Source organism: Methylomonas sp. PHL2-19, from assembly GCF_059331595.1.
Genome location: NZ_CP196839.1, coordinates 1,441,791 through 1,557,133, shown reverse-complemented (window position 1 = coordinate 1,557,133; position 115,343 = coordinate 1,441,791). Strand labels below are relative to the sequence as shown.

Below are 115,343 nucleotides of genomic sequence, written 5' to 3'. Positions count from 1 at the left end.
TCTCGGAATCCGAGGAATCCACCCGGCAGAAAATGCGCAAAAAACTGCGCGAAGGCGATTTGAACGATAAGGAAATTCAAGTAGACGTTGCCGCGCCGGCAATGGGTGTGGAAATCATGGCGCCGCCGGGCATGGAAGAAATGACCAGCCAGTTGCAAGGCATGTTCCAAAATCTGGGCAGTGGCCGCACCAAAACCCGCAAATTAAAAATTAAAGATGCCTTGAAACAGTTGCAGGAAGAAGAAGCCGGCAAACTGGTCAACGAAGAAGAAATCAAGCAAGCCGCGCTGGAAGCGGTTGAGCAACATGGCATCGTGTTTCTCGACGAAATCGACAAGATCTGCAAACGCGCGGAAATGGGCGGCGGCGAAGTGTCCCGCGAAGGCGTGCAGCGCGATTTATTGCCGTTAGTGGAAGGCAGCACCGTCACCACCAAATACGGCATGATCAAGACCGATCATATTCTGTTTATCGCCTCCGGCGCGTTTCATTTGACCAAGCCGTCGGACTTGATTCCGGAATTGCAAGGCCGCTTTCCAATCAGGGTCGAGCTGAACGCCTTGAGCGCGGACGATTTCGTGCGGATTTTGACCGAGCCCGACGCCTCGCTGACCGAGCAATATCAGGCACTCTTGAAAACCGAAGGCGTAGACGTACAATTTACCGCCGACGGCATTCAGCGCATTGCTGAACTGGGCTGGCAAGTCAACGAAAAAACCGAAAACATTGGCGCGCGCAGATTACATACGATTCTGGAAAAACTGCTGGAGGAAATTTCCTTCAATGCGCCGGACCTGGCCGAAAAATCCATTACCATCGATGCCGCTTACGTGGACTCGCACCTGATGGAACTGGCCGATGATGAAGACCTTAGCCGCTACATTTTGTAATTATGCGCGTCAAAATCACCCCCGCTCAGCGTGTGCCGACCGAAATCAAGCTGCACAAGGTTTCGGCGATCCTGGAAATTCATTTCGACGACGAGAGCATTTACGAGCTGCCCAGCGAATACCTGCGGGTGTTCACCCAGTCGGCGGAAGCGGTTGGCCATGGCCCCGGCCAGGAAACCCTGCAAATCGGCAAGGAAGACGTGACGATTACCGACATCCAGCCGGTGGGCAATTACGCCATCAAACTGGTGTTCAGCGACGGCCACGACACTGGCATTTACAGCTGGGATTTGCTGTATAAATTGGGTTCGGAGTTCCCGTTGCTTTGGTCACAGTATCTTGAAACCCTGAAAGCCGCCGGCCTCAGCCGCCGCTCGCCCATCCATAATTAAACGACATCATGACAAACGACAATACCACCCATTTTGGTTTCAAACAGGTTCCTAAACAGGAAAAAGTGGCGCTGGTGCGCGGCGTGTTCGACTCGGTCGCCAGCCAGTACGACGTCATGAACGATCTCATGTCGATGGGTATCCACCGCATCTGGAAACGAGTGGCCGTGCAACTGGCGAATGTTCGTGAAGGCGACAGCGTGCTGGACCTGGCGGGCGGCACCGGCGATTTGACCAAACTCTACGAAAAGCGCGTCGGCAAATCCGGCCAGGTGATACTGGCGGACATCAACGCCGCCATGCTGCGCACCGGCCGCGACCGGCTGATCGACCATGGTTTGAGCGGCAATATCCGCTACGCCCAAGTCAACGCCGAATGCCTGCCTTTTGCCGACAACACTTTTGATTGCGTGACCATCGGCTTTGGCTTGCGCAACGTCACCGACAAGGACGCCGCCTTACGCTCCATGTACCGCGTGTTAAAACCCGGTGGCCGCGTCATCGTCCTGGAATTTTCCCACCCTATCGACCCGATCACCGAAAAAGTCTACGACTTTTACTCCTTCAAACTACTGCCAAAAATCGGCGCCGTGGTGGCGAAGGACGAAGACAGCTACCGTTATCTGGCCGAATCGATCCGCATGCATCCCAAGCAGGACGAACTCAAGCAAATGATGGAAAACGCCGGCCTGGAGCGTTGCGAGTATTTCAACATGACGCAAGGTATCGTTGCCGTACACCGGGGCTATAAATTTTAAGCTCCCGTTCGCCGGTCGTGAAAGCGGAGAATTGCCAATGGCACTAAAACCAGCTCAGCATTACATCAGTGAAGCCGAATACTTGGCCGGCGAGATGATCAGCGACATCAAGCATGAATTGATCGACGGCGAAGTTTACGCAATGGCGGGCGCCAGCCGTAACCACAACCTGATCATTAGTAACACGGTCCAGAGGCTAACCAATCATCTGCAAAACAGTCCCTGCGCCACCTTTTCATCCGATTTAAAAATCAAAGCTGCGGCGAATTTTTTTTACCCCGATGTGATGGTGGTTTGCGCCGATGAAAACGGCGACGAGTACTACACCGAAAAACCGACCATTATCGTTGAAGTACTCTCCAAAGCCACGCGCCGCATCGACAAGACCGTCAAGCTCAATGCATACAAAGCCTTGCCCAGTTTGCAGGAGTACGTGTTGATCGAACAAGACCATGTCGAAGTGGAAGTATTCAAACGCTCGGCGAATTGGTCGTCCGCGCATTACTTCCTCGGCGACAGCCTCACCCTGGAATCAATAGACTTAACCGTGACAGTCAGCGATTTATACCAACGAGTCAATAACGAAGACATGCAAGAGTTTCTGCAACAACAGCAAGCACAGGCGAGTGATGTCGAGCAGCGTTAAGTCCTTATTAATCTCCGCGCTGGAAACCGCACTGAATCGTTATTTAGCGCTGGACAATCACATCGAACAGTATCTAACGCCCATGACCGGCAAAGTCATCGCCCTGCATGTGACGTCTTTCGACAGCAGCCTGTATCTTTGCCCTACCGCGCAAAGCATACAAATTCTGGAGAGCTATCCGGGCAGCGTGGACGCCACACTCAGCGGCTCGTTGTCGGCGTTGGGCTTGATGGGCCTTAGCGCCACCCCCATGCGCTCGTTGTTTAAAGGCGAAGTCCGCATCGACGGCGATACCCAAGTCGCCCGCCGCTTGCAACGCCTCTTCGAAAAACTGGACATCAACCTGGAAAGCAAAATCGCCCGTTATACCGGCGACGCCTTTGCCCAACGCTTGGGCCAGTTGTTCCGCGACAGCCGCGACTGGACCCAGCACACCTTGACCACCTTTCGCTTGAACCTGGAAGAATTCCTGCAAGAAGAAACTCGCGAGCTGCCGGCCAAATCGGAAGCCGAGTTATTTTTCCGCGACATCGACACCTGCCGCAGCGACTGCGACCGCCTCGATGCCCGCCTCGACCGCCTGGAAAACTCGCTCCACTCAACATCCGCGCCTCAATAACAAGGACCTGCCCCGTGATTCGCCCGAAAATTCTGATGCGCCTCATCCATATCAACTGGGTGATGATGTTCCATGGCTTGGATGAAATTGTTTTAAAAACCCATTTATTTCGCCCCATCCGTTATATCGCGTTTTTATCGCCAAATTATTGGACCAGCAACTCCCGCGAACCGCGCGGCGCCCGCATCCGTAAAACCCTGGAAGACCTGGGGCCGATTTACGTCAAATTCGGCCAAACCCTGTCCACCCGCAAGGATTTACTGCCGGAAGACATCGCCGAAGAACTGGTCAAACTGCAAGATAAGGTGCCGCCGTTTTCCGCTGACACGGCCCGCAAAATCATCGAACAACAACTGGGGCAATCGATAGAAGAGGCCTTCGCAGAGTTCGATCCGCAACCACTGGCCTCGGCCTCGGTCGCACAAGTACACACCGCCACGCTGCACACCGGCGAAAAAGTCATCGTTAAAGTCTTGCGGCCGGACATCGAAGACAAAATTCATTCCGACGTCGGCTTGCTCTACGAACTGGCGCGACTGGCGGAGCGCTTCTGGAGCGATGCCCGCCGCCTGCGGGCGATGGAAATCGTTGCCGAGTTCGAAAAAACCATTCTCGATGAACTGGATCTGGTGCGGGAAGCCTCCAACGCCAGTGCCATCCGCGCCAATTTCAAGAACTCCGAGATGCTCTACATTCCGGAAATTCACTGGCCGCTGACCCGCCGCAAAGTCTTGGTGATGGAACGCATCTACGGCATTCCGGTCGGCGACATCGACGCCCTGCGCAAAGGCAATGCCGATTTCAAAAAACTGGCCGAGCGTGGCGTGGAAATCTTTTTCACCCAAGTCTTTCGGGATAATTTCTTCCACGCTGACATGCATCCGGGCAATATTTTCGTGCAATTGCCGGACAAATACTTGGCGGTGGATTTTGGCATCGTCGGTAGCCTGTCCAGCTCCGATCAGCGTTATCTGGCCGAAAATTTCCTGGCCTTCTTCAACCACGACTACCGGAAAGTGGCGCAAATGCACATCGAATCCGGCTGGGTGCCGGCGACGACACGAATCGAAGAATTCGAAGCGGCAATCCGTAGCGTCTGCGAACCGATTTTTGAAAAACCGCTGAAAGACATTTCCTTCGGCTTGTTACTGCTAAGACTGTTCCAAACCGCCCGCCGCTTCGACATGGTCGTACAGCCGCAACTGGTCTTACTGCAGAAAACCCTGCTGAACATCGAAGGCCTGGGCCGCCAGCTTTATCCCGATCTGGACTTATGGCAAACCGCCAAACCGTTCCTGGAAAACTGGTTCAAGGAGCGCGTCGGTCCAGGTAAAAAGATCAAGGAGCTGTTTGCCAAATTCCCGGAAATCACCGAGCAAATCCCGGAAGTCCCCGGCCTGGTATTCCAAGCCCTGCAAAGCGCCGCGCACATGCAGCAGCAACTTCAGCAGCAGCAAAAAGACATGCTGGAGCTACGCAAACAACTTAAACGCAATAATACCCGCACGTTGCGGGCTATTCTCAGTGCGGCGGTGTTGATTGCGGCGGCGATAGTGTTGCAGTCGCCGTTGTTGGGGGGGTAAGTTGCCGCTTATCCCTGCGGAAGCATCTGATGGGTAATTTGCAAGACAGGGACGATAGACAAAAGGAAATATGCATTAATAAACATATATTTATCGGGAGAATATATGATATGTGGTAGATATACAGTTAACCATCAAATTACTTGTTAGAGGCTAAACATCTCGTGTCGCATATCCCTCTCCCTTTTCTGAGCTTCGCTGCTGATATCTTGGCCGATACCAGCCGAGGCTTGAGTGGAAACGAAGTTGTGAAATCCTTTAACGCTTACGCTGTCGAGTACAACATCAATATTCCTCATGCGGCGTATCCGTTTGAGGCCCCAAACAAGCGAACGGCGCTGCTAGAAAATCTGAAGTGTTTCCCTCCCCCTCTTCAGTTCAAAATTATTAGAGAGTTGTGTGATCACCGAATCTTCTCCAACAAGCAATACGACGAGCTGAAATCACTAAAGGTAAAGCTAGTCTCCCAATTCGCGCACCTCGCACCAAAAGACGAATTTTCTAAGCTTAACGAGACACTCACCGAAGAAACGCGCCACTGGCTCGACAGCTTCCCTAATGCACTAGAGTTGTACTTGCAGGCAATTCAAAAATACAAACACGGAATCTTTAGCAGAAACTTGCTTGATGATCTCCGACTCAGTTTGGAACTATTGCTGAAATGTGTTTTTAAAAACGATAAGTCTCTCGAAAATCAGCTCGGCAATGTCGGTAGTTTCGTCAATGAGGCCGGAGGTTCGAAAGAATTCTCGAATATGTTCTCGAAGCTGATCGACTACTACGCGAAATACCAAAACACATACATCAAACACGATGACGCTGTGGTGGAGGAAGAAATCGAGTTCGTGTTTGAAATTTCATCATCTTTTATGCGCCACATAATTCGGCTTCATGCAAAGTCACCAAGCCTATAACATAGCGATCAACCTCCCTCCATTCGGTCGCTGGACGCTAAGAGGTAAAGGCGCGCAGCCCTTAGGGCGCATTAGCGACAGCGCAATGCGCCGAATGAACATCACATGGCGCAATAGCCGTTGGTTTTTATGCCCACCCGTTTAATAGGCTTTCGTGTTTGGTGTCGCTAACGCGACGGCTGATTTTAATGTCGGGTCTCGGCCCGACAGCCGAGATACCTTTCTTTGCTTGTCCAAAGAAAAGTATCCAAAAGAAAAGACACCCGGATGCCGCTTAGCTCACTCGGCACATCCCTGTGCCTCGCCCTTCGGGTGCAATGCATGCAAATCGGCTATCCTGCCGATTTGTCCTGCGCTCCTCGCTTTTGAACGGGGTTGCCGAAAGGGGCTTCCTGCCCCTTCGGCAACGCGCCGCATCCCTGCGGCGCCCCTAACGGGCTGAACCGTTCAAAAGCTCCGGTGCTCGGCGCGGCATACGGGGAGAAAACCATCCCGGTTATCGGTGGGCTTTCGAGAGACCGTAGGGCGCATTAGCTTTAGCGTAATGCGCCGAATGAATCGACACACGGCGCAATGCCCGTTGGTTATTGCGCCCTACGAGCTGTTCGAACACATGTTGGCAATCCCTTAATCACTCTGGGCGTGTGCTATCTCGCAAATGGTCCAAACGATGTTTCGCATACCCCTCGTTCCTCCGAATACGCTTCGCTATTCGCAGCTACGCCACTGATTTTTCACCGCGAGGAGAAACCCGGCTAGCCATTTTCGATGGCTTGGAAGACAGTCATAAGGAAATACATTCTATAAAACATAGGCTTATTGCAGCCAGATCGGATTCGTGCTAGATGTGCAGTTAACTATCTAATTCTTTGTTGGGCATCAAAATGGAAAATGTTTCAATGCACTCACAAGTCACAGCAATCGGATTTGTCGAAGCCGTTCGGCCTCATGCGGAAGATGATTTTTGGGGAGGAGAGGAAGCGTGTATTGCGCTGACGTCGGAATTTACTTTTGAGGCATTGCAAGGGATTTCTGATTTTTCCCATGTCGAAGTACTGTTTCTTTTCCATGAAGTCGAGCCATCAAAAATTGTCAAGGGCGCGCGCCACCCTCGGAACAATAGCGCGTGGCCAGCCGTAGGCATCTTCGCGCAACGTGGTAAGAATCGGCCAAACCGCATCGGCAGCACGATCTGCCGTGTGATTCGTGTGGAAGGAGCGAAGCTTTTCGTCGCTGAATTGGATGCCATCAATGGCACGCCAGTGCTCGACATCAAACCCGTCATGGCTGAGTTCCTGCCACGCCAGAAAGTTCATCAACCAGTCTGGTCACATGAACTAATGCGTGACTATTGGCTGCACAAGTAGTCCTCCAAGGCCTTATGGCGCATAGGCGTTAGCGGAATACGCCGGATGAATCGACACGCGGCGCAAGGCGTGTTGATTATTTCGCCCTACGAGCAAAATCCAAAAGAAACGTCAAAGCCCTTTAAGCTCGCGACGGGGTTTCCCCGTATGCCGCGCCGAGCACCGGGGCTTTTGGTGGGAATAGCCCGAAGGGGTGCGGCAGGGATGCCGCACGTTGGCGAAGGGGCAGGAAGCCCCTTTCGCCAACCCCCGCCAAAAGCTCTGGAGCGCAGGAAACAAGCGGCATCCGGGTGGCTTTTCTTTTGGTGACTTTTCTTTGGCCAAACAAAGAAAAGTTACTCGGCTGTCGGGCCGAGACCCGACATTAAAACAACCGTCGCGTTAGCGACACCTAAAGCCCCCCGCTCGCCTCGATACAGACTTTTAAGTGCAATTTCCCCCAGTTTGAATTAGCATCGTCCAACCATTTCCTTAAAGCCCCAGCACCTTGTATCAGCAATACTTCAATTTCAGCGAATTGCCTTTCTCGATCTCGCCTGACCCGCATTTCATGTTCATGAGCGAGCGGCATCAGGAAGGTTTGGCGCATTTGCTGTACGGCATTAATCAGGGCGGTGGCTTCGTCGCTTTGACGGGCGAAGTGGGCACCGGCAAGACTACGTTGTGCCATTGCTTGCTGCAGCAATTGCCCGAAAATGTGGATATTGCCTTGATTTTGAACCCTAAATTAACGGCACAGGAATTACTGGCGACAATCTGCGACGAATTGGGCATCAGCCATGCCGGTTTCGCGGCCAAACAGCTGATCGACGCCATCAATCAATACCTGCTGGCCGCTTATGCGCAAGGCCGGCGCACGGTATTGTTGATCGACGAAGCGCAGAACCTCAGCTTGGACGTATTGGAGCAAATTCGCCTGCTGACCAATCTGGAAACCAGCAAAGCCAAGCTGTTACAGATCATCTTGGTTGGGCAGCCGGAACTGAATGCGTTGCTGGCCCGCCAAGACTTGCGCCAGCTCAATCAACGTATCACCGCCCGCTATCATTTGCTGCCGTTGTCGCTGGACGAGACCCGTGCATATATCCGGCATCGCTTGCGGGTCTGCAAAGGCAAACATCGCCTGTTCAATCCTGCGGCCATCCGCAAGATTTACCACTATTCGCAAGGCGTGCCGCGCCTGATCAACATTCTGTGTGACCGGGCCTTGTTGGGCGCTTACGCCACTAATGCGCGGGAAATCAACCCGGCGATTATTCGCCGAGCTGCACAGGAAGTGTTAGGGTCGGTAACAGCCAAACGCCGCTGGTATGGCGCAACCGCCGCGATTTTGGCAGTCGGCGCTTGGGCGGGATCGCAGTTTTGGTCGCCGCCGATGCCCGTTGTTGAACCGGCCAAACCGGTTGTTACCCAACCGACCGTGCTGCCGGCGCCGCCCATCCCCGCCGCCAAGCCGGTCAGTTTTGCCGATCAGCTGGATCAGGCCGGCCTCAGCTTTGCCGAAGCCGTGACCGAGTCGCTAAAGACTTGGCATCTATCCGCCCCCGCAGGCCGCGCAGCGGATTGCACCGCGGTGGCCGCTCTGGGTTTGAATTGCTTATTCGGCAAAGCAAATTGGCAAGAACTCCTGAGCTTAAACCGGCCGGTGATTCTGGCTTTTTCCGACCCGAGTGGCGGCAAACGCTATGTATTGTTGACCGGCGTTGACCATGATTCGGCGATTATCCGTTTGAAGGACACCATCAACATCCCGCTAGCAGAGCTTTTAACCCTCTGGGACGGCAATTATTTGTTGCTGTGGCGGCCGCCGCATCCAGGGGTCACGGAAATCGCTCCCACGCAGCAATCCGCAGCAGTGCTCTGGCTGCGCGAACGGTTAAGTAAAATCACCGGCAAACCTGCCGGCGACATGGCTTCCCGAATTTTCGATGAAACGCTGAAAGCCGAGTTGTCTAGTTTCCAACGCCGGCAACATCTGACGCCCGACGGCATAGCCGGCGCCCGCACCCTGATCCATCTGGATAACCAAAGCGGCGCCTCTACTGCGCCTCATTTGGCAATCACCACTCGTTAGGCTTGTTGATATGTCTTACATCTTGAACGCATTGCGCAAATCCGAACGAGAACGCCAAGCCATGCAGCCCGACTCGGTGACCAGCCGCATCGCTATCGAGCAAACGCCGGAACGACACGGCCTGACTAAGATCATCGTGGCGCTGGTCCTGTTGAATTTGGCGATTCTGGTCTATTTTCTGGGCATCGCGCCGCAGGCACCCGCAGACAAAGTGCAGCCCCTGGCCAATATCGAAGAAGCGGCGCCGTTGATCGCGAAAGCAAATCCACAATTGCAGGCCGATAGTCCACCGAAACCGGCAAAGCTTGCCCCCACGCCCAAAACTGAGCCGCCTCGCAATCCGACGTCGGCAGCCGAGAAACTCGCCGCTAACACAAAACAAGCGGTTGAGCCGGTCGAGAGGGTTAAACCGGCCGTTGCGCCAGCGCAGCCGGTTAAGCCCTTACCGACGGTAACCACCGCTGCAGCGCCGGCTAGCAAGCCGACAGCCGAGATAGAACGACAATCTAAACTTGTTCCGCAACGCATCGAAGAACCCAGTGAACAAGCCGTAGCGAAAAAACCGGAGCCAGTCGCGCTAGCAAGTCCACAAAACGACTTGCCCACTTTACAAGACTTACCGCCGGAAGTGCGCCAGTCGTTGCCAGACCTACCGATTAATGTATTTAGCTATTCACCCACACCGGCGGAGCGTTTCGTGATGATAGACATGGTCAAATACGTACCCGGCCAGACGATCAAAGACCAGTTGGAACTGAAGGAAATAGTGGAGGACGGGATCATCGTCCGTTATCAGGGCCGGGTGTTCAAAATCAAACGCTAATAGCAGCTGGCGGAATGCCTAACGCCTTCCGCCCGGCCCATTGAACTGGGTTGCAGCCAAGCTCAAAAACTATATTTGGCTGAAAACTGCACCCGCTGTAACACGCCATCCCGACCATCGATCAACTCGCGCGTCGCATAAGTGTATTCCACGCCAAACATAGCCTGGCTGACCGGGCTCCACAGCAAATTGGCATGCACGGATTGCACCTGACGGCTCAGCACCGTATTTGCGTAACTGGGGTAATCCGCCTGCGCAAAACCATAGGTAACATTAGACCGCCATTGCTTATCCCACCAATGCTGATAAGACAACATGCCGCCGTAGGCATTGACCAGCTCGATAGCGCCATGTTGATCGAGCGCCGCATCGGCGAAGGTGTTATTGGTGGACACGTAGCGCCCGTCGCCTTTGCCGTAATGCGCCATAAAGCGCATATTATCCAAACCGTAGGTACTTATCCGTCCGGCCAAGTTAACCCCGCCGCCCCACTCGGCTTGTCGATAACCGGTCGTGCCATGGGTATAGCGCAACTGCCTGCCGACCGCCGCCAAAGACACATTACCCCAATCCGGATTCAGGTTGAGCCTAGCCATCAAATCCGGATAACGATCAGCGTTGGGCGTCGTGTAATACCCCGCATCCAAATTGGGATTAGTGCTTTTACTGGAAGAAGGCTCCAGCGCACTATCGACCCATAAACGACTGCGCGGCGCCTCCAATGCCACTTGCCACTCCATCGGCGTATCCAGCCAAATAAACGGCTCGCTCCAGCGCACCAAAGGATCGCGCAGGCTCGCGACAGCGCCAGCAGAGCCACCCACATCCAACGTATCCGGCAATGCGGATACGTTGAGAAAGGTGGTCCAGGTTTGTCCGGCCAGGAAATGACCGATGGAGCCGTAAGCATGGCGCAAACGCGGCGTGTATGTGTACGTTGCCGGATCACCGTAAAAGTCAAACTCGATATAGGTGTTGATGTCACCCCAGTCAGTCGTCGGGGTAAACGATTTGAACCACAAGCGGCTTTCTTTGCTATGGAACGCAATTTGGCCGCGTTCGCCGGCCGCACCCACCGGGATTTGCGCCATCGCTAATTGCTGGTCGCCCAGCCTGTCTCGCCCGGCGCTGACGCTGTTAAACAAGGTGTCCATTTTCACGAACCCGCCCAAACCCACTGAAGTATCGGTGCCAGGGATTTTAAACGTGCCTTTCACATCGCCAACCGTCACCGCCGGCTTCTCTTTGGCCTTATCGCTCACTGAAGCGGAACCGGTGCCGCCCGTCGCTACTGTTGTCGGTGACGCCACTGCTTGCACCGTATTGCTGACCAGTGCCTTGCCGGCGGCAACTTGCTCGGCGCGGACATGCTGCAACTCCTGCTCCAGCTGTTCGATCCTGGAATTGGAACGCTCAACCTGGCTCTGTAATTGAGTCACCTGCTGACTCAAGGCTTTCAGCAAGGTCTTGATGTCTTCGTCGGCGGCTTGCGCGGGATTGACCATCCAACAGCACAGCACCATGAGACATAGTTGTAGAAATTTGCTCATCTTCTAGCCCCCCAGTTTTCTGAATAAGGCATGACAAGAGGTACAGGTGGTGTTGATTTCATGCAGACTATCCGGAATCGCATCTATATGATTTTGCTCGGCAAGCTGCTGCAATTGGCGCATCTCTTCCCGCAGCTTGCCGGCCAGGGCCAGAAACGTGGTTTGTTCGGCCGCGTTTAACTGCAAACCGGGCATACGGGCAATCATGGTCTCGACAGTAGCCGCCAAATCCTGCGCTGCTTCGCCGATTTGCCGTGAATATTTGCGGCGCTCCACGTCTAATTGCTGCTCGGTCATAAACCGCTCCTGCATCAGGCTGTTCATCCGGTCCATCAGTTCATGCAAGCGATTGTCCCGCACCGCATGCAAGGCCGGCTGGCCGGTTTGGCGGCGCCCCCCCTCTAAGTACGCATACTGATTATTTTGGCTACAAGCGCTCAACATCAATAGTAGTGCGGATAGATACAGCGTTTTCATGTGTTGCGCTCCGGTTCGATCAATCTGCAAGATGCGGCGCTCAGCCGCATCCTGGCCTGGTTTAAGTTTACCCGATTCCTGTGTGGATATTTTTTCAGCCGCCATCTAGGGTAGCGTCTGCAGTTTAGGTATCATGCTGCTTCCGTTCTTCCGACAGGATCCCGCCTATGTCACTTTTAGATTCGCTGTCCCAGCACACGGTAATGTTGCCGGATGAACTGCGGACTTTGGCCTCCGACTTTTGCACCAAGCTCGACGAAAAGCTTAGCCAAGAGCAACGCCAGGTTTTCGACAACGAGGTATTTTGCGCTTCGGTACTAAAAGTTTGTGTTTGCAGCCAATTTATCAGCGAAAGCTGGCTGCGCCATCCCGATCTGATTCCAGAGCTGGTGACATCCACCGATCTATTCGCCCCGCTGCGCCGCGCCGATTATGCCGCCGCATTGCAACAGAGCGGCAATGCCGATGGCGAACCTGCCCTGGCCAGGCAATTGCGCGTGTTCCGCCGCCGGGAGATGGTCAGAATCGCCTGGCGCGATCTGGCCGGCTGGTCCGATCTGGACGAAACGCTGTCGGATTTAACCGCCTTGGCAGAGGCCTGCATTCAAACCGCGCTGGATTTTTTATACCGGCAGGCTTGCGCGCGCTGGGGCACACCCACGCTGGCCGACGGCACGCCGTTTAACATCGTGGTGCTGGGGATGGGCAAACTCGGCGCCTGGGAATTGAATTATTCCTCCGACATCGACCTGATTTTTGCTTACGCCGAAGACGGCGTCCTCACCGAGAAAAAGGAAATCAGTTACGGCGAATTCTTCACCCGCATCTGCCGCTCGCTGGTAAAAATGCTGGACGAGATTACCGTGGACGGTTTTGTGTTCCGCACCGACGTGCGTTTGCGCCCGTTTGGCGACAGCGGCCCGTTGATCATGAATTTCGACGGCATGGAGCATTACTACCTGACCCAAGCCCGTGAATGGGAACGCTATGCCATGATCAAGGCCCGGCAAGTGGCCGGCGATTTCCATACCGGCAAACACCTGGCCGCATTAATCAAACCGTTTGTCTATCGCCGCTATCTGGATTACGGCGCGTTCGAGGAATTACGCTCGTTAAAATTCCAAATCGCCCAGGAGCTAAAACGCCGCGACCGCGCCGACAATGTCAAACTCGGCCCCGGCGGCATCCGCGAGGTAGAGTTCATCGGCCAAGCCTTTCAGTTGATTCGCGGCGGCCAGGACGTCGCCTTGCAGCAACGTGAAATCCAAACCATCCTCAGCGTTCTGGAAGAGCTGGGGTTGATGATGGTCGAGGATGTGGCCACCTTAAAATTTGCCTACCGGTTTTTACGGCGCGTGGAAAACCACATCCAGCAATACCAGGACAGACAAACCCACGACCTACCCGCTAACCCGCTGGTACAACAAATTCTGGCCTATTCACTGGACTTTGAGGATTGGAGCGCGTTCAAAGCCGAACTGGACCAGGTCCGCGAGTCGGTGCAGGATATTTTCGAGCAAGTGTTTTCGCTCAGCGAACAGGACAATAAACAGCAAAGCGCGCGCTTGATATGGGCCAGCCCCGCGGACAACGAACTGGCGCTGGAAGCACTGGCCGACTATGGCTTTGCCGATCCGCTGAACATCCAAAAAGCCCTCGTCGATTTTAAAGAATCGCACGCGATTAAACGCATGACCAGCAAGGGGGCCGGGGTGTTGGACCGGTTAATGCCGCAACTGATAGAACAAGTGGCAAACAGCGAAAAAAGCGATGCGACCTTGCTGCGGATTCTGGATTTATTCGAAGCCGTAGCCGGCCGCAACGTCTATCTAGCCTTGCTGGCCGAAAATCCGGACGCGCTGAATCAGCTGATCAAGCTGGCCGCAGCCAGTCCGTGGATTTGCGAATATCTGTCCCTGTATCCGATTCTGTTCGACGAACTGCTGGATACCCGTTCGCTGTACGACCCGCTGCAAAAACAGGCCTTGCGCGAGGACTTGCAGCGCGAACTGGCGCGCGTCGATACCCAGGACAGCGAACAACTGATGATTGCGCTGCGCCAGTTCAAGCATCTGAATGTGTTGCGGGTAGCCGCAGCCGACATCATGGGCGTGATACCGGTCATGATCGTCAGCGATTACCTGACCTGGACCGCCGAAGCCATTCTGGAGCAGGTGTTGCAATGCGCCTGGCAAATGCTGGTCAGCAAGCACGGCCACCCGCCCGGCACCGGCCCCGATCCGCAAAACTTTGCGATCATTGCCTTCGGTAAATTCGGCGGCATCGAACTGGGCTACGGCTCGGATCTGGATTTGGTATTTTTATATGCCTGCGCCGACGGCGACGCGCAAACCAACGGCGAAAAACCGATCAATGCCGGCCAGTTTTATTTACGTCTGGGCCAAAAAATCCGCCACATTCTGGATACCAAAATGCTGTCCGGCATCCTCTACGAAGCGGACTTACGCTTGCGGCCCAACGGCGATTCCGGCTTGCTGGTCACGCATATTGACCATTACGAAGCGTATTTAAAAAACGAAGCCTGGACCTGGGAACATCAAGCCTTGGTGCGCGGCCGTTTCGTGGCCGGCGACGAAAGTTTGAAACACAGCTACAAAGCCATCCGCGGCCGGATTTTAGCCTTACCGCGGGATCGCGAAGAACTGAAAACCCAGGTGCGGGAGATGCGTGAAAAAATGCGCGACAACCTGGCCCCCAAAGACCCGTCGATATTCGATCTAAAGCAAAGCCAGGGCGGCATCGCCGACATTGAGTTTATCGTCCAGTTCGGCGTCCTCGCAGAAACCGCGCAGCAGCCCAGTCTGGCAACTTACACCGACAACGTCCGCCTGTTGGAAGGTTTACAGCAGCACGGTTTTATCTCGCCAGCCGATGCCGCCTTGCTAAAACAAGCTTATTGCGCCTACCGCGATTACGGCCACCATCAGGTTTTGCAAGGCCTCAGCGCCACCGCGCACGGCGACGAATTTCAAGAACTGCGCAAGGAAGTGGAGCGGATTTGGCAGCAGTTTATGCTCTGATACTGAGCTAAAAAATGTAGGCGGCGAATTCCTCGCCCTAAACTCTAAGACTTGGAGAAATTTATGAAAGCTTGGTTACTGCTATGTTTGGCAGCGTTCTCGACCGCCCTGGCCGCCAACGGCAAGCCCGGCAAGTTTGATGGCTATGTGCTGGCCTTATCCTGGTCGCCCACCTATTGCGAGGAACAGCCCAAAGACCGCGAACAGTGCGGCAAGAAATTGGGTTTGGTGCTGCATGGCCTATGGCCGCAATACAACGTCGGCTATCCAAGCTTTTGCACCAAGGAAGCCTACGCACCTAGTCAAGCTCAAGCGTTTCCTGAGCTTTATCCGTCCGAATTTCTGTTCGAACACGAATGGGAAAAGCACGGCACCTGCTCTGGATTAACCCAAGCCGGTTATTTTCAATTATCGCAAGCACTGAAAAGCAAAGTCGCCATCCCGGAGGCCTACCAGCGGCCGCAAAAACCTTTCCGAACCACGGCGGACGGCTTGAAAAGCGCCTTTACCGAGGCCAACCCGTGGCTGAAGGAACAGGCCATCGCCCCATTCTGCAGCGGCGGCGGGCGGTTTTTCAAGGAAATGTTCGTGTGTCTGGATAAGGGCGGCGCGACCGCTAGTTGCAGCGCCGACGTGGTTAAAAGTGCGGCGAAATCTTGCGGGCAAAAGGATTTTTTGGTGCGGAATATTAAATAGCTGCGGGGGCTTTACAGCGATTTCTTGACGCTTGCCAGCCTCGCAACCGAGGGTTAACAGACCTAAACTTGTCATCCACTCTATCTAAACGGAGACGGCCATGCGTAGCGAAATTAATATCAGCCCCAAGGGCTTGCAAGTCAGAGCGATCGCCGGTACCTACGTGGTCTTGTTGGCATTTACCTGCCCGAAAACCTATTGCAGCGGCTTAATCGGTTTCGGCATCCGCCGCGAAGACCATGAAAACGGCGAAATCACTTGGCTGCGCGGCTTAAAGCGCTTCGACCTGCCCGGCGACGACGGCTCTAGCGTCAGCAGCCGTCATCACCCGATCCAGAAATTTCATTGGGGTGACTACACTACCAAGCCTGGGCGCAGTTATACCTACACCGTCCATGCGCTGACCGGCAAACCGGGCGCGTTAAAGACTTTCGATTCGGTAGCCGTGCAAGTCAATTGCGAACAACCCACCGCCATCGGCAGCCAAGGTCATGCTGTGCATTTCAACCGCAGTGCGGCTGCCAGCCAAGCTTTTGCATCGCGCTTTCCACATTTGCCGGCCGGCGAGATTGTCGATGAAAATGCGCGCCGCTGGCTGTCGCGCGGCCTGGAGGAGGCCTTGATCGCCTATATAGACGCGGCCAAAGCCAAACAGGGCTTACATTTATTTTTATACGAATTTGCCAAGGACGCATTTTTCGAGGCACTTAAACGCGCGAAGCAACGCAAGGTCAGGCTGGAGATTTTGTACGACGGCTTGCTGGACGCCAAAGGCGACGGCCCTTCACTCGACGCGCTGCCGCAGATCAAAAAATACGGTTTGAAAAGCGTCTGCAAAGCCCGCACCGGTGCCGGTTTGAATATCTCGCATAACAAATTTATGGTGTTGAGCAACGGCAAAGGCAAACCGCTGTCGGTGTGGACCGGCTCGACCAATTTCACCGATAGCGCGATTTACGGGCAATCCAACGTCGGCCACGTCATCAGTGATGCCACAGCCGCCAAACAATATTTCGAGTGGCATCAAACCGTCTGGAAAAACCCCAGCTTGCCCGGCGCCGACTCGCGGAAAGTCGCGATGGGTTTAACCCAACCGCCGACCACGACCGCGACGGGTTCGCATCTGGTACTAAGCCCACGCAAATCCACCGAAGCCATCAACGAATGCGCGGAATGGGTAACGGCAAGCAAACGCCTGATTTGCTTTACCGCGCCGTTTGCCATGCACGACGACCTGGAAGCGGCCCTGGCCGCAGCGCCTGCTCACGTCTTGGGCTTGTTGAACACCCGCAGCGTAGTCGGTCAAGCCTTGCACGACGCGCCCAACACCCAATTGGCGGCCAGTGCCGCTATAGATGAAAAATCCATTTTGGAGCAATGGCAAGGCCGGCTGCTGGCCGAATCCAAACATCATTCCGGTGTGCATGTGCATACCAAAATCCTGCTGGTAGATCCGCTTTCCGACAAGCCCTTGGTCGTCACCGGCTCGGCCAACTTCAGCACCAATTCCTGCCGTTACAACGACGAGAACCAGCTATTCATCATCGGCGACACAGCGGTCGCCGACGTGTATTTGGGCGAGTTCATGCGTATGTTCGATCATTACTATTTTCGCGACTATGTCAGCTGGACCGCCAAACAAAAGAAAACCGATCCCAAAGCCGGCTTTCTGGACCCTACCGACCAATGGGCTTTGCGATTTTTCGACGGCGGCGAGCGCGAGGCGGCAAGGTTGGCGTTTTTTTAGTTGAGTTAGGCAAGTCTTTAGCGAACCAATTGTTTGGATTAAGTGGCATTCAATGGGCCTCTTTATCCTGAATACAGACGGGCGGTCAATTCCAGGGATTCGGCCTTTCTGATTGTGGGATAATGGAAACGCCGCCTTTGAGGCGGCTTTTAGACCAAGAATGAAGAGGAATCGCCGGTGGCGACAGAGAAAGAGTTGTTGAAGAAGTTTTTAGACCCGCTGAAGGTATGCAAGCGGTACAAACCAAAGTTTGGACAGGGAAATAAAGAAGAAGGCGTATCCCTTCCGCAGTTTCTTGACTTGTACGGGGCCGACCCGTTCTATGCGTGGTGCGGCCTGAATTCTGAACTGATGTATGCAGCCCACAAAGCCGCAGGCGGTATGACCTCGGTGTACCGGCAAATCGGCAAGGGGTGCGAGAACCTTTTTCGTGAAATCATCATCGATGCCACGGGCTACACGGACAGGAACAGCGCCACATGGTCCTACAAGACTAAGACGAGCGCAGGGAAAGACAAAACACTCTCGCTTGATGGTCGCCTCCAATTCGATGACATTACGAACGCTGCGGTGAAGGCACGGGTGAACGAGTGGGTTGCCGAATACTGCCGAATTCTTGGTGCGAAGATCCCCGACCACGGCGCGGTGTTCGAGGTTCGTCAGGGGTACAAGAGCAAGGATAGTAAACGGCAGAACGGCGATATCGACAACATCGCCGTAGCTTGGGCACAAGGCTACATGCCCGTGTTTGCCATCTTCTCCGGTCAGATTGACGGTGATTTGGTCCTTCGCTATCAAAACAGCCGAGGTGGAGTTTTGGTCGGTCGTGCAGACGACGCATCGACCGCATCCCTGTTCGCCTTCTGCAAGGAGGTCTTGGGCTTTGATCTTGCCGACTTTTTCAAGCGCAACTCCCCCGCAATCCAGAAGGAAGTCCAAGAAGCGCTGGAAGCCTTGTTGAATGCTTGAAGTCACGCGCCATTCCGTTAAGCAACGCTCGGACCTCACGTTTAAGCATAACAAGTCGCTCGGTCGCCACGGCTGGCTCCGGCTTACTCCGGCCTACTCTGTAAAGCTGGTGAAGGAGATAATCGCCAGATTCCCCCCCAATATTGCGATTCTTGATCCGTTCTCCGGGACTGCGACCACGACACTTACGGCGGCGGAGCATGGCAACTCTGCGCTTTCATTCGACATCAATCCGTTCTTGATCTGGCTTGGCAATGTGAAGTGTCGGTCATACTCGTCTGATCACTTGGCCTTAGTGCAAGACGGTGCGCAACAGGCTATCGCTCGGGTTCCCGCCTTGATGAAGAAGGACAATTGGACCCCCCGCCTGTTCAACATCGAGCGCTGGTGGTCAGCCGATACACTCCAAGCTCTAGCGGCACTTCGGACAGGGCTTGTCGAAGTGTTCGGAGAGCCGGCGAAAGATCGAGCGACCGGGCTGGCGTGGGTGGCCTTCTGTCGGTTGGTGATAGAGACTTCTGCAGCCGCCTTCAATCACGTGTCCATGTCATTCTCGTCGGAGACGATAGACCACGAAGTCGAGCATGTGACAGACCTGTATCTAGTCATTCTCGATGCCGTGCTTGCCTCTAGCGGTACCCAGCTACGCGGCCAGGGGGCGGTTGTTGCGGTGGATGCCCGCGCTATTCCAGAAATGGGGCGGCGCTTCAACCTTGTCGTCACCTCCCCCCCTTATCCGAATCGCATCAGCTATATTAGAGAACTTCGCCCATACATGTATTGGATGAAGTTTCTTGAAGAAGCCCGAGAAGCGGGTGAGATGGATTGGAAGGCGATAGGCGGCACTTGGGGGATCGCTACAAGTCGCCTAAATGAATGGGGACCAAATGGCAAAGTGCTCCCGGAGGTTCTAACTGATGCGGTTGGACGCATCGCAAAGAGCGACGGCAAGAATGCTCAGCTCATGGCGACCTATGTGCTCAAGTACTTCTATGACATGCACCTGCATTTATCGTCGCTACCAAACGTACTGGAGCCGGGTGCAGAGCTTCATTACATTGTCGGCAATTCCAGCTTCTTCGGAAACATGGTTGATACCCCAGCGATTCTGACTGCCTCCCTGCTGATGCTTGGGTACGAAAACACTGATTCGATGGTCATACGGAAGCGGAACTGCAACAAGGCGCTTTTCGAGTATGACGTTACTGCTCGTTGGCCGGGGTAATTACATTTAGGATCAATTTGGGAGTATTCCTCCAACTCAAATTGCCTATTCAATGACAGCAAGCTGCGAGATGCCGGCCACAATCACTCGATTGTATGACCGCGACCGGCGGCAAAGGCCGTGTAATTAGCTTACAGGCTCAGCACTATACGACTGGAAAGGTCACAAACCTACCCCAGGGCCGTAGGGTGGATAAGCGAAGCGTCATCCACCTATTTGCGTTCCCATGGTGGATGGCGCTTCGCTTATCCACCCTACAATTTTTATTATTTGAATGGCCGATTTAAATTTTAAACCGACATTCAAGATAAATACACGAACTTCCGCGTTGGGTCGACTGCGACTACTTCCCTGCTTGATTGACGCTAACCAAAATCCGATACCTCATCTTTACCAAGCTTTACCTTCCCAGTATTGCCAAGCCCGATACCAAAGCATAAACTCCCTGCAGACTTGGCGGGCGGCTTGAGCTAGCGTTCCTGCATCCCGCCAAGCCATATCCTGCTATCCGCTGTCGAAGCCATCGCCACTACTGCCGGTCGGGAAACTATCCGTCATCCTCAAGTAGACATACATTATTGCCATGCAGCAATCGCTCGTTTCCTCCCCAAACCGCCGGCGTCTGCGCTGGCTTGCTCTGTTTTTATTGGCTATCGCGGTCGCAGTTGGCGGCTGGTATTTTGCCAAGCAACCCAAACACGCAAACCAGGACAAAGCCGATAGCGTGGAAGTAACGCTGGGCGATCTGGAAGAAAACGTCACCGCCCAAGGCAAGCTGGAACCCAAGGAATACGTGGATGTCGGTGCGCAGGTGACCGGCCAGTTGCAAAAAATCTACGTTAAAATCGGCGACAACGTCCAGGCCGGCCAATTGCTGGCGCAGATTGACCCACGGATCTACGCCGCTCGCGTTGCGGCCGACGAAGCCAATATCAAAAATTTGCAGGCGCAACTGGCCGGCCAGCAGGCGCAAGTGGTGTTTGCCCAACAACAATACGACCGCAACCGCGAACTGCTGAAAAGCCAGGGCGTCAGCGTCCAGGACTTTCAGAACAGCGAATTCACCTTGAAAAACGCCAAAGCTACCGCCGAATCGCTGCAAGCCCAAATCGAACAGGTGCAATCGACTTTAAACGGCGACAAAACCAATCTGGGTTTCACCAAAATCTTTGCCTCGATGGACGGCACCATGGTCGATCAGAAAGCCCGCGAAGGTCAAACCCTGAACGCCAACCAAACCACTCCCACCATCCTGCAACTGGCCAAACTGGATACGATGACAGTGCGCGCTCAAGTGGCCGAGGCCGACGTGATGCGCCTGCGTTCGGACATGCCGGTGTATTTCACCACGCTGGGTTCCGGCGAACGCCGCTGGCAAGGCGCGGTGCGGCAGATTTTGCCGACACCGGAAGTGATCAATAACGTGGTGCTTTACAACGTGCTGGTGGATGTCGATAACCGCGACCGGCAACTGATGACCGGCATGAGCACCCAGATGTTTTTTGTGCTGGGCAAGGCCGAACAAGTGCCGCTGATTCCTGTGAACGCACTGGGCCCACGCCAACGCAAGGAAGATAAAGCCAGCGGTCATGCTTACCAAATCAAAGTCCTTACCGAACAAGGCGTGCAAGACAAAATCGTCCAAATCGGCTTGAGAACCCGGCGCTTTGCACAAGTGCTGGATGGCCTGACCGTCGGCGACAAACTACAAATCAACGCCGGCATGGACGACAAGGCTAAAAACCGCAAAAACAATCAAGGCTATCCCGGCGCCGGAGTGCCCAGACTATGAGCACCCTGCCCCTGCTGCAACTTGAGCATATTCAACGCTTTTACCCCAACGGCGATGCCATCGTCCGCGCGCTGGACGATGTCTCGCTAAGCATCTGGCCCGGCGAATTTGTGGCGATCATCGGCCAGTCCGGCTCGGGCAAATCCACATTAATGAACCTGATCGGCTGTCTGGATAAAGCCGATGTCGGCAGCTACCAAGTGCTGGGGCAAAATGTCGCGGATTTAGACCCTGACCAACTGGCAGAGCTGCGCCGGGAAAGCTTTGGCTTTGTCTTCCAACGCTACAACCTGTTGAATACCGCAACCGCCACCGAAAATGTGGAAATTCCGGCCTTGTACGCCGGTCTACCTAAAGCCGAACGCCAGCAACGCGCCTTGCAATTGCTCGGCAAACTCGGTTTGGCAGAACGCAGCGGTCACAAACCCATGCAACTGTCCGGCGGCCAACAGCAACGGGTTGCTATCGCCCGCGCCTTGATGAACGATCCGCCGGTCATCCTGGCCGACGAACCTACCGGCGCGCTGGACAGCCAAAGCGGTACGGAAGTGATGGCCTTATTGAAAGCCTTGCATCAGGAAGGCCGCACCATTTTATTGATCACCCACGACGACAAAGTCGCCGCCCACGCCCAGCGCATCATTCATATCGCCGACGGCAAAATCGTCAGCGACGGCACCGCCAATCAAAGCGGACAGCGATTGGCACCGCCCCAGCACCGCGGCATCGGCGCGGCTGGGTTGCTGGCCGAACTGGGCGAAGCCGCCAAAACGGCGTTGCGCTCCTTACGCGCCAACTTGTTTCGTACCGCCCTGACCTTGCTGGGCATTGTGATCGGCGTCGCCGCCGTGGTCACCATGCTGGCGGTCGGCCAGGGTAGCCAGGAAAAAGTGTTGGATCAGATGCGGGCGATGGGCACCAACACCTTGTCGATTCGCCCCGGCCTGACCGGCTTTCGCGGCGGCGACGTGGCGACACTCACTTTGGCCGACGCCGAGGCGATTGCCGAACTGGACAATGTCGAATGGGCGTCGCCCGAGCGCAGCAGTCGCTTGACGGTGCGTTACGGCGCCGTCGATTACGCCACCAGCGTGCAAGGCGTCGCGCCGAGCATGCCGATGGTGCGCGACTGGCCGGTCGGCAGCGGCGACTTCTTCGACGAACGCGACCAACGCCGTTATGCGCCGGTGATGGTGCTGGGCGAAACCGTGCGCAAACTGCTTTTTGTGGAAGGCGAAGACCCTATCGGCCGCTTTGTGATGATAGGCAATATTCCGTTTGAAGTGATCGGCGTGATGTCACCCAAAGGCGCCGATGCGATGGGTAGCGATCGCGACGATGGGGTGTTTGTACCGATCAGCACCGGTTTGATTCGGCTGTTTGGGCAGAAATATCTGGGCGGCATTACCGTCAAAGTCCGCGACTTGAACCAGATCGACGCCACCCAACAAGCCATCAGCGACTTGTTGATCGCCCGCCATCAAACCGAGGATTTTCGCATCCGCAACATGGCTTCCATCATCGAATCGGCCACCGAAACCCAGAACACCTTTACCCTGATGCTGGGCATCGTCGCCGCCATTTCCCTGCTGGTCGGCGGCATCGGCGTGATGAATATCATGCTGGTCAGCGTCACCGAACGCACCCGGGAAATTGGCATCCGCATCGCCACCGGCGCCCGCCGCCGCGATATTTTGCTGCAATTCAATACCGAAGCGGCGGTGGTCTGCACCCTGGGCGGGCTGATGGGCGTATTGCTGGGCTTTGCTGCCGGTTATCTGCTGAAGTATTTCGAGATGGCGGTATTGTTCTCGCCGCTGCCGGCTATATTGGCCTTTTCCTGCGCCTTCGGCACCGGCTTGCTGTTTGGTTATTTACCGGCCCGCAAGGCCGCTCATCTGGACCCGGTCGTGGCCTTGGCGGCGGAATGAATAAAGTGGTTAACCTTGACTTCAGGGACTTTCTAACAGCTCAAAAAGACTCCTTCTCCCTTCAGCACCCGTGGGGCATAAAGGAGAAGGCTGGGATGAGGGAATCCAATCAACAGCTTACATCACCAAGGCTTCCCGGTTTCGTGGAAATGAAGACCTATGGCGATTCGAGAATACGTTTGATCAAGCCTGTGCGTTTGCTATTGGCCGGCACAGTACTGTTCGCGACCGGCTGCAATTTATTGACCGAATACCAAAGCCCCGTCGTGGAAACCCCCACACAATGGCGCGAAGCGGCCCAATCCAACACCGCCAACGTCGATCCGCAATGGTGGCGGGCCTTTGCCAGCGAGCAGTTAAACCGGTTGATGGCCGACGCGCTGGCCTATAACAACGACTTGAACGCCGCCCGTCAGCGGATCGAACAAGCCCGCGCCCAGGCCCGTATTGCCGGTGCCGGGCTGTGGCCGGCCGCCACCTTGAGCGGCGATTTTACCGATACCCGCAACAACGCCAGCGACACGCAAAAAACCAGCGGCCAGCTGGACATCGCTTACGAAGTGGATTTGTGGGGCGCCAACCGGGCCCGACGCGATGCCGGCAGCGCGCGGCTGCTCAGCCGGGTGTTCGCCCGCGATGCCTTGCAATTGGTGGTGATGGCCGATGTCGGCCAGGCCTATTTCAATTTGCTGGCTATCCAGGAGCGCCGGCAAATCGCCAGCGACTTTTTGGACACGGTTACTGCAATTCTGACCATCGTCGAAGCCCGGCAGCGGGCCGGTGCCGCTTACGAACTGGAAGTGGCGCAGCAGCGCACCGCCCAGGCCAACGCCCGCGCCAATCTGGACTTGCTGATGCAACAGCAAACCCTGGCGGAAAACACCCTGGCCATTTTACTGGGCCATCCGCCGCAACATCTGGTACTGGAACCGGCGCAATTCGCCGCACTGAGCGTGCCGGCAATCGCCGCCGAGCAGCCGGCCTCGCTGTTGCAACGTCGGCCCGACATCGGCCAGTTGGAGATGGAATTGATCGCCGCCAATGCCGACATCGCCGTGGCCCGCGCGGCGTTTTATCCCAAACTGCAACTCAGCCTGAGCAGCGTGTTGTCTAACCCGCAACCAGCCGGCGTCGCAGCCAGCCTGGCTGCCGGCCTGACCCAACCCTTGTTCCAGGGCGGCCGCCTGGAAGGCGCCCTGGGCAACGCCCTGGCAACCAATGCCGAATTGGTGGAAAACTACCGGAAAACCGTATTGACCGCGTTCAAGGAAGTCGAAGACGCGGCCACCACCTACGCCAACTCCAGCCGCCGCCTGCAAGCCCTGCAACACGCCGCCGCCCAAGCCAAACTGGCCTACGACATCTCGCAAAACCGCTACCGGCTCGGCGCGGTCGATTACCAGGCCCTCCTAAACGCGCAAAGCAGCTACCTGACCACCGAAAACAGCCGGGTACAGGCCAGACTGGACGTGCTGGTCGCCCAAGTGCAGATGTATAAGGCGCTGGGTGGTGGTTGGGCGTTGAGTGAGCAGAATACCGATTTATCGGCTGTGGCGCCGGGGCCTTAGCGGCAGATGGATTGGGGAAGATGTTACAGCCTTGCTAAATCTCGGAAAGGCAACTATTCTTCGGCGCTAGATTGGAATAATTGAAGGCACATTATGTGCACTCGGCTTGGCGTTTCTGTGAGGAAACCGGTGTTCCCCGGCTCGTTTTGCACGCAGAACAGCATCCGCATAATTCTCTACAAAACAATAATTTATCTAAATTAAAATAAGAACCACATGGTTACATTAACTAGATTATCGGACTAGCGTTGGCCTTTAAATTGCGTTGAGTACCTTTAGGAGTCTCATTTATGTCACCGCTTGAAGCTAAGCTCGTAGGGCGCATTAGCGATAGCGTAATGCGCCGCATGTTTGAAGGCCAACATACGGCGCAATACGGCTGCGCCTATTGACGCCCTACAATTGGACTTGTAACACGAAAACCGTAAGGCACCATAGCCAAAGGGCATTGTGCCGTATTTTAAAGTTACTCAAAGTCATATAAATCTCCGTCAATTCCTGCCCAATCTAACGGATAGACGCCCTTTTCAACCCATCGGTGAAAAGTCGAGTATGGCCAGTCTTTTACTTGTTTTACCCAACCATGTTTCACCGGGTTGTAATGGATATAATCCAAGTGGGCTTGAAAATCAGCTTCATCCGGTATCAGGTGTTCCCAATAACGCCGTTGCCATATTCCGCGTTCTCCCCGCTTTATTCTTACGGTCGATCTCCGTTCGGTTTTGGGTATTGCCTTGGAAAATCCAATTTTTATCAGCCGTATTCGCGTAGCGTAGTCGATGTCGTTTTCCGGCAATTCGATCAAACAATGCATGTGTTCGGTAATACCACCCAACCGTGAATTTTGAACGGGTGATGAGTTTTTACCGTTTTGATCGCATCTTTTAACGGTTGAATATGCCGAATCAACAGATCGTTACCATTCCTTTGTAACAAATTGATGGTAAAAAATAGGTATCGCCGGGGTGCCAAATTCTTCGGTAATCCATTTTTTATTTTCAATAGGAAGTTGATTAAATGCGGCGCAATGCCCGTTGGTTATTGCGCCCTACGTTGGACGCCCCAACACTTGCCGCCAGGCCGCATGTTCCTGAATAGTTGCCAATGCCGCTTGCAGCAAACCGGCACCCGGCTCGGTGCGATGCCAGGTGGAGGCACCGGAGGGATGCGGCAGCGGGATGACGTCGGTGTCGTGGCCGTGAAAATTCAGGCGGTGCAAACCGCCGATGACCTCGCTGAGCTTATCCACCTCCAGCATTTGCTGAATCGCCAGTTTGCCGACCGGGATGATCAACTTGGGCTGCAACAGCGCTACCTCCGCTTGCAGCCACCCCGCGCATTGCTGAATTTCCTGCGGATTGGGTACGCGGTCGCCGCCCTTGGGGTTTTTCCCCGGAAAGCAGCGGCACACCGCCGCCATATAGACCCGCTCCCGAAAACTGGCTTCGTCTAGCCCGATCTGGGCAAACCATTTGAACATCGTCTTACCCGCCGTCCAGGCAAACGGCCTGCCCAACACCCCTTCTTTATCGCCGGGTGCCTGACCGATTAGCAACACCGGCGACAATACCGGCTTGCCGCTGACCACCGGGCGGATCATGGCCGGGCAGCGAGTACAGGCCAGCAGCGCTTGACGGTGTTGTTGTAGCAAATGCTGTTGGTCGCTCATGATTGTCGGAATAAAAAAATTAAAAACATCCCTCACCCTAACCCTCTCCTTTATGCCCTGCGGGTACGGAGGGAGAGGGGACTTTTCGATCATTTCGCTCAAAGCGCCAGCTCGATGCCGACCGGGCAATGATCCGAGCCGAACACATCCGGCAGGATGAACGCATCGCTGATTTGCCCGAGCAGCGCCTGGCTGGTCAGTACGTAATCAATCCGCCAACCGATGTTTTTTTCGCGGGCATTGGCGCGATAGCTCCACCAGCTGTAGGCCACGGTATCCGGGTGCAGATGTCGGAAACTGTCGATCAGACCGGCTTCGACAAAATGACTGAAGCCGTCGATCTCGACTTGGGTATAGCCGGCGGATTTGTTGTAGTTGGCTTTGGGGCGGGCGATGTCGATGGCTTGATGGGCAACGTTGAAATCGCCGCAGGCAATCAGCGGTTTTTGGCTTTGCAGTTTCTGCATATAGGCCAGAAATTCTTTATCCCAGGTCTGCCGGTAATCCAGCCGCACCAGGCCGTCGCCGGAGTTGGGCACGTAGACATTCAATAAATAAAATTTTTCGAATTCCGCGACGATGATCCGGCCTTCCTGGTCGTGCTCGGCGATGCCCATGTCGTGCACTACCTGAATTGGCTCCTGCCGGCTTAATATCGCCACCCCGGAATAACCCTTGCGTTCCGCGGAGTTGGAGTACAGGTGATAGCCGTGTATATTTTCCAAAGCCTTGCTGACTTGCTCGTCTTGGGCCTTGGTTTCTTGCAGCAACACACACTCGGCATCGAGTTGGCCGAGCGTATCGGCAAAACCTTTATCTTGCACGGCGCGAATGCCGTTGACGTTCCAGGAGATGATTTTCATGTGGGGTTCCATTGGGATAGACCGAATTGACTGGGTATTTTACCGGCTTGCGCGCCGCAAAGGGGACGCGATATGAACAATTGGCGCCAGCGTAAACCCTGGTCGGCCGCGGACAACCTGCCGACAGAACAGTGCTTGCCCGCCACGTTGAGCTGGCCGCACCTGATGGCGCTGGGCGTGGGGGCGATTGTCGGCACCGGCATTTTGACCTTGATTGGGGTTGGCGCGGCCAAGGCCGGGCCGGGGGTGATCCTGGCGTTTGTGATTGCCGGGGCGATTTGCGCCTGCGCGGCCTTGGCTTATGCGGAGATGGCGACGCTGATGCCGGCCACCGGCGGCGCTTACACCTATGCCTATATCGTCATCGGCGAATGGGCGGCCTGGTTGGTGGGCTGGAGCTTGATTTTAGAATATTCGCTGGTGGTTAGTGCGGTAGCGGTGGGTTGGTCCGGTTACGCGGCGCCGCTGTTGCAGGAAGGCTTGGGCGTGCCGATGCAGTTGATGCAAGGCCCGGAACTCGGCGGGTTGATCAACCTGCCGGCGATTTTCATCATCCTGGTTGTCACCATGCTTTTGCTGATCGGCACAAAGGAAAGCGCCAGCGTCAATGCCTTGTTAGTGGTGGTCAAGCTCACCGCATTGCTGGTATTTATCGCGGTGGTGTTGCCGCTGTTCCAAGCCGAACATTTCCAACCTTTTATGCCGTTTGGTTTCATTAAAACCTTGGGCGCGGACGGCGTCGAGCGTGGCGTAATGGCTGCGGCGGCGATCATCTTTTTTGCCTTCTACGGCTTCGATGCGATTGCCACCGCGGCAGAAGAAACCCGTAACCCCGACCGCGATTTGGCGCTGGGTATCGTCGGTTCGATGCTGATCTGCGTGGCCATTTACGTCGTGGTGGCGGTGGCTGCACTGGGCGCCTTGGATTATCGGCGCTTCGCCGACAGCCCGGAGCCCCTGGCGCTGATTTTGCGCGAGTTGGGCAAACCTAACGCGGCACGCTGGCTGGCGGCATCGGCGGTGATCGCTTTGCCGACGGTCGTGCTGGCGTTTTTTTATGGGCAAAGCCGGATTTTCTTTGCGATGGCCCGTGACGGCTTGCTGCCGCGCGGCTTGGCCAAAGTGTCGCCACGCGGTACGCCGATTAACACCAGTTTGTTTACCGCCGTGATCGTCAGTCTCATCGCCGGCGTGTTTCCGCTGGCGGACATCGCCGCACTGGCCAATGCCGGCACGCTGCTGGCATTCTGTGTCGTGGCGGTTTGCATGTTGTTGCTCAGGCATCAACAGCCGGAAATGCCGCGGAAATTCTCGGCACCGTTTGTCTGGATCACCGGACCGGTGGCGATAATGGGCTGCCTGTATCTGTTTATCAGCCTGCCGAGCACTACGCAGCTGTATTTTCTGATCTGGAACCTGATCGGCTTTGCGGTTTATGGCCTGTACCGTTTGCGGCAGCCCGCGCCCCACGGCTGACGGGCCGGGTTTGGCTGCATTACATTTTCAGCTTACCGAGTTGCGCCTCGAATTCTTCCAGCGACATCGCCCCGCTCTTACCCTCCCGCTGATGGCCAGCGTCGAAGAAATAGGTTCTGGGTAATTCGCCATACCAGGCCGGGTCGATCTCGTAACGCAGTTTTTCGGGATTATCGGAGGCGAAAGCCCAATTCTCCAGCCCGCCGAGTTTATGGCTGTCGATGATACGTTTGATCTCCGGCAAGGCTTCCGCGTCGTCGGTGGCTAGCATGACGATTTTCAGAGCCGGATGTTTCTCGTGCAGCTTACCCAGTATGTCCATGTCCTTCAGGCAGGATGGGCAATCCACCGACCAGATCGCCAGCATTAACGGCTTGTTGACATTTGCCGCCAAAATCTGTTGGTAACTGCCGGGAGTGAAGGGTTTTATTTCGGCCTGTTCCGCCAAAACCACGCTACCGCTAATGAGGTTTAAAGCTAGACCGACCAGAATGGTTCTTGTGTTCATAGTATCCTTATTAAATTAGCTGCCAGGGCCGAATTTGCCATCAAAAAGAGGAACACCTTAGCGCCAGTCCAGACGACATTCAAGCCCAAACGGAAGAGATGACAATAAAGTTGCTGTGGTCCATGTTCAACTCAGGCGATGTAGTCATTTAACATAGTTTATTACTTTGCTTTTACCTACCGGCTGCTTTAACGAATGGTTTAATCTTTTTAAGCCACGCAATCTTGTGCAAACCAATACGCCTATCAAATTATTGAACTATCCGACATTTTTTTAAAAATCTCGCTTGTTTAAAAGTTTATGTCTCAGACATAGCACCTTGGAATAGCAAGGCGTATCGCCCAAAAAAACCTAAAAAATCAGTTAAATAACACAGTTTATTAAAAATAAAACACGACTATTAATTATTTATCAATAAAATCAAAGACATTTAATCTTGGCCCCAATCTTGCCGGAGATTCGGAATATTTTTTATCCGGAAAACCTGTTAGCTATCAGCATGATCCAGCTCGGAAAATCGCTCAAATTGAGTAGATCAAAAGGCTAAAACAAACTTCGCAATAATCCAGAAATAATAATTACAACCGAGATCAAACGTGAAAAATCAATCCGAAACACTTGATAAATCAGCGTCTTATAGATTGCCGATGCGTTCTTTATTGTCTACTGCTGTTCTGCTGGCTATTACCAGCAATGTCGCCATCGCTGAAACACAGAAGAAAAGTACTGGCGACGCCACGAAACATACGGCAAAAAATGCAGAAGCTTCCAAGCCAACAGATCAGCCCACTGCTAACAATAGTCAAACAGCATCAAAACAAGTGCCCTCGGAAACGCCGGCTGTGGGCGGCAGCAACAAAGACGAAGTGATGGAAGAAATGGTGATCACCGGTGAAGTGGCGAAAGACTCGCATTTCACCTCGCCATCAACCCGCCTATCACGCGCCGAAATTGAACGGCAAAATGCCCAAACCACGGAAGAAGCCGTCAAGTATCAACCGAGCTTGCAGATACGCCAGCGTTATATCGGCGACCCGAACGGCGTGTTAGGCATCCGCGGGGCCGATATGTTCTCGACGGCCAGAAACATGGTGTATGCCGATGGCTTACCGCTGCACAATCAATTGCAGGCTTCTTTTAACGGTGCGCCGCGCTGGTCGATGGTGGGCCCAAACGAAATCGACGCGGTTGACGTGGTTTACGGTCCTTTCTCCGCGGAATACAGCGGCAACTCCATCGGCGGGGTAGTGAACCTTAAAACCCACATGCCAATGAAAGAAGAGTATTACGCGGAAACCAGCTACTTTGTGCAGCCTTGGGAGAATATTGGCGCGGATGGCGGCACCTTTGACGGCAACCGGCAATATTTTTCGTACGGCAATCGTTTGGATAAATGGTCTGCGCTGCTTTCCTACAACCGCTTGGAAGCGGAAAGCCAGCCTATGAGTTACTTCATCGATAATACCGGTTTGCGCAATCCCAACGGCACGCAAACAGCGGTAAACGGCGCAGTACCGATTTTGGACACCCGCGGCACGCCCAGTTACATTTACGGCGACAGCGGCCCCGAGTTGGTCAATACCGACCTGGTTAAACTTAAAGTGGGATACGACATCACCCCGGATTTGCAGGCGATATTTACCGGCGCATTCGAGGAACGTACCCGCAAATCCGAAAAACCGCGTAATTACCTGACCACTGCAAACGGCAATGCCTACTATGGCGATAACAACAACGCTGCAAACAGCGTTCGTGATGCAGTCTTTGCTGGGCGGGCATTCAATGTTCAAAATAGCGGATTTGGTCCCTCAGACGACGAAAGGCAAACCATGCAAATCGGCATGCAGGTAAAAGGGGCTATTTCTGACACATGGGACATCGACACCACGTTTAGCTATCTTGATGTCATAAAAGACGATCGCAGATCCGCAAACTTCTCTCCCGATGACCCTATAAATGTAAGCAATGCAAGCAATGCGCAGGGTGGAAACGGGCAATTGCAAGTTTTTGACGACTTCAATTGGAAAAATTACGACTTGAAGCTCAGCACGCGGGAATTTTTAGGCTGGAAACCCTTGGAGTTTTTAGGTGGCTACCACTTCGATAACTACAACATGGATTTCAAGCAATTTGGTTATGACAACTATTCGGCAAATCAGCTTGGCTCAGAACAGTTAGGTAGACGTAATCGAGGCGAGGTGACAACCAACGCTATGTTCGGTCAGTTCGCCTATCACTTTGCGCCCGATTGGGATTTGACCTTGGGCGCACGTTACGAGTGGTGGCTGGCAAACAGCGGTATAGGCGCTGGAGCGCCTTTGCCGGACCGCAGTGCCGATGCCATTTCACCCAAAGCTTCGCTGGGCTTTGAACCCGCAAACTGGAAGTTTCGGTACTCGTTTGGCCGTGCCTACCGGTTCCCGGTCATCGCCGAGATGTATCAAAATATTACGAACGCGACCAGCAGAACCACTGCCAACGCCGGCTTGCAGCCAGAGGACGGCTGGCATCATAACTTCATGATCGAATACGGGCTGGATAACGGCTACGTAAGGGTCAACGTATTCCGGGATGATATACGCAACACGATCCAGCAAGTCCGCCGCGCGTCCGGCGCCTTTACTGATAATGCGTTTCAAAACATTCCTGCTACCAGCACCACCGGCGTAGAATTGGTATACGACCAAGCTCGCGTGCTTGATTCTGACTTCGATTTAAATTTTAACGCCACTTGGATGAATGCCATTGTCGAAGACGGCGGTCCAGACCTGAACTTCCAGGAAGCCAATGGCTCGTTTACCCGTTACAACCTGACCGGCAAAGAACGGATTCGCCTACCCGAATGGCGCTTCAATGCCCTGGCTACCTACCACATCAATGAGGCTTGGGACACTTCGATGGCCGGCCGATATACCAGCGACTCTTACAACGATATTGATAACAAAGACCACGTCAACAACGTGTTCGGCTCCCAGGACGGCTTTTTCTTCCTGGACTTTAAAACCAGCTACCGCTTTAAGTACGATTTGCTGGGTAAACCTGCGAAAAGCCGCATCTCATTCGGTATCAACAACCTGACGGACAAAACGGCTTATGTGTTCCATCCTTATCCGCAAAGAACGTTCTTCCTTGAGGGCGCAATAAGTTTCTAAGTTGTAAGAAATTTTTTAACCCGGCCTCTACACAACGTTGCTCCCGCAAAAGCGGGAGCGCAGCAGCTGCACGAAACTCCTGAGCCGTCTAACGGCTTTCACCTTACAGGAAATTTAAGAGCCGGGTTAATAATCACCCAATCTGCAAGGCCATGGCGCTAGCACCAAGCCAAGCAAAATCCGCCCCAACCTCTTTACAACCCATTTGATTTTGCGGATCCTATCCCCACAGTATCCGACCTAGAAAACAGCCCATGACATCAAACCATCGTGTGCCCGCTACCAGTCGCGCCCGCCGCCGCTTTTTAAAACTGGCGGCTACCGGCTTGGCCACCGCCAGCATGCCGGCGTCTGCACTGTTTCGCTTAACTAATCCCTGTCTCGATCCGGCCGGGACGCCTGCTTCGGCCTTGGAAACCGCCGCTTGGCAAGGCATCGATCCGGCAGACTGGTGGGATTGTCACACGCACATCATCGGCTCCGGCGACGGCGGTAGCGGCATTACGCAAACGCCGGATATGCATGCCCCGCTCAAGCACCCGGTGCAAACCCTGCAACATTGGGCTTACGCCAACGCGGCCTGCATCCCTGACACGAACCAAGACACCGCCTTCGTCAAACGCTTACAAGCCCTGATGGACAACATGCCTAAAGGCGCCAAGGCCATGTTGTATGCGTTTGACCGTGCGCATGGCGCCAGCGGCGACCCGGATCATGCCAATACCACATTCTTTGTCCCCAACGAGTACGCTCAACGTTTGGCGCAAGCCTATCCGCAACGCTTCGAATGGGTAGCCAGCGTTCATCCTTATCGCCCCGATTGCGTGACGGTACTGGAACAAGCCGCCGCCAACGGTGCCCGCGCCGTGAAATGGCTGCCGCCGGCAATGGGCATAGACCCGGCGTCGCCGCAATGCGACCAGTTTTATAAAGCGGCTGCAAAATTGAACATACCGATCATTACCCACGGTGGCGAAGAGAACGCATTGCATGGCGCCGACCAACCTTTGTTCGGGAATCCGCTGCGTTTGCGGCGAGCTCTCGATGCCGGCGTCCGGGTGGTGATTGCCCATTGCGCGACATTGGGCAAGGATGTGGATGAAGACGGCCGGGAAGTGCGAAGTTTTGATTTGTTTGCCAAGTTGATGGCGGATAAACAGTGGCAGGACCGGCTATACGGTGACATTTCGGCGATTGTGTTACGCAACCGCGATATGGGCGTGATCAAAACCCTGCTGACGGAAACCAGCTGGCATAGCCGCTTGCTGTACGGCTCGGATTACCCGTTGACCGGCATTTTGCCGTTGATCTCGCCGTCGGCGTTTGCCGAAGCCGGCCTGCTGGCGGACGATGCCGTCGAACCGTTGCTGGCTCTCCAGGAATATCACCCGTTTCGCTTCGATTTTGTGTTGAAACGCAGTTTGTCGTGGCAGGGTAAGCGTTTTGCCGACGGTGTATTTGCGACTCGGCCGTTTTTTACGGGCCAACAACGGTAGAGTTAAAAGACTACCGCTACGCCAAAGCGCATGCTAGCATTGATAGCACCACCTCTTGGAGTTAGCTATGCCCAGCCTTGTTGTTAGAAATCTTGATGAAACGCTGGTTAAGGCTTTGAAAGCCAGAGCTGCCGCCCACCATCGTTCCACAGAAGCAGAACATCGCGCCATCCTGGCGGAGGTTTTGACCGGGCCGCAACGGAAATCTTTTACGGAAGTGCTAGCCGCCATGCCCAATGTCGGTTCGGATACTGACTTTCTGCGTGTGGATACCGAGAGCGATTTGGCTGATGTATTTGATTGACACGAATGTGATTAGCGAAATCCGCAAAGGCAGCAAGACAAATCCGGGCGTTAACCAGTTCTTTGCCGGCGTCGCCCAAAATGATCACAAGCTGTATATTTCTGTCGTCACCGTCGGTGAATTGCGGCGCGGCGTGGATCTGATTTATCACCGCGGCGATTTTAGCCAATGCAAGTTACTCGAGAACTGGCTAAACCAGCTTATGCAGGAATATCGCCATCATGTCTTGCCTATCGACAACGAGATTGCGCTGGTTTGGGGGAAAATGCGCGTACCAAATCCTCAACACCCCTTGGATAAATTGATCGCCGCTACGGCGTTAATTTACGATCTTACCGTTGTCACGCGGAATGTTGGTGACTTTGCCGGCACAGGAATTCGGGTCCTCAATCCATTCGCGGATTAAGCCGTCGCCCGCAGCAAATTCCCATAAAACAAAGCCTTACCGGTTTGGCTCTGCATCCACAGTTGCTTGATTTCGAGTTGGCGTTTAGCAAAACAAGGGGCGGCAGCGCGGGCTAAATCCTGCAAGTCCACTTTGGGAGAATAGGTGTTCAGGACTAAAAACGCCCCAGGATTCATCAAGCCGCGCGCCGTTTCGATCAAGTCGTCCAGCTGATTTTCCAGTTTCCATTTTTCGCCCTTGGCGCCTAAACCCCAGGCCGGCGGGTCCATGATGATGCCGTCGTAATGGTTGCCGCGCTTGAGTTCGCGCTTTGCAAATTTCAAGGCATCTTCCAGCACCCATTGGATGTTGGTCAGCCCGCTACGCGCCATATTGTCGTGGGTCCAATCCAACATTTGCTTGACTGAATCCACATGCACCACTTCCGCGCCATTCGCCCTGGCCACCAGTGAGGCCGCACCAGTGTAAGCAAACAGGTTTAATAGTTTGTCGCCCGGTTTGACCCGCTCGGCGATGAACCGCCAGTTGGCTTGTTGTTCCGGAAACAAGCCCAGGTGTTTGAATTTGGTCAGCTTCAGACCGAACTGCAATTGTTGATAAGCAATTTGCCAGTGTTCGCTAGCCTGCGGCTTCAATTTTTTCCAGGTGCCTTGCGTGGATGACAGCTCTACAAACTCCCAATCCGCCCTCGCCTGCCAATCCGGCCACGACCAACCCGGCTGGAAATGCGCTTGAATCTCCGGGCGTATCGTCACCACGTCACCCCAGCGCTCCAGCTTCTTGCCGTCACCGGCATCCAATAGTTCATAGTCCGCCCAGCCAGCGGCGACTTCGCGCAGCGTATTTCCAGGAACGGCAACACTATTGCTGGCTTTGTTTTCAGGTGACTTGCGGCGAATTGGATCGTTGGGCATATTGCTGGCGGCGCACAGAATGGTTAATCGGCGGATTTTATGCCCGAATGCGGAAACAGGCCACCACAAACGGCGAATATCTGACGCTCAGCGGAAGTAAGCTGAATTTAGCGTCTACATGCCCGTTAACCTATTTGCACAGACAACATGGCAATCGCGCCCAGCGTGGTTTTGTCCGTGAAAAAACCGACCTGTTCGCCGTCACCTTGCAAGCCCAGGATGTATAGGAGGGGCAGAAAATGTTCGTCTGTCGGGATGGCCAACGCCGCATCGCTTAATTCGCGGTATTTGACGACGGCGCTGTGATCGCCTGCGGCAATCAAGCGTTTAACCCGCTCGGCAAACGCGACGGCACAGTCATGAGCCGTATCCCGCCAAATCAAAGCTTGCAAGTTGTGTACGATATTACCGCTGCCGACGATCAACACCCCCTCGTCTCTCCAGCAGCGTAAGGCTTTACCCAGTTGGTAATGCTGCTCAGGCGACTTTTTTGTATCCAGACTGAGTTGTAAAACCGGGATGTCTGCATCGGGAAACAGATGGCACAAAACCGACCAACTGCCATGATCCAAACCCCAGTCCTGATCCAACTCAATCCCAGGCATCCGCGCCTTGATCCTCGCCGCCAATGCCGGACTGCCCGGCGCAGGATAGACAAAATCGAACAAGGCTTGTGGAAAGCCGTAGAAATCGTGGATGGTCCGTGGCTGCGGCATCGCAGTAAGCCGTGTGCTATCGTTTTGCCAATGCGCCGAGATGCATAAAATCGCCTTGGGCCTGGGCAGATTTTGTCCCAGTTCCGCCCAAGCCCGACTGAATTCGTTATCTTCCAGCGCATTCAACGGACTGCCGTGACCGATGAATAAGGCCGGCATCCTCGGCAAGTGCTGGTTGTCGGGCTGGGCCGTATTCATCGTCTCTACTCCCATATGTTTGCTTCTAAGCCGCGACGTTAAAACGACCGGCTTGATAATCGTCTATGGCTTGCTCGATTTGCTCGCGAGTGTTCATCACAAATGGCCCATGCTGCGCTATCGGTTCACGCAAAGGCTTGCCGGCCACCAGGATCAAACGACTGTCTTGCTTGGCCTGCAATATCACCCCATCCGACTCACCGCTGCTTAACACCGCCATGCGTTGCGCAGCTACCGACCGTTCTGCCACCGCCACCTCGCCGCGATACACATAAAAAAACGCATTGTGACCGACGGCTAAAGACTGACTGAAACTGGCCCCAGCGGGCAAATGCACATCCAGAAACAGCGGCTCGGTATCCGGCCGTTGAATAGCGCCCGCGATGCCATGGCTGCTGCCGGCAATCACCCGCACCTTGACGCCATTGGCCGTAAGCAATTCCGGAATCTGCTCGCTTTGCACATCTTGATAACCGGCCGGCTGCATTTTCTGGGCGGCAGGCAGATTGATCCACAATTGAAAGCCTTCCAGCATGCCGTCTTTTTGCTCGGGCATTTCCGAATGGATAATCCCGCGCCCCGCCGTCATCCATTGAATACCGCCGGTTTCCAATAAGCCTTGATGGCCGGCGTTATCGCTATGCCGCATCCGGCCGGTGATCAAATAAGTCAGGGTTTCGAAACCCCGGTGCGGATGATTGGGAAAGCCGGCGATGTAATCGTTGGGCTTATCGCTGCCGAAGGCATCTAGCATCAAAAATGGATCGAGGCGTTGCTGCAAGGCTTGGCCCAGCACGCGGGTCAATTTCACGCCGGCACCGTCCGAGGTGGCGTGGCCAACCACTAGCTGCTCGATAGCGCGGGACCGCATTACGTCATCGCTTTTTACTGTGTCTGTGTTCATCGCTGTTCTCCTATTTAAGGTTAACGATCAGGCTGCCAATGCGGCAATCTGTGTGGCCGCGGCTTGCAGGGCCAATTGCTCGGCGTCGCCGCCCATCGCCAAGCCTTCCGCGTAGATAAAGGTGACATCGGTCATACCCAAAAATCCCAAGACGGTACGCAAATACGTGCTTTGGCTGTCGGTCGCTGTACCGCTGTGTTTGCCGCCGGCGGTCTGGATCACATACACCTGTTTGTTTTTCAACAAGCCTTCCAGGCCGTTTTCGGTGTATTGAAACGTCACCCTGGCCCGAGCGATAGCATCTATCCAAGCTTTCAGTTGTGCCGGAATCCCAAAGTTATACATCGGCGCGGTTAACACTAGGATGTTGGCGTGCTGAATCTCGGCAATCAAGGCATCGTCCAGCGCCACCCGTTGCGCTTGCTCGGGGTTGCGCTGTTCGGCGGGCGTACTCAGCGCAATCAAAGCCGCTTCATCCAGCAAAGGATGCGGGGTTTTCGCCAAGTCGCGCACGGTCAATTGTGCAGCGGGCGTTTGCTGGCGTAAACCGGCCACCAAATTGTCGGCCAGACGGCTGGAATAGGCATTTTCGGCACGGATGCTGGAATTGATTTGCAGAATGTTCATTTAAGTCTCCCAAAGGTGTTGAAGTTGGGTTGACTATACGCCGGGATAATATTGGGCAGAAGACCGGAAAATGGATAACATTGTTCCACTGGAGGAACAATCATGCAGATAGAACCGAACGACCTGTGGCTATTCGCCAAAATCGCGGACGCCGGCAGTTTTTCCAAAGCCGGCGAATTGCTGGGTTTGCCTAAGTCAACCTTGTCACGACGGATCAGCAATCTGGAAAAACAACTGGGCGAGCGCTTGCTGCAACGCACCACCCGGCAACTGAATCTAACCGAATTTGGCTTGCGCTTGCTGCAACATGGCCGGCAAGTGGGCGAAGAAATCGAAGCGGCGATGGCATTGGCACAACATCGGCAAATCCAGCCCAGCGGTGTACTGCGCATCTCGATGCCCAACGACTTTGCCAATCTGTTTTTGGCTCCCTTACTGGCTCAATTCAGCAACAGTTACCCGGCCATAACCCTGGAAATCGATCTATCCGCGCGACGGGTGGATTTGCTCAGCGAGAGTTTCGATCTGGCGATTCGGATGGGCGATTTGCCCGATGACGCGACGTTGACGGCCAAGCGTCTGAATCTGCAAACCTGGGGTTTGTATGCGTCCCAAGCTTATTTGCATAAGCGCGGCACACCGGCGCACCCCGAAGAATTATTGGAACACGATGCCCTCAGCCTGCTGGCCGGTAATCGGGAAGCACCGGCCTGGCGCTTGACGAGGGGCGAACAACAATGGCTGGGCATGCCGCCGATACGCATCAAAGCCAACTCGCCGGAACTATTGGTCAAACTGGCCATGCAGGACCAAGGCATCGTCGCCGCGCCGGACTCATACGCCAGCAATTACATGCCTAATCAAGAGTTAGTGCGCGTGCTGCCGGAATGGTGCTTGCCGCAAACCACGGCTTGGCTGGTGTTCCCCGGCCGGCGTTTGATGCCGACCAAAACCCGGGCATTTATCGATTTTTTGGAAACGCATTTAAATGCCTTTGCATGACACGGTATCGGCAACTGGGTAAACGGCAAAGCCGCCTGGCCGCATAGCTTATTTGTTTGATTGAAATTATCTGTGCCTATAGAATCGCCGCCGCCTAACGCATGGTTAGGAAGCCTGTCATTTCAACAATTTAAGGAAAATTCATGTTTAGATCTTTGGCTATTTCACGCGGCATCCTTCTGTTAGGCGGCGTGCTGGCGATCAGTTCGGCACAAGCAACCGTGGTTGCCGGCTCGGATTTCATCAAGACTGCAACGACTCACTATATCATTGACAACGCCGCAAGCTCGGCTACATACCAACCGTCTTTCATATTGATCGGTCCTTATGGTGGCGAGGCTGCCGAGAATTTCGGACCGTTCAGCATCTCCGGTTCATTTGACGTCGAACGCTATCAAAGTACGACAAACAGCGAAACCACCAACAGAATTTTGTTTACCAACGCCCATGTCACGCTGAACGGCGCCACCCATAGTTTCGATTTTCCCAGCTTTTTTAGTGCCATGACTAGCGACACCGCATTTCAGACATTGGTGCTCCCCGATCTTTGCTCCAGTATTCCAGGTGGAGTCTGCGCAACAATGCCGAATCTAAACCCGTCTTCTTGGTCCGGAACATTGAGCAATCAATCGATAAGCATTGACGGCTTCGCGGCAGTCGATAACATAAAAGCGGGTTACAGTTATCACATACAGGCGTCCGTGGTCCCGTTGCCAGCAAGTGTCTGGCTATTTGCTTCAGCCCTGGGACTGGCCGGCATCACGCAAAGAAAACAGCGTGTCATAAAATAGTTCGTAAGGCATCGGATCCGCCGAGCGCAAGGCTTTGCATCTTGCTGGATTGATGCAAAGCCCGCGTGTCGCAGAGCCTATGAACGTGTTTCCCGCTAATGCCCAGCCGCAGCCAAGCGGGGTATGAAGACGGCTTCCTGCTCAAGCAATCGAGACTCCAAGGCCAAACCTTGTAATTCCACTTGGATATTGCGATCCGGTGCCGCTTGCAGGAAATCGCTCAGCGTTTCCAGAATATCGTGATCGATAAACAGGGCTTTGCCGCCGTCGATGATCAATTCGCTATCGTCGGCGATACCGGCAAGATAATTACGAAGCAAGGCTTTATTTAAAAAAGACACGTCCTTGTGCAGCCTCAGCAAGTAGTTGGGCCCATGCTGGGTTAAGGTAATAGCCGCATGGAAGTTGGCCCGCAAGACGAAAAAAATACCGCACACCATGCCGATCGCGATACCTTCCAACAAGTCGGTAAATAAAATCGCGAACACGGTAATCGCAAACGGCACAAATTGATTCAGACCTTTTTGGTAAAACTCCACAAACATGGCCGGCTTCGCCAGCTTGTAACCGGTTTGCAGCAAGATTGCCGCCAGACAGGCTAATGGGATCATGTTCAGAAAATGCGCGAAAAACAATACGCTGATCAATAACAACACCCCATGGAAAAAGCTGGATACCCGGGTTTGACCGCCGGCATTGATGTTAGCCGAGCTGCGCACAATCACGGCCGTGATCGGCAAGCCGCCTATCAAACCGCTGAGCAAATTGCCCAGGCCCTGAGCTTTCAATTCGCGATTGGTCGGCGAAACCCGTTTATGCGGATCGAGCTTATCCACCGCTTCGACGCTTAGCAGGGTCTCCAGGCTGGCGATGATGGCCAGGGTGAGCGCGATGCTGTATATCTTGGGATTGCCGAGATAGCTGAAATCCGGCAAGCGCAACTGGTTTACAAAATTGCTGGTGGAGCCCAGTTCCGGTAAAGACACCAGATACTTGACGCCGATAGACCATTCAGGTGCCGCAGCCAAGGCCCAGGCATTGAAAGACACGCCCCAAATCACCGCCAACAACGGCCCAGGAATCATCCGCAAGGCATTAAATTGTTTGATGAAAGCGCTTTCCCAAAAAATCAGGATCAATAAAGCCACGCCAGCCACCAGAGTCGCGCCGGGCGAAATGCCGTGCAGTGAGTGGGTAAACTCGATGAAGCTGGAACCGGCGGTATCCGGCATATAACTCTCGTCCGCCGCGTAGCCCTCATCGTAACCGGTGGCGTGCGGGGTTTGCTTGATGATCAGGATCATACCTATAGCCGCCAACATACCTTTGATCACCGCGGTAGGGAAAAACGCGGCAATCGCCCCGGCCCGAAGGAAACCGAACAGCATTTGGAAAATCCCGGCAAACATCAGACTCAACAAAAAAGCCTTGTAATTGCCCAAGGTTTCGATGGCGTTGAAGACGATGACCGTCAGGCCAGCCGCGGGGCCGGAGACACTGAGCTGCGAACCGCTGCACAAGGACACCACGATACCGCCGATCATGCCGGCGATAACCCCGGCGAATAAGGGCGCGCCGGACGCCAACGCCACCCCCAAACACAAGGGTAAGGCCACCAGAAATACCACGATACTGGCCGAGAAATCCTGACGAAAATATTTCAGGTAATCATTAAATTGCATTTTCATAGACGGTCTCCGTGCGGATAACTGGGAGCCTTAATGGGCGTATTGGTAGATGTTGTGAATCGGCGACGTGGCGTCGATGTGTATCAACTCATTCAACAAACCGTCGTGCAAACCGTATACCCAGCCGCGCAAACTGACTTTTTGGCCGGACTTCCAGGCCGATTGCACGATAGAGGTGTGGGCCAGACGTTGCACTTGTTCGATGACATTCCACTCGATCAATTTGTTGAGTTTGCGTTCGGGCTGCAAATTGTCCAGTTCGTCTTGGTGCAAGCGATATACTTCCTTAATGTGCGTCAACCACTTGTTGGCAATGGCCAAATCACCGCGTTGCTGGCGCAAAGCGGCTTCAACACCACCGCAGCCATAATGGCCGCAGACGATCACATGCTTGACCTTTAAGGCGTTAATCGCGTACTGCAGCACGCTTAAACCGTTAAAATCGGTGGTGATGACTTGATTGGCGATATTGCGGTGCACGAATATTTCGCCGGGTTGGGCATGAACGATGGTATCGACCGGCACGCGGCTGTCGGAACAGCCTATCCATAAAAACTCCGGATGTTGTTCCTTGGCCATATTGATGAAGTAATCGGGCTGTTTACCGGTCATGGCTTCTGACCAGGCTTTGTTTTCCAGCAGCAATTTGTTGGGAGTCTGCATAAACCCCTCCTCTTGTGTCGTTGCGATGTAAACGATGCGATTCTTAGGCGTCGCACTTAAGCAACCGATGTATTGGAAGATCGTATCGGCGCCGAACAAATAATATCGAATCGAAATTTTTATGCAAGCAATAACGTTTCGATTCGATATTTTTATCACTAATAATCATTAGCTTGAGGGGGTATACGCACCGCTTATGCAGACCTAAGCAGTGGTTCTGATACTGACTTATTTAAGACGCGAAAACTTAGAAGCCAAAAAGCTTACCAAGGCAATGCTGAGCCATCGTATTTAACAAAGCTGCCGCTATCGGCCAAGCTGAAATTGGCTATCACTTTACGCATGCCCGATACGCTTTCTTCAACGTCGATCAAGCCGTTCGGTCCGCCCATATCAGTTCTGACCCAACCCGGATGCAGAATCAATACGCCGATGGACGAAGGCCGCAAATCGATGGACAGGCTCTTCAAGGCCGCATTCAAACCGGCCTTGCTGGAGCGGTACAGGATGCTGCCGCCGCTGGTATTGTCGGTCATGCTACCCATCAAGCTGCTCAAGGCCACGATCAAGCGTTTGTCGCCGCGCTGCACCTGTGGCAGGAAGGCTTCGGCCAATTTAAGTGGCGCCATCACGTTGACCGCCAGCACGTTTGCCCAGGTTTGATAATCCAGTTGCCCGAAACCGCGACCGGCTTGATCGCCATAAACGCCGGCATTATTCAGCAAGACATCGATTTTGCGATCGGCTAGTTTGCTTGCCAACGCATCGATTTGGCTGAAATCCGCCACATCCAGCGTCTCGATTTGAATGTGCGAGTATTGTTTGGCAAGCGCCGCCAAATGTTCGGCCTGGTCCGGCTTGCGGCAGGCCGCGATGACCTGGTAATCGGCGGCGGCATATTGCCGGCAAAACTCCAGACCCAAGCCGCGATTGGCGCCGGTGATTAAAACAGTTTGCATCGTTACGTCTCCAAACGAGTGATTGAAAAATAAGGGGCTCGCTACCGCTTGCTGCAAGCCTAGCAGGTCCGCCAGTAAAATTGCCGATTGAACTATTCGTATTTAGCCATGCCTCACCGACACAGTTTTAGCATGAAATTCCCGGAGGCTACTATGCAAATGCAATCAGTTAAATCCAGCACTATCGACGTGATCGGCTACGACGAACAAACCCATAAATTACGGGTGTCGTTCAAAGACCGGCAAGCTCAGGATTTTTGCCACGTGCCCGAACACCTGTTTGCCGCATTTTTGAAAGCCCGCTCCAAAAACCGATTTTATAAGCGCCACTTACAGAACCTCTTTCCCTGCTAGAAACCAAACTTGAAGCGGCGGCAATTACTCCGGGCGCAATTGCCGATAAAGCCCAATCATGCGTTCGACGACAGCCTGATCGGAACCATACAACACGCCGGAATGGTTCATAAACGTCGAGCCGTTCGGATTTAATAGTAACGGTTTGCCGTGTATATCGCTGACCGGCGCGCCGGCTTCCTGGAACAAACAAGCGGTAGCCGCGTAATCCCACACACTACCGCCCCCCTTATCCTGCTTAGGAAATTTGAAATAACACGCCGGCGCCTCAGTCAGCGCTTGGCAGGCATTTAAGGCCGCGCCGCCTTGCAAACGCAGCTTGGCCCCGGCATAGCCCAACTCTACGGCTATATGCTGCAATGCGGCCTGCGTAGCGTGATACAGCGGATCTTGGGCAAAGCTTTTATCGGTAATGAACGTCAAGACTGGCGCAGGCGGTGCCGGCTTAAAAGCGTGTTGGTTTTGCCAAGCGCCTTGGCCTTTAATCGCCCGATAGAGCGTGTGAGTTAAGGGATCGTAAACGACGCCAATCAGCGCCTCTCCGGCGCGCGATACCAAGGCGATGGACACCGAATAACCCGGCACGTTTTCGATAAACGGCAAGGTGCCGTCTAAAGGATCGATACACCAGAAATAGTCGTGTTGCAGACGGGCGCCATCGTCGGGACTTTCTTCCGACAATAAAGCCAAATCGTATCTGGCGCAGATCGGCCGCAAGGTTTGCAGAATAATCTCCTGACTCAAATGATCGATTTCCGTCACTACCCGAGCAGCCAGACTGGCGCCGCCGTCTTTGCTGTTTACAACAACCGCAGTATGCGCAGACTTGGCAATCAATTGTCCGGCCTGCATCGCCGCGGAGATGGCACACTGGCCGAGTAAATACAGATCGTCCGCTGACAAGCGCATCGGTTCTCCTGGTAATTTTATAATTGGGCGATGACTTGCCGCGCCAGCCGTTCACTATAGCTGTTGGGGGACCAATAGCCGGGACTCCAACCTTTTAAAAAACGGTGAAAATCGGTCCAGGCTACTGGATAAAGTGCCCGCCAATCACGTTCGACCGCATCGGCATCGACGGGTTTTTGTTGACGCCGCAACGCCTGTTGCAAAGCCTGAAAATAAATATCCAGCAATTCGCTCTCCCGGCGCTGGCACTCGTCCTGGCCCAAACAGCTATCGATAAAATACGCGACATCCTTGATTCCGCAACCGCCGCCGACATATTGAAAATCCACTGCCGCGACCCGGCTGCCGTCCGCCGAAAAACAAAAATTGGCCAATTTGGCATCGCCGTGCACAAAGGTTTGATACGGCGTATCGCGCAGTTTTTGATCAATCATCGGCGCGGCATTTTTCAAGACAATATCCTGCAAGGCCTCCCATTCGTTGGGCCGGGTTTGCAGATGCCAATAAGTGCCGGTGGGCCACAAACCACTGGGTTTTTCACCGATAAACGTGGCATGGAAATTGGCCAGCCAATTTAAACATGTGCGTATCTCCCGTTCCCCGGCCCGCGAGCGGCGTTGCGGAAACCCCACCGGATGCAGGTCTTCCAAGACCATGACTATATCCTCACCGAACATTTCGAAAGCTAAACACGCCGGGACTCGGCAATCCGTGTCGCAACGTTTGGCCCAGCCTTGGTACCAAGCCGCCTCTATCTGATAAGAGCGGACTTTGCGCCGATGCGACAGGTCTTCATTGGAACCGGGCGTTTGCAGACTTTGTGCCGACAGTTTTACGTGTTTGACGATCACGCTAGCACTGTCGCAGCCGCTTAAGCCATAGCGCAAAATATAGCCGTAGCCGCTCCACAGACTTTGAATGGTTTCAAGTTGAAATGCATCATCGGCACCGGTCGCCTGAAGCACGAGATCGCGAATGGTATTTTGCATGGGTGGAGAGTGCCTTAAAAGATTGCTATTTTCCGGGAATACGCCGAACGAAAGCCAGGCTCGCGTGTCGGATTGCGGTATCGTTGGTATAGTTCATATCGTCGTATAGCCCATACATTAAACATCACCGCCATGATAGCAACCATGAATTTTGCATCCGATAACTGGGCCGGCGCTCATCCGGCCATTTCCCAACGCTTGTTGGCTGCCTCCGCGGGCTTTTCAGCCCCCTATGGCGCCAGCGCGCTGGATCGCAAAATCGAGCAACAGTTTAACGAGCTATTCGAACGGGAAGTCGCAGTCTATTTCGTCAGCACCGGCACAGCAGCCAATTCGCTGGCGCTGGCAGCCGTCAACCGTCCGGGCGGCGTCTCGTTTTGCCATCGAGAAGCACACATGCTGGAAGACGAATGCGGCGCACCGGAGTTTTTCACGCATGGCGCACGGTTGGCGCCAGTGGACGGCGACAACGGCAAAATCGATCCGGAAAATCTGAAAGCGGAAATCGAGCGTTTCCCGCCTAATTTTGTGCATGCCGGCCAACCCATGGCCATTTCCATCACTCAGGCCACCGAGATCGGCACGCTTTATCAACCGGAGGAGATTGCCGCGATTGCCGACATTGCCCAAACTTACGGCTTACCCTTGCACATGGACGGCGCGCGCTTTGCCAATGCGCTAGTCTCGCTGGGGTTAACGCCTGCGGAAATGAGCTGGAAACTAGGGATAGATATTGTGTCTTTCGGCGCCACCAAAAACGGCTGCTGGTGCGCGGAAGCCTTGGTGTTTATGAATCCGGCACAGGCCAAAGATTTACCGTTTATCCGCAAGCGCGCCGCGCAGTTGGTATCTAAAAGCCGATTTATCGCCTGTCAGTTTGAAGCGTATTTAGACGACGGACTTTGGCTGAATCTCGCCTGCCACGCCAACGCGATGGCGGCGCGTTTGCAAAACGGCATTGCCCACTCAAAAAACGCCCGCCTGGCCTGGCATGCAGAAGCCAATGAGGTGTTTGCCGTGCTAAACCAAACGCAAGCGGACCGCTTGCAACAACAAGGCGCGGTGTTTTACCCCTGGAATCCGCCGCGCGCAAACCCTGGCCTGGTAGCCGACCAGGAAGTATTGGTGCGTTTGGTCACCAGTTTTGCGACACAGGCGGAGCAAGTCGATGCCTTTATCGAGCGTTTGGGCTGAGGCAGCCGATTTTGCGTGTCTATCGTCCCAAACTCCCAGCTGCCATGTACTGGTTAGTCACTCAACAGACCGGCTACGTCAGGCTATGAACTTGCCTGCCACCACAAATGATTTACAGCAGCGCGGCTCATGGCGGCGCAAGATGGCTATTACGCTGCTGATGCTTGGGTTATTTTGCCTGGCCCTATGGTGGCAGCGTTCAGTTCTGCTGGAGTTGTTACTGCAACAGGCCATGAAACAAAGCGCGCTCAGCGCACCCTCGTTGTCGGGGCTGTCGTTTGATTCCAAGCAAGCCAAGCTGGCTGAAATCAGCTTCGGCCTCGCCACACCGACTGGCAACTTATCGGTTGCGATGCAGAATGTTTCAACCGATTACGATCTGGAAAAACGAACTATCAGCAACGTCAGCATCGGTCACGCCGCGCTGAAATTCAACTACCACCCTACCGACCAAGCTGCGACGCAGACATCGGAAAACACTCCCATCAGCTTACCGCTGGACCGATTGAGCATCGCGAAACTTGAAGTTGATGTAGATACGCCTTGGGGCTTGAGCAGCTTTGCTGGTCAAGCGGACGTCACACGAGGTGCGGCCGATGCCATCGATGCAAGGTTTCAGGATGCCCAACAATCCATTCACCTAGATATCGAACCCGGTTTTAGCGCCGCCAGACTCAAGGTCCAACGGCTGCCAGCTGGCAAACTATTCGAACTAAATGCCAGCCAACTGGATGGTCCGGCCAAGCAAATTAAGCTGGATGCCGGCGCGCTGTCGCTGATCGAGTCGCTTAACAACAGCCTATTGATACCACAAGCTTTGCGAGCAAAAACCCAGTCATACGATTTAGCCAAATTAAGCCCGCTACTAAGCGCCACGCAGCTCAGTGCAAGCGCCACTACGCCGGACAACTTTGCCACGCTGCAAGCTCAAGCCTTTCTGACAAAAGATAAACAGTCTCTGCTGGCTATGGATTTGTCGATGACGAACAAGCAAACAATCGATATGAACGGCCGCCTGGACATGGCCGCCAGCGAGGCATTCGATTTAATCAAGCCCTGGTTACCGGCCATGGCGGCCAGTTGGACGGTTGCCGGCGGCAAGGCACACGGAAATCTAAAACTGCATCGGCCAAGCAATCAAGATGTTTCCGGAATGGCACAATTGATTATCGCCGATTTGGCCTTGACGGCCGGCGCGGCGAAAATCGAGAACGGCAAGGTGGAACTGAACATTCCGGAGCTGGCGGATCGCGCCGTGGACTTGTCTGCCGAGATACCGACGCTGGGATTAGGTAAAGACTTAATAGCGCAAAATCTTAGTATCAAGGCCCGCTATCTCGATCAGGAACTGACACTAAGCCAAGCCAATCTGGCAATATTCGGCGGCATCATGGAATTGAAACCGGACAAAATACCGCTGGAGCAAACGCCGATACTGCTGACTTTACGACTGCATGCAGTCGATCTATCGCAACTTTTAATAAGCCTGCATTATCCGAATATTTCCGGAACCGGCTCAATAGACGGAGAACTACCGTTGCAGTTGTCGGCGGGGGCCATAGATGTGCAAGACGGCAGCCTCAGCGGCACACAGCCGGGTGTGTTACGCTATGTCGGACCGGCCGATAGTCAGAATATCGCCTTTAAGGCTCTCAAAAACCTGGTTTACCGGAATCTGCAAGCCAAGGTAAATTATCGCCCAAACGGCGACTATCACCTGGGCTTACGCCTGGAAGGCAATAACCCGGAAGTATTATCCGGCCATCCGCTGGCGTTTAACCTAAATATCAGCGGCCAGCTACCCGAGTTGCTACAAAAAGGTATTTTAGCCGGCGATTTGGAACGGACCATTCTGGAACAGGCTATCGCCAAACCGGCCGATGCTGGAGCATCGCCCAAACCCCCAAGCGGGGATCAACCACCCAAACCGCCGCCGGCGGACCGGAGGAATCAATGAACTGGAAAGCTGCAAGCAGCGCGGCCATCTTGTGCGGCAGTATCTACCTGACGGGGTGTTCGCCCTCCGTCAGGTTGGAAGCGCCGGACAAACCGATTGAGATCAATATGAACGTCAAAATCGAACACGAAATCCGTCTGAAAGTGGAAAAAGACGTAGACGAATTGCTTTCCAGCCAAAAAGGCTTGTTTTAAAGGAGCGAGTGATGAAAAACAAAAATTTGCTATCAATTTTGGCGCCTTTGTTTCTGGGCTTATATCTGACCGCCCTGCCGGTCAACGCCACCGATCTAGCCCAGGCAAAATCGGCAGGGCTGGTGGGCGAACAAATGAACGGTTTCCTGGGCCTAGTCAAGCCCGATGCATCGGCCGAGATAAAAGCACTAGTTGAAAGCATTAACGCCCAACGCCTGGCGGAATATCAACGCATAGCGGCTAAAAACGGCGTTGCTGTGGAGGAAGTGGGTCGACTGACCGCTCAGAAAGTGATAGGCCAAGCGGCACCGGGACAATTTGTAGAAACGGCTTCCGGCTGGACGCAGCGTTAAGGAGCTGGGGAGGACCGTCGGCAATCCAAGTGGTGCGGTACTTTATAGGTGTCGCGTCGGCGAGACTAGGGGCTGTTGCCATTTTGTCATAATCCCTTTGAAAATCGATTGGCGAGCCATATTGATTGAGTTTTCAATCAAACGATAACTAGCGAATGCCACGCCAACTGCTTACAGATACCCACTGGGAAAAGCTAAAAACGATTATGTTGAGTTTCAGCATTTACGACAAACCCGGTCTTCGGCAAACGGTCGAAGGGATTTTTTATCGCTTGCGTGTTGGCTGCCCTTGGCGAGACTTGCCCGTCGCTTTTGGCAAGTGGAATGCCGCGTACAAGCGCTTCAATGCCTGGTCACTGCAAGAAAAGCTGAGGGGTATCTTTCAGGCGCTAGTGATTGAGCCTGATTTGGAATGGCTATTTATTGATGGCAGCATTATTAAAGCCCATCAACACAGTAGCGGCGGCGCCCATGAAAATCCAACAGCCATCGGGAAATCGGTCGCAGGCAACACGACCAAAATCCATATGGCGGTTGATGCCGGTGGACTTCCCATCCAGTTCTCGATTACGGGGGGCGAAGTACATGACTGCAAAGAAGCGCCGGAATTTGTGGCCAAGCTCCCCCAGGCGGGCTACATGATTGCAGACAAAGGGTATGACAGCGAGCCGTTACGGATTCAAATTCGAGACCAAGGCACAGTCCCCATCATCCCAAGAAAACAAAATTCAATAGTCGGGAATGAGGAAATGGACTGGTGTCTCTATAAATATCGCCACCTCGTTGAAAACGTATTTGCGCGACTGAAACATTTTAGAGCTATTGCCACCCGATATGACAAACTAAAACGCAATTTTGAAGGTGCTATCGCCCTGGCTTGTGCATTTATATGGTTACCGATGTGAAACGGCAACAGCCCCTAATGGCAAAAAGATAAATACCGTCATTTGTTCGCAGTGGCACTAATAAGTCAAATTTAGCTATCTCCCGACCTAAACCTGAACATCACCAGCACCACTCGGGAGAAGTTACCTTGCGATCCCACTTAGTCAAGGCGAGCACAACTCGTTAAAACCGCTGGCTGGACAAGCAATTAGCTCTCTAAAGCGTCAATAATCAGACGATTCGGTCATTCGCTCACGCCGAGGAGAAACCAGACACAATGCCCACAAAATCAATGTGCGACAAATTGTCACACTTTTTTGTGGACAGCAGTATTTTAATCCAATAGAATGCGCCCACTTTCAGCGAAACGCAGATGATTCGAAAGAATCATGACCGTTAAATGAGGGGGGGGATAGGCGACCGTTAATCCGGTATAAGAACAACAATAAACGCAAGAAATTAACCTGCCGTACAACGGTAGGCGTCCAATCAATATAAAAAATAACACCGGACGAAGCCCACTTTATGTGGGCTTTTTTATGCCTGCCGTTCTAGCTCACATACCCGCCACTTTTTTATCGTCTTCTTCCTGAAAATTCCTGTAATTGATCGATATTTTTAAGCCGGCAAAGCGGCCGGACATCTTGATCAATTCGGAGGTGGTTTTATCGAACATCAACCTGACTTCGCTCAAAGCTCTGTCCTCGTAACCTTCTTCGATATCCTTGGCATCCAGCCGAAAATGGTAAAGATACACTTCCTGTTTTTCTTCATCGGTGATTTCCAGCGGCTCGCCCAGTTGTTTAATTACCGTGGCTTTTTTTGGCAGCAGCGCGGCGATTTTCTCCATTTGATCAGCCTTCGCTCTTAACTGCTTTTTCTCTTCGTTGATTTCCGCACCGCCCAGCGAGCGAAATGATGCCTCCAAAAACTCCGGCGGAGCGATTTGTAGGAATAGGTTGGAGAAAGTCCAATCGGTGATTTTATCTTCCTTGTTAAAGGCCAGATCCAGATAAAAACTGATTTCCGGCGCAATCAGCTTGCTGTCTTTGTCGATCTTACGAAACCAATAGCGCCAGCGTTTGCCGTCCCCGGTATGCTCTTCGCTACTGGCATGCAACTTAGCCAGCGACACAAAATCTTCGCTGAGCAGTTTGGGTTGCTTAAAATGCACGGTGAAATCTTCTTTAGATGTCACCGCAAAATAACGATCAAACTCGTCCATTTGCAAATAAGTCTGGTAGGCGTGCAACCAGTGCAAACAACCTGTCATGCTGCTGAGTAATACAAAAGCCAGAGACAGGCGAAAAAAGCGGTTAATTTTAGTCATAGCCCCCTCAGTGCCGGGTAGGCGAGTGATTATCAGTTTCGGCTGCCGGATTGGTCAGCAGGTTTTCCACATCAACCTTGTCAAAGTGGTATTGCGCTCCGCAAAATTGGCAATCGACTTCGATGTCGTCGCGTTCCCGCAAAATTGCTTCCAACTCTGACCGCCCCAATGCCGCTAAAGTGCCGCCGATTTTTTGCCGTGAGCAATTGCATTTAAATTCCACCGGCTCCGGATCGTAAATCCTGACCTTTTCTTGATGAAATAAACGGTGCAATAAGTCCTCGCAATCCAGACTCAACAGTTCGTCGGCGGTAACGGTATTCGCCAATATTTCGATGCGTTCCCAGTCGGCTTTGTTCTGATTGCTACTCGGTAACTCCTGGATGAACAGGCCGGCCGCATGGGTTTGATTGGCAAACAGCCACAACCGGGTATCGAGTTGCTCGGACTGAGTGAAATAGGTCCTCAACACATCCGCCAGCGTTTCCGCCTCCACACCGACGATACCTTGATAAGGTTCGGCATTCTCCGATTCCACGGTCAATACCAATCGGCCGCCCTCACCTACCATGTCCAGCAAATTTGCGCCGGCGACAGTGGCCTCACTGCGCACCAAGCCCCTGATTTGCCGTTCGTTGCTGGATTGCGCTACCAGGGCTTTCAAATCGCCGCCGCCCTGAATCTGCATGATCATCGCGCCTTTAAACTTGATGGTTGCCGACAACAACACCACCGCCGCCAAGGCTTGTCCCATTTGCGCATCGACGGCATCATTGACTAAATGTTGATATTGTTTAGCTTGCTTCCAACTTTGTTCCAGCCGCACCCATTCGCCACGAACTCCGTGTTCCTCGAAAATAAAGCGGCGTAAGCAATCTTGTTGTTTCATGATTTAGTGGAATCCTCTTAAATAAGCGGAGATTATAATCCGCACACCCTCATCATTCGACCTCGGGATGCACTCATGTCTTTTCTATTCAAAAAAACCGCTATGCCCAGCGCCGACCAAGCCTTACCGGGACGTCAGCAAGCCATAGACAGCGGCCTATTTCACGCCGTCAACGGACATCCTATCCATCCGCCATTTCCGGCGCATCTGCGACAAGCCGTGTTCGGCATGGGCTGTTTCTGGGGTGCCGAACGTAAATTCTGGCAACAAGCCGGCGTATTCAGCACCGCAGTGGGCTATGCCGGCGGCTTTACACCCAACCCTACTTATCAGGAAATTTGCACCGGCATGACCGGCCACGCCGAAGTGGTGTTGGTGGTGTTCGACCCGGGCGTAGTGTCTTACCAGGATTTATTGGCAATATTTTGGGAATCTCACAATCCCACCCAAGGCATGCGACAAGGCAACGATGTCGGCACCCAATACCGATCAGTCATCTATTGCCAGGACGACCAATATGAAACAGCCGTGGCAAGCCAACAACAATACCAAGCAAAATTAACAGCCGCCGGCTTTCCAGCAATCACCACCGAAATCCGCAATGCTCCGACTTTTTATTATGCCGAGGAAGATCATCAACAGTATCTGGCTAAAAACCCGTCCGGTTACTGTGGCTTGGGCGGCCTGGGTGTCTGTTTTTCCATATAGCCGAATCGCCGAGAAATCCTAAGGCATTATAAGACTTGAGATTATTGTTTCCCCGCCATCCCGGGAGAGTTTTTCCGGTTGACTTTTAGGAAAAAATCCTTCAATTTACGCGCTTGGTGTGGCTCTCCCTCTGCGCTCGGTTATAGCCGAACAAGCCCTAAAGGGCAGTCATCCAAATAGAGCTTTAAAACTAATATTAGTCTTAACAACACAAAACCGTACTCTGTCTCATCAACAGATTACCAGGAGGAAACATATGAAGAAGCCTGTAAAAAACTGGCTGCTTGCTTCGACTGTAGCGACTTTACTTGCTGCACCAACTGTCTCTACCGCTAACAGCGATGTTGAAAAACTGACACAAGACCCAGCCAACTGGGCTACATGGGGCGGAGATTACGCCGGCACACGTTACAGCAAGCTGTCGCAAATCAACGCTCAAAACGTTAAAAACCTGCAACCAGCCTGGTCTTTTTCTACAGGTGTTTTGCGTGGTCATGAAGGCGGCCCTTTGGTTGTTAACGGCGTCATGTTCATCCACACTCCGTTCCCAAACACCGTTTACGCGATCGACCAAAAAACTAAAGCAGTCATCTGGGAATTTACCCCAACCATGGACGCTGACGTCACCATCCCAGTAATGTGCTGCGATACCGTTAACCGCGGTTTGGCTTACGGCGACGGCAAAATCTTCCTGCAACAATCAGACACCGTACTGACTGCACTGGATGCCAAAACCGGTAAGCGCGTATGGAGCGTACAAAACGGCGACCCTAAATTGGGTATGACCAACACCAACGCACCATTGGTTGTTAAAGATAAAGTCATTACCGGTATTTCCGGCGGTGAATTCGGTGTACGCGGCTTCTTGGCTGCTTACAATATCCGTACCGGCCAGCTGGAATGGAAAGGCTACAGTATGGGTCCGGATAAAGACACCCTGTTGAAACCAGGCAAATCCACCACTTGGCAAGACGGCAAAGTCACCCCTGTTGGCCCAGACTCAGGTACCAGCACCTGGAAAGGCGACCAATGGAAAATCGGCGGCGGCACTACCTGGGGTTGGTATTCTTACGATCCTAAACTGAACTTGGTTTACTACGGTTCAGGCAACCCATCGACCTGGAACCCAGTACAACGTCCTGGCGACAACAAATGGTCTATGTCATTGTGGGCACGTGACGCCGACACCGGTGAAGTTAAATGGGTTTATCAAATGACTCCACATGACGAATGGGACTATGACGGTATCAACGAAACCGTTCTGGTTGACCAAGAAGTCAAAGGCAAAATGCACAAAACCATCGTGCATTTCGACCGTAACGGCTTCGGTTATACCCTGGACCGCGAAACCGGCGAATTGTTGGTTGCTGAGAAATTCGACAAATCCGTCAACTGGGCGTCTCACGTCGATCTGAAATCAGGCCGTCCTGAAGTAGTGCCAGAGTTTTCTACCGAGCACAACGGTGAAGACGTCAACACTGTAGGTACTTGCCCTGCAGCGTTGGGTTCTAAAAACCAACAACCTGTTTCTTACTCTCCACAAACCGGCCTGTTCTACATTTCAGGCAACCATTTGTGCATGGAGTATGAACCCTTTGAAGTTTCATACACCGCAGGTCAACCTTATGTAGGTGCCACGCTGTCGATGATGCCTGCCGGCGCTGACGTGCTGACCGGTAAAAAAGACGGCACCACCAACTTGGGTCAGTTCACTGCGTATGACGCTAAAACCGGCAAAATCGCTTGGTCCAACAAAGAGCAATTCTCTGTATGGTCAGGTTCGGTTGCTACCGCTGGCGGCGTCGTATTCTACGGCACCCTGGAAGGCTACCTGAAAGCAGTTGATGCTAAAACCGGTAAAGAATTGTACAAATTCAAAACCCCATCAGGCATCATCGGCAACGTCAATACTTGGGAATTTGAAGGCAAACAATACGTTGGCGTTCTGTCAGGTATCGGCGGTTGGGCTGGTATCGGTATCGCTGCCGGTATCGACGACGGTACTTCTGCATCCAGCTCAGAAGGTTTGGGCGCGGTGGGTGCATACAGAAGCTTGAGCTCTTACACCAAATTGGGTGGTACACTGACTGTGTTCGCTCTGCCTAACTAAGATCTAACCCGTTAGATTTCAGTAAAGCAAGCCTTGGTCGAGTAATCGGCCAAGGCTTTTTTACGTATAGTACCCAGCTAAAAGGAAACTGCGATGAAAATGTTCTCACCCGCCTCAAAATTAATAATGACGGCGACCTTGGCTGTATCAGCGATTTCTGTGAACGCCCAAGACAAATTCAGGGTTTGCGCCGACCCGCTAAACCCGCCCTATTCGACCAAAGAACAAACCGGCTACGAAAACAAAATCGCCGCCCTATTTGCCGAACAGTTAGGACAGGAACTGGAATATACCTGGCTACCGGAAAGAATCGGCTTTATCCGCAACACATTGAAAGCCGAGAACGATAACGGCGAAGGCTTTAAATGCGATGTAGTGATGGGCGTGCCAGCCGGCTACGATCTTACCGATACCAGCAAACCCTACTTCCACTCGACTTATGTGCTGCTGATTGCCAAAGGCCGTGGCTGGGACGATATTAAAGACAGCGCACAACTAGCCAATCTCCCACTAGACAGGCAGGAAAAACTGAAAATAGCAATGTTCGACCGCGGCCCAGGCACAGAATGGCTGCAAAAAAACGGCTTGCTGGAGCAAGGGATTCCCTACCAAAGCATGACCGGAGACAGCGAACACAACACCGCTATGCAAATCGAAAAAGACTTACGTGCCAAAAAAATAGATATGGTGATACTTTGGGGACCTATGGCGGGATATGTGCAATCGCAAGCCCCAAAAGGCAGTTATATTGCTATACCTATGCAATCTTCACCGGGCTTAAAGTTTGATTTTTCAATAGCCATGGGCCTGCGCCAAGGCGACAACAAACGTAAGCAACAACTGAATGATTTGATCGACAAAAACTTGGATAAAATCCAGGCCATCATCGCAAGTTACGACATCGCGGTATTGCCGATCCCCGCAGAAACCGGCAAAAAAGACGACGATTGAAACGTTATTAAAGCCTAGCGCCCGAACAATCTAACCAGATGCGCAAAATGTCCGGCTTTATCATCGGTTAATTGCGACCAATCAAACCGCCAGCGCCAATTTCCTTCGGTTGTGCCTGGCGTGTTCATTCTATCGGGTGATCCCAACTTCAGAATATCCTGCATCGGAATCACCGCCAGATTGGCAACCGAGCCTAATGCGGCATGAATCAAGGCACTGGGCATAGGTAGGCTAGACCAGCCAAGATAATCGTATATACGCTGTTTCTCGCCGTCATTAAGCCCTTCGAACCAGCCCAGCGTGGTATCGTTATCGTGGGTACCGGTGTAAACCACGCTATTTTTCTGGTAATTGCAGGGCAAATAAGGATTGCGACTATCGTCGCCGAAAGCAAACTGCAAAATCTTCATCCCCGGCAAATCGAAATCGTCGCGCAAAGCTTCTACTTCTTCAGTAATAATCCCAAGATCTTCTGCCACCAAGGATAGCGAGGCAAATTGCTCCTGAATCGCCGCCAGCAATTCCGCACCCGGCGCTTTAACCCAACGCCCGTTGATGGCGGTGTGCTCGCTGGCCGGAATCTCCCATGCCGCCTCTAAGCCGCGAAAATGATCGATTCGCAAAATATCGAACATTTCGTACTGGGATTTGATTCTATCCAACCACCATTTAAAACCGGTTTTCTGCAAATATTTCCAGTCATAGTGCGGGTTCCCCCAACGCTGACCGTTCTCAGAAAAATAATCGGGCGGCACGCCGGCCACGACATCCATTTCGCCCAAATCGTTAAGTTTGAAGACCGCCCGATTCGCCCAAACATCGGCACTGTCATACGATACAAAGATCGGAATATCGCCAAACATCAGTACGCCATGCTTGGCGGCGTAATCTTTCAACTCGTGCCATTGCCGGAAAAACACATACTGCTCGAATTTGATCGTTTCGATCACAGCCTTCAGTAACTGCTTTGATTCATTCAGTGCGCCCGGCTCGCGCTGCTTCAGCGCGTCCGGCCATTGATTCCAGCTTTTATGTCCAAACACATTCCGCAAAGCGATAAACAAGGCAAAGTCATCCAGCCAATCGGCCTTTTCCACGCAAAACTGTTTAAAATCGTGCTGCTGCTCGGCATCAGCCAAGCTTTGAAAACCGTAAAAGGCTTTGGTTACCAAACAACTTTTGGTGTATTCGGCGTTGGTATGGCAATCGCCGCAACGGTCGGTAGTTTGCAGCCAACCCTTATCGGCTAGCCATTGAATGTTAATCAGGGCAGGATTGCCGGCATGTGCCGACAAGCACTGGTAAGGTGAACCGTCGCCATGCGTCATACCCAACGGCAAGGTCTGCCAGACGGTAGCACCTATATCGTGCAGAAAATTAACAAAATTGAAGGCTTCCTTACCCAAATCACCACACTCTCCACGGCCCGGGAGCGATGTTATATGTAACAAAACACCTGCGCGGCGTTTATCCAAGAGAGCACCCATGTTGTTTATTCCGTTTTATTATATTTGAATACCGCGCCGCATTGCGCCACCCATCGCCGGGCTACCGCTACCTTGCGTAAACGACAAAGCCAGATACGGCGGCGGCTCTACGCCCAGCAAACGATAGAGGTTGCTCAAATTAAGCCGATACTGTTTTTCAAAATCGCTGACCGCTTCGCCGGGATTATAATCACCGAACCACCAAAACCAATCCGACCCCTCGCAGACGCCCAATTGCACCTGTGCGGCAGCCAATTGTTGCTCGGAGAGTTTGCCGTTGGCGACCGCTTTGTCGAAAGCGTTTTTGACATCAGCCAACATCTCCCAGCCGCAGTTCTTATCGGCATCGCCGATCCAGGTTGAAAACGTACCATACACCCAACTACCGGCCACCAATTTCGGCAAGGACCCAGACTGGGGAGCGGCACTATCCAGATAGTCAGAAAAAGTGGTTAATTCGATACGCGGATGTTCGCTAAGCCGCTTGTACAGCGCACTAAGAAAATGATACCCGTTATCCGGAAAATATTCCCAGGCATTTTCGCCATCCATGATTATCGAAACCAGGGGCGTCTGTGGCTCATAATCGGCGATATTTTCCAAGTGCTGAATCAGATCGGCCACCGCATCATCAGCATGCCATTTTGAATATTCAAACCCGATTAAATCCGACAAGCCGTCGTCGCGAAAAAAACAGGCGATCTCCGCAGAACCCAACTTAAAGGGGCGATGCACAGCAACCGCATCGCCAAGCGCGCTGGCGCGTATGCTGTTATGCAAGACGTTACCACCACTGGCGGCCCATTTGAAACCAAAATCAGCTAACACTTCCAGGGTCCGCTGACTGATACTGCCCTCGGACGGCCAGCAGCCTTGCGGTTCGAAACCGAAAAAATGCCGAAAGGTCGCTAAGCCTTTTTGCAAATGCCAACGCACGCGCTCTTCACCACCGGGGTAATGACTAATACCCGGCAAGGTTACGCCAGGCATTGCCTCGCGGGCACTGTCTATCTCGAGCATCAACGGCATGATGGGGTGCGCATAAGGCGTCACCGACAGTTCGATGCGGCCTTTTCTAGCCAAAGCCTTATAGCGGTAGATAACTTTCGACAACAGATCGCGAATAATTTCAACAATCTCGATCCTGTCATGCAGACTAAAGCCGCTGCCTTTTTCGATTAAGCGTTTGACGCGGTTATCGTTGAGCTTGACCGTCTCGCCCATCCAGACCAAGTGATACCAGACCAAAATGTCGGAAATAAATTGCGCATTCAGGTAATTGACTGAGTCCTGGTGAGCTTCAATCCAGTCTGCCATATTGGTTAGCTTACGAAAAGCCGGATAGCGTTCGATCTGCCGCTCCCGGTTGGCTTTTCGGCAATCGCGTAACAACTTTAAGCGCTTTTCAGGATCTGCGGAAACCGAAGGTTCGACCAATGCAGCCAAAAGAGGGTCCTTGATGGCAATTCTATCGTGCAAATAGCCGTTGACTTGGTTGGAATAATCTTCGATCTGCTCCAATAGGATAGGGGCAAAATTCACCACCGCTTTAGCCCCCGGCACGGCCTCCAGATGCGCGACCATATCCACATAATCCTTGATCACATGCAGATAGGTCCACGGCAGCTTGAATTCCCCGCTCTGCATGTCGCGGTACTCAGGCTGGTGCATGTGCCAGCAGAGCACCAGCTTAAGCTTTTTATCGGACATAATTCCGTCTTTGTCCCAGCATATCGGATGTCACCAACACCACACCGCCCTCGCTGACGTGAAAACGTTTTTCGTCTTCCGCCCGGTCCTCGCCAATCACCGTACCTTCCGGTATTTGACAACCCTTTTCGATGATGGCTTTGGTAATCCGGCAATGTCTACCGACATTCACTTCGGGCAAAATCACTGAATCCTGCACCGAGCTGTATGAATTGACCCGCACCATAGAGAACAGTAAGGAGTGGCGCACCGTGGCGCCGGAAATTACGCAACCGCCGGAGACCATGGAGTCAATAGCCTGGCCGCGTCTATCGTCATCGTCAAACACAAATTTAGCCGGTGGCGTTTGCGCTTGATAGGTCCAGATCGGCCAGGTGTTGTCGTACAAATTCATATCGGGTTTGACACCGACCAATTCCATATTGGCCGCCCAATAGGCATCAATGGTTCCCACATCGCGCCAGTAGCTTTGCTGGCCGCTTTGCAAATCCAGGAACGGATAGGCGTTGACCCGGTATTTTTCGATCACCGACGGAATGATGTCCTTGCCAAAATCACGGCTGGAGCCTTTGGTATCGGCATCTTTGATCAATTGTTCGAACAAGAAGCCAGCATTGAAAATATAAATACCCATGGAAGCCAACGCCGTGTTTTCCCGGCCGGGCATCACCGGCGGATTTTCGGGCTTTTCCACAAACGCCTTCACCCGGCGATTTTCATCGACGTGCATTACACCAAACGCCTTAGCGTCTTCCAGCGAGACTTCGATACAACCGATCGTCAGATCGGCCTTATTGGCAACGTGATCGGCCAGCATTACCGAATAGTCCATCTTGTATATATGATCCCCGGCCAATACCAATACAAACTCAGGATTACGGGCCCGCAAGATGTCGATGTTCTGATATATCGCATCGGCGGTGCCTTGGTACCAGGAATGTTCGTCATGCCGTTGTTGCGCGGGCATCAAATCGACATATTCACCAAACTCGCCGCGCAAAAAGCCCCAACCTTGTTGGATGTGGCGAATTAGCGAATCCGCCTTATACTGGGTAAGGATACCGATCTTGCGAATGTCGGAGTTGATACAATTGGATAAGGGAAAGTCGATGATACGGAATTTACCGCCAAACGGCACCGCCGGCTTGGCCCGCCAGTCGGTCATATCCTTCAGCCGCGATCCGCGTCCGCCAGCCAGAATTAACGCAATGGTGTTGCGGGTTAAATCATTGACCCGTCTCTCCGTTTGATGTGTATCGACGACTGACATGTGTATCCTCTTTCAATTAAATAAGCTTTACCGCCCAAAACCGGCTGCAACCGACATTTCACAGATTTCTCTACCTGCCACTTGCCGCGTAGAGCCATTATCGTTACTCTTCACGGAAAAGTAAAAACTCAAGCGATTTGATGCTGAAAAGTCGGTCATTACCAAAATTGCTATTCCTGCCAACCGATAACTAACTATAACTGAGGCATTGCAAAATGAACAAGCCAAGCAAAACCAACACGCTTGATTCAGAACTAATCAAACTCACCGAAGCAAAACATCACGACCCTTTCGCCCTGCTAGGCCGTCATGGTCAAGGCCGCGATAACATCATCAGAGTGTATTTGCCCTACGCGGAAACCGTAAGAATCAACAGTCCCAAAGGCCCAGAATTCTCTCGCATTCCCGACACCGATTTTTTCGAATACCATCCGGGCAACGAAGCCATCCCCGAGCATTACCCATTATTTTGGACAGACAAGGACGGCTACGACCATCAACACTACGACCCATACTGCTTCGGCCCGGTGCTGCCGGAATTCGACCAACATTTGTTTGCCGAGGGTCGGCATTGGCATATTTACAAAAAGCTTGGCTCGCATCTGCACAGCGTTGCCGATATTCCCGGCGTACATTTTGCAGTTTGGGCGCCGAACGCACAGCGGGTCAGCGTGATCGGCGACTTCAATCGCTGGGACGGCCGCTGCCATCCGATGCGCAGCTTGGGCAGTAGCGGTATCTGGGAAATTTTCATTCCCGGCCTGTCTGCCGGCTGCTTGTACAAGTTTGAAATTCTGAATCGCCATACCGGCCAACTGCTAGTCAAAACCGACCCTTACGGCCAGCAATTCGAATTCCGTCCGCAAACCGCCGCGATAGTCACAGTGGAAGACAGCTATACCTGGCAAGACGGCAGCTGGATGGACCACCGTCCACAGCACGACTGGCTACATCAGCCAATGTCGATTTACGAGGTACACCTGGGCTCCTGGCGGCGCGATCATCGCGGCAATTTCCTGAATTATCGCGAGCTTGCCGAGCAATTGGTGGATTACGTCAAGGAACTGGGGTTTACTCATATCGAGTTATTGCCGGTCACCGAACACCCTCTGGACATTTCCTGGGGTTATCAAACCACCGGTTATTTTGCGCCGACCAGCCGCCACGGCACGCCGGACGATTTCCGTTATTTTGTCGACCACTGCCATCAAAACGGCATCGGCGTAATTCTGGATTGGGTGCCCGCCCACTTTCCAAAAGACAACTTCGCTCTGGGCCGCTTCGACGGCACGCCGCTTTACGAACACGAAGACCCGCGTAAAGGCGAGCACCGCGACTGGGGCACCTTGATTTACAACTACAGCCGCAACGAAGTGAAAAACTTCCTGCTGTCCAGCGCCTTCTTCTGGCTGGAGGAATTCCACCTCGACGGCCTGCGGGTCGATGCGGTGGCGTCGATGCTGTATCTGGACTACTCGCGCGACGCCAACGACTGGATCCCGAACATGTACGGCGGCAATGAAAACCTGGAAGCCATCGACTTCCTGCGTCAAATGAATACCGTCACGCACGAACAGCATCCCGGCACGGTGATCATGGCTGAGGAATCGACCTCGTGGCCGCAAGTGACTCGACCCACCTGGACCGGTGGCTTGGGCTTCTCGATGAAGTGGAACATGGGCTGGATGCACGACATTCTGCATTACATGCAGGAACAACCGATCCACCGCTCATACCATCACGATTCGCTGACTTTCGGCCTGCTTTACGCATTCACAGAAAACTTTGTGCTGCCGTTCTCGCACGACGAAGTGGTGCACGGCAAAGGCTCGATGTTGAATAAGATGCCGGGCGATGAATGGCAACGCTTTGCCAATTTGCGTCTGCTGTACACGATGATGTTTACCTATCCGGGTAAAAAATTGTTGTTCATGGGCTGCGAATTCGGTCAAGGCACCGAGTGGAGCTGTAACCGCACGTTGGATTGGTATGTTTTAGATTACCCGCATCACAAAGGCTTGCAAACCCTGGTTAAAGACTTGAATAAACTCTATTCCAGCCATACCGCCCTGCACCGTTACGACTTCGATCATCACGGGTTCGAATGGATCGATTGCCACGACTATCAACAATCTATCATTAGTTATCGCCGCAAATCGGCGCATGAAGATTTGATCGTGATCCTGAACTTTACCCCGGTGCCGCGCGAAAGTTACCGAATCGGCGTACCTAATCCCGGCACCTATTACGAGATTTTCAATTCCGATTCTCAATATTACGACGGCAGCAACCTTGGCAACGGCTCGGTGTTGTCAGAACCGCAACCCTGGATGAACCAAGACCACTCCATTTCCGTCACCTTGCCGCCCCTGGCCGGTATTATTTTGAAAATGTAGTTTTATCGCCATGAAAAAAATTCTGTTCGCGAGCAGCGAAACCCACCCCTTGATCAAGACCGGCGGCCTGGCGGATGTCGCCGGCAGCCTGCCTCTGGCCCTGGCCGCGTTGGGCCAGGACGTGCGCATCATCATGCCCAATTACCAGGGCATCAAGAACTGCGAGCCCGGCCGTTACCTATGCACGGTGCGAGTCAACAATTGCGACGTTAACCTATTGGAAACCCGCTTGCCGGACAGTGATGTCATCGTCTGGCTGGTCGACTATCCGCCGTTCTTTAATTTTCCGGGTAACCCATACCTTGATGAAGCCGGACGCCCTTGGCCGAACATTGGTGAGCGCTTTGCGCTGTTTTGCCGCATCATCGTCGAAGTAGCCACCAACCGGGCTTATTTAGACTGGCACGCCGACATTGTGCATTGCAACGATTGGCAAACCGGCTTGGTACCGGCACTGCTGTCATTGGAACCCAACCCGCCGGCGACGATTTTTACCATTCACAACATGGCCTACCAAGGACTGTTTCCCGGCAGCACCTACGCCCAGTTAAATCTGCCGGGGCAATTACTCCACCCGGACGGTCTGGAATTCCACGGCATGCTGTCCTTTATCAAAGGCGGGCTGAGCTATTCCGACCGTATTACCACGGTTAGCCCCACTTATGCCCAGGAAATCCAGACCCCTGAATTCGGTTACGGCTTGGAAGGCTTGTTGGCGCATAAACAAAGCCAGTTACGTGGCATTCTGAACGGCATTGATGTGTCGGTCTGGAATCCGGCGCACGACGCCTATATCGCAAAGCCTTTCAGCGTCGATACCCTAAAAGACAAGCAAATCAATAAAGCGGCACTCCAACAACAACTGGGCTTACCGGTGGAATCGGAAACTCCCTTGTTTGGTTTGATTGGCCGCTTGGTCGAACAAAAAGGTATCGATCTGGTACTAAGCTGTTTACAAGAGATGACCACCCTACCCTTGCAATTTGCCTTACTGGGCAGCGGCGATAAAAGCATCGAATACCGCCTGCAGGAGTTTGCCCGCCTATATCCGGAAAAAGTATCCATCACCATTGGATACGACGAACGCTTGGCGCATCAAATCGAGGCCGGCGCCGACATCTTCCTGATGCCTTCGCGCTTCGAACCTTGCGGCTTAAATCAAATGTATAGCCAATGCTATGGCACGATACCTATCGTCAGAAAAACTGGCGGCTTGGCAGATACGGTAGTCGATGCATTGCCGGAAAGCATTAGCAATGGCACCGCCAGCGGCATCTCGTTTAACGATGCGTCGGCGGCCGCGCTGATAGAAGCCATCAAACGCAGCCTGGTGTTATTCCACAACCGACCGGTCTGGAAGAAAATTCAACGTAACGCGATGCTCAAGGATTTCTCCTGGCAAAACAGTGCGAATCAATATCTCGCGCTTTACAATGAAATTTAAACCCTGCTTGGCCGGCTTGATGTTGATAGCCGGCCAAGCACTTGCCGACGAATCGGTGATAGAAGTCATCCCCCTGATGAACCGTCCGGCCTCCGACGTACGCGCTTTACTGGCACCGCTGCTGGATGCCGATGATCGCGTCATCGAGAACGGTGCCAGTCTGATCGTTAAAACCAATCCCGCCAAACTCGGCGAAATCCGGGCCGTCATTCAAAAACTAGATGCCCGGCTCAGCAATTTAGTCATCAGCGTCTTGCAAACCAGTAGCAAAACCGCAGCCGAATTGAACGCAGAAGCGGCCATTGCCGCAATGCCGAATAGGATTCAGATGCGCGGCATGATGGGCAACAGCGAAGACTTGCGAAACCGGCAACAACACCAACAATTACGCACCCTGGAAGGCCAGGCGGCCCATATCAAAACCGGACAGGTCCGGCCGGTGCAAAATTACAGCGTATACGACTCGGGCTATGGTTACGGCTCCGCGGTAAGCACGAATACCCAGATGATTGAAGCCAGTACCGGCTTCGCTGTTACGCCGCGCTTGGCAGGCGAGCAGGTCATTCTCGATATCGAACCGTGGTCGGATAGCTTTCAGCGCAACGGCCACATTGAAACCCAATCCGCTCACACCACTTTACGCGCCAATCTCGGCGAATGGGTGGAAATTGCCGGCAACACCGACACTGAACAATCCGACAATCACGGCTTCAACAGTTTCAACCACAGCACCCGGCAAAATGCTTTACGCATTCTGATCAAAGTCGATCAAGCTGATTAATCCGGACCCACCCTAAACGACAATCCGACCAGATAGCCTCATGGCACTATTTTCGGAATCTGTGCGCGGCAACATAATATCAATATCGACATTGGCGGAAAGCGCATACTTATTGGTTATGATGGCCCGACAAATTCATGCCGATAGCCTTATGAGCATTACTGCCAAATGTTCCCCCACCGTTCTGACATATTTTCTTACGATTATATGTCTGGCAACATCCGGATGGGTATCCGCCCAGGAAACACTGCGGGTGCTCAGTTGGGACGGTTACGCCGATAGTGAAGTGGTTTCGGCATTCCAGCAGCGGTTCGACGTGGCGATAGAGTTAACCCTGGTAACGTCCGACGACGACCTTTGGCAGAAAATCAATGGTGGCAACTATGACGTATTTGCTGTCAATACTGCGGAATTGCAGCGTTATATCGATCAAGGCCTGAGCAGGCCGATCAGCATGACAAATATTCCCAACCATGCCCGGCAGTTGCCGCGTTTCCAAAACTTGCAAGCCATCCCCGGCCTGGTTCGCGGGAACGACACGTATGCCGTCCCTTACACCTACTCGGAAATGGGGCTGATCTATAACCGCAAACTCATTAACACTCCCCCCCAATCCATGTCGGCTATGTGGGACCCTGCCTATCGGGGCCGAGTATTGGCTTTTAACGCCAGTAATCACAATTTTTCCTTGGTCGGCTTATTAAGGGGCGTATCCAATCCGTTCCGGATGACAGATCCCGAGCTAAAACAGGCTGCTCGCGAATTGGCCAAGTTACGCCGTAATGTGCTGACCTTTTACGCGACCGCGGAGGAAGCGACCAGACTGTTTGTCAAATATGAAATAGCCTTGATTTTCGGTAATTACGGCACCCAGCAACTGAAAGCTCTGCGCGAAGCCGGTGCCGACATCGGCTATGTGATTCCCCGCGAAGGTGCGCTGGCCTGGCTGGATTGCTGGGCCATCACCCAAAATAGCCGGAACCCCGAGTTGGCAGAAAAATGGATCAATTACACCTTGGAAAAAGCAGTCAGCGAAACGCTAACCCAGCAACACGGCTTGGCAAACACGATTACAGCGCCGGAGAACGACAGCCCCCAAAACCAACCCATCATTTGGCTGGAACCGATACTCAATCCGCTAGCGCGCAAAACGCTATGGGATAGAATCATTTCCGGCGAAGCGCCCGAGGCATTCTGAGTGCGCTCCAGCATAGGCATAAAATTGGGTTTCTGGCTGGCACTGCTAGGCACGTTATCGACAGGCCTGACCGGTTATTATGTTTACGACCGCAGCCGAGCCATGCTGGTGGGAACCGCCAAGGATAAGCTGCTCAACGACACCCAAGCCGTGGGAAACCGATTTGCGGATGCGTTGGCAGCTACCGCCAGCAACGTCAAGTTTCTAAGCAATTTGCCGGTCAGCGCCGACATGGTCTCGGCAACACCTGACGCAAAGTTGGACATACTCAAAAATCAATTGGCGGAGATTTTTGTCAGCTTGCTAAATGCCCATCCCGAATACAGTCAAATCCGTTTGATCGACACGCAGCATTACGGCAAGGAATTAGTCAGAGTCGATAGGGATCAAGACAACCTCAAAGTGATTGCCGACGCGCAGCTACAAGAGAAAAACCATTTTCCTTACGTATTCGAAACCGTGCCGCTGGCTGCGGAGCAATATTACGTTTCGGAAATCAATTTAAATCAGGAATTAGGCACTCACCTGGGATTTGGTAAACCCACACTGCGGATAGCGATGCCGATCAAGTCGGCCAACGCCACCATCGCAGTGATCGTCATCAATGTCGATTTACAAGGGCTATTCGAGCAAGTACGCGGCAATATTCCCGACGATATTGAATTGCTGCTCAGCAACGACAGAGGGGACTATTTAATTCACCCCGACGCGGCAAAAACCTTTGGATTTGAGAGCGGCCGCAGTTTCCTGATTCAGAATGACATCCCGAACGTAAAAGCGATTCTGGCTGGCAAACAAGCGCATTCGGTATTCGCGACCAGCGATACGCAAAGTTTGGCCGCTTCTTCACTCGCCGCTTTCGTAAAACTGCCGTTGGGCTCGGAAAGCAGCGGACGCTTCGCCATGCTGGGTTTATATACGCCGCTGAAAAACGTTTTGCAGGAAAGTAAAGCTCTGGGAGTGAGCGTTATCGAAATAACCTTGTTGTTCAGCCTGCTGGCAAGTGCAATTTCGCTAATGTTGGCGCGCGTCCTGGCAAAACCGCTCAATTCGATGACCACCGCCATCGGTCAATTCAAGCTGGGCACGCCGCTGACCGGGTTACCGACGCACCGTAACGACGAAATCGGCTATCTGGCGAATAGTTTCATGTCGATGACCGAACAATTAAACTCGCAAATAGCCGAGTTACATGCCTCCGAAGCTAAGTTGCATGCCATTCTCGACAACGCCCCCGTCGGCATTTGGTTGGCCGACCTTGATACGCGCTTTTTGTTTGTAAACCATACTTTTTGCGATGCCCTTGGCCTGCCGGAAACCCGTTTAATTGCCAACGAACCATTGGCCGAGTTGTTCGGCGCGGAGATCGCAGCCAGTTTTTTAAGTGCCGATCAAGCGTGTTTAGCGCAAACAAATCAAGCACATCAGTCCCTCGAGCAAATAAAATTTGCCGATGGCAAACGGCACACCATACAAATAACCCGCACGCCATTGCAAGACATCAACAAAGAGACGGTCGGCATCATCGGCATAGCCATGGATATTACTGACCGCCAACAAGCGGCCAATCGTGAGCGCGCCCATAATCATGTGCTGGAATTAGTATCCAAAGGCGCGGCACTGCCGGAGATCCTGCAAGCGGTGGTATTGGGTGTAGAGGCCCAAAATCCTGACTTAATTTGTTCGATATTGCTATTAAATAACGAAGGTAATCGCTTGTTCATAGGCTCTGCACCGCATCTACCCGACTTCTACAATTCTGCTGTAGACGGCCTTTACGTAGGCCCCGGTGTCGGCTCATGCGGTACGGCTGCGTATTTCGGCCAGCGAGTGATTGTCGAAGATATTCAAAACCATACTTATTGGGCGCCGTTTACCGAGCTTGCGGCTAGGGCCGGTTTAGGGTCGTGCTGGTCTGAACCGATACGTGGCGCGTCCGGCCAATTGTTGGGTACTTTTGGTATTTACCAGCGCCATCCTGCGGAGCCAGGAGCAGACGATATTCAGATGATTGAACAGGCCTCGCATTTGGCCGGCATTGCAATCGACCGCAGCCGCAGCAATGAAGAACTGCAATTGGCGTCCTTAGTCTATCAAAACAGCAGCGAAGCGATGGCCGTGACCGACGCACAAGGCATGATTATCAATGTCAATCCGGCTTTCACCGCTTTGACCGGCTACACATTGGACGAAGTCATCGGTAAAAACCATAACATTCTGAACTCGGCGCGGCAGGGCGAACAGTTTTATCAAGCCATGTGGCAAGCCATCAACAGTAGTGGTCACTGGAAAGGCGAAATTTGGAATCGTCGGAAGAACGGCGAGATATTTGCTGAGCAACTGACCATCAATACCATATTTAGCGCGGATGGCCTGCCGCAGCGGCGAGTTGCGTTATTTTCCGACATCACCCAAAAAAAGCAGTCCGAAGAACTGATCTGGACCCAAGCCAATTTCGATCCGCTCACCGGCCTGCCCAACCGCCGCATGTTTCATGACAGGCTGGATCAAGAAATCAAAAAGGCACATCGCACCGGCTTGCAGGTCGCTTTGATATTGCTTGATCTGGACCGTTTCAAGGAAGTTAACGATACGCTGGGTCACGATATGGGCGACTTATTGTTAAAAGATGCCTCGCAACGGCTGCTGCATTGCGTACGCGATTCCGATACTGTCGCCCGATTGGGCGGCGACGAATTCACAGTCATCCTCGGCGAACTTGATGATGCTGAGGATGCCGAACGGGTGGTCAAAAACATCCTGCAAAGACTCGCCGAACCTTTTCAGCTGAAAAGCAAAGTGGCCTACATCTCCGCCAGTATCGGCATCACCCTGTACCCGAAGGACGCGGAGAGAATCGATACCTTAATAAAAAACGCCGATCAGGCAATGTACGCAGCGAAACACCAGGGCCGTAATCGCTATTGTTATTTCACTCCATCAATGCAGGAAGCCGCTCTAGCGCGCATGCTGATTGCCGACGATTTGCGCCATGCTTTGGAGGCCAACCAATTTGAAGTATATTACCAGCCGGTCGTGGAACTGGGATCCGGCGCCATCCATAAAGCCGAAGCGCTGATCCGCTGGCAACACCCGACACGGGGCATGGTCAGCCCCAGCGAATTTGTGCATATTGCCGAAGATATAGGCCTGATTGCCGAAATCGGTACTTGGGTATTTAAACAAGCGGCAGGACAGGTCAAACAATGGCGTGCCCGATACCATCCGGACTTTCAGATCAGCGTCAACAAGTCGCCGATGCAGTTTTACGACGACCAGTCCCACGGCACTTGGCTGGAATACTTGCAAACACTTGAGCTGCCGGGACAAAGCATCGTCGCGGAAATTACCGAGGGCTTGCTGCTGGACGCCAGTAATGTGGTGAAAGATCAATTACTGGCTTTTCGGGACGCAGGGATTCAAGTATCGCTGGACGATTTCGGCACCGGCTATTCGTCGCTGGCTTATCTGAAGAAATTCGATATCGATTATCTGAAAATAGATCAGTCTTTCGTCGGCAATTTGTCGCCGAATTCCAGCGACAAAATTCTCTGCGAAGCGATTATCGTCATGGCGCACAAGCTGGGGATGAAAGTCATCGCGGAAGGCATAGAAACCGAACAACAACGCCAGCTACTGCTGGAAGCGGAGTGCGACTATGGGCAGGGCTATTTATTCTCCAAAGCCCTGCCGGCCGATGCGTTCGAGGAACTGCTAATGCTTAATGCCTCAGGCACCAGCGCACAGAACACAGTTATTTGATCTTCAATTTCAGTAAATGCACTCGCCGATTGTCGGCCCGCAATACCTCGAAACAGAAATCGTCCAGCTCCACCTTCTCGCCTTTCTTCGGAAAATGTTCTAGCCGCTGCACGATTAAACCGCCTAGCGTGTCGTATTCGTCGTCTTCCAATGCGGCGGAAAAATAATCGTTGAATTCTTCGATGGGTGTCAGCGCGCTGACGATAAATTCTTTCTCGCTACGCTGAGAAATAAATTCTTGTACTTCGTCGTCATCGTGTTCGTCTTCAATCTTGCCGACGATTTGCTCCAGGACGTCTTCAATCGTCACCAAGCCGGCGGCATTGCCGTATTCGTCGACGACGATGGCCATGTGGTTGCGCTCGGTGCGAAATTCTTTTAGTAACACATTTAAACGTTTGCTTTCCGGCACCACGTTGACCGGGCGCATCACATCCTCGACTTTCAGGGTTTTATCCTTTAAAGCATGAGCCAGTAAATCCTTGGCAAGCAAAACACCAACCACCTTGCTGCGGTCTTCTTCGATGACGGGAAAACGGGAATGAGCAAATTCGACCACTAACGGAAAGATGGTTTCCAGTTCCGCTTCCCTAGGAACGACGACCATTTGCGAACGGGGAATCATGATGTCTCTGACCCGCATCTCCGCCACATGCATCACACCTTCCATCATGGCCAGTGCGTCGGAGTCTAACAGATGTTTTTCTTGCGATTCTCTCAATATCTCCAGCAAGTCTTCCTGATCTTGCGGCTCCCCACTCAGAAAATGACCGATGCGCTCGATCAAACTCTTATGGGGTTGACTACTCGGGGGGTTACCATCGCTCATTGCTTTCCATCCTCCATATAAGGGTTTGCTATACCTAATTTGCTCAAAATCTCAATCTCTAATGCTTCCATTTGTTCGGCATCCTGATCCTCTATGTGGTCATACCCTAGCAAATGCAATACGCCGTGTATAGTGATATGCGCCCAATGGTGCTCGGGCGATTTGTTTTGCTGCGCAGCTTCCAGCCCTATCAGCGGTGCACAAATCACCAAATCGCCCAGCAAGTCCATGTCCATGCCCGCCGGGGCTTCAAAGGGAAAGCTCAGGATGTTAGTCGGTCCGTTTTTATGCCGATACTGCTGATTCAGCTCTGCGCTTTCCACATCGTCGACCAAACGAATCACCAACTCGCAGTCCGCATCATCCTCAAAGCTTGCTAGCCCGGCGTCCACCCATTGCTGAAACTGCTCGAGTTCGGGATGAGGTGCCGAAGTAGCAATTTGCATGTCGATATAATTCATAGACTACGCCGACGGCATGTGCTCTTTTTCGTAATGCTCGTAAGCGGCGACGATGCGCTGTACCAAAGGATGCCGGACCACATCGCGCACCCCGAAAAAGGTAAAACTGATACCGTCCACATCCTTCAACACTTTCAACACATGTTTCAGACCGGACATTTTTTCGTTGGGCAAATCGATTTGCGTAACATCGCCGGTAATGACGGCGGTGGAACCGAAACCGATCCGGGTCAGAAACATCTTGATTTGTTCCACCGTCGTGTTTTGCGCCTCATCCAGAATAATAAACGAGTCGTTCAAGGTTCTACCGCGCATGAAGGCTAAGGGCGCCACTTCGATGACATTTTTTTCCAGCAATTTTTCGACGCGCTCGAAGCCCAACATGTCGTATAGCGCATCGTACAAGGGCCGCAAATAGGGGTCGACTTTCTGGGCCATATCGCCAGGAAGGAAACCTAACTTCTCGCCCGCTTCCACCGCCGGCCGTACCAAAATAATCCGCCGCACGGTCTCGTTTTGCAACGCATCAACCGCACACGCGACCGCCAGATAGGTTTTACCGGTACCTGCGGGACCGACACCGAAATTAATGTCATGCGAAATGATCTTGCGCAAATAGTCCTGCTGATTAAAACCGCGACCCTTGATTACACCGCGCTTGGTTTTAATCGCCACCGGCTCCGATTTCACGCTCGGCGTAGCCTGTAGTAACTGGTCGATACTGGCATCCTGCAAACTCAAATGCACTTGCTCCGGGGTGATTTCTTCCCGCTCGGTCAATTCGAACAATTTCTGAATCACCGCGCAAGCCGCTTTGACCGCGGCATCGACACCCGTGACCTTGAAATGATTGCTGCGATTGGCGATCTCCACCTGTAAGCGTTGCTCGATTTGGCGGATATGCGCATCCAACTGTCCGCAAAAATTGGACAGGCGTTGCGCATCGGCGGGTAACAGGGTAATTTCTTGCGAAAAAAGGCTGGCGTTCAACACTAGGCGGTCTGCTGGATTTTTTCGATGGACGATTCCACCAGGCGACCCCGTAACGAATTGGGCAAGGCTTCGGCAATATACACGTCGACGAACTGCCCGATCAAGCGCGGATGCCCGGCAAAATTGACGGCGCGGTTATTTTCGGTACGGCCTGTCAGATGCAGTGGGTTTTTCTTGGAGATGCCCTCCACCAACACACTTTGCACGCTACCGATCATCGCTTCGGAAATAGCCATGAACATTTCGTTCAAGCGATCTTTCAGGCGCTTCAGGCGTTGTTCCTTAACCGCCATACTGACATCATCGGCAAAGTTGGCTGCCGGCGTACCGGGTCTGGCGCTGAAGATAAAACTGTAAGACAGGTCGTAACCGACTTCCTCGATCAAGGCCATGGTATCTTCAAAATCTTCTTCGGTTTCGCCGGGAAAACCGACGATAAAATCCGACGACAAACTGATGCCTGGCCGCACCGCTTTCATCTTGCGCATGATTTCCAGGTAATCTTCGCGTCTGTGACCACGCTTCATTTCCGCCAAAATGCGGTTGCTGCCGCTCTGCACGGGCAAATGCAAGTGATTGACCAGCTGCGGAATCTCGGCAAACGCTTCGATAATATCGTCAGTGAATTCTAAAGGATGCGATGTAGTGAAACGAATACGGTCTATACCATCGACAGCGGCAACGCAATGTAACAACAGTGCAAAACTAGCCACATCGCCGTCTTCCATCGCGCCGCGATAAGCATTAACGTTTTGGCCGAGCAGATTGATCTCGCGCACACCTTGCCTTGCGAGCGTTTCGATTTCGGCAATCACATCGTTGAGCGGCCGGCTGACTTCTTCTCCGCGGGTGTAAGGCACTACGCAATATGTACAGTACTTACTGCAACCTTCCATCACCGATACATAAGCCTTGGGCCCTTCCGCACGCGGTTCCGGTAAATTATCGAATTTTTCGATTTCGGGGAAAGAAATGTCGACTACATGCTTACCGCCACTACGTGCTTGGTTTAACAACTCAGGCAAGCGGTGCAGGGTTTGCGGACCAAACACAATGTCTACATACGGCGCGCGCTTTTGCAGGGCCGCACCTTCCTGGCTGGCTACGCAGCCACCAACACCAATAATCACGCCAGGACGTTTGTCTTTGATTTTTTTCCAGCGCCCCACGGCGGAAAATACCTTTTCCTGGGCTTTTTCGCGGATCGAACAAGTGTTTAGCAGCAGCACATCGGCTTGTTCCGGAATGTCGGTCAATTCCATGCCGTGCGATGCGATCAATACGTCCCGCATCTTATCGGAATCGTATTCGTTCATTTGACAGCCGTTAGTCTGTATATAAAGTTTTTGCGCCATGCTTGATGAGATACCTCAACTACTCTCACTAACAAAAAACCCCCGTCTCGCGACGGGGGCTCGTAATGGCCGGATTATAAACCCAATTTTCGGCAAATGCTTGTTTTATACGGCAATCCCCACTTGTAGGGCCTCGAACCAATCTAAGAAACGCTTCACATCATCGCCTTTGAACATCCGACCATGTTGCGGGGCCAGTATGTCGATATCCAACTTCCTGACCCGATCAATCCAGGCTCGTTTAGCTTGATTAGAGGGCATCCAACGCTGATGGAAAAAACGCATTTTATCGACGTGCATATCGAAGTTGTCCACAAATACTGGCGTTCCAGGCGCTTCCAAGGCTGCACCGACATCGCCGGACATCAGGATTTTGGCGTGTGGATCATAAATATGGAAATTAGCGGAGGCATGCAGATAGTGAGCGGGAACAATCTGCAATTCGGTAGTACCGAGATTGATGACTCCGCCATGGTCGGGAATCGGTACATATTCGATAGTTTCGCAGCCGAAGTGCCTTAAAAAACCTTCCCATAATGCTGAGGCATGCAGCTTGGCATTGGGCAGCGCTTGATCCCATAAACCCAAAGATGAAATGATGTCCGGATCTTGATGCGAGGCGAACAAATCAGTAATTTCCTCGACCGGCGCATGGTGTAATACCGCCGCCAGCATTGGCGCAAACAGCTCTATGCCGCCGGGATCGATCAAAAGGCAGCGATTGGCCGTCCTTACCATATATTGGTTGGTATCAATGATTTTCTCGGGCTTATGTGCATCGCGGCCAAACATTATCCATTGATAGGCGCCCTCATAAATTTTGGTCATTCTCATGCTAACTTTACCTCTTGGCCATACTGGGTTTGATGGGTGCGCTATTCGGCGACGTTTATAATCGTCAATGCACTCCGGCATTTATGTACTTTGTCGTTGATTATTTGCGCGGCGTTATCGACGCTTTCAGCGACCGCTTGCAGACTTTGCAGATACTCTCCCGCTTGTGAAGCCTCTATCCGGGAGTTGGCAGCAATCACCCGAGCCGCCCTAGCCGGATGCATCACATCAGCGAGCTTAATCAATAATTCCGAAACCTGAATAATAAACTCTCGATGACAAATCTGCGTTCTTAGTCTGACTTCCTGCAACGGGGTGGCTAAGGAATCGGCATATCTGGCTCCGACAGCCAACTGCCCCACTTTCTCGAAGCGTCTGCATGCTTCGGTCATGCGCTGTTCATTGACTGTCAGACGATAAAGATGGAATGCGTATTCGTTGATGTTATTGACCAATTCGATCGTATCCTTGGCCAATTCGTTTATGAAGTCCGTGATGGGCTGGAAGCCCTTGGCCTTTTCACCGGCGCGGAAAGCAATCGCTTTGGCATTGGCTGCCGCGAGAGAAATTTCCTTGGCCACTTCCATCACCGCGCTCAATTCGGCGGCTATGGAAGCCACGGCGACAAATTGGGACTTGGTTTGATTGACTTGCATACTGAAAGACCCTCAGATCGACGATAAATTTATTTATAGCTTAGCCGACAAATAAATCCCCGTGCTATTTGAGTTTCCAATAAATGCGCGTCAACCCCGGTTATTTAGGTCGATAATGAGTTGGATCGGTCACACCCAGATTTTGGAAACCGGCCGCCCGCAATCTGCAGGCATCGCACACACCGCAGGCTCTGCCTTTAATATCAGCGGAATAACAGGAAACCGTATCCGAGTAATTGACGCCCAGTTCTAAACCTTTTTGGATAATCTCGGCTTTGCTGAGTGCTATCAGCGGTGTGTGAATTTGAATTTTATGGCCTTCCACTCCCGCTTTGGTCCCCAGGTTTGCCATATCCTGAAAAGCTTTGATAAATTCCGGCCGGCAGTCTGGGTAACCGGAATAATCGACGGCGTTAACGCCGATGAATACGTCGTGAGCGTTCACCACTTCCGCCCAACCCAGGGCAAATGCCAGGAATATAGTATTTCTGGCAGGCACATACGTTACTGGAATACCGGCTTGCGGTGAAGTCGGCACATCGATCCGAGCGTCTGTCAACGCGGAACCGCCTATTGCGCTCAAGCCGAGATTGATAATCTTATGGTCGGCTACCTGGTAATGCTTGGCGATTCTCCGAGAAGCCTCCAATTCAGCATTGTGGCGCTGGCCGTAATCAAAACTTAGGGCGTAGCAAGTAAAACCTTGTTGTTTGGCAAGTGCCAAGACTGTTATTGAATCCAGACCGCCGGACAATAAAATGATGGCCGGCCTGGAACTGCTGTTATTTTCCACGCGCGTCGTTCCAAAGAAATTTATGTAATTGAATTTGAAACCGAACCTGCAGTTGGTCGGCCAAAATACGCTCAGCCAGCTCGGTCGGCGACATCACATCCATCACCGGCGAGAACAGTACTTGGCAATGTTCAACTAAGCGATACAACTCAAGTTGCTGCTTGGCCCATTGGTAATCGGCAGCATCGGCAATCACGAATTTGACTTGGTCGTGCGACGTTAAATACTGGATATTGTCATAGCGATTGCGCTCAAGCTCTCCGGAACTCGGCGTCTTCAAATCCATGACTTTACTGACCCGACTGTCAACCATCGACACATCCAAGGCACCACTGGTTTCCAGCGAAACCTGGTAACCAGCATCGAGCAGTCTAACCATTAAAGGGTTGCAGCCCGGTTGTGCTAAAGGTTCGCCGCCGGTTACCGTGACATACCGGGTGTTGTAACGGCCAACTTTCAGGAGAATCTCGTCGATGTTGAGTTTTTCGCCGCCAGTAAACGCATAAGCGGTATCGCAATAGGAACAGCGCAATGGACAGCCGGTCAAGCGAATAAAGACGGTGGGTAACCCCACCGTATTCGCTTCACCCTGCAGTGAATAGAATATTTCGGTAATACGTAGCGTTTGATCCATCCGCAGGCCGGATTATTGCGGCATTTGCGCCAGCTTTTTTTCCGCCAAATGCGCGGCAGTGGTGCCTGGATAGCTGGTCGTCACCCGCGTCAAATAATCGCGAGCTTTTGCGGTGTTTTGCAGATCGAATTCGATATAACCCAGTTTGAGTAAAGCATCCGGCACTTTAGAGCTATTGGGGTATTGACTGACCACCTTATTGAATGCGGCGCGCGCCGCATCGAATTCCCGATTGATCTTATACGCCTCTGCCAACCAATACTGCGAATTGTCGGCAAACTCACCCGCCGGAAAATCTTTCAGCAAATCCTGAAACATTTTGATGGCCTGGGCATTGTGGCCGTTACGCAAAGTGTCGTAAGCCGATTGATACCTTTCCTTTTCGTTGCCTTGTGCCGCCGTCGCGGTCGGCTTATTGTCCACTACCGACGCAGCCGGAGCGGGCGTCGCAGTTGCAACCGGTGCCGGAGTCGGTGCGACCGGGGCCGCTGGCGTAGTGGGTTGAGCCGCTGTAACCGGCGATTGTCCAGCCGCAGCAGTATCTGCAGGAACTGGCGCAGGCGTTTGACTCGGCGGCGTTTGCCCACCTGCGGTAAGCGCCTGCATCCGATCATCCAGATCGGAGTACATATTGCTTTGTTTTCTTTGCAAGTCGGCGATGGTCTGGGATTGCTCCTCGACCATGCCGCGCAATTGCTGCACTTCCGACTGTAACTGCTCCAATCTGCCCAATACCTCAAAAATAGCATTGTCAGTGGCGGCCGGCTGTGCATAAGCATTTCCAGCCGGGTAACCCGCACCGTTAGGCGCAGCACCAGCTCCGGCAGATAAGCCAAAGCCGAGACTCAGTATCAGAAGCGCACGCTTACTCATTGATAGCCAACTTCCACGCGGCGATTTTGTTGCCACGCCGACTCGTCATGACCGGAAACAGCGGGCTTTTCTTCACCGTAGCTCACCACTTCCAATTGGCCGGCAGTGACGCCTTGCGAGCGCATCATTCTTTCCACCGATTTGGCCCGTTGCTCACCCAACGCGATGTTGTATTCGCTGGAACCACGCTCGTCGGCATGACCGGATAGAATCACGTGCTGGTTTGGGTGTGAAGCCAAATAACGGGCATGCGCCGCAACAACAGGTACGTAGTCTTGTTTAACTTGGCTGCTATCCAATTCAAAATAAATCACTTGTTTGGACAACGGATTGTTAGGGTCGCTAAATTCAGGACCCAGGTTCGCGCCGGAACCGGAGCCAAAGCTGCTGCCATTGCCTGAACCGAATTGGCTGCCGGACATGGAACCGTCATTGTAACCGCTGGTAGACGCATCGGTTCCTTGGGTAGAATCTGCCAAACCTTCTTCTTCGGTTGAGCTACAGCCTGTTGTTACCAAAATCGCAGTCATGGCCAAAGCCAAATAGGTTTTGTTAAATCTCATCAATTTTCTCCAAATATTAAGTAAAACTCAGGTAGCGATAGTGTGAGGGCTATCGCGCTTGCAATCAAGGTGCCCAGGCCGGTTCACGGACCTCGCCACTCTCGAAGGCCAACTTCTGTTGCATCGCGCCATCGGTAGACACCACCGATAAGGCCGAGCGCCCGCCGCGATTCGCGGCAAACAAGACCATGCTGCCATTAGGCGCAAAACTGGGCGATTCGTCAAGATTACCCTCGGTTAGCACGTTCACAGTGCGCGAGGCCATGTCCATAACCGCAATCTTATAGCCACCGCCACTACCCGTTACCATCGCCAGGCTTCTGCCATCGGCGGAAAAACGGCCTCTGGCGTTATAGTCGCCTTGGAATGTAACCCGGCTAGCTTTGCCCCCCGAAGCTGGCATCAAATAAAGCTGCGGTTTGCCGCCTTGATCAGACGTAAACAAGATAGAGCTGCCATCCGGCGACCAGGTCGGCTCGGTATCGATAGATAAACTGTTGGTCAAGCGCGTCAAAGAGCGGCTACCCAAATTCAAAACGTAAATATCGGGGCTGCCGTCTTTCGAAAGCGTAACCGCCAGACGGCTACCGTCCGGTGAAAAAGCCGGCGCGCCGTTGATGCCGGGATATGACGAAACGCTTTCGCGTTGCCCTGTGGCTAGAGTTTGCACCCAGATTTCCGACCGTTTGGTATGGAAGGATACATAAGCAATTTTACTACCGTCAGGCGACCAAGCCGGCGCCATGATGGGTTCCGGAGATTCGGCAATCGTTCGCGGATTGTAGCCGTCGGCATCGGCCACTTGCAGCATGAACTGCTTGCCATTGCCGCGGCGCACGCTGGTGACATAAGCAATCCGGGTATTGAATGCGCCTTTGCGGCCGGTCAGTTTTTCGTAAATCAGATCACTGATGTGATGCGCGGCACGACGCAATTCGTTGGCACCGGCCGTCAAACGGTAACCCATCAATAACTGGCCGTTATGCACATTAAACAAATGAAACTGGATGTTGTAGCTGCCCCCATTGCCGACCACTTGGCCTATCGCCATATAGTCTTGGCCCAGTACCTGCCAATCCTTGAAGTTAACCCGCTCGGGTTCGCTGGGCTTGGTCAGCATATCGTCCTCGGACAAGGTTTTGAAAAACCCGCTGCCACCCAAATCAGAACTGATCACATCGGACAATTTAACATTGCCGATAGAACCTTGTTGAGCAAACGGCACGATGGCGATAGGCACCGCAGTTTGCGAACCTTTGGTAATTTCTATGGTTAAACCGGCCGCCTGCGCCACTGTAAACATCCCAGCCAAAATGCCGCCGACTAACATTCTTGTGATTAACATCATTCTCTCGTTTCCGTTTTACTGATTATTCCGGTTTAAACACGAAGGTAAAAACTCTAAATTCCTGATTAAATAAATTTCTATCTTGCGGTACCGGCAAAGGCGAGGCTTTTCTCACTGCATTCTCCGCCGAACGGTCAAAAATCGGATCGCCGCTGCTACCAATCACCACCGCATCCATCACATCGCCGCTAGCCAGCAATTTTACCTGAATTGTGCATCTCAAGCCTTGCGTTGCGTTGATCGGCCGCGTCCAGGCCCCTTCCACTTTGCGCGCTATCATCTGTTTGGCAGAATCGACTGCTTGCTTATCCGATGCCGCTTTTGCCGCAGCCGCCGCGGCGGCTTCCGCAGCCTGGCGTTCTTTTTCCGCTTTTTCAGCCGCCGCTATCGCAGCTTGGCGCTCTTGTTCTGCTTTGGCTTTTGCCGCCGCTTCCGCAGCAAGTCTTTCTTTCTCAGCCTTCTCTGCCTTTTCCGCAGCCAGCTTGGCCTGACGTTCTTTTTCAGCCTTGGCTTTGGCTTCCGCTTCGGCAGCCATGCGTTCCTTTTCAGCTTTTTCCGCCGCTATTTTGGCTTGGCGTTCCTTCTCCGCTTTTTCGGCGGCGAGTTGTTTATCCTTTTCGGCTTTGGCCCTGGCCTCGGCTTCTGCAGCTTGCTTGGCTTTTTCCGCATTAAGCGCCGCCTGTTTCTCCTTCTCGGCCTTGGCTTTTTCGTCAGCTAACTGCTTTTCCTTTTCCGCTTTGGCCTTGGCTTCCACTTGTTTTGCTTGTTCTTGGCGCTTGGCTTCCTCGTTCTTTTGCTCCTGCAGCTTTTTTTGCTGCTCCAGAGCTTTTTGTTCCTGCAACTTCTTTTCCTGCTCCAGCTTTTTGATTTCGGCTTCCTGCTGTTTCTCGCGCGCTTCCTCCGCCAGTTTTTGTTCCTTCAACTTGGCTTCGCGCTCCATTTCCTGTTGTTTTTGCTTTTCCAGCAATTTCTGTTTCTCTACTTCCCTTTGTTTTTCCGCCAACTCCTTCTGTTTTTCCAGTTCGGCTTGCTTCTGCTTTTCCGCTGCTTCCTTTTGTTTGTCCAGTTCGACCTGTTTCTGCTTTTCCGCGGCTTCCTTGGCTTTTTTCTGTTCGAGAGCTTGCCGTTCCTTGGCCTCCTCTAACTTTTTTTCCTCTTCCTTACGCTTCGCAGCGAGCTGTTCCTGCATCTTCTTTTCTTCTAATGCTTCCTGCTTGCGCTTTTCGGCGGCTTCCTGAATTTTTTGCTCTTCAAGCACACGTTGCTTTTTAGCTTGCTGCAACAACTGCTCTTCGGCTTTTCTGGCGTTTTCCAGTTGCTCTTGATGCTGTTTCTCGGCTTGCTGCTTGTTTGTTTCGTTCTGCTTTAAGCGCTCGGCTTCCGCATCGATTTCCGCGCCGTCCAGTACAGTCGCTTCAATAATGTCCGCGGGCGGCGACATTTGCGCGTCGTCAGTCTCGGTGAGAAAACTGAAACTGAACAACAACACAATCAGAATATGTAGCGCTATCGCCTGCGCGAGCGAAGGTTTAAAACTTTTCATGGTGGTGATTATTTGCTGTCAGGCGGCGGCGCGGTCATCAAGCCCACTTTGGGGGCGCCGGTTTTCTTCAGTTCCACCATCACTTTGACGATGCTACCGTAATCCACTTCATGGTCGCCACGCACGTAGAGCTGGGCTTTGGGATTATTTCTGAAAACCGCCGCGACTCTGGTTTTAACCGTATCGACATCGACAGGCGTATCGGCTTCTTCATCGCCGTTGCCAATATCGACGTATAAACTGCCGTCCTTTTTGATGGAAACGATCACCGGCACCTGATCTTGTAAATCCACAGACTCAGCCTCGGCTTGCGGCAACTCGACATCGACACCGGTTTGCACCAGCGGCGCGGTAATCATGAATATCATCAACAGCACGAAGGTAACGTCGATATAGGGTACGACGTTGATTTCGGCCATTACCCCGCGTTTTTTTCGCGATCTGCGATTGCTGCCGCCCACATTCATTTGCTGTGCGCCTGTCTTTGTAGTAATACCACGAACTCGTCGACGAATAACTCGTAACGGCCGGCCAAGCGATCCAAACGGGTAGAGAAGCGGTTATAGGCAATTACCGCTGGAATCGCCGCGAACAAACCAATCGCGGTGGCAATTAACGCTTCTGAAATACCTGGAGCGACATTCGCCAAGGTAGCATTTTTAATTTCGCCCAAAGCGCGGAACGAGTTCATGATGCCCCAGACAGTGCCAAACAAACCGATATACGGACTGGTCGAACCGACTGTCGCCAAAAACGGCAAAGTCTCGTCCAACCTATCCAACTCGCGGGACAATTCGATACGCATGGCCCGTTGCGCACTTTCGACCTGGACAGAGGGTTCGACATCGCCTTTCTGGCGCATCCGTGCGAACTCGCGGTAGCCGGCTAGAAAGATTTTTTCGATACCTTCCGGCTCGAACCGGTCGCTGGACATCTTTTTATACAACTCGGCCAAACCGACGCCAGACCAAAACTCCTCTTCGAAATCGTCGGTAATGGCTATGGCCTGTTTCAATTCTTTCCGTTTGGAGAAGATGAAGGTCCAGGACGCAACCGATGCCGATAACAGAATGAACATAACAAACTGCACGACGATACTGGCTTCTTTGACCAGCGTCAGGATGGATAAATCGGTATTCATTAGTTTAAATGTTCCAAAATAGCAGAGGGAATAAGTTTGGGCTTCATGCTTTGCGCATCAAGACAGGCAATCCGGATTTCACCCGTGCATAAAGTATCTTGTTGCCGAGTGATCGCTTGTTCAAAGGTAAAATTAGTTTTTTTGTACTCTATAACTTTTGCACTAACGTCCAACAGTTCGTTGAAGCGGGCAGGTTTTAAATAGTCTACTTTCACGGAACGGACTACAAAAATCAGATTTTGTTCGGCTAGAAGATTATCCTGCTCAAAACCCACACTACGCAGCATTTCGGTTCTGGCCCGTTCAAAAAACTTCAAATAATTCGCATAAAACACTACGCCGCCCGCATCGGTATCTTCGTAATATACTCGTACCGGCCAGTTAAATTCTTTCATTCGTCTCTTAACGAATTATTAAATGTCAAAGATGTCATCGCTGCCGATTTGCTGCCTGGGCGCGGGCAGGCCAAAATGACTATATGCCTTATGCGTGACCACTCGCCCCCTGGGGGTGCGCATTATAAAACCCTGCTGCAGTAAATAAGGTTCCAACACATCTTCAACCGTGCCACGTTCCTCACTGATTACCGCAGCCAGCGTATCCAGTCCAACCGGACCGCCTTGAAAATGTTCAATCATGGCTGTCAGTAATTTCCGATCCAGCATATCAAAGCCTTGTTGGTCTATTTTCAGCATATCCAAGGCTTGTTTGGCAATCTCGCGAGTCACCGTGCCGTTGCCTTTGACTTCGGCAAAATCGCGTACTCTACGTAAGAGTCGGTTGGCGATGCGCGGCGTGCCTCGCGAACGGCAGGCGATCTCGTCGGCACCGCCGCCGTCCATGCCGATATTCAATAGTTTTGCGGAGCGACTGACAATACTGGCCAGTTCCTCAACGGTGTAAAACTCAAGGCGTTGGACGATACCGAAACGGTCGCGTAAAGGCGATGTCAACAAACCGGCTCGGGTCGTCGCGCCTATCAGCGTAAATGGCGGCAAATCCAGCTTAATCGAGCGGGCTGCCGGGCCTTCGCCTATTATAATATCAATTTGGTAGTCTTCCATAGCCGGATACAGCACCTCTTCCACCGCCGGGCTGAGCCTATGGATTTCGTCGATGAATAACACATCATGGGCTTGCAGATTGGTCAACAAAGCGGCCAAGTCACCAGCTTTATCCAGCACCGGACCAGAGGTTTGGCGAATGTTGACATTCATCTCAGCAGCCACAATGTTGGCCAGCGTGGTTTTCCCCAAACCCGGCGGGCCGAAAATCAACACATGATCCAACGCTTCAGAGCGCGTTACCGCCGCCTGGATAAAGATTTCCATCTGCTCGCGCAGTTCTTTTTGCCCGACATAGTCTTTCAAGCGCTTGGGGCGAATAGCTCGGTCCACTCGCTCTTCGTCATGATTACCGTGCGCGGTAACCAATCTGTCGCTTTCGATCATTTAACCGCACCGCGCAGCGCCAGACGAATAATGTCCTCGCAGCTTTTATCGTCTGTAGCAACCGCTTGCACCATCCGCGCCGCGTCCGGTGGCTTATAACCCAGGGCACACAGCGCGCTAATCGCCTCCTGCTTAGGACTTGCTGCCAAACCGGGAAGCGAACTTGGGCTATCACTAGCTGCCGATAGTTTGTTTAGTTCCGGTAAACGACCACGCATTTCGATAATCAAGCGTTCGGCGGTTTTTTGGCCGACGCCCGGCAAGCGCACCAAACCTTTTACATCGTTATCATGGACGCAACGATAGAATTCTTCGGTACTTTGCCCGGACAGAACAGTCAACGCCAGCTTGGGGCCGACACCATTGACTTTGATCAGGGTTCTGAACAGCATGCGTTCGCTTTCTGTGGCAAAACCGAACAGGATATGCGCGTCCTCGCGAACCACGAGATGCGTATGTAGCTTAACTACTTCACCCAATGCCGGCAGGTCGTAAAAGGTATTCATCGGCGCTTCGATTTCGTAACCGACACCGTGTACGTCCAACAACAGTTGCGGAGGAGCTTTGTAAATCAATTTACCGCATAAAAAACCGATCATGAAATCGCCTTCTGCAAACGCATCGCGGTCTCCTGATAGTGGCTATGACACAGGCCAATCGCCAATGCATCGCTAGCATCGATCTGCATGTCACCTTGAATGCTCAACAAAATTTTCACCATATGCTGCACTTGCTGCTTATCGGCATTGCCCTTGCCTACCAAGGCCTGTTTAACTTGCCTAGCCGCATATTCGAAAACCGGCAGATCTCGATTTAAGGTGGCGCAAATCGCAGCGCCGCGCGCTTGCCCTAGCTTCAGGGCAGAATCGGCATTCTTGTGCATAAACACTTGCTCTATGGCCATTTGCTCAGGACGGTACAACTCAATCACCTGGCTAACACCATCAAAAATCTGCTTCAAGCGCTCGGGAAATTCGTCGGATTTGATACGAATGCAGCCGCTCGCTACGTAGCGAATACCGCGCGATGTCGACTCCACCACACCGTATCCGGTGATGCGCGAGCCGGGATCTATACCTAAAATTCTGGTCAACAGTGTATTGGTGCGAGTAATTTTGCGGTGTGATTAGGCATCGAGCGCAGCCATGATGTCATCGCTGATGTCGGCATTCGAGTAAACGTCCTGCACATCGTCCAGATCTTCCAAACGGTCGATCAACTTCAGCATTTTTTCGGCGGATTCGCTATCCAATTCAGTCTTAACGTCGGCATGCATCGTCACTTCGGCGTTTTCCGGCTCGAAGCCCGCAGCAAGCATAGCTTCCTTGACGGTCATATAGTCTTCAGGGGTGGTAAACACGTCGATAGAACCATCGTCGTTGGTGACCACGTCCTCGGCGCCGGCCTCCATCGCGGCTTCCATCACTGCGTCTTCATCGACGCCGTTGGCGTAGCTGATAATGCCGACCTTGCGAAACATATAAGCCACCGAACCGTCCGTGCCCAAGTTGCCGCCAGCCTTGGAGAATGCGTGCCTTACATCTGCAACGGTACGATTGCGATTATCGGTTAAGCAATTCACCATCACCGCCGTGCCGCCAGGACCGTAACCTTCGTATCGCACCTCTTCGTAAACCACGCCATCAACCGCGCCGATGGCCTTTTTGATGGTGTTGTCGATGGTATCGCGCTTCATGTTAGCGCCAAGCGCTTTATCGATAGCGGTACGCAAACTCGGGTTATTGGCAGGATCACCACCACCCGATCCTTTTGCGGCCACGGTAATCTCGCGAATCAGTTTGGTAAAAATCTTGCCGCGTTTTGCGTCCTGCGCGCCTTTACGATGCTTGATGTTAGCCCACTTACTATGCCCAGCCATTCTATCTCTCTGAATCTGCTAAAAATTTGGAAATTTTACCATCGTCCCGCCGGCTTATCGACCCTTGCTTACAATACTAGCGGCAATATAGCCGCTAACGAAGCATCCGAGACGTAGCTATCCGCTTGCTCTTCCACCAACGGCCTACGGACGACACCGCCGAAACCGATCATATAGGCACCGGCCAATTTAGCTTCCAGATCGGTCTTGCCATCGCCTATCATGACCAGGGACGAATGATGCATCCTCAGTCGTCGGCAAATTCTGGCTTTGCCGCCACTGACGGCCAACGGCGAGTGTCGGGCAAAATCCTGGTAATTACCGTCTTCGTCAAACAGCACATCAACCGCATGCACATGCGCTTCCGGTATGCCCAGTTGCTCCGCCAAAGGTAGTATCGCCTGCCGCAAGCCGCCGCTTATGATGTGGATCAGCTTATTATTGGCTTGCAGGGTTTTAATTGTGTCGCTGACACCGTCAACCATTTCGGCAATATACAACTCGGCCAACCAGTTTATCGCGGCTTGGTCGGGTTTGATCAAATCCAACCGGTTCGCGTAGACATCCTCAAGGGCCAATTCGCCGTTCATAGCTGCATCGGTTAACGCCGCAACCTGTTCGAATAAACCGTTACGCCTAGCCAATTCATCGATACCTTCGACCCGGCTCAGCGTACTGTCGCAATCGAAACAAACAACTTCAAAACTCATAACGCGATCTGCCTTGCTGTGTGCACCGCAGGCACCTCACAAACCGATTTCAATACTTGTTCATTTAAGGGATCAGAGATGCTGATGACCATCATCGCCAATTGATGTTCGTCGGCGATACTGACTTGCATGCGGGTAATATTGATATTGGCAACGCCCAAGATCGAGCTAATCGCCGCAATCACGCCCGGCTTATCATCGTGGCGAGTGATCAGTAACGCGCCTTCCGGCACCACTTCAATTTCGAAATGATTGATACTGACCAAGCGTGGATGTTGATTTCCTAACAACGTTCCCGCCAGAGATACCGACTTATCGGCGCAGTGCCCGGTAATTTTGATTAGAGACTGATAGCCTTCCGATTCCTCGGTCTGGGACTCAATTAGCGTTATACCTTGGCGTTTGGCAATGTTCTCAACATTGACGCGGTTAACCGGCGTGGAAAGCTGCCCCCCCAACAAACCGACCATCGCCTCTGCGGAAATCGGCCGAATTTTTACCTCAGCAGCCTTTCCATAAACCGCAACTTCCAATTTTTGAATCGGTTGATCGATCAACCCTACTAAAACCTTACCGAGAATATTAGCAAGGTTCATAAATGGTTGAGCCTTGGATAGCTCTTCTGCCGACAACTTAGGGAGATTCAAAGCATTAACAGCTTCGCCGGTTTGCAAATATTTAACCGCCTGGCGGGCAATTTCGACACTCACCGCCACTTGCGCTTCTTTGGTCGAAGCACCCAAATGCGGCGTAAATACCACATTGTCCAATGTTAGCAGCGGCGAATCCTTGGGAGGTTCTTGCTCATAAACATCCAGCGCCGCGCCTGCGATGCGACCGTCTTTCAAGGCATCGTATAGTGCCGATTCATCAACCAAGCCGCCGCGCGCGCAATTGATCAACCGAGCAGATTTTTTCATCATGGCCAATTGTTCCCGGCCGATAATGTTTTTGGTTTTTTCCAATAAAGGACAGTGCAGGGTCAAATAGTCGGCTTGTTTAACCAAAGTCTCCAAATCAACCATTTCCGCGCCATGTATGGCAAAAACATCCGGCGCTACAAACGGATCATAAGCGATCACGCGCATTCCCAAACCGTTGCCGCGTTGCGCGACTATCCGGCCGATAGTACCAAAACCCAACACTGCCAGAGTTTTATGAGCAATTTCAGCGCCCATCAACTTAGATCGCTCCCATTTACCCTCTCTGACCGATTGATTGGCAAACGGTAGATTGCGACTCAAGGAAAACATGTGCGCGATAGCGAGTTCCGCCGTCGTGGTGGCGTTGGCATCAGGCGTATTCATTACGATAACGCCTTGTTCAGTAGCGGCATTTAAGTCAACATTATCGACCCCTATGCCGGCGCGCCCAACTATCTTCAGACGAGTCGCAGCTTTTAAAACCTTAGCCGTCACCTGAGTATCGCTGCGAATCAATAAGGCGTCGAATTCCGGAATAATCTCGCACAACTCGTCTTCATTTAAGCCGGTTTGGATATGTATCTGTATACCGTCCTGGACATTCAAGAAATTAATGCCGTCTTCCGCAAGCTTGTCTGAAATCAGTATCTTTTTCATCGCCATGACTGGATTATTGGATAAGGCCGGCATTTTAGCAGCTTTGCTATAATCGCCGTAATGCGCGTTCCCGACAAACAACCAAAGTCTATTACTTATGAGAATAAAATCGGCGCTTGGCGTCCTATCGGTGATCTGTTTACTTGGCGCAATCGCCTGGTGGCTGACTTACACCAAAAGTTTCGCCCCCAACGCCGTTTTTACAACATTGACAGGCGAACGACTGGCAATTGCCGAGCTAAAAGGCAAGCCCGTATTGATAACATTTTGGGCAACCGACTGCCCTAGCTGTCTTGAGGAAATTCCGGATTTGATCGCATTGCATCAGCAAGGCCTGAAAATCATTGCTGTGGCAATGCCATACGACCCGCCTAGCCGCGTGCAAACATTAGCCAAAGAACGTCAGCTTCCTTATCAAGTTGCTCTTGATATAGATGGTAGTCTTGTACATGCTTTTGGTGATGTGCAATTGACCCCAACGATGTTTTTAATAGACAAACAGGGCGTGATCATCATGCACAAAATCGGCGCTTTCGATTTAGCATCTTTAAAAACACTTCTGACGCAATTATAGAAAACTACTTTGTAATTTAGCTATAGAGGTGTTGTCTGGTAACAGTAAATCCGCAAAAGAGAAGGGAGCAGCAGTAGGGGTGATTTTGGGGTCAAAAAAAAAGCCCTGCTATGGGTAAGCAGGGCTTTTGGTTTAAGAGCTTGGCGATGACCTACTTTCACATGGCAACCTGCCACACTATCATCGGCGCTAAGCGGTTTCACTTCCGAGTTCGGGATGGGATCGGGTGGTTCACGCTTGCTATGTTCACCAAGCAAACTGGTTTGGCTGTTTTGCAGCCGTCATGCACAGGTTTGAAGCGTATTTGCTTCCCGGCATTTGCCGTTTACCTGTCTTCATGGAAATCTGTATCGAGTGTGTCGTTATCTTGCGTTTATCAGCGTGTCAGTGACACCCAAACGCATTGGGTGTTATATGGTCAAGCCTCACGGGCAATTAGTACACGTTAGCTACGCCCATTACTGGACTTCCACACCGTGCCTATCAACGTCGTAGTCTCCGACGGCCCTTCAGGGGACTTATAGTCCCAGTGAGATCTCATCTTGGGAGGGGCTTCCCGCTTAGATGCTTTCAGCGGTTATCCTGTCCGAACGTGGCTACCCGGCAATGCCATTGGCATGACAACCGGAACACCAGAGGTTCGTCCACTTCGGTCCTCTCGTACTAGAAGCAGCTTCCCTCAAATCTCAAACGCCCACGGCAGATAGGGACCGAACTGTCTCACGACGTTCTGAACCCAGCTCGCGTACCACTTTAAATGGCGAACAGCCATACCCTTGGGACCTGCTTCAGCCCCAGGATGTGATGAGCCGACATCGAGGTGCCAAACACCGCCGTCGATATGAACTCTTGGGCGGTATCAGCCTGTTATCCCCGGCGTACCTTTTATCCGTTGAGCGATGGCCCTTCCATACAGAACCACCGGATCACTAAGACCTACTTTCGTACCTGCTCGACTTGTCCGTCTCGCAGTCAAGCACCCTTATGCCTTTGCACTCATTGCCTGATTTCCGACCAGGCTGAGGGTACCTTCGTGCTCCTCCGTTACTCTTTAGGAGGAGACCGCCCCAGTCAAACTACCCACCAGACACTGTCCCTAACCCGGATAACGGGTCGAGGTTAGAACTCCAAACATACCAGGGTGGTATTTCAAGGTTGGCTCCACGAGAACTGGCGTTCCCGCTTCAAAGCCTCCCACCTATCCTACACAAGTAGGTTCAAAGTCCAGTGTCAAGCTATAGTAAAGGTGCACGGGGTCTTTCCGTCTAGCCGCGGGTACACTGCATCTTCACAGCGATTTCAATTTCACTGAGTCCCAGGTGGAGACAGTGTGGCCATCGTTACGCCATTCGTGCAGGTCGGAACTTACCCGACAAGGAATTTCGCTACCTTAGGACCGTTATAGTTACGGCCGCCGTTTACTGGGGCTTCGATCAAGAGCTTCTCCGAAGATAACCCCATCAATTAACCTTCCAGCACCGGGCAGGCGTCACACCCTATACGTCCACTTTCGTGTTTGCAGAGTGCTATGTTTTTGCTAAACAGTCGCAGCCACCGATTTTTTGCAACCCCCTTCCGCTCCAGTCGCGAGGACCTTCACGTAATGAGGGCATACCTTCTCCCGAAGTTACGGTATCATTTTGCCTAGTTCCTTCACCTGGGTTCTCTCAAGCGCCTTAGAATTTTCATCCCACCCACCTGTGTCGGTTTAGGGTACGGCCACTAGTAACCTGAAGCTTAGAGGTTTTTCCTGGAAGCAGGGCATCTATCACTTCGCTGTTCTTTCGAACCGCTCGTCATCACGTCTCGGCATAAAGCACCCCGGATTTGCCTAAGATGCATGCCTACCTGCTTAAACGGCCACTTCCAACCGACCGCTGATATAGCCTTCTCCGTCACCCCATCGCAGTTACTACTGGTACAGGAATATTAACCTGTTTTCCATCGACTACGCTTTTCAGCCTCGCCTTAGGTGCCGACTAACCCTGCGTCGATTAACGTTGCGCAGGAAACCTTGGGTTTTCGGCGAGGGGGTTTTTCACCCCCTTTATCGTTACTTATGTCAGCATTCGCACTTCCGATACCTCCAGCCGACTTCTCAATCGACCTTCGCAGGCGTACGGAACGCTCCTCTACCACTCACACTTACGTGTAAATCCGTAGCTTCGGTACTATGCTTAGCCCCGGTAAATCTTCCGCGCAGACCGACTCGACCAGTGAGCTATTACGCTTTCTTTAAAGGATGGCTGCTTCTAAGCCAACCTCCTGGCTGTCTGTGCCTTTCCACATCGTTTCCCACTGAGCATAGATTTGGGGACCTTAGCTGACGGTCTGGGCTGTTTCCCTTTTCACGACGGACCTTATCACCCGCCGTGTGTCTCCCGTGCTGGCACTTGCTGGTATTCGGAGTTTGCATCGGGTTGGTAAGTCGGGATGACCCCCTAGCCGAAACAGTGCTCTACCCCCAGCAGTGATACACGAGGCGCTACCTAAATAGCTTTCGAGGAGAACCAGCTATCTCCGAGCTTGATTAGCCTTTCACTCCGATCCACAGCTCATCCCCGTCTTTTTCAACAGACGTGGGTTCGGCCCTCCAGTTAGTATTACCCAACCTTCAGCCTGGCCATGGATAGATCGCCCGGTTTCGGGTCTACACCTTGCGACTAAACGCCCTATTAAGACTCGCTTTCGCTACGCCTCCCCTATTCGGTTAAGCTTGCCACAAAATGTAAGTCGCTGACCCATTATACAAAAGGTACGCAGTCACCCCACGAAGGGGCTCCCACTGCTTGTACGCATACGGTTTCAGGTTCTATTTCACTCCGCTCTCCGCGGTTCTTTTCGCCTTTCCCTCACGGTACTAGTTCACTATCGGTCAGTAAGGAGTATTTAGCCTTGGAGGATGGTCCCCCCATATTCAGTCAAAGTTTCACGTGCTCCGACCTACTCGATTTCACTAGAAAAAGGTTTTCGTGTACGGGGCTATCACCCTGTATCGCCGGACTTTCCAGACCGTTCCACTAACCTTATCCTAGCTTAAGGGCTAGTCCCCGTTCGCTCGCCACTACTTAGGGAATCTCGGTTGATTTCTTTTCCTCCGGGTACTTAGATGTTTCAGTTCTCCGGGTTCGCTTCAGTGAGCTATGTATTCACTCAAAGATGACGCGCTTATGCGCGCCGGGTTTCCCCATTCGGACATCTCTGGATCACAGCCGGTTTGCAGGCTCCCCAAAGCTTTTCGCATGCTACAACGTCCTTCATCGCCTCTTACTGCCTAGGCATTCACCGTATGCGCTTATTCACTTGACCATATAACCCGAATACGTCTGTATTTTGGTTATACTGTCAGCTGACATTTTCGCTGATTTTTCTGCTTGAGAACGACATGCCGTTTGTTTTCTGCCTTTCCCTTTCGAGAACGACGTCATTCAAACCGCAACTCGTTTTAGTGTTGATCATTGCTGATCATTACTATAGTTACAGATTTCCATATTGTTAAAGAGCTATCGGTACGAATACCAATGCTATAAAGTCTTTATCCGCTGCCGCTGATAAAACTGTATAGCGTTGATGTTCACCCACTATTTTTCTTACGTTTGACGAACTGGTTGACCCTCAGCGTTCAGCATGATGGTGGAGCCAGGGAGGATCGAACTCCCGACCTCCTGCGTGCAAGGCAGGCGCTCTCCCAGCTGAGCTATGGCCCCTAAAGCAGACTAAAGACCAAGACTCAAGCCGAAACGTGACTAGACACAGCGCCAGTTATTCTAACCAGGCGTGTGGTCTGATTGTGTTTCGCCTTATTGCTTTCGCCTTTTATGCGTTGGTGGGTCTGGGAGGAGTTGAACCTCCGACCTCACCCTTATCAGGGGTGCGCTCTAACCAACTGAGCTACAGACCCAGGTGCGTCTTTCAATCGAAATAATTTGTTGTGAGTACGTGTAACGGTGTGCCGTCTTTGTAAGGAGGTGATCCAGCCCCAGGTTCCCCTAGGGCTACCTTGTTACGACTTCACCCCAGTCATGAATCACAAAGTGGTAAGCGCCCTCCCGAAGGTTAAACTACCTACTTCTTTTGCAACCCACTCCCATGGTGTGACGGGCGGTGTGTACAAGGCCCGGGAACGTATTCACCGCGGCATTCTGATCCGCGATTACTAGCGATTCCGACTTCACGCAGTCGAGTTGCAGACTGCGATCCGGACTGGGACCGGCTTTTTGGGATTCGCTTACTCTCGCGAGTTCGCAGCCCTCTGTACCGGCCATTGTAGCACGTGTGTAGCCCTACCCATAAGGGCCATGATGACTTGACGTCGTCCCCACCTTCCTCCGGTTTATCACCGGCAGTCTCCCTAGAGTTCCCGGCATGACCCGCTGGCAACTAAGGATAAGGGTTGCGCTCGTTACGGGACTTAACCCAACATTTCACAACACGAGCTGACGACAGCCATGCAGCACCTGTCTCAGAGTTCCCGAAGGCACTCCGCTATCTCTAACAGATTCTCTGGATGTCAAGGGTAGGTAAGGTTCTTCGCGTTGCATCGAATTAAACCACATGCTCCACCGCTTGTGCGGGCCCCCGTCAATTCATTTGAGTTTTAGCCTTGCGGCCGTACTCCCCAGGCGGTCAACTTAATACGTTAGCTCCACTACTAAGTTCTTTAAGAACCCAACAGTTAGTTGACATCGTTTACGGCGTGGACTACCAGGGTATCTAATCCTGTTTGCTACCCACGCTTTCGTACCTCAGCGTCAGTTTTAGTCCAGGGAGCCGCCTTCGCCACTGGTGTTCCTTCAGATCTCTACGCATTTCACCGCTACACCTGAAATTCCACTCCCCTCTACTAAACTCTAGTTGCCCAGTATCAAATGCAGTTCCCAGGTTAAGCCCAGGGCTTTCACATCTGACTTAAACAACCGCCTACGCACGCTTTACGCCCAGTAATTCCGATTAACGCTTGCACCCTCCGTATTACCGCGGCTGCTGGCACGGAGTTAGCCGGTGCTTCTTGTATAGGTAATGTCAGTCTACCGGGTATTAACCGATAGGTATTCCTTCCTATTGAAAGTGCTTTACAACCCTCAGGCCTTCTTCACACACGCGGTATTGCTGGATCAGGCTTTCGCCCATTGTCCAATATTCCCCACTGCTGCCTCCCGTAGGAGTCTGGGCCGTGTCTCAGTCCCAGTGTGGCTGATCATCCTCTCAGACCAGCTACGGATCGTCGCCTTGGTAGGCCTTTACCCCACCAACTAGCTAATCCGACATAGGCTCATCTATTAGCGCCAGGCCCGAAGGTCCCCAGCTTTCCCCCGTAGGGCGTATGCGGTATTAGCGTGAGTTTCCCCACGTTGTCCCCCACTAATAGGCAGATTCCTATGCATTACTCACCCGTCCGCCACTCGTCAGCGCCCGAAGGCCTGCTACCGTTCGACTTGCATGTGTTAAGCATACCGCCAGCGTTCAATCTGAGCCATGATCAAACTCTTCAGTTTAATTTTAACTTGTCACTAAATAAGATTAGTGACCAATCTTGGCTCGACTACAGAACATCTTTTCTTGCGAATTGACGTGGTTTCTGTGTCGACTATTTTTAAACAGCACATAGTCGCTACACATACCCACACAAATTATTTCGATTTCGTTTGTTAAAGAGCCAGAGCATTTCGCCCTGTTGAGCCGACACATTCTACAGCGTTTTCAGTGTTTGTCAAATTTATTTTTAAGTGGCTTCAAAAACAGAAACTAAAAAAACAAACCCGTCAATCAACAACTTCAAACCCGCCGAACTAAGTCGACCGCTTCACCGCTAAAACTTAAAAGCCAGAGCAGTGAAGAGCCGCTCATTCTAATCACCCAACATCCCCACGTCAAGAAATTATTTCTATTCGCGCAAACTTTCTTTTCCCTACTTGATAAACATGCCTCGCAGGCGCCGAAATTAAAGCTTTGGGATCCTCCAGTTTTTCACCATCAATCTTTACTGCACCTTGTTTGATCAAACGTAGCGCTTCAGAAGTACTTTCCACTAAACCAGCATTTTTCAATACATTAGCAATCGGCATTCCCTGCTCATCGACCTTTATTTGAACCTCTTCGATAACATCCGGTAAAGCTCCACGCTGAAACCGAGCCTCAAAACTTTCCAGAGCCGTTTTTGCAGCCTGCAACCCATGAAATCTACCAACAATCTCCTGCGCAAGCGCAACTTTGTAATTTCTTGGGTTCTCGCCACTCTCGCACGCAGCCCGCCAACTTTCTATTTCAGTCATTGGCTTAAAGCTCAACAATTTAAAATAACGCCACATGAGCTCGTCAGAAATCGACATGATCTTGCCGAACATCTCGTCAGGCGCGTCCGCAATGCCTATGTAGTTATTAAGTGACTTGGACATTTTCTGCACGCCATCAAGCCCTTCCAAAATCGGCATAGTCAACACGACCTGAGGTTTTTGCCCATAACCTTCCTGCAATTGCCTACCCATCAACAAGTTAAATTTCTGATCCGTACCACCCAGCTCAACATCCGCTTTCATGACCACCGAGTCATAGCCTTGTATTAAGGGGTACAAGAATTCGTGAATTGCAATCGGTTGACCACCCTTATATCGCTTACTGAAATCATCACGCTCCAGCATTCTCGCCACGGTATTTCTTGCCGCCAACTGGATTAGCTCAGCACTGGTCATCGCCCCCATCCATGCCGAATTGAACTTAACCTCAGTTTTATCGGGATCAAGAATTTTGAACACCTGCGCCTGATAGGTTTTCGCGTTTTCCGCCACTTCTTCACGACTCAACGGCTTACGAGTGACGTTTTTGCCAGTCGGATCACCTATCATCGCGGTAAAATCGCCGATCAAAAATTGCACGTTATGCCCGGCATCCTGAAATTGCTTCAGCTTATTAATCAGCACCGTGTGCCCCAGATGCAAATCAGGCGCGGTCGGGTCAAATCCGGCCTTGATTGTTAGCGGCCGATTTTCCTCCAATTTTTTGACCAAATCAGATTCCAGCAAAATTTCTTCAGCGCCGTAACGCAACTGAGCCAAGGTTTCTTGCAACAATTTATTCTCCAATTAGCCTTAAGTTTTGGCCGCGCATTATAAGTGATGGAATTGTAGGGAAGGATAAAAAATGGCCTTTTGTTGGCCTTATGCACCAAAATTCCCTACAATGAAACGCTCGACAAACAATGAAGTGTGATTACTGTGAAGAACAGAATACTCAAGTCGGTGCTTTTAGGCACCTGCACCGTTGTTGCCGCCAGCGCAAGTTACGGATTGATACCGCATAAAGGTTTTGAAGACGCAAAAACCTTGGAGCAAGACAGACTGATCTCGTCCAAGATCAACCAATACACCAAATACGTAGAACCTCCCGAAGCGCAACACCTCAACATCACCGAGGAACTTGAACACACCGTTAAATCCGGCGAGAACCTCTCCAGCATTTTTTCCGCACTCAATTTAAGCCGGGAAGATTTGCATAAAATCATCCACGCCAACCCTACGGGCAAACAATTCGCCGACGTCGAACCAGGTCAAGACGTCGTCGCTACGTTGAACGCTTCAGGCGAACTGGAACAGTTGACTTACAGCAAAAATCCGTTCGAAACATTGATAGCCACGCGGCATGACGACAATTTCGACGTGGAACTACTCAGTAAAAAAGTTGATTACCAAATTGCCAGCGCCAAAGGCTCTATCGATTCCTCACTGTTCGAAGACGGCAAGGAAGCAGGCCTGCCGGAAAAATTAATCCTGAAACTGGCGGACATCTTTGCCTGGGACATTGATTTTGCGCTGAATTTAAGAGATGGCGACCAATTTACCGTCGTCTATGAAAAGCTGTTTGTAGACGGCAAAGAATTCGACACCGGCGATATCCTGTCAGTTGAATTCGTCAACCAGGGCAAAACCTATACCGCCGTGCGCTTCGAAGACAACCAAGGCAACACCGGTTATTACACCCCGGACGGCAACGGCCTGCGCAAAGCCTTTCTGCAAACGCCGATGGATTTTGCCAAAATCAGCTCGCACTTTGATTTGCACCGCAAGCATCCCATCCTGAACACCATCCGCGCTCACAAAGGCGTCGATTATTCCGCAGCCATCGGCACACCAGTTAAAACCACCGGCGACGGCAAAATCGTCTTCCGCGGCGTGAAAAACGGCTACGGCAATGTAGTGGAAATCGAACACGGCCAAAAATACTCAACTTTGTACGCCCACCTGTCCGGTTTCAAATCCGGTCAAAAACTCGGTAGCGCCATCAAACAAGGCGACGTGATCGGTTATGTCGGCAAAACCGGCTTAGCTACCGGCCCGCATTTGCATTATGAATTCCGTATCGGTGGCATGCATGTCAACCCGGTTACCGCCAAAATACCTCACTCCATGCCTATGGACAAAGCCTTATTGGCCAAATTCAAAGCACAAACCCAGCCATTTTTGGCGCAACTGAAACAAGCCAAAGGCGACGCACTGGTTGCTCAAAACTAATACAGTGTCCGAGCTTTATATAGGCTTAATGTCAGGGACCAGCGTCGATGGTATCGATGCTGGTCTTGTGGATTTTAGCAACGGCAAAATACAACTTGTCGCATTCCATTACCAACCATTCCCCCCCGAACTCCGGCAAAAAATTCACAAGCTTAGTCAAGCGAATCAACCTGTTTTATTAACAGATTACGGCTCGCTGGATAGCCAGATCGGTCGTTTATTCGGCGAAACCGTGCTGACTTTATTAAGTAACGCTCAGATCCTAGCGAGCGCAATCAAAGCTGTCGGTAGTCACGGTCAAACCGTTTATCACGCCCCGGAGACTGCCAATGGCTTTTCTCTGCAAATCGGCGATCCGAATCGCATCGCCGAAATCACCGGCATCACCACCGTCGCCGATTTTCGCCGCCGCGACATTGCCGTCGGCGGCCAAGGCGCGCCGCTGGTTCCAGCCTTTCATCAAGCGGTTTTTGGCGACGCAGCACAAGCCAGAGTCATCGTCAATATTGGCGGCATCGCCAACATCACGGTGTTAAACGATAAACCGGTCATCGGCTTCGATACCGGCCCCGGCAATGGCTTAATGGACTGGTGGTGTCAAAAACATTGCAACCAGCCTTATGACCGTAACGGCGATTGGGCAGCAAAGGGCAAAGCCCACCTTGCCTTACTCGCAGCTTTAAGTGACGACGATTACTTCCGGCTAGCGCCACCGAAAAGCACTGGCAAGGAATATTTTTCGCCTGCATGGTTACAGCAAAAGCTCAGCTTATTTCCAGACCTTGAGCCCGAAGATATTCAAGCCACACTCTGTCAATTCAGCGCCGATACTATCGCCGATGCCATTCGCCAATATGCGCCAAATACCTTGCAAACCTTGATTTGCGGCGGCGGAGCACATAACGGCCAATTGATGAAGCTGTTACGGAAAAATTTGGATATGTCTGTAACGTCGACAGCGGAACGGGGAATCGACCCGGACCATGTCGAAGCGATTGCTTTTGCCTGGCTGGCACGGCAAACCCTGAACAATCTGCCGGGAAATCTATGCAGCGTCACGGGCGCAGCTACGCCCGTGGTATTAGGTGGGATTTATCCGGGTAAAAACGGCTTAAGCTGAGAAAGACGAGCCGCAACCGCAGGTAGTGGTCGCATTTGGATTGCGAATCACGAATTGCGCACCAGACAAGTCCTCCTTGTAATCGATTTCGGCACCGCTAAGATACTGAATACTCATCGAATCGATCAGCACTGTCACACCGTCTTTGAGGATTTGCGTATCGTCGTCATTCACCTCTTCGTCAAAGGTAAAACCATACTGAAATCCGGAACAGCCGCCACCGCTGATATAAACTCTGAGCTTAAGATTATCGTTACCCTCTTCCTGAATTAAACCCGCTACTTTTTGCGCTGCACTGTCGGTAAAAACAATAGGATCGGACATATAAAACTCTATAAGCAATTGAAAGATTGAGCGATTATGACTATACCCAGTAATTCAGTCAAGAATTATCCACTATATTTCCCTGGCTAGCGGTTAAAGCCCTAAAGGCGTAACAACCAGGCAACTATTTGCGCTAAATTTAGCTGAAACTTAAACACACTGCGTTGCTTCGCCGAAAGCCCAAACGTGTCGATAGCTGAAGATTCCAGTTAAAACTGTCCGACAAGGAGACCAACCATGCTTATCACCTTCCTCAGACACGCTACCGCAGAAGTTGGTGGCTTATCGCTGCCCGACTCGGACAGAGCCTTAATCGATAAAGGCGAAAAGCAGGTAAAACGCATCGCTGCATTTTGTTTGGCCAACGGCTTAATTCCGGAATCAATTTATTGCAGCCCGCTGTTACGCGCCCAACAGACCGCAAGGATCCTCAACCAAAGCCTGCCTGGCAGCCCAGCCCCGCAAACCGTTAGTTGGTTGGCAATCGAAACAGCTACACCCACTATACTCACCGAACTTAGCAAACTCGCCCAGCGTGGCATAAGCGACGCATGGCTAGTCGGGCACGAACCGGACTTTTCGACTACCATTTCCCGGCTTCTGGGCACGACTCCCGACAACATTGTTATCAAAAAAGCCTCTCTGACTCGATTGGATACCGATTTTTCGGATCAAGCTTCGGCTAAGTTGCTGTGGAGCATCCCATGCGCATTGATGCACCAAGGTCAAACCTAACCAAACTCAAGCCCATCTAAGCAAAAATTTCTTCGTCCAACAGGTAACAGCCCGGATCCTCGGCCCAAAAATCGCCCGTCATTTGCTGCGCGCGAACCCGCGTATTACCGTTGCAGATGCTTTGATAATGGCATTCACCACAGCGTCCCTTCAGCGGCCGCGGCGACGCTTTCAATCCGGCCATCAACGGATCATTGACGTCCATCCAGATTTCGGAGAAAGGTCGTTTACGCACATTGCCCAAGCCGTAATGCCACCAAAACGTATCTGGATGGACATTACCGAGATTGTCAATATTGGCGACGTTGACGCCGGAGGCATTGCCGCCCCATTGCTGCAATTTCGCCTGAATATGCTCCGCTTGCTCCGGAAAACGGCGTTTGACCCAATGTAGAAAGTATACGGCGTCAGCGTCGTTGTTACCGGTTACCACTTCCCGATGCAGGCCTTGTTGCTCCCAGCTCAGGGATTTTTCAAACATGGCGTCCATCACCTTACGGGTCAATTGAAATTCGGCGTCGTCCTTGCGGTTCTTATTGCCACGGCCGCCGTAATTCAAATGCGACAGGTAGAATTTATCTATGTCTTCGTCGTCCATCAATTGCAACAGACCTTCGAAATCGTGGGCGTTGTCTTGAGTTAGCGTAAACCTGACGCCGGCTTTAATCTCGTATTCACGGCATAAACGGATACCGGCCAGCGATGCCTCGAACGAGCCTTGCTTCTGGCGGAACGTGTCATGGGTCTGACCAATACCATCCAGGCTAACGCCGATATATTGGTAGTCAATGGCGGCAATTTGCTTGATGTTAGATGGATTGATCAAAGTGCCGTTACTCGACAAAGCCACATAAAAGCCCATGTCGCGGGCACGTTGCGAAATCGCAAAAATATCCGGATGCAGCAGCGGCTCACCGCCGGACAGAATCAGCACAGGGACTTTAAACGCCTTCAGGTCGTCCATCACCGTGTAAATTTCCGGCGTGCTCAATTCGCCGGGGAAATTGATGTCGGCGGAGGTGGTGTAGCAATGCTTGCAGGTTAAATTGCAACGGCGGATCAAATTCCAAATCACCACCGGCCCGGCGGGTTTGCGCGGCGCCGTCAGCGGGGTTGGATGCAGCAGTTCTCGCATGTATTGGCTCAGTCTGAACATGCTTTATCCTCCGATTCTTAAACCGGTTTTTTTTAGAATTTTAGTGCTGTACAACACCTCGTGGTTGCGTGCTTGCGCACCCAATAGTTCGGCAATGATAGCCACTTGCTCGCCGGCATCCTGTTCGGTCTTACCGTGCACCATGGCAAACAGGTTATAGGGCCACTCAGGCAAATGCCGGGGGCGCTGATAGCAATGACTGACAAACGGTAGCATGGCCACTTTTTGCCCCAGTTCGTCGACGTACCCATCTTCGACATCCCACACTGTCATACCGTTAAAACGATAACCCAGTTTGTAGTGATTGGGCACTGCAGCAATGCGGCGAACCACCCCAGTCTGTTGCATTTCGGCCAGGTGTAACATCACGGTTTGGGCGGACAAGCCCAATTGCTCGGAAACGGCTTGGTAGGGCTCGCTGACCAAGGGCAAACCGGCCTGGGTGGCTTGGATAATTTTCCGGTCTATCTCATCGATGGGCATCAGGCTTCCAATTGCAAACCAACATAGTATTCGCTGATCTTTGGCATGTTGAAGACTGGCAGACCGGTTCGCCGCTCGATTTCCGCGATCACCATCGCCACTTGCTCGGGTTGTTCGGTAGCCAGCACAAACCACATATTCAATAAATGATTGCGGGCATAGTTATGCGCCACTTCCGGGAAGCTATTGACGATTTCGGTTACTTCATCGAAGCGCGCCTCCGGTACTTTCAGGGCCGCCAAGGTCAAGGCGCCGCCCATTTGTTCGGCATGATACATAGGCCCAAAGCGTGACAAGACGCCTTCGGCCAGCATGTTTTGCAATCTTGAGAGTAACTCTGCTTCCACAAGCCCCAATTCCTCAGCAACTCGTTGATAGGGTGCTGCGCAAATCGGGAAGCCTTGTTGCAGGCGGTTGATAATGGCTTTGTCTATGGCGTCCATGTTTAGGCGAAGTGCATACCAAAAGACTGCTTGTTTTTAATCTCCTCAGTCCTGCTCTCTCCGGCAATAGAGGGAACGGCCCCATTGCCATTGGGGTGAGCATACAGAGCGCCACGCTGTTTAAAACAACGCCGGCTAAACAATACTTCGAATGGATATTCGCATAGATTACAGGCATGCCGCAGTTCGGCCCATTGTTCCAACACCACGTCCCGGGTCTTGCCATGAATCATGCAATACAGGTTATACGGCCAGATTTCGCCTTGGCGCGGGCGTTGATAACACAGATTGACGCAAGCTTGCTGACTGATCAAAGCGCCCACCCGAGCCACCCGGTCGTCTGGCACATCCATCACAATCATCGCATTAGCCCGGTAGCCGAGTTGGCGATGCTTGACCACCACGCCCCACCGCTTGATCAAACCTTGGGTCTTTAAGCGCGCCAAACGCTCAATCACCTCTTGTTCGGTAATCGCCAACTGCCCTGCTATCGCCGCATACGGCCTCGCTGCAATCGGCAATCCGGCTTGCACGGCGGCAATCAATTGATAGTCAATGGCGTCAATCATGCAGATTTAGCTCAAATCCCAGGTTGATGAAATAGTCGGCCAACATCGGCAGCAGCATCGCCGGATAGCCGGTTTGAGTTTCGATATCCGCGATCACCCCTTTAAGGTGAGCCTCACTATCCGCAATCAATACAAACCACAGATTGAAGCGGTTTTCGCGTTCGTAGTTATGATTGACTTCCGGATAAGCGCTGACCAATTCAGCGACCCTTGGCAAATCAAATTCCGGCACCGCCATCGCCACCAGCGCGCTATTACCAATGCTGTTGGGCGCGATAACCGGACCGATGCGGCTGATCATCTGCTGTTCGGATAAAGTTTGAAACGCATTTAACACCTCATCCTCGCTGACGCCAAGCTGTTCGGCAATGTCGCGGTAGGGTGTCGGGCTCAACGGAAAATCTTGCTGATAGTCGTTGAGTAAGTGTTTGTGTAAGGGTGCCAGCATGTTACCAACCTATGCGATTGGCGCGATCAGTGAAAAAAATGCCGCTGGGTTTTTGCGCCGGCAGGCGGGCGGTTTCGGCAAAGGTCTCAGTGTCATAAACCATCACCCGGTCCTCGTCGCGCACCGCCAGCCATACCGATTCGCCGCGCGGACTGAATTCCATATGCAGCACTGCCTTACCGGGTTGTAGGGTTTTGACGATGTTAAAATCTTTCAAATCGATGACTTGCACGGTTTGATTGTCCGGGAAGGCGAAATTTACCCAAACTTGCCGCCCGTCCGGCCGCGAGGTGACGAACACCGGCTGTCCAGCCACCGGAATACGCTTGACCAACTCCCATTCGCGCGTATCGATCACCAACACCTCATGCAATCCCACCGCCGGCACCAACAACCAGTCGCCGGCCACGGTCCAACCTTCCAGGTGCGGCATCTTATAGACCGGCATTTGTTCATCGTCTTTGCCGTAATCTTCCAGAATATGCTCGACGCCTTTTTCCGGCTGCCACAAATCCAGCAAAGCCAAACCTTTTTCACCAAACAATCCAGCGCCGTAGTAATGGCCATCCGGCGTCAATAAGGCGTCGTAAGGCTGTTTGCCGATGTCTTTAAATTTTTTCACGACGGGCTGATGCGGATTTTTAGCATCAATCAGCCAGATTTCGTTACCTTCGAATAGACTGCAAACGAAGCGTTGGCCAGGCGCGTCAACCAAACCGACCACTTTGGATAATTTATTGTCTTCGCCGTAAATAGCGGGGATTTCGGCTAGTTGTTCCAGCGTCACCGCGTCGAACAGCTTAACGCCGCCGGGTGTGTAATTGGAAACAGCAATCACTTTGCCGTCCTGAGAAATCGCTCCGCCGATGCTGTTGCCTGCCTGGATGATGCGTTTATCAATTTTGTCTTGCAGCAAATCGATCTTGGTCAAACCGCCATCGCGGCCGAATATATAGGCGTAGCGCTGATCGCGGGAGAACACTATCGAAGCGTGAGACAAATCGCCCAAGCCTTGGATATGGCTCAACGAGGCGGGCTTCGTGGTATTGACGATCTGGATGCTGCCGGTTTCGCGTTCAATCACTACGCCGAGATCGCCGGTGGCTCTGAGCTCCGCATGACCGGGTAGCGCAGACGACAACAGGAAAATCAGGAGACTTCGGGAATAAGAAAGTTTCATAGGGCGCGTGTTATTTAGCGTCGATCATTCAAGAAGTAAATCTGCCCATTAGGCGATTAGGCCTAGCTACTGCGAAAACAGCCTTCAGCGCGTTCTTAGTTGTTGAATCAGCCAAGCAGTTTCATCGACAGTCAAAAAACTCGTCCACGGCGGCATAGCCGTGCCTGCTCGACCGTTTTGAATCGCATCCGCCAACAGAGCGTCGCTTTTGCCAGCCAGCGCTTCCGGCATCAACGACGGCCCCAAGCCGCCTTTCGGCGGCAGGCCATGGCAGGAGCCGCAATCATGCTTGAGCATATTCAACAGCTCCTGCTGCCGTTGCGGATTGGGTTGTTCCGCAACGGCGCAGGTGGATAGCAAGCCGATCAACACCCAGCAATAACGCATTGACTAGGGCTTAACGCTGCCGTAATACGCGGCGATGTCGTTGATTTCGGCATCGGTCAGCGAACCGGCGATCGCATTCATAATGTCGGATTTCCGAGTTTTGTCGCGATATTGTTTGATCGCGGTTTTCAAATACTCGGGATCGCGGCCGCCCAACGGTGGAAACGGCGCGTCGGCGCTGGGCATTCGAATACCGTGACATTGCGCGCACACCGCACCGGCCTTGGCTTGACCGACATACAAACTGGTAGCCTGCGCGCTACCGGCGGCAAGGAGCCCCGCCAGCAGCGACACTGTAAAATGAGTCATCTTCATTTTGATTGCTCCATTTCGTCGGGCGACAAGCCGCGGGTCATGTATTTAACCCGGCCGCGAGAGAAGATACCCGCTGGGCTTTCCATCGGTACGCTGGCGACTTTTTGCAAAGTATTGGAATCGTAAACCACCACTTCGTCACCGTTGTAACCGGCACTGATATACAGGAATTTACCATCGGCGCTATATTCCGGGAAGTAAGCGTGACCGCCGACATCCAGGGTTCTGGCAACTTCCAGGGTTTTCTTGTCGATCAACTGTACGGTGCGGGCGCGCCTGTCCTTGCTGATGATGTCAACCGCGACATAAGGGGCGTTGGCATGTGCGGCCGGCGATTCGGTGCCGCCGGAAACCGGTACTTGCTTGACGACTTCCATTTTGTCCAGATCCCAAACGCTGACCACGGTTTTGTCGCAGTCGCCAAAGTTGGTGCCGAAGCCCAAAGTACGGCCATCCACTTTAACCGCAGAACCGCCGCCCACGTGCGGTACGCAGCCGGCTTCCAGTTTTTTGATGACCTCACGTTTTTCCAAATCAATGGCCGCGACGATACTGTCGTCGTAAGACGCAATCATCAATTTTTTGCCGCCGTGGGTCAGGAAGGCATCATGCAAATGCCGGCCGACATTCTCGATCCGGGTGACAGGGAAACCTTCTTTGTTTAAATCGATGACCCAAACCTGGCCGGCATTTTCCAATGCAATCGCAAAAATGTCCGCGTATGGAGTACCGATGATCATGCCTGAGTCGGACGAAACGTGTTTACCATCCGGATCGGTGCCTTCCAGTTCGAAGGTTTTTAATGGTTCCAGGGTATCGGCATTCAGAATCACGGCGTTATGCGGTACGAAAGAACCGGCCATAATATATTTACCGTCGCGCGATACCCCCATGCCCGGGCCGTTCCAGCCGGTTTTGATGCTGCGTACCGCTTGCATGGAATATAAATCGACTTTAAAAATCTCGGCGGTATCGGTTTTTACATAAGCCCAGCGCGGATTGGCCGGGTTGAAATCGATGATATGCGCGGCGGTACCGGTCGGTACTTCGCCGACTTTTTGATGGGTGGAGCTGTTAATAAAGATGGCTTTGGAGCCTTCGCCACGGCCATATTTGCCGCGCGCCGCGACGCCAATCAAGTTTTCAAATTTATCGTCGATTTGGAAAGTTGGCTTGGCAGGTAATGTACTTTCGTCTTTAACATAGACTTTCAACGACTTTTTCATGTCGTCTATCGTCCAAGCCGGATTGGGTTGTTTTGGCGTTTCTTGCAGATGTTTGATCACGCCGCGAATTTCGTCGTCGCTCAGTTTGCCGTAGAACGGAGGCATCAAGGTGTCGAAGCTGCCGGCCATGACGATGGTGCGCAAAGCGGTGGGACTGCGGCCTTTCAAGGTCGCCGAGTTCAGCGCCGGCGCCAGATAACCGCCATGATCGGAACCGTGGCAGCTGGCACAATTGTCTTGGTAGAGTTTATGAAAGTCGTCGGATTTTGCCATCGCCACTCCGGATGACAACAGCATGGCGATAGAACTCGCCAGTAGGGATTTATTCAGCATTTTTATAGTATTTTTCATTTAAAATTCCTGCCACCCGCAAGTTAAAAAAAGAGCCAACTTGGTGCATTAAACCATAAAAGACCAGGACGAACAGCCACCCGATTTAGCATGGTAAAATAACAACTTGTTGACTCCAGGCCGATGTTATAAAGTAAAGTTTCGATTCGCTATCAATTTACCCCTTAAACCATCGCCTTGTCAACTTTGTGGGTCACGATGAGAATGCAATTTATGCAACAAACTGATATTTACGAACTTATTGAGTGCATGACCACCTTGATCCGCTCCGAGGAACGGAAAAAGTGTACGGAACTGGGTTTGCAGCCGGTACACTTCCAAGTGCTCAATTACCTCTCGCGCTGCAATAAATATAGCAACACCCCAGCAGCTGTCGCCAATTATCTGGGCATGACTCGCGGCACCGTTTCGCAATCGCTAATTATTCTCGAGAAAAAGGGCTATATCGGTAAAACGCCGGATGCCAACGACAAGCGCGTGGTGCATTTGCAGTTGCTGGCGGACGGCGCAGCCATACTCAAACAAGCGCGACCGTCTGATTTATTCCACGGCGCCACGGCCATCCTGCAAAGCAGCGATTCACCGCCTTCAGACGCTAATGTGTTTCAGCAAGCCCTTACCGCGCTGCAAAAAGCAAATCAGTCGCAATCATTCGGCGTTTGCAAAACCTGCCGCAATTTCAGCGAAAAAGACGGCGGCTTTTTCTGCCAGCTAACCCAGGAAAAGCTCAGCACAGCCGATAGCGAGCAAATTTGCCAGGAACACAACCCTGTTTAACCGTCCGGCCAATGCACAGATAGACAATATACAAGTCTTGGCTCGGTTTACGCTGCGTCATTCACCGGTTCGATTTGGGAGTTAATATGTCTATACCTCGCATCGCCTTGACGCCCGGCGAACCGGCCGGCGTCGGCCCGGACTTATGCATACAATTGGCGCAGCAGGAACAAGCTTGCCAACTGATTGCTATTGCCGATCCGGAATTATTGCAGCAACGGGCCGAACAACTGGATTTGCCTCTAACAATTCAACTTTTCGACATTGATCACGCTGCCACAAAACAGTCAGCAGGGACCTTAACCGTACTGCCCATCAGCCTAAGCGAACCAGCCGTTTGCGGAAGACTCAATCCCATCAATAGCCGATACGTTCTGGAAACCATCCGCCAAGCCACCTTGGGCTGCATGAGCGGTGCATTTGCCGCAATGGTGACCGGCCCGGTCCACAAAGGCGTGATCAACGACGCAAACATTCCCTTCAGCGGCCACACCGAATTTATCGCCGAACTGACCAGCGGCACCCCAGTCATGATGCTGGCGACACCCGGCCTGCGCGTCGCTTTGGCGACCACGCATCTGCCGCTGTCAGAAGTAAGCGCCGCCATCACCTCGGATGCATTGGCGACCGTTATCCGGTTGCTGGACCGCGACCTGCGCCAACGCTTCAACATTACCGACCCGAAAATCTTGGTCTGCGGCCTTAACCCGCACGCGGGCGAAAGCGGCCATCTCGGCCGGGAAGAAATCGAGATTATCGAGCCGACGTTGGAGCGCCTGCGTTGCGAAGGCATTCACCTATACGGCCCGCTACCCGCCGACACCCTGTTTACACCCAAATACCTGGAAACCGCCGACGCGGTGCTGGCGATGTATCACGACCAAGGCCTACCAGTCCTGAAGTACAAAGGCTTCGGCCAAGCTGTGAATATCACGCTGGGTTTACCTATCGTCCGCACTTCGGTCGACCACGGCACAGCCTTGGAACTGGCCGGCGCCGGCAAAGCCAATCTCGGCAGTTTGCGATTTGCGTTGCAGACTGCGCTGGATATGATTCCCCACTTATAAAATTAAAAATGACCCACACCGCCCGCAAACGCTTCGGCCAGAATTTTCTGCACGATCACAGCATCATTTACAACATTCTAGCCAGTGCCCATCCGCAGGCTGGCCAACATTGGGTGGAAATCGGTCCCGGTCTGGGCGCGCTGACCCAGCCTTTGCTGGAGTCCGGGGCTAAACTCGATGTGGTCGAGTTGGACCGGGATTTAGTGAGCCGCCTGCAAACACAGTTTGCCGACCACAGCAATTTGACCGTGCATAGTGCGGATGCCTTGAATTTCGATTTTGCCGCACTGGCAAAAACCGGCGAGAAACTGCGCATCATCGGCAACCTGCCCTACAACATCTCCACACCGCTGATGTTTCATCTGCTGGAATCCACCGATTGCGTGGAAGATATGCTGTTCATGCTGCAAAAAGAAGTGGTGGACCGCATTTGCGCCGAGCCCGGCAGCAAGACATACGGCCGATTGAGCGTGATGATGCAGTATTACTGTGAAACCGAATTGCTGTTCGACGTGCCACCGGAAAGTTTCGATCCGATTCCGCAAGTGATGTCGGCCATCGTCCGCCTGACCCCGCACAGCCAACCGCCGGTCGACATTCCAGACCTAAAAAGCTTTAGCCAATTGGTGACCCAGGCTTTTTCGCAGCGCCGAAAAACCATCCGCAATTCGCTGAAAAACTTCATCTCCGAGCAGCAGATTATCGAGCTTGGCATCGACGCCAATTTACGTGCTGAGTCGATTAGCCTGGCCGAGTTCGCCCTGCTCAGCACTCACAGCCAAGCAAGCACCGCCAGTTAAGTTCGCAACTCCTCGCGCCGCCAGTTCAACAAGATTTGACGGCATTTACAGGACAAGTGCGATAAAATGCAGGATTTTTCCGCCAGGCTCACGAACTGATGCGCTTGAGCCGGCTCTCTTTATATAAGGCAACCAACCTGATTCATACACTGGAGTGATTGATATGCGCATTATCCTGTTAGGCAGCCCCGGCTCGGGCAAAGGCACCCAAGCCCAGTTCATCACGGAGAAGTTCGCGATTCCGCAAATTTCCACCGGCGACATGCTGCGCGCCGCCGTCCGCGAAGGCACCCCGCTGGGTATTGAAGCCAAAAAAATCATGGATGCCGGCGGCCTGGTTTCCGATGACATCATCTTGGGTTTGATTAAAGACCGCATCACTCAGGACGATTGCAAAAATGGCTTTTTGCTTGATGGATTTCCGCGCACGATTGCGCAAGCGGAAGGTCTGGCAAAAATGGGCGTAGAACTGGATTACGTCGTGGAAATTGCCGTCGATGACGAAGAGATCATCAAACGCATGAGCGGCAGGCGCGTGCATATGGCCTCGGGCCGTACCTATCACGTGGTGTTCAATCCACCGAAACAGGAAGGCTTGGACGATGTTACAAACGAGCCTTTGATCCAACGCGACGACGATAAAGAAGAAACCGTTCGCAAGCGCTTAAGCGTGTATCACGAGCAAACCAAACCGCTGGTCGGCTTTTATTCCGCGCCCGGTCAAAACGTCAAATTCGCGTCGATTGCTGGTGTCGGTTCGGTGAGCGAAATCACCGACAAAGTGTTAGCGGTGTTGGCATAAAAACTTCGTAGGGTACGCAACACGTACCTTTTAGCTTTCGGTACGCGATACCCCAAAGGGCATAAATGCGTACACCACCTAAAAAGAGAAATCCAAATGGCAGGTAAAACCTTATACGACAAACTCTGGGACGACCACGTCGTCCATACCGAAGACGACGGCTCGTGTCTGATCTATATCGACCGGCAGTTGCTGCACGAAGTGACTTCACCGCAAGCTTTCGACGGCATGCGCATGTCCGGCCGCCAACCCTGGCGGGTCGCCCGCAATCTGGCCGTCGCCGACCATAACGTGCCGACCTCCGGCCGCGCGCAAGGCATCGCCGACCCGGTTTCCCGCCTGCAAGTACAAACCCTGGAAAACAACTGCGCCGAGTTCGGCATCACCGAGTTCGACATGGCCGACATTCGCCAAGGCATCGTGCACGTGGTCGGCCCGGAACAAGGCGCCACGCTGCCCGGCATGACCGTGGTCTGCGGCGACTCGCATACCTCTACTCACGGCGCCTCCGCGGCTCTAGCGTTCGGTATCGGCACCTCGGAAGTGGAACACGCCCTGGCCACGCAAACGCTGGTTCAGAAAAAAGCTAAAAACATGCTGATTAAAGTCAACGGCAAAACCGGTCCGGGCGTCACCGCCAAGGACATCGTGTTGGCGATCATCGGCCAGATCGGTACTGCCGGAGGCACCGGTTACACCATCGAATTCGGTGGTGACGCGATTCGCGCGCTGAGCATGGAAGGCCGCATGACGGTCTGCAATATGGCTATCGAAGCCGGTGCCCGTGCCGGTTTGATTGGTTGCGACGAGAAAACCATCGAGTTTTATCAAGGCCGGCCCTATTCACCCAAAGGCGAGGACTGGAATATGGCGGTCCGTTACTGGGAAAAACTGCATTCCGACGCGGACGCCAAATTCGACAAAGTCATCGAATTCGACGCGGCCGCGATCAAACCGCAAGTCAGCTGGGGCACGTCGCCGGAAATGGTATTACCGGTCGATGCATCCATCCCCGATCCTGTTCAGGAAGCCGATCCGGTCAAGAAGCAAAGCATCGAACGCGCCCTGCAATATATGGGTTTAACAGCCGGCCAAAAAATCACCGACATCAAGCTGGATAAGGTGTTTATCGGTTCCTGCACCAACTCGCGCATCGAAGATTTGCGCGCCGCGGCTGCGGCGATCAAAGGCCGCAAAAAAGCTGCGTCGGTCAAACAAGTGCTGGTGGTGCCAGGCTCGGGTTTGATCAAACAACAAGCCGAAGCGGAAGGCCTGGACAAAATCTTCACCGCCGCCGACTTTGAGTGGCGCGAACCGGGTTGCTCGATGTGCCTGGCGATGAACGCCGACCGTCTGGATGCCGGCGAACATTGCGCTTCGACCTCGAATCGTAACTTTGAAGGCCGTCAGGGCTACGGCGGCCGTACTCACTTGGTTAGTCCCGCCATGGCTGCCGCGGCTGCGATTGCCGGCCACTTTGTCAACGTCGCCGAGGAGGCTTAAATCATGCAGGCTTTTACCACTTTAACCGCCCTGGTGGTGCCGATGGACCGCGCCAATATCGACACCGACGCGATCATCCCCAAACAGTTTTTGAAATCGATCCGTCGCGCCGGCTTCGGTCCATATTTGTTCGACGAATGGCGTTATTTGGATCATGGCGAACCGGAAATGGATTGCACCAACCGTCCGTTGAACAAGGATTTTGTTTTGAACCAGCCGCAATACAAAGGGGCGCAGATTCTGCTGACCCGGGAAAACTTCGGTTGCGGTTCATCGCGCGAACACGCACCGTGGGCACTGGAAGACTATGGCTTCCGCGTGATCATCGCGCCGAGCTTTGCCGACATTTTCTTCAACAACTGTTTTAAAAACGGCATTCTGCCGATTGTGTTGCCGGCGGAAACCGTAGACCTGTTGTTCAAGGAGGTTGTCGACGGTTACCAATTGACGGTCGATCTGCAAAGCCAATCCATTACCACACCAAGCGGACAAAACATTGCCTTTACTGTCGATGAAAACCGCCGCTACCGCTTGCTGAACGGCCTGGACGACATCGCACTTACCCTGCAACATGCCGACAAAATCAAGAGTTACGAAGCCGAGCGCGCCAAACGCGCGCCGTGGTTGTTCAAAGACGCATAAGCGCCACTGAAAGGTAAAAAAATGCCCAAAAAAATAGCAGTCCTGGCCGGCGACGGCATCGGACCGGAAATTGTCGCCGAAGCGATCAAGGTACTAAGCTTTCTAAACACCGACATGAATCTGGGGTTGGTATTCGAAAACGCCTTGATTGGTGGTGCGGCTTACGACGCTTTCGGTACACCCCTGCCGCAAACCACGCTGAATCTGTGCAAAAACGCTGATGCGGTGCTGCTGGGTGCGGTCGGCGGCCCTAAGTGGGAGCCGCTGGCCCATGCCGTGCGTCCGGAACGCGGCTTATTGGGCATTCGCTCCGAGCTAAATCTGTTCTCTAACCTGCGTCCGGCGATTTTGTATCCGCAATTGGTCGACGCATCGACCTTGAAACCGGAAGTGGTGTCGGGCCTGGACCTCATGATCGTCCGCGAATTGACCGGCGGCATTTATTTCGGCCAGCCGCGCGGTGTGCATGTGGCCGAAAACGGCGAGAAAATCGGCATCAATACCAAGATTTACAGCGAATCAGAAATCCGCCGCATCGCCCATTCCGCATTCAAGATTGCGCAAAAACGTCACAAAAAACTGTGCTCGGTCGATAAAGCCAATGTACTGGAAGTGACCGAACTATGGCGCAGCGTGATGACCGAAGTGGGTAAGGACTATCCGGACGTGCAGTTGAGCCACATGTATGTGGATAACGCCGCGATGCAACTGGTACGGGCACCGAAACAATTTGATGTGATCGTCACCAGTAATATGTTCGGCGACATTCTGTCCGACATCGCCGCTATGCTGACCGGCTCCATCGGCATGCTGCCGTCGGCTTCCCTGGATGCCAATGCCAAGGGCATGTATGAACCGATTCACGGTTCCGCGCCGGACATCGCCGGCCAGGGTATCGCCAATCCCTTGGCGACGATTTTGTCGGTGGCGATGATGCTGCGTTACACCTTTAACCAGCCGGAAGCCGCCGAGCGTATCGAACGCGCGGTGAACAGCGCATTGGATAGCAAAGTCAGAACCGCTGATATTTATTCGGAAGGCATGACCAAAGTCAGCACTTCCGGCATGGGCGATGCTGTTCTTAACGCCTTAAAAGGATAAGCAATATGTCTAAAACTTATGATGTAGCAGTCGTCGGCGCCACTGGCGCGGTCGGCGAAACCATGATTTCCATTTTGGAAGAACGCAATTTTCCGGTGGGCAAAGTCTATGCATTAGCCAGCGAGCGCTCGGCCGGCAAACGTATCCCGTTTAAAGACGGGTCGCTGGTGGTGGAAGATTTGGCGACCTTCGATTTCTCGAAAGTGCAGATCGGCTTATTTTCTCCCGGCGCGTCAGTGTCTGCGGAGTATGCGCCCAAAGCCGCCGCGGCTGGCTGTGTGGTGATCGACAACACCTCGCAATTTCGCTACGACGACGACATTCCGCTGGTGGTGCCGGAAGTCAATCCGGAAAAAGTCGCCGATTACAAAAATCGCGGCATTATCGCCAACCCCAATTGCTCGACCATCCAGATGTTGGTGGCCCTGAAGCCGATCTACGATGCGGCAGGTATCAGCCGCATCAACGTTGCCACCTATCAAGCAGTGTCCGGCACCGGCAAGGAAGCGATTGAAGAATTGGCCACGCAAACTGCGAATTTGTTAAATGCCAAGCCGGTCGAGCCCAGCGTGTATCCAAAGCAAATTGCTTTCAACGTGTTGCCGCAAATCGATGTATTCATGGATAACGGCTACACCAAGGAAGAGATGAAAATGGTCTGGGAAACTCGAAAAATCCTCGGTGATGCCGATATTCTGGTCAACCCCACAGCGGTGCGGGTGCCTGTGTTTTTTGGACATTCGGAAGCCGTGCATATTGAGACTAAAACCAAGATTTCCGCTGAGCAGGTTCGCGAGCTGTTGGCGTCTGCCCCCGGGGTAACGTTGTTGGACGAACGTGAGAACGGCGGTTATCCAACGGCGGTGACGGAATCATCCGGCAACGACGATGTATTTGTCGGCAGAATCCGCGAAGATATTTCCCATCCGACTGGTATAGATCTATGGGTAGTGAGTGATAACGTCAGAAAAGGTGCTGCGCTTAACAGTGTGCAAATAGCCGAAGTGCTGGTAAAAAGCTACATCTAGTCTACGCTTAGCTCTGTGTTTTATAGTGGGTCAGTAAGTACCGAGGTATTACAAGTGAAGGAAAGCAATGTGAGCAATTTAACTAAAGCCTTAGCGGTTGTATCGTTACTGGCACCAGTCAGTGCCCAACCCTTAGGTATCGGCGAAATTGAATTACATTCTGCCCTAAACCAAAAACTCAATGCCGAAATCAGACTCAGCGTCGCGCCGGGCGAAAACCCGGCCGATGTATCGGTAAAATTGGCCCCGCCGGAAAAATTTGACCAAGCCGGCGTAGTTTGGAATTATTTTCTGTCCAAGATCAAGTTGGAGCCGGTTGTGCAAGCAAACGGCTCCATCATCGTAAAAGTCTCCTCAAGGGAAGCGTTGACAGAGCCGTTTCTGGATTTCCTCTTGGAAGTCACTTGGCCGCAAGGCAGCATGATGCGCGAGTTCACATTGCTCATCGACCCACCGGCAGCTTATAACCAACCGGTCACGCCTGTCGTGGAAACCAGCGGTTACAGCGCCGAACCCATTGAGCCACTAGAGCGACCGGTCAAGAGAACTAGAACCGCACCAAAGCGAGCAGTGCGAGCCGCCCCTGCCGACAACATTACGCCAGAAACACCCACTAGCGGCGAATTCGGCCCTATCCAAAAATCGGATACTTTATGGAGTATCGCCACCCAAGTGGGCCAGGAAAAGAACATTCCGACCCAGAAAATGTTGACCGCTTTGTACAGAGCCAATCCGGACGCATTTAACAACGGCAATATCAATTCGCTGAAAGAAGGCGCCACCTTAAAGATTCCTGAGCCGGACGCAATTATGAATCCGGCACAAAGACAAGCGCAAAATGAGCGAAAAGCCGCCAATAAGCAGGTCAAGCCGGAAACCGCACAAGCAGAAACCACCAAGAAAGCGCTCGAATTGGTAGCACCTACCGAAGCGAAGGCCGCCGGCACGGGTTCAACAAAAACCGAACAAAATTCGGCTGCGTCAGCTAATCCTGCTTTAAATAGTGCTGCCGATCAAGCCAGCGACGGGAAAGACCTGGAGTTACAAGCTCGCATCGAAAAGCTCGAGCAACAACTAGGCATGATGCAGCAATTGCTGGCCTTAAAAGATCAGCAACTAGCCACTTTACAAAACAATAAACCAGCAACAGCCGAGCCGAGCCCTCAGACCACGCAACCGGCACCTCAGCCACCCGTTGCCAGTCCCGAGGCCCCAGCTCCGGCAGTAACGCCGACTCCGACTCCGCAACCATCGGTTTCCGAACCTGCAGTGGTGACACCACCGGCGCCCAAGCCTATTGTTCCACCCGCACCCAAAGTTACCCCACCGCCACCTCCACCGGTTGTTGCAGAAGACGAAGGTTTATTTGGCTCGGATGCTTATTACTGGGTTGCCGGCACCTTAGGTACTGGTATTTTGGGCTTGCTGGGCTGGTTGTTATGGCGCAAACGTAAAATCGACGAACGCACCAACACTGAAAGCATGTTCGCATCGGCCAGTCAAATTCGGCTGCCCGATTCTGAGAGCAGCCTTTCCGTGCCGATTATGGACATCAGCAGTACCGATGAATACGACGTCGGTACTGTAGGTGAAAGTTCGTTTATCAGCGACTTTACTCCTAGCGATTTCGATGCCTTCGACACCGATCAAAATGAAGTTGATCCGATCTCGGAAGCCGACGTGTACTTGGCGTATGGCCGCTATCAACAAGCGGAAGAACTGATTCGCCATGCAATAAGCGAACAGCCTAACCGCGACGAATGCAAACTGAAATTACTGGAAATCTATTACGCCAGTGAAAACAAAGACGGCTTTGCCGGTTATGCGCAAGAACTGGCCGACGCCGGCAAACAAGCCGATAAGCCATTCTGGAAAAAAGTCACCGACATGGCTAAA

General features: G+C 52.6%; 103 protein-coding genes, 2 tRNA genes, 3 rRNA genes and 1 pseudogene (2 of these 109 cut by a window edge). 52 read left to right on the top strand and 57 right to left on the bottom strand.

Annotated elements, in window-relative coordinates:
* The 10 genes from hslU to ACR02O_RS07430 all read left to right on the top strand — a co-directional run.
* On the top strand, positions 1–890 hold the 3' portion of the coding sequence (gene hslU, locus ACR02O_RS07475; protein WP_458136783.1) for an ATP-dependent protease ATPase subunit HslU. The gene continues 430 nt to the left of window position 1, outside the view; only the last 890 of its 1,320 coding nucleotides appear in the window; its start codon lies off the left edge, out of view; the stop codon is at positions 888–890.
* Positions 891–892: 2 nt separating this feature from the next.
* The gene (locus tag ACR02O_RS07470; RefSeq protein ID WP_458136782.1) at positions 893–1,282 is read left to right on the top strand and encodes a gamma-butyrobetaine hydroxylase family protein; all 390 of its coding nucleotides are present in this window, start codon (positions 893–895) and stop codon (positions 1,280–1,282) included.
* A gap of 8 nt (positions 1,283–1,290) precedes the next feature.
* Positions 1,291–2,040, top strand: coding sequence for a bifunctional demethylmenaquinone methyltransferase/2-methoxy-6-polyprenyl-1,4-benzoquinol methylase UbiE (gene ubiE / locus ACR02O_RS07465; RefSeq protein WP_033158390.1), 750 nt, complete (start codon positions 1,291–1,293; stop codon positions 2,038–2,040).
* Positions 2,041–2,077: 37 nt separating this feature from the next.
* Positions 2,078–2,686, top strand: coding sequence for a Uma2 family endonuclease (locus ACR02O_RS07460; protein WP_458136781.1), 609 nt, complete (start codon positions 2,078–2,080; stop codon positions 2,684–2,686).
* Complete coding sequence (locus tag ACR02O_RS07455; protein ID WP_494523099.1) at positions 2,670–3,305, top strand: ubiquinone biosynthesis accessory factor UbiJ; 636 nt, start codon at positions 2,670–2,672, stop codon at positions 3,303–3,305. The genes ACR02O_RS07460 and ACR02O_RS07455 overlap by 17 nt, the downstream gene beginning before the upstream one ends.
* A gap of 14 nt (positions 3,306–3,319) precedes the next feature.
* Positions 3,320–4,888, top strand: a complete 1,569-nt coding sequence (gene ubiB, locus ACR02O_RS07450) for a ubiquinone biosynthesis regulatory protein kinase UbiB (protein WP_458136779.1) — start codon at positions 3,320–3,322, stop codon at positions 4,886–4,888.
* Between the two features lie 164 nt (positions 4,889–5,052).
* On the top strand, positions 5,053–5,802 hold the full coding sequence (locus ACR02O_RS07445) for a hypothetical protein (protein ID WP_033158386.1): 750 nt from the start codon (positions 5,053–5,055) through the stop codon (positions 5,800–5,802).
* A gap of 869 nt (positions 5,803–6,671) precedes the next feature.
* Complete coding sequence (locus ACR02O_RS07440; protein WP_458136778.1) at positions 6,672–7,169, top strand: SAM-dependent methyltransferase; 498 nt, start codon at positions 6,672–6,674, stop codon at positions 7,167–7,169.
* 487 nt (positions 7,170–7,656) lie between these two features.
* Complete coding sequence (locus ACR02O_RS07435; RefSeq protein WP_494523098.1) at positions 7,657–9,243, top strand: ExeA family protein; 1,587 nt, start codon at positions 7,657–7,659, stop codon at positions 9,241–9,243.
* 10 nt (positions 9,244–9,253) lie between these two features.
* Positions 9,254–10,066, top strand: coding sequence for a general secretion pathway protein GspB (locus ACR02O_RS07430; RefSeq protein WP_458136776.1), 813 nt, complete (start codon positions 9,254–9,256; stop codon positions 10,064–10,066).
* Between the two features lie 62 nt (positions 10,067–10,128).
* On the opposite strand, the gene ACR02O_RS07425 is transcribed toward ACR02O_RS07430, so the two are convergent.
* Complete coding sequence (locus ACR02O_RS07425; RefSeq protein WP_494523097.1) at positions 10,129–11,616, bottom strand: DcaP family trimeric outer membrane transporter; 1,488 nt, start codon at positions 11,614–11,616, stop codon at positions 10,129–10,131.
* A gap of 3 nt (positions 11,617–11,619) precedes the next feature.
* Complete coding sequence (locus ACR02O_RS07420) at positions 11,620–12,093, bottom strand: cytochrome c (RefSeq protein ID WP_494523096.1); 474 nt, start codon at positions 12,091–12,093, stop codon at positions 11,620–11,622.
* Between the two features lie 167 nt (positions 12,094–12,260).
* Here ACR02O_RS07420 and glnE point away from each other — a divergent pair, with 167 nt between their 5' ends.
* The 8 genes from glnE to ACR02O_RS07380 all read left to right on the top strand — a co-directional run bounded on the left by glnE (position 12,261) and on the right by ACR02O_RS07380 (position 25,062).
* Complete coding sequence (gene glnE, locus ACR02O_RS07415) at positions 12,261–15,134, top strand: bifunctional [glutamate--ammonia ligase]-adenylyl-L-tyrosine phosphorylase/[glutamate--ammonia-ligase] adenylyltransferase (RefSeq protein WP_494523095.1); 2,874 nt, start codon at positions 12,261–12,263, stop codon at positions 15,132–15,134.
* Positions 15,135–15,197: 63 nt separating this feature from the next.
* Complete coding sequence (locus ACR02O_RS07410) at positions 15,198–15,830, top strand: ribonuclease T2 family protein (protein ID WP_458136772.1); 633 nt, start codon at positions 15,198–15,200, stop codon at positions 15,828–15,830.
* Between the two features lie 100 nt (positions 15,831–15,930).
* Entirely contained in the window at positions 15,931–17,577 is a 1,647-nt protein-coding gene (locus tag ACR02O_RS07405; RefSeq protein ID WP_494523094.1) for a phospholipase D-like domain-containing protein, read from the top strand.
* A 177-nt stretch (positions 17,578–17,754) separates the two neighbouring features.
* Entirely contained in the window at positions 17,755–18,546 is a 792-nt protein-coding gene (locus tag ACR02O_RS07400; protein WP_033158377.1) for a hypothetical protein, read from the top strand.
* Positions 18,539–19,771 (top strand): DNA adenine methylase, encoded by a 1,233-nt coding sequence (locus ACR02O_RS07395; RefSeq protein WP_033158376.1) that lies wholly within the window; start codon positions 18,539–18,541, stop codon positions 19,769–19,771. Before ACR02O_RS07400 ends, ACR02O_RS07395 begins: the two co-directional genes overlap by 8 nt.
* Positions 19,772–20,354: 583 nt before the next feature.
* Entirely contained in the window at positions 20,355–21,563 is a 1,209-nt protein-coding gene (locus ACR02O_RS07390; RefSeq protein ID WP_033158375.1) for an efflux RND transporter periplasmic adaptor subunit, read from the top strand.
* Positions 21,560–23,494 carry a MacB family efflux pump subunit gene (locus ACR02O_RS07385; protein WP_494523093.1) on the top strand — a complete coding sequence of 645 codons (1,935 nt, stop codon included), beginning with the start codon at positions 21,560–21,562 and terminating at the stop codon, positions 23,492–23,494. The genes ACR02O_RS07390 and ACR02O_RS07385 overlap by 4 nt, the downstream gene beginning before the upstream one ends.
* Positions 23,495–23,589: 95 nt before the next feature.
* A complete protein-coding gene (locus tag ACR02O_RS07380; RefSeq protein WP_494523092.1) occupies positions 23,590–25,062 on the top strand; it encodes an efflux transporter outer membrane subunit in 1,473 nt (490 codons plus the stop codon).
* Between the two features lie 466 nt (positions 25,063–25,528).
* On the opposite strand, the pseudogene ACR02O_RS07375 reads toward ACR02O_RS07380, so the two are convergent.
* The 3 genes and pseudogenes from ACR02O_RS07375 to ACR02O_RS07365 all read right to left on the bottom strand — a co-directional run bounded on the left by ACR02O_RS07375 (position 25,529) and on the right by ACR02O_RS07365 (position 27,594).
* Positions 25,529–26,051: pseudogene (locus ACR02O_RS07375) on the bottom strand (REP-associated tyrosine transposase).
* 59 nt (positions 26,052–26,110) lie between these two features.
* Positions 26,111–26,731 carry a uracil-DNA glycosylase family protein gene (locus ACR02O_RS07370; RefSeq protein WP_319962069.1) on the bottom strand — a complete coding sequence of 207 codons (621 nt, stop codon included), beginning with the start codon at positions 26,729–26,731 and terminating at the stop codon, positions 26,111–26,113.
* A 98-nt stretch (positions 26,732–26,829) separates the two neighbouring features.
* Positions 26,830–27,594 carry an exodeoxyribonuclease III gene (locus ACR02O_RS07365; protein ID WP_171694341.1) on the bottom strand — a complete coding sequence of 255 codons (765 nt, stop codon included), beginning with the start codon at positions 27,592–27,594 and terminating at the stop codon, positions 26,830–26,832.
* A gap of 72 nt (positions 27,595–27,666) precedes the next feature.
* Between ACR02O_RS07365 and ACR02O_RS07360 the strand changes: the two genes are divergently transcribed.
* The gene (locus ACR02O_RS07360; RefSeq protein WP_458136762.1) at positions 27,667–29,070 is read left to right on the top strand and encodes an amino acid permease; all 1,404 of its coding nucleotides are present in this window, start codon (positions 27,667–27,669) and stop codon (positions 29,068–29,070) included.
* A 19-nt stretch (positions 29,071–29,089) separates the two neighbouring features.
* Here ACR02O_RS07360 and ACR02O_RS07355 read toward each other — a convergent pair whose 3' ends face one another.
* Positions 29,090–29,578, bottom strand: coding sequence for a TlpA family protein disulfide reductase (locus ACR02O_RS07355; protein WP_494523091.1), 489 nt, complete (start codon positions 29,576–29,578; stop codon positions 29,090–29,092).
* 596 nt (positions 29,579–30,174) lie between these two features.
* Between ACR02O_RS07355 and ACR02O_RS07350 the strand changes: the two genes are divergently transcribed.
* The 4 genes from ACR02O_RS07350 to ACR02O_RS07335 all read left to right on the top strand — a co-directional run bounded on the left by ACR02O_RS07350 (position 30,175) and on the right by ACR02O_RS07335 (position 34,936).
* The gene (locus ACR02O_RS07350) at positions 30,175–32,730 is read left to right on the top strand and encodes a TonB-dependent receptor (RefSeq protein WP_494523090.1); all 2,556 of its coding nucleotides are present in this window, start codon (positions 30,175–30,177) and stop codon (positions 32,728–32,730) included.
* Positions 32,731–32,984: 254 nt separating this feature from the next.
* Complete coding sequence (locus ACR02O_RS07345) at positions 32,985–34,226, top strand: amidohydrolase family protein (protein WP_494523089.1); 1,242 nt, start codon at positions 32,985–32,987, stop codon at positions 34,224–34,226.
* Between the two features lie 67 nt (positions 34,227–34,293).
* Complete coding sequence (locus ACR02O_RS07340; RefSeq protein WP_494523088.1) at positions 34,294–34,530, top strand: FitA-like ribbon-helix-helix domain-containing protein; 237 nt, start codon at positions 34,294–34,296, stop codon at positions 34,528–34,530.
* Positions 34,517–34,936, top strand: coding sequence for a type II toxin-antitoxin system VapC family toxin (locus ACR02O_RS07335; RefSeq protein ID WP_494523087.1), 420 nt, complete (start codon positions 34,517–34,519; stop codon positions 34,934–34,936). The genes ACR02O_RS07340 and ACR02O_RS07335 overlap by 14 nt, the downstream gene beginning before the upstream one ends.
* On the opposite strand, the gene ACR02O_RS07330 is transcribed toward ACR02O_RS07335, so the two are convergent.
* The 4 genes from ACR02O_RS07330 to ACR02O_RS07315 all read right to left on the bottom strand — a co-directional run bounded on the left by ACR02O_RS07330 (position 34,933) and on the right by ACR02O_RS07315 (position 38,295).
* Positions 34,933–35,850, bottom strand: coding sequence for a class I SAM-dependent methyltransferase (locus tag ACR02O_RS07330; protein WP_494523086.1), 918 nt, complete (start codon positions 35,848–35,850; stop codon positions 34,933–34,935). The two genes, ACR02O_RS07335 and ACR02O_RS07330, sit on opposite strands and share 4 nt — an antisense overlap.
* A 125-nt stretch (positions 35,851–35,975) precedes the next feature.
* Positions 35,976–36,764 (bottom strand): 4,5-DOPA-extradiol-dioxygenase, encoded by a 789-nt coding sequence (gene ygiD / locus ACR02O_RS07325; protein WP_494523085.1) that lies wholly within the window; start codon positions 36,762–36,764, stop codon positions 35,976–35,978.
* A 25-nt stretch (positions 36,765–36,789) separates the two neighbouring features.
* Positions 36,790–37,668 (bottom strand): pirin family protein, encoded by an 879-nt coding sequence (locus tag ACR02O_RS07320; protein WP_494523084.1) that lies wholly within the window; start codon positions 37,666–37,668, stop codon positions 36,790–36,792.
* 27 nt (positions 37,669–37,695) lie between these two features.
* Positions 37,696–38,295 (bottom strand): FMN-dependent NADH-azoreductase, encoded by a 600-nt coding sequence (locus ACR02O_RS07315; protein ID WP_494523083.1) that lies wholly within the window; start codon positions 38,293–38,295, stop codon positions 37,696–37,698.
* Positions 38,296–38,397: 102 nt separating this feature from the next.
* Here ACR02O_RS07315 and ACR02O_RS07310 point away from each other — a divergent pair, with 102 nt between their 5' ends.
* Both ACR02O_RS07310 and ACR02O_RS07305 read left to right on the top strand, forming a co-directional pair.
* A complete protein-coding gene (locus ACR02O_RS07310) occupies positions 38,398–39,297 on the top strand; it encodes a LysR family transcriptional regulator (RefSeq protein WP_494523082.1) in 900 nt (299 codons plus the stop codon).
* A 143-nt stretch (positions 39,298–39,440) separates the two neighbouring features.
* Positions 39,441–40,088, top strand: a complete 648-nt coding sequence (locus ACR02O_RS07305; protein ID WP_458136753.1) for a hypothetical protein — start codon at positions 39,441–39,443, stop codon at positions 40,086–40,088.
* Between the two features lie 95 nt (positions 40,089–40,183).
* Here the strand turns inward: ACR02O_RS07305 and ACR02O_RS07300 are convergent, their stop codons facing one another.
* The 3 genes from ACR02O_RS07300 to ACR02O_RS07290 all read right to left on the bottom strand — a co-directional run bounded on the left by ACR02O_RS07300 (position 40,184) and on the right by ACR02O_RS07290 (position 43,398).
* Entirely contained in the window at positions 40,184–41,776 is a 1,593-nt protein-coding gene (locus ACR02O_RS07300) for a SulP family inorganic anion transporter (RefSeq protein WP_101054609.1), read from the bottom strand.
* 30 nt (positions 41,777–41,806) lie between these two features.
* Entirely contained in the window at positions 41,807–42,439 is a 633-nt protein-coding gene (locus ACR02O_RS07295) for a carbonic anhydrase (RefSeq protein ID WP_171694331.1), read from the bottom strand.
* A gap of 263 nt (positions 42,440–42,702) precedes the next feature.
* Positions 42,703–43,398 carry an SDR family oxidoreductase gene (locus ACR02O_RS07290; RefSeq protein WP_458136751.1) on the bottom strand — a complete coding sequence of 232 codons (696 nt, stop codon included), beginning with the start codon at positions 43,396–43,398 and terminating at the stop codon, positions 42,703–42,705.
* Positions 43,399–43,551: 153 nt separating this feature from the next.
* Between ACR02O_RS07290 and ACR02O_RS07285 the strand changes: the two genes are divergently transcribed.
* On the top strand, positions 43,552–43,752 hold the full coding sequence (locus ACR02O_RS07285; RefSeq protein WP_458136750.1) for a KTSC domain-containing protein: 201 nt from the start codon (positions 43,552–43,554) through the stop codon (positions 43,750–43,752).
* A 24-nt stretch (positions 43,753–43,776) separates the two neighbouring features.
* On the opposite strand, the gene ACR02O_RS07280 is transcribed toward ACR02O_RS07285, so the two are convergent.
* Positions 43,777–44,661 (bottom strand): 3'(2'),5'-bisphosphate nucleotidase CysQ family protein, encoded by an 885-nt coding sequence (locus ACR02O_RS07280; protein WP_458136749.1) that lies wholly within the window; start codon positions 44,659–44,661, stop codon positions 43,777–43,779.
* A gap of 17 nt (positions 44,662–44,678) precedes the next feature.
* Positions 44,679–45,650: an oxidoreductase family protein gene (locus ACR02O_RS07275; protein ID WP_458136748.1), complete on the bottom strand. Its 972-nt coding sequence runs from the start codon at positions 45,648–45,650 to the stop codon at positions 44,679–44,681.
* Between the two features lie 144 nt (positions 45,651–45,794).
* Here ACR02O_RS07275 and ACR02O_RS07270 point away from each other — a divergent pair, with 144 nt between their 5' ends.
* The 5 genes from ACR02O_RS07270 to ACR02O_RS07250 all read left to right on the top strand — a co-directional run bounded on the left by ACR02O_RS07270 (position 45,795) and on the right by ACR02O_RS07250 (position 50,253).
* Positions 45,795–46,844, top strand: coding sequence for a threonine aldolase family protein (locus ACR02O_RS07270; RefSeq protein WP_494523081.1), 1,050 nt, complete (start codon positions 45,795–45,797; stop codon positions 46,842–46,844).
* 91 nt (positions 46,845–46,935) lie between these two features.
* Positions 46,936–48,801: an intermembrane phospholipid transport protein YdbH family protein gene (locus ACR02O_RS07265; RefSeq protein WP_494523080.1), complete on the top strand. Its 1,866-nt coding sequence runs from the start codon at positions 46,936–46,938 to the stop codon at positions 48,799–48,801.
* Positions 48,798–48,995, top strand: coding sequence for a YnbE family lipoprotein (locus ACR02O_RS07260; protein ID WP_064010563.1), 198 nt, complete (start codon positions 48,798–48,800; stop codon positions 48,993–48,995). Before ACR02O_RS07265 ends, ACR02O_RS07260 begins: the two co-directional genes overlap by 4 nt.
* Before the next feature lie 11 nt (positions 48,996–49,006).
* Entirely contained in the window at positions 49,007–49,348 is a 342-nt protein-coding gene (locus ACR02O_RS07255; protein ID WP_415879042.1) for a YdbL family probable chaperone protein, read from the top strand.
* Positions 49,349–49,503: 155 nt separating this feature from the next.
* Positions 49,504–50,253 carry an IS5 family transposase gene (locus tag ACR02O_RS07250; protein ID WP_458137371.1) on the top strand — a complete coding sequence of 250 codons (750 nt, stop codon included), beginning with the start codon at positions 49,504–49,506 and terminating at the stop codon, positions 50,251–50,253.
* Between the two features lie 536 nt (positions 50,254–50,789).
* Here ACR02O_RS07250 and ACR02O_RS07245 read toward each other — a convergent pair.
* The gene (locus ACR02O_RS07245) at positions 50,790–51,563 is read right to left on the bottom strand and encodes a hypothetical protein (protein ID WP_033158353.1); all 774 of its coding nucleotides are present in this window, start codon (positions 51,561–51,563) and stop codon (positions 50,790–50,792) included.
* Between the two features lie 7 nt (positions 51,564–51,570).
* Positions 51,571–52,452 carry an Hsp33 family molecular chaperone HslO gene (gene hslO / locus ACR02O_RS07240; protein WP_101054586.1) on the bottom strand — a complete coding sequence of 294 codons (882 nt, stop codon included), beginning with the start codon at positions 52,450–52,452 and terminating at the stop codon, positions 51,571–51,573.
* Between the two features lie 75 nt (positions 52,453–52,527).
* On the opposite strand from hslO, the gene msrA reads away from it, so the two are divergent.
* The 3 genes from msrA (at position 52,528) to ACR02O_RS07225 (ending at position 56,221) form a co-directional block, all read left to right on the top strand.
* Positions 52,528–53,160 (top strand): peptide-methionine (S)-S-oxide reductase MsrA, encoded by a 633-nt coding sequence (gene msrA / locus ACR02O_RS07235; protein ID WP_494523079.1) that lies wholly within the window; start codon positions 52,528–52,530, stop codon positions 53,158–53,160.
* 256 nt (positions 53,161–53,416) lie between these two features.
* Positions 53,417–55,270: a methanol/ethanol family PQQ-dependent dehydrogenase gene (locus ACR02O_RS07230; protein ID WP_101054581.1), complete on the top strand. Its 1,854-nt coding sequence runs from the start codon at positions 53,417–53,419 to the stop codon at positions 55,268–55,270.
* A gap of 93 nt (positions 55,271–55,363) precedes the next feature.
* On the top strand, positions 55,364–56,221 hold the full coding sequence (locus ACR02O_RS07225) for a quinoprotein dehydrogenase-associated putative ABC transporter substrate-binding protein (RefSeq protein ID WP_494523078.1): 858 nt from the start codon (positions 55,364–55,366) through the stop codon (positions 56,219–56,221).
* Between the two features lie 14 nt (positions 56,222–56,235).
* Here the strand turns inward: ACR02O_RS07225 and malQ are convergent, their stop codons facing one another.
* Genes malQ through glgC form a run of 3 tightly spaced genes read right to left on the bottom strand, consistent with a single transcriptional unit; the run spans position 56,236 to position 60,688 of the window.
* Entirely contained in the window at positions 56,236–57,708 is a 1,473-nt protein-coding gene (malQ, locus tag ACR02O_RS07220) for a 4-alpha-glucanotransferase (protein ID WP_101054575.1), read from the bottom strand.
* A gap of 18 nt (positions 57,709–57,726) precedes the next feature.
* Positions 57,727–59,418, bottom strand: coding sequence for a glycoside hydrolase family 57 protein (locus ACR02O_RS07215; RefSeq protein ID WP_494523077.1), 1,692 nt, complete (start codon positions 59,416–59,418; stop codon positions 57,727–57,729).
* Positions 59,408–60,688, bottom strand: a complete 1,281-nt coding sequence (glgC, locus tag ACR02O_RS07210; RefSeq protein ID WP_033158346.1) for a glucose-1-phosphate adenylyltransferase — start codon at positions 60,686–60,688, stop codon at positions 59,408–59,410. The genes ACR02O_RS07215 and glgC overlap by 11 nt, the downstream gene beginning before the upstream one ends.
* 215 nt (positions 60,689–60,903) lie before the next feature.
* On the opposite strand from glgC, the gene glgB reads away from it, so the two are divergent.
* From glgB to ACR02O_RS07185, 5 genes are all read left to right on the top strand, one after another.
* Positions 60,904–63,084 carry a 1,4-alpha-glucan branching protein GlgB gene (gene glgB, locus ACR02O_RS07205; protein ID WP_494523076.1) on the top strand — a complete coding sequence of 727 codons (2,181 nt, stop codon included), beginning with the start codon at positions 60,904–60,906 and terminating at the stop codon, positions 63,082–63,084.
* Positions 63,085–63,094: 10 nt separating this feature from the next.
* Positions 63,095–64,528 (top strand): glycogen synthase GlgA, encoded by a 1,434-nt coding sequence (gene glgA, locus ACR02O_RS07200; RefSeq protein ID WP_494523075.1) that lies wholly within the window; start codon positions 63,095–63,097, stop codon positions 64,526–64,528.
* Positions 64,518–65,309, top strand: coding sequence for a secretin GspD/PilQ domain-containing protein (locus tag ACR02O_RS07195; RefSeq protein ID WP_494523074.1), 792 nt, complete (start codon positions 64,518–64,520; stop codon positions 65,307–65,309). The genes glgA and ACR02O_RS07195 overlap by 11 nt, the downstream gene beginning before the upstream one ends.
* Before the next feature lie 151 nt (positions 65,310–65,460).
* Entirely contained in the window at positions 65,461–66,507 is a 1,047-nt protein-coding gene (locus ACR02O_RS07190) for an extracellular solute-binding protein (protein ID WP_494523073.1), read from the top strand.
* Positions 66,508–70,269 (top strand): EAL domain-containing protein, encoded by a 3,762-nt coding sequence (locus ACR02O_RS07185; protein WP_494523072.1) that lies wholly within the window; start codon positions 66,508–66,510, stop codon positions 70,267–70,269.
* On the opposite strand, the gene ACR02O_RS07180 is transcribed toward ACR02O_RS07185, so the two are convergent.
* The 21 genes from ACR02O_RS07180 to serA all read right to left on the bottom strand — a co-directional run bounded on the left by ACR02O_RS07180 (position 70,262) and on the right by serA (position 87,912).
* Positions 70,262–71,098 (bottom strand): CorC family transporter, encoded by an 837-nt coding sequence (locus ACR02O_RS07180; RefSeq protein ID WP_033158342.1) that lies wholly within the window; start codon positions 71,096–71,098, stop codon positions 70,262–70,264. The genes ACR02O_RS07185 and ACR02O_RS07180 overlap by 8 nt on opposite strands.
* A complete protein-coding gene (gene ybeY, locus ACR02O_RS07175) occupies positions 71,095–71,559 on the bottom strand; it encodes an rRNA maturation RNase YbeY (protein WP_458136738.1) in 465 nt (154 codons plus the stop codon). The genes ACR02O_RS07180 and ybeY overlap by 4 nt, the downstream gene beginning before the upstream one ends.
* 3 nt (positions 71,560–71,562) lie before the next feature.
* The gene (locus tag ACR02O_RS07170) at positions 71,563–72,552 is read right to left on the bottom strand and encodes a PhoH family protein (protein WP_458136737.1); all 990 of its coding nucleotides are present in this window, start codon (positions 72,550–72,552) and stop codon (positions 71,563–71,565) included.
* Positions 72,552–73,907, bottom strand: a complete 1,356-nt coding sequence (miaB, locus tag ACR02O_RS07165; RefSeq protein ID WP_458136736.1) for a tRNA (N6-isopentenyl adenosine(37)-C2)-methylthiotransferase MiaB — start codon at positions 73,905–73,907, stop codon at positions 72,552–72,554. Before miaB ends, ACR02O_RS07170 begins: the two co-directional genes overlap by 1 nt.
* Positions 73,908–74,012: 105 nt before the next feature.
* On the bottom strand, positions 74,013–74,741 hold the full coding sequence (locus ACR02O_RS07160; protein WP_171694310.1) for an oxygen-binding di-iron domain-containing protein: 729 nt from the start codon (positions 74,739–74,741) through the stop codon (positions 74,013–74,015).
* Positions 74,742–74,782: 41 nt separating this feature from the next.
* On the bottom strand, positions 74,783–75,397 hold the full coding sequence (locus tag ACR02O_RS07155) for a hypothetical protein (protein WP_033158338.1): 615 nt from the start codon (positions 75,395–75,397) through the stop codon (positions 74,783–74,785).
* 100 nt (positions 75,398–75,497) lie between these two features.
* Positions 75,498–76,190: a 7-cyano-7-deazaguanine synthase QueC gene (queC, locus tag ACR02O_RS07150; protein ID WP_458136735.1), complete on the bottom strand. Its 693-nt coding sequence runs from the start codon at positions 76,188–76,190 to the stop codon at positions 75,498–75,500.
* Positions 76,180–76,824 (bottom strand): 7-carboxy-7-deazaguanine synthase QueE, encoded by a 645-nt coding sequence (gene queE, locus ACR02O_RS07145; RefSeq protein ID WP_458136734.1) that lies wholly within the window; start codon positions 76,822–76,824, stop codon positions 76,180–76,182. The genes queC and queE overlap by 11 nt, the downstream gene beginning before the upstream one ends.
* Positions 76,825–76,836: 12 nt before the next feature.
* Positions 76,837–77,697: a tol-pal system protein YbgF gene (ybgF, locus tag ACR02O_RS07140; RefSeq protein WP_458136733.1), complete on the bottom strand. Its 861-nt coding sequence runs from the start codon at positions 77,695–77,697 to the stop codon at positions 76,837–76,839.
* Positions 77,694–78,260 carry a peptidoglycan-associated lipoprotein Pal gene (gene pal / locus ACR02O_RS07135; RefSeq protein WP_033158334.1) on the bottom strand — a complete coding sequence of 189 codons (567 nt, stop codon included), beginning with the start codon at positions 78,258–78,260 and terminating at the stop codon, positions 77,694–77,696. The genes ybgF and pal overlap by 4 nt, the downstream gene beginning before the upstream one ends.
* A 64-nt stretch (positions 78,261–78,324) precedes the next feature.
* Complete coding sequence (gene tolB / locus ACR02O_RS07130) at positions 78,325–79,590, bottom strand: Tol-Pal system beta propeller repeat protein TolB (protein WP_225893123.1); 1,266 nt, start codon at positions 79,588–79,590, stop codon at positions 78,325–78,327.
* A 40-nt stretch (positions 79,591–79,630) separates the two neighbouring features.
* A complete protein-coding gene (gene tolA, locus ACR02O_RS07125) occupies positions 79,631–81,151 on the bottom strand; it encodes a cell envelope integrity protein TolA (RefSeq protein ID WP_101054550.1) in 1,521 nt (506 codons plus the stop codon).
* An 8-nt stretch (positions 81,152–81,159) separates the two neighbouring features.
* A complete protein-coding gene (gene tolR, locus ACR02O_RS07120; RefSeq protein WP_225587463.1) occupies positions 81,160–81,570 on the bottom strand; it encodes a protein TolR in 411 nt (136 codons plus the stop codon).
* Positions 81,571–81,614: 44 nt separating this feature from the next.
* Positions 81,615–82,292, bottom strand: coding sequence for a protein TolQ (tolQ, locus tag ACR02O_RS07115; protein WP_020483188.1), 678 nt, complete (start codon positions 82,290–82,292; stop codon positions 81,615–81,617).
* Positions 82,292–82,687 (bottom strand): tol-pal system-associated acyl-CoA thioesterase, encoded by a 396-nt coding sequence (gene ybgC / locus ACR02O_RS07110; protein ID WP_033158331.1) that lies wholly within the window; start codon positions 82,685–82,687, stop codon positions 82,292–82,294. Before ybgC ends, tolQ begins: the two co-directional genes overlap by 1 nt.
* 18 nt (positions 82,688–82,705) lie before the next feature.
* Positions 82,706–83,740 carry a Holliday junction branch migration DNA helicase RuvB gene (gene ruvB / locus ACR02O_RS07105; RefSeq protein ID WP_494523459.1) on the bottom strand — a complete coding sequence of 345 codons (1,035 nt, stop codon included), beginning with the start codon at positions 83,738–83,740 and terminating at the stop codon, positions 82,706–82,708.
* On the bottom strand, positions 83,740–84,342 hold the full coding sequence (gene ruvA, locus ACR02O_RS07100) for a Holliday junction branch migration protein RuvA (protein ID WP_033158329.1): 603 nt from the start codon (positions 84,340–84,342) through the stop codon (positions 83,740–83,742). The genes ruvB and ruvA overlap by 1 nt, the downstream gene beginning before the upstream one ends.
* Positions 84,339–84,836, bottom strand: a complete 498-nt coding sequence (gene ruvC, locus ACR02O_RS07095; RefSeq protein ID WP_033158328.1) for a crossover junction endodeoxyribonuclease RuvC — start codon at positions 84,834–84,836, stop codon at positions 84,339–84,341. Before ruvC ends, ruvA begins: the two co-directional genes overlap by 4 nt.
* Positions 84,837–84,869: 33 nt before the next feature.
* Positions 84,870–85,622, bottom strand: a complete 753-nt coding sequence (locus ACR02O_RS07090) for a YebC/PmpR family DNA-binding transcriptional regulator (RefSeq protein WP_033158327.1) — start codon at positions 85,620–85,622, stop codon at positions 84,870–84,872.
* 68 nt (positions 85,623–85,690) lie between these two features.
* Positions 85,691–86,332 (bottom strand): HAD-IB family phosphatase, encoded by a 642-nt coding sequence (locus tag ACR02O_RS07085; RefSeq protein ID WP_033158326.1) that lies wholly within the window; start codon positions 86,330–86,332, stop codon positions 85,691–85,693.
* Complete coding sequence (gene serA, locus ACR02O_RS07080) at positions 86,329–87,912, bottom strand: phosphoglycerate dehydrogenase (RefSeq protein WP_494523458.1); 1,584 nt, start codon at positions 87,910–87,912, stop codon at positions 86,329–86,331. Before serA ends, ACR02O_RS07085 begins: the two co-directional genes overlap by 4 nt.
* A gap of 97 nt (positions 87,913–88,009) precedes the next feature.
* Here serA and ACR02O_RS07075 point away from each other — a divergent pair, with 97 nt between their 5' ends.
* Complete coding sequence (locus ACR02O_RS07075; RefSeq protein WP_033158325.1) at positions 88,010–88,486, top strand: TlpA family protein disulfide reductase; 477 nt, start codon at positions 88,010–88,012, stop codon at positions 88,484–88,486.
* A gap of 138 nt (positions 88,487–88,624) precedes the next feature.
* Here the strand turns inward: ACR02O_RS07075 and rrf are convergent.
* The 6 genes from rrf to tyrS all read right to left on the bottom strand — a co-directional run bounded on the left by rrf (position 88,625) and on the right by tyrS (position 95,550).
* Positions 88,625–88,740, bottom strand: a 5S ribosomal RNA gene (gene rrf / locus ACR02O_RS07070).
* A gap of 160 nt (positions 88,741–88,900) precedes the next feature.
* Positions 88,901–91,795: ribosomal RNA gene (locus tag ACR02O_RS07065) — 23S ribosomal RNA — on the bottom strand.
* Between the two features lie 322 nt (positions 91,796–92,117).
* Positions 92,118–92,193, bottom strand: a tRNA-Ala gene (locus tag ACR02O_RS07060).
* 117 nt (positions 92,194–92,310) lie between these two features.
* A tRNA-Ile gene (locus ACR02O_RS07055) sits at positions 92,311–92,387 on the bottom strand.
* Positions 92,388–92,447: 60 nt separating this feature from the next.
* Positions 92,448–93,981: ribosomal RNA gene (locus tag ACR02O_RS07050) — 16S ribosomal RNA — on the bottom strand.
* The 16S, 23S and 5S rRNA genes sit together here with 2 tRNA genes alongside, the layout of an rRNA operon.
* A 375-nt stretch (positions 93,982–94,356) precedes the next feature.
* Complete coding sequence (gene tyrS / locus ACR02O_RS07045) at positions 94,357–95,550, bottom strand: tyrosine--tRNA ligase (protein WP_458139225.1); 1,194 nt, start codon at positions 95,548–95,550, stop codon at positions 94,357–94,359.
* A 147-nt stretch (positions 95,551–95,697) separates the two neighbouring features.
* Between tyrS and ACR02O_RS07040 the strand changes: the two genes are divergently transcribed.
* Together ACR02O_RS07040 and ACR02O_RS07035 are read left to right on the top strand one after the other, a co-directional pair.
* Entirely contained in the window at positions 95,698–96,990 is a 1,293-nt protein-coding gene (locus tag ACR02O_RS07040) for a peptidoglycan DD-metalloendopeptidase family protein (protein WP_458136730.1), read from the top strand.
* Between the two features lie 4 nt (positions 96,991–96,994).
* Positions 96,995–98,110 carry an anhydro-N-acetylmuramic acid kinase gene (locus ACR02O_RS07035; protein WP_458139224.1) on the top strand — a complete coding sequence of 372 codons (1,116 nt, stop codon included), beginning with the start codon at positions 96,995–96,997 and terminating at the stop codon, positions 98,108–98,110.
* Here the strand turns inward: ACR02O_RS07035 and erpA are convergent.
* A complete protein-coding gene (gene erpA / locus ACR02O_RS07030) occupies positions 98,102–98,434 on the bottom strand; it encodes an iron-sulfur cluster insertion protein ErpA (protein WP_033159303.1) in 333 nt (110 codons plus the stop codon). The two genes, ACR02O_RS07035 and erpA, sit on opposite strands and share 9 nt — an antisense overlap.
* Before the next feature lie 237 nt (positions 98,435–98,671).
* On the opposite strand from erpA, the gene sixA reads away from it, so the two are divergent.
* The gene (gene sixA, locus ACR02O_RS07025; protein ID WP_458136729.1) at positions 98,672–99,169 is read left to right on the top strand and encodes a phosphohistidine phosphatase SixA; all 498 of its coding nucleotides are present in this window, start codon (positions 98,672–98,674) and stop codon (positions 99,167–99,169) included.
* A 16-nt stretch (positions 99,170–99,185) separates the two neighbouring features.
* Here the strand turns inward: sixA and nirJ are convergent, their stop codons facing one another.
* The 9 genes from nirJ to ACR02O_RS06980 form a co-directional block, all read right to left on the bottom strand.
* Complete coding sequence (nirJ, locus tag ACR02O_RS07020) at positions 99,186–100,325, bottom strand: heme d1 biosynthesis radical SAM protein NirJ (protein ID WP_494523071.1); 1,140 nt, start codon at positions 100,323–100,325, stop codon at positions 99,186–99,188.
* A 3-nt stretch (positions 100,326–100,328) separates the two neighbouring features.
* Positions 100,329–100,808, bottom strand: a complete 480-nt coding sequence (gene ahbB / locus ACR02O_RS07015) for a siroheme decarboxylase subunit beta (protein WP_033159300.1) — start codon at positions 100,806–100,808, stop codon at positions 100,329–100,331.
* Positions 100,808–101,251 (bottom strand): Lrp/AsnC family transcriptional regulator, encoded by a 444-nt coding sequence (locus ACR02O_RS07010; RefSeq protein WP_033159299.1) that lies wholly within the window; start codon positions 101,249–101,251, stop codon positions 100,808–100,810. The genes ahbB (ACR02O_RS07015) and ACR02O_RS07010 overlap by 1 nt, the downstream gene beginning before the upstream one ends.
* 2 nt (positions 101,252–101,253) lie before the next feature.
* The gene (gene ahbB, locus ACR02O_RS07005) at positions 101,254–101,820 is read right to left on the bottom strand and encodes a siroheme decarboxylase subunit beta (RefSeq protein ID WP_415879060.1); all 567 of its coding nucleotides are present in this window, start codon (positions 101,818–101,820) and stop codon (positions 101,254–101,256) included.
* Complete coding sequence (locus ACR02O_RS07000) at positions 101,813–102,268, bottom strand: Lrp/AsnC family transcriptional regulator (RefSeq protein ID WP_415879061.1); 456 nt, start codon at positions 102,266–102,268, stop codon at positions 101,813–101,815. Before ACR02O_RS07000 ends, ahbB (ACR02O_RS07005) begins: the two co-directional genes overlap by 8 nt.
* 1 nt (position 102,269) lies before the next feature.
* Complete coding sequence (locus ACR02O_RS06995) at positions 102,270–103,448, bottom strand: cytochrome D1 domain-containing protein (protein WP_415879062.1); 1,179 nt, start codon at positions 103,446–103,448, stop codon at positions 102,270–102,272.
* An 84-nt stretch (positions 103,449–103,532) separates the two neighbouring features.
* Positions 103,533–103,835, bottom strand: a complete 303-nt coding sequence (locus ACR02O_RS06990) for a c-type cytochrome (protein ID WP_171697645.1) — start codon at positions 103,833–103,835, stop codon at positions 103,533–103,535.
* 3 nt (positions 103,836–103,838) lie between these two features.
* Positions 103,839–104,150: a c-type cytochrome gene (locus ACR02O_RS06985; RefSeq protein ID WP_415879063.1), complete on the bottom strand. Its 312-nt coding sequence runs from the start codon at positions 104,148–104,150 to the stop codon at positions 103,839–103,841.
* Entirely contained in the window at positions 104,147–105,727 is a 1,581-nt protein-coding gene (locus ACR02O_RS06980) for a cytochrome D1 domain-containing protein (RefSeq protein WP_494523070.1), read from the bottom strand. The genes ACR02O_RS06985 and ACR02O_RS06980 overlap by 4 nt, the downstream gene beginning before the upstream one ends.
* A gap of 204 nt (positions 105,728–105,931) precedes the next feature.
* On the opposite strand from ACR02O_RS06980, the gene ACR02O_RS06975 reads away from it, so the two are divergent.
* The 9 genes from ACR02O_RS06975 to ACR02O_RS06935 form a co-directional block, all read left to right on the top strand.
* Positions 105,932–106,504 carry a MarR family winged helix-turn-helix transcriptional regulator gene (locus ACR02O_RS06975; protein WP_253734776.1) on the top strand — a complete coding sequence of 191 codons (573 nt, stop codon included), beginning with the start codon at positions 105,932–105,934 and terminating at the stop codon, positions 106,502–106,504.
* Positions 106,505–106,590: 86 nt separating this feature from the next.
* A complete protein-coding gene (gene pdxA / locus ACR02O_RS06970) occupies positions 106,591–107,571 on the top strand; it encodes a 4-hydroxythreonine-4-phosphate dehydrogenase PdxA (RefSeq protein WP_494523069.1) in 981 nt (326 codons plus the stop codon).
* Positions 107,572–107,579: 8 nt separating this feature from the next.
* The gene (gene rsmA / locus ACR02O_RS06965) at positions 107,580–108,371 is read left to right on the top strand and encodes a 16S rRNA (adenine(1518)-N(6)/adenine(1519)-N(6))-dimethyltransferase RsmA (protein WP_494523068.1); all 792 of its coding nucleotides are present in this window, start codon (positions 107,580–107,582) and stop codon (positions 108,369–108,371) included.
* Positions 108,372–108,534: 163 nt separating this feature from the next.
* Positions 108,535–109,173 carry an adenylate kinase gene (gene adk / locus ACR02O_RS06960; protein ID WP_319963125.1) on the top strand — a complete coding sequence of 213 codons (639 nt, stop codon included), beginning with the start codon at positions 108,535–108,537 and terminating at the stop codon, positions 109,171–109,173.
* 96 nt (positions 109,174–109,269) lie between these two features.
* On the top strand, positions 109,270–110,676 hold the full coding sequence (gene leuC, locus ACR02O_RS06955; protein ID WP_033159289.1) for a 3-isopropylmalate dehydratase large subunit: 1,407 nt from the start codon (positions 109,270–109,272) through the stop codon (positions 110,674–110,676).
* 3 nt (positions 110,677–110,679) lie between these two features.
* Positions 110,680–111,318, top strand: a complete 639-nt coding sequence (gene leuD / locus ACR02O_RS06950) for a 3-isopropylmalate dehydratase small subunit (protein WP_445368008.1) — start codon at positions 110,680–110,682, stop codon at positions 111,316–111,318.
* 21 nt (positions 111,319–111,339) lie between these two features.
* Positions 111,340–112,419, top strand: coding sequence for a 3-isopropylmalate dehydrogenase (gene leuB / locus ACR02O_RS06945; protein WP_494523067.1), 1,080 nt, complete (start codon positions 111,340–111,342; stop codon positions 112,417–112,419).
* A gap of 5 nt (positions 112,420–112,424) precedes the next feature.
* Positions 112,425–113,447 carry an aspartate-semialdehyde dehydrogenase gene (locus ACR02O_RS06940; protein WP_033159286.1) on the top strand — a complete coding sequence of 341 codons (1,023 nt, stop codon included), beginning with the start codon at positions 112,425–112,427 and terminating at the stop codon, positions 113,445–113,447.
* A 69-nt stretch (positions 113,448–113,516) separates the two neighbouring features.
* A protein-coding gene (locus tag ACR02O_RS06935; RefSeq protein ID WP_494523066.1) for a FimV/HubP family polar landmark protein crosses the window boundary here: on the top strand, positions 113,517–115,343 show its 5' portion. Its footprint extends 1,188 nt past the window's final position; the window shows 1,827 of its 3,015 coding nt (coding positions 1–1,827); it begins with the start codon at positions 113,517–113,519; its stop codon lies off the right edge, out of view.

Coding starts and splice junctions, on each gene's coding strand:
- ACR02O_RS06985 (WP_415879063.1), bottom strand. CDS start 104,150: ATGAAGATGACTCATTTTACAGTGTCGCTGCTGGCGGGGCTCCTTGCC.
- ACR02O_RS07090 (WP_033158327.1), bottom strand. CDS start 85,622: ATGGCTGGGCATAGTAAGTGGGCTAACATCAAGCATCGTAAAGGCGCG.
- ACR02O_RS07295 (WP_171694331.1), bottom strand. CDS start 42,439: ATGCAGACTCCCAACAAATTGCTGCTGGAAAACAAAGCCTGGTCAGAA.
- rsmA (WP_494523068.1), top strand. CDS start 107,580: ATGACCCACACCGCCCGCAAACGCTTCGGCCAGAATTTTCTGCACGAT.
- ACR02O_RS07405 (WP_494523094.1), top strand. CDS start 15,931: ATGCGTAGCGAAATTAATATCAGCCCCAAGGGCTTGCAAGTCAGAGCG.
- ACR02O_RS07470 (WP_458136782.1), top strand. CDS start 893: ATGCGCGTCAAAATCACCCCCGCTCAGCGTGTGCCGACCGAAATCAAG.
- msrA (WP_494523079.1), top strand. CDS start 52,528: ATGTCTTTTCTATTCAAAAAAACCGCTATGCCCAGCGCCGACCAAGCC.
- ACR02O_RS07275 (WP_458136748.1), bottom strand. CDS start 45,650: ATGCAAAATACCATTCGCGATCTCGTGCTTCAGGCGACCGGTGCCGAT.
- ACR02O_RS07395 (WP_033158376.1), top strand. CDS start 18,539: ATGCTTGAAGTCACGCGCCATTCCGTTAAGCAACGCTCGGACCTCACG.
- glgB (WP_494523076.1), top strand. CDS start 60,904: ATGAACAAGCCAAGCAAAACCAACACGCTTGATTCAGAACTAATCAAA.
- ACR02O_RS07355 (WP_494523091.1), bottom strand. CDS start 29,578: ATGAACACAAGAACCATTCTGGTCGGTCTAGCTTTAAACCTCATTAGC.
- ACR02O_RS07290 (WP_458136751.1), bottom strand. CDS start 43,398: ATGCAAACTGTTTTAATCACCGGCGCCAATCGCGGCTTGGGTCTGGAG.
- ACR02O_RS07365 (WP_171694341.1), bottom strand. CDS start 27,594: ATGAAAATCATCTCCTGGAACGTCAACGGCATTCGCGCCGTGCAAGAT.
- ACR02O_RS07460 (WP_458136781.1), top strand. CDS start 2,078: ATGGCACTAAAACCAGCTCAGCATTACATCAGTGAAGCCGAATACTTG.
- nirJ (WP_494523071.1), bottom strand. CDS start 100,325: ATGTTCAGACTGAGCCAATACATGCGAGAACTGCTGCATCCAACCCCG.
- ACR02O_RS06995 (WP_415879062.1), bottom strand. CDS start 103,448: ATGAAACTTTCTTATTCCCGAAGTCTCCTGATTTTCCTGTTGTCGTCT.
- ACR02O_RS07455 (WP_494523099.1), top strand. CDS start 2,670: ATGTCGAGCAGCGTTAAGTCCTTATTAATCTCCGCGCTGGAAACCGCA.
- ACR02O_RS07285 (WP_458136750.1), top strand. CDS start 43,552: ATGCAAATGCAATCAGTTAAATCCAGCACTATCGACGTGATCGGCTAC.
- ACR02O_RS07390 (WP_033158375.1), top strand. CDS start 20,355: ATGCAGCAATCGCTCGTTTCCTCCCCAAACCGCCGGCGTCTGCGCTGG.
- ybgF (WP_458136733.1), bottom strand. CDS start 77,697: ATGAGTAAGCGTGCGCTTCTGATACTGAGTCTCGGCTTTGGCTTATCT.
- leuC (WP_033159289.1), top strand. CDS start 109,270: ATGGCAGGTAAAACCTTATACGACAAACTCTGGGACGACCACGTCGTC.
- miaB (WP_458136736.1), bottom strand. CDS start 73,907: ATGGCGCAAAAACTTTATATACAGACTAACGGCTGTCAAATGAACGAA.
- ACR02O_RS07195 (WP_494523074.1), top strand. CDS start 64,518: ATGAAATTTAAACCCTGCTTGGCCGGCTTGATGTTGATAGCCGGCCAA.
- ACR02O_RS07255 (WP_415879042.1), top strand. CDS start 49,007: ATGAAAAACAAAAATTTGCTATCAATTTTGGCGCCTTTGTTTCTGGGC.
- ACR02O_RS07280 (WP_458136749.1), bottom strand. CDS start 44,661: ATGCGCTTGTCAGCGGACGATCTGTATTTACTCGGCCAGTGTGCCATC.
- ACR02O_RS07315 (WP_494523083.1), bottom strand. CDS start 38,295: ATGAACATTCTGCAAATCAATTCCAGCATCCGTGCCGAAAATGCCTAT.
- ACR02O_RS07305 (WP_458136753.1), top strand. CDS start 39,441: ATGTTTAGATCTTTGGCTATTTCACGCGGCATCCTTCTGTTAGGCGGC.
- ACR02O_RS07245 (WP_033158353.1), bottom strand. CDS start 51,563: ATGACTAAAATTAACCGCTTTTTTCGCCTGTCTCTGGCTTTTGTATTA.
- ACR02O_RS07320 (WP_494523084.1), bottom strand. CDS start 37,668: ATGAACACAGACACAGTAAAAAGCGATGACGTAATGCGGTCCCGCGCT.
- ACR02O_RS07430 (WP_458136776.1), top strand. CDS start 9,254: ATGTCTTACATCTTGAACGCATTGCGCAAATCCGAACGAGAACGCCAA.
- ACR02O_RS07385 (WP_494523093.1), top strand. CDS start 21,560: ATGAGCACCCTGCCCCTGCTGCAACTTGAGCATATTCAACGCTTTTAC.
- malQ (WP_101054575.1), bottom strand. CDS start 57,708: ATGGGTGCTCTCTTGGATAAACGCCGCGCAGGTGTTTTGTTACATATA.
- ACR02O_RS07410 (WP_458136772.1), top strand. CDS start 15,198: ATGAAAGCTTGGTTACTGCTATGTTTGGCAGCGTTCTCGACCGCCCTG.
- ubiE (WP_033158390.1), top strand. CDS start 1,291: ATGACAAACGACAATACCACCCATTTTGGTTTCAAACAGGTTCCTAAA.
- ruvA (WP_033158329.1), bottom strand. CDS start 84,342: ATGATCGGTTTTTTATGCGGTAAATTGATTTACAAAGCTCCTCCGCAA.
- erpA (WP_033159303.1), bottom strand. CDS start 98,434: ATGTCCGATCCTATTGTTTTTACCGACAGTGCAGCGCAAAAAGTAGCG.
- ybeY (WP_458136738.1), bottom strand. CDS start 71,559: ATGAATTATATCGACATGCAAATTGCTACTTCGGCACCTCATCCCGAA.
- ACR02O_RS07380 (WP_494523092.1), top strand. CDS start 23,590: ATGAGGGAATCCAATCAACAGCTTACATCACCAAGGCTTCCCGGTTTC.
- ACR02O_RS07300 (WP_101054609.1), bottom strand. CDS start 41,776: ATGAAAATGCAATTTAATGATTACCTGAAATATTTTCGTCAGGATTTC.
- ahbB (WP_033159300.1), bottom strand. CDS start 100,808: ATGCCCATCGATGAGATAGACCGGAAAATTATCCAAGCCACCCAGGCC.
- ACR02O_RS06980 (WP_494523070.1), bottom strand. CDS start 105,727: ATGAAAAATACTATAAAAATGCTGAATAAATCCCTACTGGCGAGTTCT.
- ACR02O_RS07010 (WP_033159299.1), bottom strand. CDS start 101,251: ATGGACGCCATAGACAAAGCCATTATCAACCGCCTGCAACAAGGCTTC.
- ACR02O_RS07340 (WP_494523088.1), top strand. CDS start 34,294: ATGCCCAGCCTTGTTGTTAGAAATCTTGATGAAACGCTGGTTAAGGCT.
- ACR02O_RS07420 (WP_494523096.1), bottom strand. CDS start 12,093: ATGAAAACGCTGTATCTATCCGCACTACTATTGATGTTGAGCGCTTGT.
- hslO (WP_101054586.1), bottom strand. CDS start 52,452: ATGAAACAACAAGATTGCTTACGCCGCTTTATTTTCGAGGAACACGGA.
- ACR02O_RS07425 (WP_494523097.1), bottom strand. CDS start 11,616: ATGAGCAAATTTCTACAACTATGTCTCATGGTGCTGTGCTGTTGGATG.
- tolA (WP_101054550.1), bottom strand. CDS start 81,151: ATGAAAAGTTTTAAACCTTCGCTCGCGCAGGCGATAGCGCTACATATT.
- pal (WP_033158334.1), bottom strand. CDS start 78,260: ATGAGATTTAACAAAACCTATTTGGCTTTGGCCATGACTGCGATTTTG.
- glgA (WP_494523075.1), top strand. CDS start 63,095: ATGAAAAAAATTCTGTTCGCGAGCAGCGAAACCCACCCCTTGATCAAG.
- glgC (WP_033158346.1), bottom strand. CDS start 60,688: ATGTCAGTCGTCGATACACATCAAACGGAGAGACGGGTCAATGATTTA.
- ACR02O_RS07230 (WP_101054581.1), top strand. CDS start 53,417: ATGAAGAAGCCTGTAAAAAACTGGCTGCTTGCTTCGACTGTAGCGACT.
- ACR02O_RS07225 (WP_494523078.1), top strand. CDS start 55,364: ATGAAAATGTTCTCACCCGCCTCAAAATTAATAATGACGGCGACCTTG.
- ACR02O_RS07310 (WP_494523082.1), top strand. CDS start 38,398: ATGCAGATAGAACCGAACGACCTGTGGCTATTCGCCAAAATCGCGGAC.
- ACR02O_RS07085 (WP_033158326.1), bottom strand. CDS start 86,332: ATGAGTTTTGAAGTTGTTTGTTTCGATTGCGACAGTACGCTGAGCCGG.
- pdxA (WP_494523069.1), top strand. CDS start 106,591: ATGTCTATACCTCGCATCGCCTTGACGCCCGGCGAACCGGCCGGCGTC.
- ACR02O_RS06990 (WP_171697645.1), bottom strand. CDS start 103,835: ATGCGTTATTGCTGGGTGTTGATCGGCTTGCTATCCACCTGCGCCGTT.
- ACR02O_RS07075 (WP_033158325.1), top strand. CDS start 88,010: ATGAGAATAAAATCGGCGCTTGGCGTCCTATCGGTGATCTGTTTACTT.
- ACR02O_RS07000 (WP_415879061.1), bottom strand. CDS start 102,268: ATGCTGGCACCCTTACACAAACACTTACTCAACGACTATCAGCAAGAT.
- tolQ (WP_020483188.1), bottom strand. CDS start 82,292: ATGAATACCGATTTATCCATCCTGACGCTGGTCAAAGAAGCCAGTATC.
- glnE (WP_494523095.1), top strand. CDS start 12,261: ATGTCACTTTTAGATTCGCTGTCCCAGCACACGGTAATGTTGCCGGAT.
- ACR02O_RS07330 (WP_494523086.1), bottom strand. CDS start 35,850: ATGCCCAACGATCCAATTCGCCGCAAGTCACCTGAAAACAAAGCCAGC.
- ACR02O_RS07155 (WP_033158338.1), bottom strand. CDS start 75,397: ATGCAAGTCAATCAAACCAAGTCCCAATTTGTCGCCGTGGCTTCCATA.
- ACR02O_RS07370 (WP_319962069.1), bottom strand. CDS start 26,731: ATGAGCGACCAACAGCATTTGCTACAACAACACCGTCAAGCGCTGCTG.
- ACR02O_RS07180 (WP_033158342.1), bottom strand. CDS start 71,098: ATGAGCGATGGTAACCCCCCGAGTAGTCAACCCCATAAGAGTTTGATC.
- leuB (WP_494523067.1), top strand. CDS start 111,340: ATGCCCAAAAAAATAGCAGTCCTGGCCGGCGACGGCATCGGACCGGAA.
- ACR02O_RS07250 (WP_458137371.1), top strand. CDS start 49,504: ATGCCACGCCAACTGCTTACAGATACCCACTGGGAAAAGCTAAAAACG.
- ygiD (WP_494523085.1), bottom strand. CDS start 36,764: ATGAATACGGCCCAGCCCGACAACCAGCACTTGCCGAGGATGCCGGCC.
- leuD (WP_445368008.1), top strand. CDS start 110,680: ATGCAGGCTTTTACCACTTTAACCGCCCTGGTGGTGCCGATGGACCGC.
- queE (WP_458136734.1), bottom strand. CDS start 76,824: ATGGATCAAACGCTACGTATTACCGAAATATTCTATTCACTGCAGGGT.
- tolR (WP_225587463.1), bottom strand. CDS start 81,570: ATGGCCGAAATCAACGTCGTACCCTATATCGACGTTACCTTCGTGCTG.
- ACR02O_RS07360 (WP_458136762.1), top strand. CDS start 27,667: ATGAACAATTGGCGCCAGCGTAAACCCTGGTCGGCCGCGGACAACCTG.
- sixA (WP_458136729.1), top strand. CDS start 98,672: ATGCTTATCACCTTCCTCAGACACGCTACCGCAGAAGTTGGTGGCTTA.
- ACR02O_RS06975 (WP_253734776.1), top strand. CDS start 105,932: ATGCAATTTATGCAACAAACTGATATTTACGAACTTATTGAGTGCATG.
- ACR02O_RS07160 (WP_171694310.1), bottom strand. CDS start 74,741: ATGAGAATGACCAAAATTTATGAGGGCGCCTATCAATGGATAATGTTT.
- ACR02O_RS06940 (WP_033159286.1), top strand. CDS start 112,425: ATGTCTAAAACTTATGATGTAGCAGTCGTCGGCGCCACTGGCGCGGTC.
- ACR02O_RS07260 (WP_064010563.1), top strand. CDS start 48,798: ATGAACTGGAAAGCTGCAAGCAGCGCGGCCATCTTGTGCGGCAGTATC.
- adk (WP_319963125.1), top strand. CDS start 108,535: ATGCGCATTATCCTGTTAGGCAGCCCCGGCTCGGGCAAAGGCACCCAA.
- ACR02O_RS07335 (WP_494523087.1), top strand. CDS start 34,517: ATGTATTTGATTGACACGAATGTGATTAGCGAAATCCGCAAAGGCAGC.
- ACR02O_RS07215 (WP_494523077.1), bottom strand. CDS start 59,418: ATGTCCGATAAAAAGCTTAAGCTGGTGCTCTGCTGGCACATGCACCAG.
- serA (WP_494523458.1), bottom strand. CDS start 87,912: ATGAAAAAGATACTGATTTCAGACAAGCTTGCGGAAGACGGCATTAAT.
- ACR02O_RS07270 (WP_494523081.1), top strand. CDS start 45,795: ATGAATTTTGCATCCGATAACTGGGCCGGCGCTCATCCGGCCATTTCC.
- ACR02O_RS07190 (WP_494523073.1), top strand. CDS start 65,461: ATGAGCATTACTGCCAAATGTTCCCCCACCGTTCTGACATATTTTCTT.
- tolB (WP_225893123.1), bottom strand. CDS start 79,590: ATGTTAGTCGGCGGCATTTTGGCTGGGATGTTTACAGTGGCGCAGGCG.
- ACR02O_RS07345 (WP_494523089.1), top strand. CDS start 32,985: ATGACATCAAACCATCGTGTGCCCGCTACCAGTCGCGCCCGCCGCCGC.
- ahbB (WP_415879060.1), bottom strand. CDS start 101,820: ATGATTGACGCCATTGACTATCAATTGATTGCCGCCGTGCAAGCCGGA.
- ybgC (WP_033158331.1), bottom strand. CDS start 82,687: ATGAAAGAATTTAACTGGCCGGTACGAGTATATTACGAAGATACCGAT.